Raw genomic sequence first — 113,122 nt, 5'->3', positions numbered from 1 at the left:
GTCGGCCACGTTGAAGGCCGGGAAATGCCAGCCGCGCAGGTGAAAGTCCAGGAAGTCCACCACGTAGCCATGCTGCAGGCGGTCCACCACGTTGCCGATGGCACCGCCCAGGATGCTGGACAGCGCGAAGCAGAACAGCTTCTGCCCCGGGTGGGCGCGCAGCTGCCACAGGATAAAGACCGCCGTTGCCAGCGCAATGCCCGTGAACAGCCAGCGCTGCCATCCCCCGGCATCGGCCAGGAAGGAGAACGCCGCCCCGGTGTTGTGCGCCCGCACGATGTTGAAGAAGCTGGTCACGTAGGTCGCGTCGCCCAGGCGGTAGTAGCCCAGGATCAGCGTCTTGGTGAACTGGTCGGCAATGACGAGCAGCACGGCCCAGGCCAGCCAGGGCCACAGGCTGGCGCTGCGGGATGCGGCGGCGCGCGCCATCAGGCGTGCACCCGGTTTTCACCGGCGCCATGCAAGTTGCTGTCGCAGCGCCCGCACAGCGTGGGGTGCTCGGGATTCTGGCCCACGTCGGCACGGTAGTGCCAGCAGCGCTCGCACTTGGCATCGGAACTGGCCGCAACGCTGATCTGCAGGGCGCTGCCAGCTACCAAATGTGTAGCTGAAACGATGAGCACGAACTTCAGGTCGTCGCTCAGGCTGGCCAGCAGCGCATGGTCGTCGGGCGCGGCAGTGAGCGTGACCACAGCCTGCAGCGACGAGCCCACGGTGCCGGCAGCGCGCACGGTCTCGATCTCCTTGTTCACCGCGTCGCGGATCTCACGCAGGCGTTCCCACTTGGCGGCTAGGCCCTCGTCGGCCGTGGGAATGGTCTGGTAGGTCTCCAGGTAGATGGTCTCGGACTGGCCGAACACCTTCCACGCTTCTTCGGCCGTGAAGGACAGGAACGGCGCCATCCAGCGCAGCATGGCATGGGTGATCTGGTAGAGGGCGGTCTGCGCGCTGCGGCGCGCCAGGCTCTTGGGCGCCGTGGTGTACAGGCGGTCCTTGAGCACGTCGAGGTAAAAGCCCCCCAGGTCTTCCGAGCAGTACAGCTGCAGCTTGGCGACCACGGGGTGGAACTCGTACACCTTGTAGTGCGCCAGGATGTCCTGCTGCAGCTGCGCCGCGCGCGAGAGGGCGTAGCGGTCGATCTCCAGCATCTGCTCGAACGGCACGGCGTCCTGGGCCGGGTCGAAGTCGCTCACGTTGGCGAGCAAGAAGCGCAGCGTGTTGCGAATGCGGCGGTAGGCGTCCACCACACGTGCCAGGATCTTGTCGTCGATCGCCAGGTCGCCCGAGTAGTCGGTGGCGGCACACCACAGGCGGATGATTTCGGCGCCCAGCTTGCCGCTCACCTCCTGCGGCGAGACGGTGTTGCCCAGCGACTTGCTCATCTTCTTGCCCTGGCCGTCCACCGTGAAGCCGTGCGTGAGCAGGCCGCGGTAGGGTGCGCGCCCGAAGATGGCGCTGGCCAGCAGCAGCGAGCTGTGGAACCAGCCGCGGTGCTGGTCATGGCCTTCGAGGTACAGGTCGGCCTCGGGACCCTCGTCATGGTGCATGGTGGGGTGGGTGCCGCGCATCACATGCCAGAAGGTGGAGCCGGAGTCGAACCACACTTCCAGGATGTCGGTGCTCTTGGTGTAGTGCTTGGCGTCCTCCGCGCCCAGGATCTCCTCGGCCGTCACACGGCTCCAGGCTTCGATGCCGCCCTGCTCGACGATCTCTGCGGCCTGGTCGATGATCTCCATGGTGCGCGGGTGCAGCTCGCCCGAGTCCTGGTGCAGGAAGAACGGGATCGGCACGCCCCAGCTGCGCTGGCGCGAGATGCACCAGTCGGGCCGCCCGGCAATCATATCGCGCAGGCGGGCCTTGCCGTTGTCCGGGTAGAAGGCCGTGTGCTCGATGGCTTCCAGCGCGATCTGACGCAGGGTCTGTGCGGGTTTCTGCGCCGGGTCGGTGAACACGCCCTCGCCCTCGTCCATGCGCACGAACCACTGCGCCGCGGCGCGGTAGATCACGGGCGTCTTGTGGCGCCAGCAGTGTGGGTAGCTGTGGGTGATGGTGGTGGTGTTCAGCAGGCGGCCGGCGACCTTGAGTGCGTCGATGATGACGGGCACGGCCTTCCAGATGTGCTGGCCGCCGAACAGCGGAAAGTCCGCCGCGTAGGTGCCGTTGCCCTGCACGGGGTTCAGGATCTGATCGTAGGCCATGCCGTGGGCGACGCAGGAGTTGAAGTCGTCCACGCCATAGGCGGGCGAGGAGTGCACCAGGCCCGTGCCATCGCTGGCAGTGGCGTAGTCGGCCAGGTACACAGGCGACAGACGCCGGTAGCCCGCGTCCATGTCGTACAGCGGATGCTCGAACTCCAGGCCCGCGAGCTTTTCGCCGGGCACCACGGCCAGGACCTGGCCCGTGAGGCCCCAGCGCGTCATGCAGGCCTCGACCAGCGATTCGGCCACGATGAACAGGCCGCGCTCGGTGTCCACCAGCGCGTACGGCAGCTCGGGATTGAGGTTCAGTGCCTGGTTGGCGGGGATGGTCCAGGCGGTGGTGGTCCAGATGACCGCGAAGGCGTCCTTGGACAGGGCGGGCAGGCCGAAGGCAGCGGCCAGCTTGGCCGGCTCATGTGCCTTGAACGCCACGTCCAGCGTCTGGCTCTGCTTGTCCTGGTATTCGATCTCGAACTCCGCCAGCGACGAGGCGCAGTCGAAGCACCAGTACACGGGCTTCAAGCCACGGTACACGAAACCGCGCTCCATGACCTTCTTGAGCGCGCGGATCTCGCCGGCCTCGCTCGCAAAATTCATGGTCTTGTACGGGTTGTCCCAGTCGCCCAGCACGCCCAGGCGCTTGAAGTCCACCATCTGCTGCGCGATCTGCTCGGTGGCAAACGCGCGGCCCTTGGCCTGCATCTCGTCGCGCGGCAGGTTGCGGCCGTGCAGCTTTTCGATGGCGTTCTCGATCGGCAGGCCGTGGCAGTCCCAGCCCGGCACGTAGATCGCGTCAAAGCCCTCGAGCTGGCGCGCCTTGATGATCATGTCCTTGAGGATCTTGTTGACTGCATGGCCGATGTGCAGCTGGCCGTTGGCGTACGGCGGGCCGTCGTGCAGGATGAACTTCGGCGCGCCGCTACGCGCGTCGCGCAGCTTCTTGTAGATGCCCTTGTCGTCCCATTCCTTGACCCAGCCCGGCTCGCGCTTGGGCAGGTCGCCGCGCATGGGGAAGGGCGTGTCGGGCATGTTCAGCGTGCCGCGGTAGGCACTGGCGGGGGCGTTCTTGGGGTTGGAATCGGACATGGGAACCTTCAGGTCAAGGGCGTTCCGGGCGTGGCCCGAAAGGCAAACACGGGGGCAGGACAAGGGCGGGGCTGGCGCGGCCCGCCAAGCGCTGGCGGGGCGAAGGCGGCCCCGTCAAATTCGGTCGCGGGTGGTCTGGCGACGGGTCTCTGCGTGGGAGGATGCGAAGTACGCGCGGGCGTCATCGCAGTCCTTGGCGATGCCGGTTGTGAGGGCGCCCAGGCTGTCGTACTTCAGCTCGTCGTGTAGTTTGTGCAGGAGTTCCACGCGCACGATTTTACCGTAGGCCCCCTCGGCCCCCAGGTGAGCGGGCCACTGCAGGCAATGCGTCTCCAGCAGCACGCGCCCGCCGTTCACGTCGCTCGGGTCCAGCGACGGGCGCACGCCCAGGTTGGCCACACCGGGCAGGGGCTCGGCGTCCAGCCCGTGCACCAGTACCGCGAAGATGCCGCTGGCGGCCGGTTTCCAGTGCGCAAAGCGCAGGTTCAGCGTGCGAAAGCCGTCCTGGTGGGGCCCGCTGGCGGCGGAGCGGCCCAGCGACCGGCCCAGCTTGCGTCCATGCACCACGTGGCCAGAGATCGCGTACGGGCGCCCCAGCAGGCGAGTGGCTTCCTCCATGTCGCCGGCGCCCAGGGCGTCGCGCACGGCGGAGCTGGAAACACGCAGCCCGTGCACCTCGTAGCTGTTCATGCGCGCCACCTCGAAGCCGCGCTCGCGGCCGGCGGTGTCCAGCATGGCGTAGTCCCCCGCGCGCTGGGCGCCGAAGCGGAAATCGTCGCCCACCAGCAGGTAGCGCGCCCCCAGGCCGCCCACCACCACATCGTCGATGAAGGCCTGGGGTGCCTGGCGTGCCAGCTTTTCGTTGAACGGCAGCACGATGGTCTGCTGCACGCCGCAGCGCGCCAGCTCGGACAGCTTGTCGCGCAGCGTGCCGATGCGCGCGGGCGCGAGATCCGGGCGCTTGTGCACCCCGGCGAAGTAGTCGCGCGGATGCGGCTCGAAGGTCAGCACGCAGCTTTGCACGCCGCGGTGCTGCGCCTCGCTGTTCAGCAGGGCCAGCATGGCCTGGTGGCCGCGGTGCACGCCGTCGAAATTGCCGATGGTGAGGGCGCAGGCCGGTGCCACCTCCGGGTGATGGAAGCCGCGGAAGATCTTCATCGCAGTGCTTTTCTTTTGATAGCGGCTGGCGCAAGTCCATCAAGCGCTTGACGCCAATTTGTCATGAAAAAGAGTATATTGTGCGCTACCGGCTGCGCTGCACAGTGCGACCGGCGAGACATCAACGTTCCGATTCTTGTGTTCCATGGCAGGAGGCGTGTTGTGAAGGTCTTGAAGCTGTCGGCCCAGGGGCTGCCGCAATCCTGGATAACGCTGGAGCAGGCGGTCACGCACTACGCCGCGGGCGAGGTGCGCTGGGAGATCGGCGCGCAGGTCGCGCTGTTTCGCGGTGGCCATAACGCCATCACCGGCGAGCAGTCACAGATCGCGGTGAGCAGCATCATCGGTACGCGTGGCGTGCCGAACATCAACCCCTTCGACCTCTACCCCAGCCTCACCAACGCCAAGCTGTTCGCACGCGACCGCAACGTGTGCGCCTACTGCGGAGGGCATTTCCAGGAACAGGACCTGACCCGCGAGCACATCGTGCCGTTTGCCAGGAACGGCGTGGACCACTGGATGAACGTGGTCACCTCGTGCCGCCCCTGCAACCACCGCAAGGGCCCGCGTACGCCCGAGCAGGCGCATATGCCGCTGCTGTACACGCCTTACGTACCCAGCCTGTGGGAAGACTTCATCCTGCGCAACCGGCGCATCCTGGCCGACCAGATGGAGTTCCTCATGGCCCACGTGCCCAAGTCGTCGCGGCTGTTGAGCTGACGCAGGCAGCATCCGAAAAAACGCGGCCAGGGGCCGCGTTTTGGGTTGAGGACGGGCCCTTAGGCAAACACCCCCGCCGTGTCCTGCATGCGCGCGCTCACCTCGCCCAGGTGGTGCAGCGTGTCGCCCCACGACATCTCCAGCTGCGTGAGCGTCTTGAAGTAGTGGCTGATGATGTACTCGTCTGTCACGCCGATGCCGCCGTGCAACTGCACCGCCTGCTGGCCGACGAAGCGCATGGACTGGCCCAGTTGCACCTTGGCGCGGGCCAGGGCGCGGCGGCGCTCGCCGGCTTCCTCGCCCAGCTTCAGGCTGGCGTAGTAGCTCATGGAGCGCGCCAGTTCCAGCTGCATCTTCATGTCGGCGATGCGGTGGCGCAGCGCCTGGAAGCTGGCGATGGGCACGCCGAACTGCTTGCGCTGGTTCATGTAGTCGGCGGTGATGGCCAGGGTCTGCTCCATGGCGCCCACGGCGTAGGCGCAGGCGGCGGCAATGCCGGTGTCCACGGCCAGCTCCAGCGCGGCCAGGCCGTCGGCGGTGGCGAGTGTGGCGGGCGCCTGGGTCAGCGACAGTTCGGCGGCGCGGCTGCCGTCCTGCGTGAGGTAGCCGCGCGTGGCCACGCCGGCGGCGCTGCGTTCCACCAGGAACAGCGCGATGCGGCCATCGAGCTGTGCGGGCACGAGGAAGGCGTCCGCCTGGTCGCCCGCCGGAACTACGCTTTTGATAGCTGTGAGCGCATATCCACCGGGCGCTGCAGCCGCTTTTGCCTCGCAAACATCGAGGCGGTAGCGGGCCTTGCGCTCCTGGTGGGCCAGCACCACCAGGGCTTCGCCGCTGGCGATGCGCGGCAGCCAGGCGGACTGCACGTTGTCGTCGGCGCACTCGCTGAGCACGCGGGCCGCAATGAACGCATGCGCCAGCGGCTCCAGCACGATGCCGCGGCCCAGCTCTTCCATGGCCACCATGGCATCCACGGCGCCCTGGCCCAGGCCGCCGTGGGCCTCGGGCACGGTGAGGGCCGTGAGGCCCAGTTCGGCCAGCTCGTTGTAAGCGGCGCGGTCAAATCCGCCCGCGGCCACGATGGCGCGGCGGCGCTCGAAACCGTAGCCCTTGTCCACCCAGCGGCGTACGGCGTCGCGCAGTTGCTGCTGGTCGTCGGAGAAATTGAAATCCATGGTTATCTCCTTAACCCAGCACGGTCTGAGCGACGATATTGCGTTGCACTTCATTGCTGCCGCCGTAGATGGTGGTCTTGCGCAGGTTGAAGTAGGTGGAGGCGAGCGGGGCGTTGGCGGCCACGCCGCCAGGGAAGTCGCCCTGCCAGCCGGCTTCCATGGCTTCCTCGATGAAGGGCAGGGCGAACGGGCCGGCGGCCAGCATCATCAGCTCTGCATAGCGCTGCTGGATCTCGCTGCCGCGGATCTTCAGCAGGCCGGCGATGTCCAGCGGGTTCTTGCCGCTCTTTTCCATCGACAGCACGCGCAGCACCAGCATCTCCAGCGCGACGATGTCCACCTCCAGCAGCGCGATCTGGTCGCGAAAGCGCATGTCGTCCCACACGCCCTCGGCCTTGGCGATGCGCTTCAAGCGCTCCAGCTCGCGCTTGGCGCGGTTCACGTCGGCGATGTTGGTGCGCTCATGGCTGAGCAGGTGCTTGGCGTAGGTCCAGCCCTTGTTCTCCTCGCCGATGAGCTGGTCGGCAGGCACCTCGACGTTGTCGAAGAACACCTCGTTGACCTCGCACTCGCCATCCAGCAGCTTGATGGGCCGCACGGTGACGCCGGGCGACTTCATGTCCAGCAGCAGGAAGCTGATGCCCGTCTGCGGCTTGCCCTCCGTGCTGGTGCGCACCAGGTTGAACATCCAGTCGCCGTACTGGCCGAGCGTGGTCCAGGTCTTCTGGCCGTTGACGATGTACTTGTCGCCCACGCGCTCGGCGCGGGTCTTGAGGCTGGCCAGGTCCGAGCCCGAACCCGGCTCGCTGTAGCCCTGGCTCCACCACACCTCGCCGCTGGCGATGCCGGGCAGGAAGCGCTGCTGCTGCTCCTTGCTGCCAAAGGCCATGATCACGGGCGCCACCATCACCGGCCCGAAGGGCACGATGCGCGGCGCGCCGGCGAGGGCGCATTCCTCTTCGAACAAGTGCTTTTGCACGGCGTTCCAGCCGGGTCCGCCGAACTCCCGGGGCCAGCCGTAGCCCAGCCAGCCCTTGGCGCCGAGGATCTTGGCCCAGCGCTGCATGTCGTCCTTGGTCAGGCGCAGGGCGTTGTGCACCTTGTGTGCGATGTCCTGGGGCAGGTGGGTGCGCACCCAGGCGCGAATTTCCTCGCGGAATGCCTGCTCTTCGGGGGTGAATGCAAGGTCCATATGCTGTCTCCTGTGAAGCCGCCGTTGTAGCACGGGCGTGCTTTTCAACCCTGTCCGAACCGTGACAGGGGCGGGGTCTTGGCGAGGTCAGTGCTCGGCCACGCCCAGTTGCTCGCACAGGCGCTGCACCGTGGCGCGCAGCGTGGCGACTTCTTCCTCCAGGGCCTGTACGCGCTGCGCCAGTGCGCCGTCTTCCTTGCTGCGTGACGTGGGCGATGCGCTGGCCATCTGGGCGGGGCTGGCATCCACCGGGCCGCACAGCAGGTGGGCCCAGCGCGGCTCGCGCGCGCCCGGCGCCCGTGGCAGCAGCGTGACCAGCGGCCCGCCCTTGTCATCGGAGCGCGACTGCAGCTCGTCCAGGAAGGCCTCGACCGAGGAGATATCGGCAAACCGGTGCCAGCGCTCGGCATTGATGCGCAGCTCGCCCGCGGTTTGCGGGCCGCGCAGCATCAGCAGGCCCAGCAGCGCGGCGGACTGGTCGGGCACGCCCACGCCGCGGGTGAAGTTGTGCTCCCAGCGCGCCACGCGCGCGCCGCCGATCTCCAGCACCAGCGTCTGCTGGCGCAGATCATCCAGCGCCTGCTGCACCTCGCTCTCGGTGAGTTGCATGACCGGATCGCGGCTGCTCTTTTGGTTGCAGCCGGCCAGCAGGCTGTTGAGGGTGAGGGGATAGCTGTCGGGCACGGTGCGGGACTTTTCCAGCAGCGTGGCAAGCACGCGCGCTTGCGGCGCGGTCAGGGGGCGGGTGCGGGCGTCAAAGGGCATGGGCAGGGGATAATTTCCGGCAAATGAAGAACATCGTGATTTTGATCTCCGGCGGCGGCTCCAACATGGCGGCCATCGTGCGCACCGCGCAGCAGCAGGACTGGGCAGGACGCCACGGCATCCGTGTGGCCGCGGTGCTGAGCAACAAGGCCGATGCCAAGGGCCTGGCGCTGGCGCGCGAACAGGGCATTGCCACCCAGGTGCTGGACCACAAGGCCTATCCCTCGCGCGAGGCGTTCGACACCGCGCTGGCCCAGGCCATCGATGCCTACGATCCGTCCTTGGTGGTGCTCGCAGGCTTCATGCGCATCCTCACCCCCGGGTTCGTGGACCACTTCGCGGGCCGGCTGGTCAACATCCACCCCTCGCTGCTGCCGGCCTTCACGGGCCTGCACACGCACCAGCGCGCCATCGACGCTGGATGCAGGTTCGCCGGCTGCACGGTGCACGAGGTCACGGCAGAACTGGACGTGGGCCCCATCCTGGACCAGGCGGTGGTGCCCGTGTTGCCGGGCGACACGGCCGACGCGCTGGCCGCCCGCGTGCTCACGCAGGAACACCTGATCTATCCACGCGCCGTGCTGGCGCATTTGCTCGCAAATCGATAGCTTTTAGCGCTGATGGGGCGTGCGCTGGAGCGTGATTTGCTTGCAAGCCGCCCGGGCGGCACGCTCACAGCGTGCGCGCCACCTGCGCGCCGCCGCCATCCTGCAGCAACGCGCGCGCCTGCCGTGTCTGCGCGGTGTCGGTCGGGTGCACCACCACCGCCCAGCGGCCCTGCTCCAGGGCTTCGCGCACCTCGGTGATCAGCCCCACGTGGTCGGGGCGCATGGTGACGAGGCCGCCGGCCAACAGGCCGAAGGTGGTGCAAAAGCCCACCACGGCGATGAAGGCCAGCAGTGGGCTGCTGGCGATCAGCGGGGTGCCCGAGCGCAGCAGCCACGCGTACAGCAGCAGGCCGACCACGCCGCCCGCGAAACCGGTCACCACGTGGGCGCGGATCATCGTGCGGAAGATGCCACGCTGCTCCGGCTCCAGCGTGCGGCCGAAGTGCTCGGCATGGTCTTCCCGCGCATCCTCCGGCCCCAGCATGCGCACCTGGCCGGGCGCCATACCGGGCAGGCTTTGCAGCCGCGCCACCATCGCCTGTGCGTCGGCCCGGTCGTTGAACACGGCGGCCACCTTGGTCAGCGACCGCTCGCCAAACATTCCCTGTAGCAGATAGTCCATGAAAGGCTCCTTTCCGCGGCGCACGGCTCGCCTGCGCACGCCGCCGCTTGTCGTCCTGACTACACCGTAGTGCCCGCCTTTGGGCACCGGCGTAGGACAAGGGAGGGCAGGGGTGCCGGGCCGCGCGCGCAGCCAGTAGGTGGTATTTGCTATTGAAAGAGGAGCTGCTACCGCTTGATGGACAAGCGCAAGGGCCGTATTTGGCTTCAATCCTCGGGTGTGCCCGCGCACGCGGCGAAGCGCGGCTGCTCGCGGCCATCGACCACCACCGTCCCGTTGAACATGGCGGCCGGGCGCACCCACAGGCCCTGCTCGCCGTACAGCGCGCGGTACAGGGTCATGGGCTCCAGCGTCTCGCTGTGGCGTACCGTGCCGAGCACCTCGTACAGCCCGCCTTTGTAGTGGCGGTAGCGGCCGGGGGGTGTGCAAACCAGGGGTGGCAGTTCATCGTTCATGGATAGCATTCGCGGTGGGAAAAATACGCATCACAACGGGAGGGTGGTTGATGGAGAAGGCGGACTTCATACACATGGTGCGCATGAGCGAGATGGCCAGCGCCGACGACAGCCGTGCCTACCGCCGCGGCGTGGCCGCCTTTGCGGCGCTGGGCTACGCCTGGGTGCTGGGCTGCCTGGCGCTGGCCGTGGGCATGCTGGTATGGGTGGTGCCCCAACTCCTCCACGGCAAGTTCCGCTTCGCCTGGGTATGGATTGTGATGGCCGCGTGCGGCCTGTTATGGCTGAGCCTGCGTGCGCTGTGGGTGCCGCGCAGCCCGCCCCAGGGCGTACAGATCACCGCGCGTGAGGCGCCGGCACTGTTCGATGCGCTGGAGCGCATCCGCCGCAAGATCAAGGGGCCGCCCATCCACGAGGTGTATCTGGACGACGACTTCAACGCCAGCATCCGCCAGGAGGCACGCTGGGGCATGCTGGGCGGTGCGCGCAATCAGCTCACGCTCGGTCTGCTGCTGCTCATGGCGCTGGACAAAAAGCGCCTGCTGGCGGTGCTGGCCCACGAGTACGGCCACCTGCGTGGCGACCACGGGCGCTTTGCGGCCTGGATCTACCGCACCCGCCTGAGCTGGCACCGCCTGCACGAGGGCATGCAGGACGATGCGGGCCCCATGGCCGTGGCCACGCGGGCGTTCCTGGACTGGTACTGGCCGCGCTTTGCCGCCAAGACCTTCGCCCTGGCCCGCCAGGACGAATACGAGGCCGACCGCATCGCCGCGCGCCTGCTGGGCCAGGATGAGGTGGCCGCCGCGCTCACCGAGGTCGAGATCAAGGGCGCCTGGCTGGGCGAGCAGTTCTGGCGCCAGCACTGGCAGGGCGCGCTGTCCCAACCGCTGCCCGCCGGGCCCTACGGCGCCCTGCAGCGCCTGCTGGCACTGCCGCCGGAGCCGGCCTTCGCCCAGATGGCGCTGCGCGACGCGGTACGGCGCCTGAGTGGCGTGGACGACACCCATCCCGTACTGCGCGACCGGGTGGAGGCGCTCACGGGTGGGCGCCCCACGCTGCCGCCGTGGTCGCAGCGCGGGGCGCTGTCGCTGCTGGGGGCGCAGGCGCGCGGCTGGCTGGCGCACTTCGATGACCAGTGGTGCAAGGCCAACGCCACGGTGTGGAAGCAGCACCACGCCCGCCTGCAGCGGGCGCAGGAGCGCGTGCGCACCCTGCAGTCCACCCAGGCCGGCAACAGCGCCACCGAGACCGTGGAGCTGGCGCGGTTGATGCGCCGGCTGGACCCGCAGGCCGCCGTGCAGCCGCTGTACGAGCGCGTGCTGGCGCGCGAACCCGCCCATGTGGGTGCGCTGCTCGGGCTGGCCGACAGTCTGCCGCCACAGGACGCCGCGGCGCGCCTGCGCTGTTGCGAGGCATTGTGGGACGGCAGTCCCACCCATCGCTGGGGTGCGGCCCGGGGCGCGGTGCAGGCGCTGGAGCAGCGTGCCGAGGCCGGTGGGGACTATGACGCCGAGGCCCTCAAGCGCTGGCGCGAGCGCGTGCGCCAGGCGGAGGAGGTGGAGGATGCCGCCCTGGAGGAGCTGTACGACACGCCCTTCTTCCAGCGCGTGAGGCGCCACGATCTGAGCGCGTTCGAGCTCGGCGAGCTGCAGGCCGAATTGGCCCTGCACCGCGCGGTGGCGCGCGCCTGGCTGGTGTGCAAGCAACTGCGGGCCATGCCCCAGCGGCGCACCTACCTGCTGTTCGTGCAATTGCACGGTCTGGATGCGCAGGCGCGCTTTGCCCTGTGTCGCCGTCTGGAAAGCGAGCTGGAACTGCCGGGACAGCTGCTGGTGCTCGCGGCCGGTGACACGGCGGCGTTGGAGGACATCGAGCGCCAGGCGTTTGAGCCCGTGCACGCCGGGCCCGGAGGGGCTTGAGGCGGCGGCGGATGATGCGGGCGCGAGATGGGACAATCACGCCATGCATCCCAAAGCCCTTGTGGACGCCTGCGCGGAACTCGTCAGGCTGGTCCTTACTTTTGAACACCCGGCCGACGCCGTGGTCTCGCGCTACTTCCGCGAGCACCGCGGCCTGGGCCCGCGCGAGCGCGCCACGCTGGCCGAAACCGTCTACAACGTCCTGCGCAAGAAGCTGTTGTTCGAGCAGCTCGCGCGCTCGGGCGCGGGCCCCAAGGAGCGGCGCCTGGCCATCCTGGGCTTTCACGGCCCGCGCGACTTCGTCAAGAGCGCACTGACAGAGCAGGAAAAGTCCTGGCTGGACCAGTGCGACGCCGTGCGTCCTGAAGACCTGCTGGCGCCGCACCGCCACAACCTGCCCGAATGGCTGGTGGCGCCGCTCAAGGAGCAGCTGGGCGAGAGCGGCTTCTGGGCCCTGGCCGACAGCCTGGCGCAGCCGGCGCCATTGGACCTGCGCGTCAATGCCTTGAAGGAAAAACGCGACCAGGTGCAGAAGGAGCTTGCGCAAGCAGCTATCAAATCGATAGTGACACCCTACTCTCCCTGGGGACTGCGCATCGCCGGCAAGCCTGCGCTCACCAAGCTGGACGCGTTCACGCGCGGCGCCATCGAGGTGCAGGACGAGGGCTCGCAGTTGCTCGCGCTGCTGCTGGACGCCAAGCGCGGCGAGATGGTGGTGGACTTCTGCGCCGGTGCCGGCGGCAAGACGCTGGCCATCGGCGCGGCCATGCGCAGCACGGGGCGGCTGTACGCCTTCGACGTGTCGGCCCACCGGCTGGAGGCGCTCAAGCCCCGCCTGGCGCGCTCGGGCCTGTCCAACGTGCACCCCGCGGCCATCGCCCACGAGCGCGACGAGCGCGTCAAACGCCTGGCCGGCAAGATCGACCGCGTGCTGGTGGACGCCCCCTGTTCGGGCCTGGGCACGCTGCGCCGCAACCCCGACCTGAAGTGGCGCCAATCGCCCGAGGCGCTGCGGGAGCTGGCCGGCAAGCAGACCGCCATCCTGGAAAGCGCGGCGCGCCTGGTCAAACCTGGCGGGCGGCTGGTCTATGCCACGTGCAGCGTGCTGCCGCAGGAAAACGAGGCCATTGCCGAAGCCTTCGGCGCGGCGCATGCCGATTTCGAGCCGCAGGACGCCGGCGCGCTGCTCACGCAGCTGAAGGTGCCCGATGCCGCCCGCCTGTGCCATGGCGGCGCCAGCGGCACTGGATATCTGCGGCTGTGGCCTCATCTGCACCAGACGGACGGTTTCTTCGCTGCCGTCTGGACCCGCCGCGCGTAACTTTCCTACGCGTTGGCACGCAACGCGAAGCCATCCTGGCGGCCGGGCATGTTCCGGTCCGCGGAGACGGCGCCCGACAATGTGGAACGCCGCCGGCTGTGCGGCGGTATTGGATAGTGGATCGAGGTTTGTATGTTGTTTGATAGCGCCGCGTGGAATACCGCGCTCGACTGGCTGGCGCATGGCGTGTGGGACCTGGCCTGGTGGCAGATCGTGCTCTACACCCTGGCCACCACCCACATCACGATCGCGGCGGTGACGATCTTCCTGCACCGCTCGCAGGCGCACCGTGCGCTGGACCTGGGGCCTGTGCCTGCGCATTTCTTCCGCTTCTGGTTGTGGCTGGGCACGGGCATGGTCACCAAGGAATGGGTGGCCATCCACCGCAAGCACCACGCCAAGTGCGAGACGCCCGACGACCCCCACAGCCCGCAGACGCGCGGCCTGCGCGCCGTGATGTGGCGCGGGGCCGAGCTGTACCGTGCCGAGGCGGCCAACGCCGAGACGCTGAAGAAGTTCGGCCATGGCACGCCGGACGACTGGATGGAGCGCAACGTCTACAGCCGCTTCACCTGGCAGGGCGTGGGGCTGATGCTGGTCATCAACCTGGTGCTGTTCGGCGCCGTGGGCGCCGCCGTGTGGGCCGTGCAGATGGCGTGGATCCCGTTCTGGGCCGCGGGCGTGGTCAACGGCGTGGGCCACTATTGGGGTTACCGCAACTTCGAGGCGCAGGACGCCTCCACCAACCTCGTGCCCTGGGGCCTTGTGATTGGCGGTGAAGAACTGCACAACAACCACCACACCTATCCGACGGCCGCGAAGTTCTCGGTCAAGCCGTACGAGTTCGACGTGGGGTGGCTCTACATCAGCGCGTTGCAGCGCCTGGGCTGGGCCAAGGTCAAGAAGGTGCCGCCCAAGCTGCGCCTGGGCGCCGTGAAGCCGGTGGCCGACGAAAAGACGCTGGAGGCGCTCATCGCCAACCGCTACGAGGTCATGGCTGGCTATGCACGCGGCGTGCGCCAAGCCTGCAAGGACGAGATCGCCGCGCTCAAGGCGCGCAAGGCCGACGTGTCGGCCCTCAAGCGCGCCAAGCGCTGGCTGCACCGCGACGCCGAGAAGGTCCCTGCGCAGGCCCAGCCGACGCTGGCCGAAGTGCGTGCGGCGCACCCCGTACTCGACAAGATGGTCACCATGCGCGAGGAGCTGCGCCAGCTCTGGCTCAACACCTCGCAGTCGCGCGATCAGCTGACCGCAGACCTGCAAGCCTGGTGCCAGCGGGCCGAGGCCAGCGGCATCGCGGCGCTCAAGGAGTTTTCGCTGAAGCTGCGCGCGGTCCACGCCTGAGCGACGCGGCGGCTGGCTCTTCTGACCGCAGTACCGCGGCGACCCGAAAGGGTGCCGCGGTTTTTTATGCCCACGCTGGACATGAAAAAAGCCGCCGGGCGCAACGCCGGGCGGCTTTTTGACAGGAGCCGGGCCGAATTACTTCAGCTTGGCTTCCTTGTACTCGACGTGCTTGCGAGCCTTGGGGTCGAACTTGATGATCGACATCTTCTCAGGCATCGTCTTCTTGTTCTTGGTGGTGGTGTAGAAGTGACCGGTTTCGGCCGTGGACACCAGCTTGATCTTTTCGCGTCCGCCTTTGGAAGCCATGGTTGTTCTCCTTGAGGAAATTAGGCTTGGCCACGGGCACGCATGTCTGCGAGCACGGAGTCGATACCGTTCTTGTCGATCAGGCGCAGAGCGGCGCTGGACACGCGCAGGCGCACCCAACGGTTCTCGCTTTCCACCCAGAAACGGCGGTACTGCAGGTTGGGCAGGAAACGGCGCTTGGTCTTGTTGTTGGCGTGGGAGACGTTGTTTCCCACCATGGGCTTCTTGCCCGTTACTTCACATACGCGTGCCATCAGGACACTCCGATAGTTGCAACGGCTGCCGGCGCTGAAGTCCCGCGAGAGCAGGAGCGTGCCGGTCAGCCTCACCTCGCCAGTTTGAACGGGTGGCGGTAACCCGGTCGCCGCAGCCTTTGCGCTGCAACTTGCAGGCGCAGGCTTTGGCAAAGCCGCGCATTATAGCCCGAATATCAAAAAGCCCCTGCATGCCGAAACCTGCAGGAGCCGGGTGGGCAGGGCTTAGTGCGTTATTCCTGTTGTTCCAGGAAGCGCTGCGCGTCCAGCGCGGCCATGCAGCCCGTGCCGGCGCTGGTGATGGCCTGGCGGTACACATGGTCCTGCACGTCGCCGGCGGCGAACACGCCCGGCACGCTGGTCTGCGTGGCAAAGCCCTTGAGGCCGCCCTGGGTCACGATGTAGCCGTTTTCCATCGCCAGCTGGCCCTGGAAGATGTCGGTGTTGGGCGCATGGCCGATGGCGATGAAGCAGCCTTGCAGCGCGATGTCCTCGGTATGGCCGTCTTCGGTGTGCTTGAGGCGGATGCCGGTCACGCCGGTGGCGTCGCCCAGCACCTCGTCCAGTGTGAAGAAGGTCTTGAGCTCGATCTTGCCGGCCGCCACCTTCTCCATGAGCTTGTCGATCAGGATGGGCTCGGCGCGGAACTTGTCGCGGCGGTGCACCAGCGTCACCTTGCGAGCGATGTTGGACAGGTACAGCGCTTCCTCTACGGCGGTGTTGCCGCCGCCGACCACGCACACGTCCTGTTCGCGATAGAAGAAGCCGTCGCAGGTGGCGCAGGCGGACACGCCCTTGCCCATGAAGGCTTCCTCGGAGGGCAGGCCCAGGTACTTGGCCGATGCACCCGTGGCGATGATGAGCGAGTCGCAGGTGTAGGTGCCGCTGTCGCCCGTAAGGGTGAAGGGGCGCTTGGACAGGTCCACCTGGCTGATGTGGTCGAACACGATCTGCGTTTTGAAGCGCTCGGCATGTTCCTGGAAGCGCTGCATCAGCTCGGGGCCTTGCACGCCGTTCACGTCGGCGGGCCAGTTGTCCACCTCGGTCGTGGTCATGAGTTGGCCGCCCTGGGCCAGGCCCGTGATGAGCACGGGGTTGAGGTTGGCACGGGCGGCATACACCGCAGCGGTGTAGCCCGCCGGGCCGGAGCCGAGGATCATGACTTTGGCGTGTTGGGTAGTGGACATGGCTGAAAAGTAAGGTTTTGTTATGCCGGGCGACCGGCGTGCCCCGTAAGAACCTGGGGCCGGGCCCCCCAGTATCAACCGGTCCGCGCGGGCGCCTGCGGTCGGGTTTTCAATCGCGGCCATTGTAAGAAGCCATGAATAACACGGCCGGGGCGGGCGTATCGGCCTTTGCGCTGGCGCAGCGCGGTGACAAAAAGGCGCGCAGCCGGCAGGCCTGGGGCGGGCTGCCGCACGCAGCGCACGGCACACAGACGCGTCGTCGGCATGGGGTAAGCTTGCGCGCTCTTATCCCATGACGTACTCCCTCAACACCCTGAACGCTTCTTCCTCCAGCAAGTCGGCGCCACGCACCGGCGCGGCGCGCTTCGGCCATGAGATCGGCCTGGTGCTGGGCCTGCTGGGCCTGGTGTTCTGGCTGCTGGCCCTCGTGAGCTATTCCGCGCAGGATGCGGCCTGGTCCACATCGGGTGCGGGCAATGGACAGCCGCTGTCCAATTGGGTGGGCAGGCTCGGGGCGTGGCTCGCCGACGGCAGCTACTTCGTGCTGGGCTTTTCCGTCTGGTGGTGCGTCGCCGCGGGCGTGCGCGCCTGGTTTGCGTCGCTGGCGCGCTGGATGCGCGGCGATGGCGCCGCAGGCCACGCGCCGTGGCAGCGCCGCGGCGTATTCTGGGGCGGCCTGGCGCTGCTGCTGTGTGCCAGCACGGCACTGGAATGGTCGCGGCTGTACCGGTTCGAAGCCCTGCTGCCCGGCCATGCGGGCGGCATGCTGGGCTATATGACGGGGCCGCTGGCCGTGCGCTGGCTCGGGTTCACGGGCTCGGGCCTGGCCGGCGTGGTGGTGGTCGTGCTGGGCGCGGCGCTGGTGTTCCGTTTCTCCTGGGGGCATCTGGCCGAGCGCCTGGGCGGGCGCATCGATGCGCTGGTGCAGCGCGGCCGGGCGCGGCGCGAGAAGGCCAAGGACGTGGCCGTGGGACGGCGCGCCGCGCGCGAGCGCGAGGAAGTGGTGCAGGAAGAGCGCCACGAGATTGAGGTGCAGCACCCGCAGCCTGTCACCATCATCGAGCCCGTGCTGTCCGATGTGGTGCAGAGCACCCGCGTGGTGAAGGAGCGCCAGAAACCCCTGTTCAGCGAGATGCCCGACAGCAACCTGCCGCAGGTGGACCTGCTGGACGCCGCGCAGGCGCGCCAGGAGACGGTGTCGCCCGAGACGCTGGAGATGACCAGCCGCCTGATCGAGAAGAAGCTCAAGGACTTCGGCGTGGACGTCACCGTGGTGGCCGCCATGCCCGGCCCGGTGATCACGCGCTACGAGATCGAGCCCGCCACGGGCGTGAAGGGCTCGCAGATCGTGAATCTGGCCAAGGACCTGGCGCGTTCGCTGTCGCTGGTGTCCATCCGCGTGATCGAGACCATTCCTGGCAAGAACTTCATGGCGCTGGAACTGCCCAACGCCAAACGCCAGACCATCCGCCTGTCGGAGATCCTGGGCTCGCAGGTCTACCACGACGCCAAGAGCCTGCTGACCATGGGCCTGGGCAAGGACATCGTGGGCGCGCCCGTGGTGGCGGACCTGGCCAAGATGCCGCACGTGCTGGTGGCGGGCACGACGGGCTCGGGCAAGTCGGTGGGGATCAACGCCATGATCCTGTCGCTGCTCTACAAGGCCGAGGCGCGCGACGTGCGCCTGCTGATGATCGACCCCAAGATGCTGGAAATGTCGGTTTACGAGGGCATTCCGCACCTGCTCGCGCCGGTGGTCACCGACATGAAGCAGGCCGCCCACGGGCTGAACTGGTGCGTGGCCGAAATGGAGCGCCGCTACAAGCTCATGAGCAAGCTGGGCGTGCGCAACCTCGCGGGCTACAACACGAAAATAGATGACGCCAAGGCGCGCGAGGAGCACATCCCCAACCCCTTCAGCCTCACACCGGAGAGCCCGGAGCCGCTGGAGCGGCTGCCGCACATCGTGGTGGTGATCGACGAGCTGGCCGACCTGATGATGGTCGTGGGCAAGAAGATCGAGGAGCTCATCGCCCGCCTGGCGCAGAAGGCGCGCGCTGCCGGCATCCACCTGATCCTGGCCACGCAGCGCCCCAGCGTGGACGTGATCACCGGCCTGATCAAGGCCAACATCCCCACGCGTATCGCTTTCCAGGTCAGCAGCAAGATCGACAGCCGCACCATCCTGGACCAGATGGGCGCCGAGGCCTTGCTGGGCATGGGCGACATGCTCTACATGGCCAGCGGCACGGGCCTGCCCATCCGCGTGCACGGCGCCTTTGTCTCCGATGACGAGGTGCACCGTGTCGTCAGCTACTTGAAGGAACAAGGGGAGCCGGACTACATCGAAGGGGTGCTCGAAGGCGGTACCGTCGAGGGCGACGACAGCGGCTTCGGCTTTGGCGACAGCGAAGGCGGCGGCGAGAAGGACCCCATGTACGACCAGGCCGTGGAGGTGGTGCTGAAAGACCGCAAGGCCAGCATCTCCTACGTGCAGCGCAAGCTGCGCATTGGCTACAACCGCTCCGCGCGCCTGCTCGAAGACATGGAGAAGGCCGGCCTGGTGAGCGCACTCACCGCCAGCGGCCAGCGCGAGGTGCTGGTGCCCGCGCGCAGCGAGTAAAGCTGCCTGGGCACGCTCCCTGGCCCGCTGTCCACGCAACCGCTTGCATGGAGAAATGGTGTTGAAGAAAGTATTTGCTGCGATTTTGATAGCTGCTGGCGCTGGTTGCGCCTGGGCTGACGGCCTGAAAAGCCTTGAAACCTTCATGAAGACCGCCCAGAGCGGCCGGTCCGAGTTCACGCAGACCGTGACCTCGCCGCCCAAGGACGGCCAGGCGGGCCGCACCAAGACCTCCAGCGGCAGTTTTGAGTTCCAGCGTCCAGGGCGCTTCAAATTCCATTACCGCAAGCCGTTTGAGCAGCTCATCGTGGCCGATGGGCAGACCCTGTGGCTGTACGACGCGGACTTGAACCAGGTGACCCAGCGCACGCAATCCAAGGCGCTGGGCAGCACCCCCGCGGCGCTGCTCGCGTCCGCACCCGACCTGGCGGCGCTGCGCGCCGACTTCGCGCTGGAGTCGGCGCCCGAGCAGGACGGCCTGCAGTGGGTGCTGGCTACGCCCAAGGCCAAGGACGGCCAGCTCAAGAGCGTGCGCGTGGGCTTCGCGGGGGAGCAACTGGCGGCGCTGGACATCCTGGACAGCTTTGGGCAGCGCTCGCTGATCCGCTTCACCGGCATGCAGCTCAACCCGGCGCTGCCGGCAGGCACCTTCCAGTTCAAGCCGCCTGCGGGGGCGGATGTGCTTTCGCAGTAAATGCTTCTGTTTCGATAGCTGCTAGCGCTTATAGGGTAAGCGCTAGAGCCCTGTTTTGCTCTAAACCGCCAGCACGGTCGCCACGCGTGCCCGCACCAGCGGCAGCAACTCGGACTCGAACCACGGGTGGCGCTTGAGCCAACCGTTGTTGCGCGGGCTGGGGTGCGGCAGGGCCAGGACGGGCGCATCCGGCAGGGTGCAGGTGCCGCGCACGGTTTCCCCCAGCGGCTGCCCGCGGCACGCGGCCAGATGCCAGGCCAGCGCGTATTGGCCCACGGCCACGGTCAGCGCGATGTTCGGCAGCCGTGCCAGCAGCGGCACGCGCCACGCGGGGGCGCATTCGGGGCGGGGCGGTGCATCGCCCGAGGCGCCACGGCCCGGATAGCAAAAGCCCATCGGCACGATGGCCACGCGCGCCGGGTCATAGAACGTCTCCCGCGTCAGCCCCAGCCACGTGCGCAGGCGCTCGCCGCTCGCGTCATCAAAGGGGATGCCCGAGGCATGCACCTTGCGCCCCGGTGCCTGCCCCACGATCAGCAGGCGCGCGCGTGCATCGGCCTGCAGCACGGGACGCGGGCCCAGCGGCAGGAAGGGGGCGCAGATCGTGCAGGCGCGCACGCGGCGCAGCAGCGCGTCCAGCGGCTCGTTGGGGGGCACTTCGACGCTCGGCGCTTTGGCCCGCGGCATTTCGACACGCGGCATTTCGACGCGCGGCAGGTCGTTGCCCGGCAATGCGTTGCGCGGCAATGCGTTGCGCGGCAATGTGTTGCCCGGTGGCTTCGCCATCAGTCTGCGATGCGTGCGCCGGCTTCGGACAGCAGCGCGCGCAACACCGAGCGGTGGCAGCGCGCCTCGTCTTCGCAGTAGCAACCCACGGAGAAATTGTTGTGCTGCGACAGCGCGGCCAGCAGCGCGATGGTGTGGCGGTTCTCCGGCGTGGCCATCTCCTGGCGGAACTACTGGGTGAAGGCCGCCCATTCCTTGGGCGTCTGCGCGGCCTGGGCGAGCTTGACGGTCTCGGGGCTGGGCGAGAGGTTGGGGTACCACACGTCATACCAGTCCTGCGCCGCGAACTGTTCCTTGGGCACGCCGCGCGGCGGGCGGCGCACGGTGCCGATGCGCGTGCCTTCATCGCGTGCGCGGGGAGTGCCGAGGCGGACGATGCGGATGGGCATGGTGGGGTACAGATACGGGCGACAGGAAGAGCTAACACCTGAACTCAGCCGCGCTGCACAGTGGCGGCAACGCATGCTAGCGTAGCGCATGCACGCGACTGCTGCCACGAACCAACGTCTAATACTCGCGGTAAGCCACGCCGGATCGAGAAGCACGGAGGGCACCCGCAAGCGGAGTTTGCCGGCGTCGGCTTGTCCAATTGGTCAGGCAGCCCGGGCCATGCCAATTGTTAGGCATACGCTACCCAACCACGGAACGTAAGAGCGGCGTAGAACAAGGAAACGCGCTTGAAGCCGGCTTTGCGCATCAGTTCTTCGTCCTGCATCGGCGACAGGATTTCTCTTCGGTGCTAACGGCCAAGGTAAGCCGCCCGCCGAAGGCGGGTCGGCTTGAACGCCGGGTTAGACCCGAAGGCCAAAAGGAAGCGCCCGGACTTGGACAAGGGCGCAGCCCACCAAAAAGCGCTGGGCCACGAAAGCGGCGCAGCGCTGCAAGAATGATAGCTGGTAGCGCTTGCTACACAAGCGCTGGAGGCCAAAAAGGCTTGAAATCCTTTGGAACAGGGCCGAGCGCTGGAACGAGTAGCTGTGCGCATAAAGCGGGTGATGGGGCTAACGTTGGAATTGAGCGGCTGCCAACCAGCGTAGCTGGTTGGCAGCCCGCTGCAATGACGGGTTAGGCAGTAGCGCGGCATAAGCACTAGCGGTTGCGATCAGAGAGCCAACGTTCCATGTCGGAGATTGGGCTTTCGTGTTGCGTGTCGATTGGATTTTGAATGCTGACTAACCTGAACGTCCTTTCCTCTTTTCGCAATTCGCAGTATCCAACGAGGTATTCTGGTGACTCAGCTGGATAGACGGCGATCAAGTTAACAGTACGTATGGTTATTTCACCTTGAGAGTTGGTGTATGTGAAGCGGATCTGACCTTGAGTTAAGAGTCCCTCAGTTTTTATCTTGTCTTTGAAACTGCCATAGCGGTGATAGTCGAGCGGTTAGTCCGATGTGATTGTGATCGCTCCGACTTTCTTGATGAAAACCGGAAGCTTGACTGTGGGGGACCTTTTGCGACTTTGCTTCTTGGGAACCGGGTCAAAAAACTTTCCCGACTCGATCAACCGATTCAAATTTTCGACCGCTGCATCCAGATTGCTATAGAGCTTTGCCATGCGACGCTCCTTGGCAGCCTGTTCCTGCTTGGCCTTGGTCGCTGCAGACACTGGACGCCTTGGTTTGGATGTTGGCATTAGCGTTGGGTTTATAGATGCCCGAACGGACAGGGTTGATGCTTTCTGAGGCCTAACGCCTTGAGTTCAGCCGACGCCGTAGGCGGTCGTCTGCGACGAAATGTTAGATTTTATCTGCAACTTCCCATCCTTTATGAGTAAGCTCAAAGACTTGGCCTTTATGACCGCGTTCGACGACTAGACCCGATGATATAAGCTCATCTAAAGCAGATTCCCATTTTGCGCTCTCTCGCCCTGAATTACCACCAAGCTGCTCCCCTCCAACTTGAATTGTTTTCCCTCCAATATAGGAAACTTTTAGTATTAATCCATCTTGATACGTGCTCGCCAATTTGAGTATATTCTTTGCTTCATTGGTTAGTTTGTTTTCAATGGAAATAGAGGTGCTGCCTACGCTAGGAATTCCAACCAAGCCAAGCGTGGGGTGAGTTCCAATTAGGCCTCTTAAGTATGGATTTTTGGCTAGAGAAACTTGTAGCTGTTTTGAGAACTTACGCTCTAATTCCTCAGGCGTATCAAATGTTTCAATAAGACCTTTGGACTTTAATAAATCTCGAAATTGTTTTACTTTTTCATATTGATCTGCATTAATACTTTCTGGGGCAGCCGGCTTCGAAGAGAAATATATCATTGCAGGCTTTCCTGCTTTGATATGGTTATCTATTTCCTCGACTGTACCGCTAGAGAAGTCGCCGGTGGGTGTTCCAAGTCTAGTCCAAAATACGCCAATTAATAAATCGCAATTTTTTAAAATTCGGCTATTTATTAACTCTTGTGCTCGGGTGCTAATTTCCGGGGATGAATGTGTATCCCAGCCTACTGCCGTCAATATTGCATGAGTTGATTCGGCGTTTACGTCATTCCAATCATGTATCACTCGTCTAATTAATTCTCTTTCTTCAACGACATCGCCGGGGGAGGCAATCATTACAGGAATTACGGTTGCTTGATAGGCCATGATTTGATTAATAAAAAATCTAACGGGCTAGGTAAGCCGCCCGCAGTATGCGGGTCGGCTTGAGCGCCGGGTTAGGGCTGAGTCTGAATTGCATGAACAATAAGCTCACTCCCGCCAACTTCAATGGATTTTTTCCAGACATGTTTTTTGTTTTCAATGGCTGAAAAATCTCCGCTATACGCTTTGTGCGCCAGTTCTTGTTTAAGAGCTGGGCTGAGGTTGGAAATACTTTCAACCCAGTTAATAAAGCCTCGAAAGTTGCTGTGACTGCTTTGTGCAACGTGTGTCGAGCCTTTGAAGGAAATGACATAGGTATACAGCGGCATTCATCCCCTAACGTTTGAATTCACCGGCCTGCGCGGCTTTTCGCGCAGGTCCGGTGGAATGAGAGGTTAGCCATCGCCGCGCACTGCACGAAGGCGCCTTTCTTCATCGATTGCCATTAGCTCTTTCCCTTTCGCAATCTGCTCCTCAGTGGGATCAGGCAATTCTTCAAACCAGCGTTCCCATCTGGCCGCGAGTGCATTCAACGAGATTTCATCTGTGCGCCCTCGGTGAATGTGTGGTTTGACGAGGGCATACAGTTCTGGGGCAAGTTCCTTCTTTTCCATCACGCGCTTAAATACCCAAAGATGAACGTCGACAAGCTCAAGCCCTCCACTGGTTGCACTAGACGAAAATGAGATGGGAGTTTTCGGCATGCCACTGAAATCGATTGCCGGAAGGCCTGGGCCGTTAACTGCCGGAATCCCACTCATTGCAGCGAAGTATTCAGAGAGAGACTTCTGAGCTTTGTTGAATTGAGACTGTTGGTCAACGATGATCGCGGCTTCCTTCTTCCGTTGCTTCTTCAGGCGAGAGGCAATGCCATGCATTACTGACTGGAAACCAATGATGTTGGGCGTGACCTGTAGCCGATCTTTCTTGCTCTTGGTGTTGTAGTAGATCTCGGACGGATTTTTCTCAGCCCATGTGAGGACATCGGAGATAAGCTGCCGGGATCGAGCATCGGGTAGTTCTCCTACCCGGGAACGCAAATCCATGCAGACGGACACAAGTGCTGCTTCCGCTTTTGCATCATCAATTTCAATCCGAGCCTCCCATGCGCGCTTGGCAAGGTCTTCGTCGAATAATGTCGCCAGTTTGAGTAGCAGTACATAGCGCATTGGTGTCCAGTAACCCGACCAAGTAATAGCGGGATTATTTCCATGGTCAAAGACTTGGTCAAAAAAGCAAATGATCGCGTGATCTGGCTTTGCAACCCGATAAAGGTCAAATCGAAAGTCGAGTCTTCGTTGGATTGCAGCGAGCCCTTCAATCAAAGGTACTAAACCACCGTTGCCAAGTTCATTTGCATGAAGGCGCGTCACTTGCGCCTGACGCCTTAATTTTTGAAGATGTTCCTCGGCCAGGAAGTCGACGTTGACCTGACTGGAAAGAACGCCGTAGTACAGCATTGGCTGGTCGGGGTCGAATAGGTTGGGGCCGGTGTGCCCGCTCTCGTCAACGTAGAAGTACAAGAGGCATCCTCTGTAATGTGATGGCTAACGGACAAGATAAGCCGCCCGCAGTATGCGGGTCGGCTTGAGCGCCGGGTTAGACCCAAAGCGCAAAAACGAAAGTGACCGCACAGGCCACTGACTACGAAAAAAAGAGCTGCCTGCGCTTGCTGTACAAGGGCTAGAGGCCAAAAAGGATTGAAACTGGCGCAACCCACGCAGGCGAAGCCCGAGCGAACGCCAAACACCCAGCGGATAAACGCTTGGGAGGGTAAATGGCGCTTGAATATTCATGGGCTGAAATGAGCAGGAATAAAAGGCAGGCTAACTAGAATTAGATCTCTGCATGCTATCGACCGGCCGCGGCCTAAGTCAAGCAGGCTGTCAAGCCTCTCCAAAAACGCCCATGGCAGCGGTAATTTAGACCGCCTAAAATTTCACGGATGGATGCGCCTTCCGTTTCATGCCAACCCGCCGTGCGACAGCCGCCCCGGCTGCTGGAGTCGATGCGCGAGCGCATCCGGGTGCTGCACTATTCCATTCGCACCGAGCAGGCTTACGTGGATTGGGCGCGCCGTTTCATCTTGTTCCATGACAAGCGCCATCCGCGCGAGATGGGGGCGCCGGAGGTCACCTCTTTTCTGACCCAACTGGCTGTTGAGCGCAATGTGTCCGTCTCTATGAGCAAGGGCGGGCGCGGGGTGTTGAGCCCGCTCGATACGCTATGAGTCGCGCTTCCCCGCTTGCCCACCAGCCCTTGGCCGAACGCCTGCGTCCGCGTTCGCTGGCCGAGGTCATTGGCCAGCAGCATGTGCTGGGGCCGGGCATGCCGCTGCGGCTGGCGTTTGAATCGGGCCGCCCGCACAGCTGCATCCTGTGGGGGCCGCCCGGCGTGGGCAAGACCACGATTGCGCGCCTGATGGCCGAGGCGTTCGATGCGCAGTTCATCAGCATCAGCGCCGTGCTGGGCGGCGTGAAGGACATCCGCGATGCCGTGCAGCTGGCCGAGAGCGCACGCGACGGGCTGATGCAGCAGCGCACCATCGTCTTCGTGGACGAGGTGCACCGCTTCAACAAGAGCCAGCAGGACGCGTTCTTGCCGCATGTGGAAAGCGGCCTGTTCACTTTCGTGGGGGCGACCACCGAGAACCCTTCGTTCGAGGTCAACTCGGCCCTGCTGTCGCGTGCCGCGGTCTATGTGCTGCAGCCTCTGGGCAGCGACGACTTGAAGCAAATTGTGGCCAAGGCCCAGGCGCTGCAAGCGCTACCAGCTATTGAAAATGCAGCGCTGGAGCGCCTCATCGCCTATGCCGACGGGGATGCGAGGCGCCTGCTCAACACGCTGGAAACCCTGGAGGTCACCGCAAGCCAGGCGGGCATCGAGCGCATCGAAGACGCCTGGCTGCTGCAGGTGCTGGGCGAGCGCATGCGCCGCTACGACAAGGGTGGCGAACAGTTCTACGACACCATCAGCGCGCTGCACAAGTCGGTGCGCGGCTCCGATCCTGATGCTGCGCTGTACTGGCTGGTGCGCATGCTCGACGGCGGGGCGGACCCCCGCTACATGGCGCGGCGCATCGTGCGCATGGCCTGGGAGGACATCGGTCTGGCCGATCCGCGCGCCATGCAGATCGCGCACGACGCTGCGCAGACCTACGAACGCCTGGGCAGCCCGGAGGGCGAGCTGGCGCTGGCGCAGGCCGTCATCTACCTCGCCGTGGCGCCCAAGAGCAATGCGGGCTACATGGCCTACAACAAGGCCCGCGCCTTCGTGAAGCAAGACGGCACGCGCCCCGTGCCGCTGCACCTGCGCAATGCGCCCACCCAACTCATGAAGCAGTTGGACTACGGCAAGGACTATCGCTACGCGCACGACGAAGAGGGCGGCTTTGCCGCGGGCGAGAACTACCTGCCCGATGGCATGGATCCGCCGGGCTTTTACGCACCGGTGCCGCGCGGGCTGGAGATCAAGATCGGCCAAAAGCTCGATGAACTGCGCGCGCGCAATGCGGCCGCGCAGGGTGGCCCCGACGCCATGCCCCCAGACGCCTAGGCTTCGAGTGGCTGTGTGAGGGGCTAGCGGCGGGCCGACCACGGTCCCGTTGCACGGCATTGTTCAGCCCAATCCATGACCATTGGGAATAAGCGCATTCCCTGATCGCGTCGCAATCATCAATATTCCTAATGCGCGCGGCACCCGCCTGATGGGCCCTCCAATCAAGGGAAAACCCCGTCCAAACGTGGTAGGGACGGCGTGTTTCCTCTGACTGCAATTTCTTCACAAACCCGCGCAGACCTTTGCCTGGCGGTTTTTTTGCTAGATGGCGAACGGGCCCACAAGGCTGCATCGATTCGCGGTGCTTGGCTGGTGTGCACGTCAATAGTCGATACAAAGGACTCAACATATGGACATCTTGCTGCAGCAGATCATCAATGGTCTGGTTCTGGGCAGCATGTACGCCTTGATAGCCTTGGGCTACACCATGGTGTACGGCATCATCCAGCTCATCAACTTCGCGCACGGGGAAGTGCTCATGGTCGGCGCGCTGACCAGTTGGAGCTGCATCGGCCTCATGCAGGAGGCCATGCCGGGCGCGCCCGGCTGGCTCATTCTGCTGCTGGCCACGCTGATCGCCTGCGTGGTGGCGGCGGTACTCAATTTCACCATCGAAAAAGTCGCCTACCGGCCGCTGCGCAACAGCCCGCGCCTGGCCCCCTTGATCACCGCCATCGGCATGTCGATCCTGCTGCAGACGCTGGCGATGATCATCTGGAAGCCTAACTACAAACCGTACCCCACGCTGCTGCCCACCCAGCCGTTCCAAGTGGGCGGCGCGGTGATCACCACCACCCAGGTGCTGATCCTGGGCGTGACGGTGGTGGCGCTGGCTTCCATGGTCTACCTGGTCAACTACACACGGCTGGGCCGCGCCATGCGCGCCACGGCGGAGAACCCGCGCGTGGCCGCGCTCATGGGCGTGAAGCCCGACATGGTGATCTCGGCCACCTTCATCATCGGCGCGGTGCTGGCCGCCATCGCCGGCATCATGTGGGCCTCCAACTACGGCACGGCGCAGCACACCATGGGCTTCTTGCCGGGGCTGAAGGCGTTCACCGCGGCGGTGTTCGGCGGCATCGGCAACCTGGCTGGCGCCGTGGTGGGCGGACTTCTGCTGGGGCTCATCGAGGCCATCGGCTCCGGCTACATCGGCACCCTCACCGGGGGCGTGCTGGGCAGCCACTACACCGACATCTTCGCCTTTATCGTGCTCATCATCATCCTGACGCTGCGCCCCTCGGGCCTGCTGGGTGAGCGTGTGGCCGACCGCGCCTGAGGAGCCAACGACCATGAAAAACCTCAAGATCCAATGGATCCTGGGCGGCATTGCGCTGCTGGTTCTGCCTTTGGTGCTGCAGTACTTCGGCAACGCCTGGGTGCGCATCGCTGATTTGGCCCTGCTGTACGTGATGCTGGCGCTGGGCCTGAACATCGTGGTGGGTTACGCCGGCCTGCTCGACCTGGGGTACGTGGCCTTCTATGCCGTGGGCGCCTACATGTTCGGCCTGCTGGCCTCGCCGCACCTGACGGAGAACTTCGCCTGGTTTGCCGCCAATTTCCCCGACGGGCTGCACATGTCGCTGTGGATGGTGATCCCGCTGGCCCTGGTGCTGGCGGCATGCACCGGCGTGCTGCTGGGCATACCGGTGCTCAAGCTGCGCGGCGACTACCTGGCCATCGTGACGCTGGGCTTTGGCGAAATCATCCGCATCTTCATGAACAACCTGGACCACCCGGTCAACATCACCAACGGCCCCAAGGGCCTGGGGCAGATCGATTCGGTGAAGATCTTCGGGTTGGACCTGGGCAAGCGGCTGGAGCTGTTCGGCTACGACATCAACTCCGTCACGCTGTACTACTACCTGTTCCTGTTCCTGGTGCTGGTCACCATTTTGGTGTGCTATCGCCTGCAGGATTCGCGCATTGGGCGCGCGTGGATGGCCATCCGCGAAGATGAGATCGCCGCCAAGGCCATGGGCATCAATACCCGCAACATGAAGCTGCTGGCCTTTGGCATGGGCGCTTCGTTCGGCGGCGTGGCCGGCGCCATGTTCGGCGCGTTCCAGGGCTTCGTCTCGCCCGAGTCGTTCAGCCTGATGGAGTCGGTGATGATCGTTGCCATGGTGGTGCTGGGCGGCATCGGCCACATTCCCGGCGTGATCCTGGGTGCCGTGCTGCTGTCCGCGCTGCCCGAGGTGCTGCGCTACGTGGCCGGCCCGCTGCAGGCGATGACCGACGGGCGGCTGGATTCCTCCATCCTGCGCCAACTGTTGATCGCCTTGGCCATGATCATCGTGATGCTGCTGCGCCCGCGGGGCCTGTGGCCCGCGCCCGAGCATGGCAAGAGCCTTGCGCAGAAGTCCTGACACCACCGGTAGAGCAACAACATGGCAGATACATCGAAAGAAGTGGTGCTGAAGGTCGCGGGCATCTCCAAGCGGTTTGGCGGCCTGCAGGCGCTGTCCGACGTGGGCATCACCATCCAGCGAGGCCAGGTCTATGGCCTGATCGGTCCCAACGGCGCGGGCAAGACGACGTTCTTCAACGTCATCACCGGCCTGTACACGCCCGATGCGGGCAGTTTTGAACTGGCGGGCCAGCCCTACGAGCCCCGCGCCGTGCACCTGGTGGCCAAGGCGGGCATTGCGCGCACCTTCCAGAACATCCGGTTGTTCGCCGACATGACGGCGCTGGAGAACGTGATGGTGGGGCGGCACATCCGCACGCATTCCGGGCTCTTCGGGGCCATCTTCCGCACCAAGAGCTTCAAGGAGGAGGAGGCGGCCATCGCCAAGCGCGCGCAGGAGCTGCTGGACTACGTGGGCATCGGCAAGTACGCCGATTTCAAGGCGCGCACGCTGTCGTACGGCGACCAGCGCCGCCTGGAGATCGCGCGCGCCCTGGCCACCGATCCGCAACTGATCGCGCTGGACGAACCCGCCGCCGGCATGAACGCCACCGAGAAGGTGCAACTGCGCGAGCTGATCGACCGCATCCGCAACGACAACCGCACCATCTTGCTCATCGAGCACGACGTGAAGCTGGTCATGGGCCTGTGCGACCGTGTCACGGTGCTGGACTACGGCAAGCAGATTGCCGAGGGAACCCCTGCCGACGTGCAGAAGAACGAAAAAGTGATCGAGGCCTATCTGGGCACCGGCGGGCACTGAAGGACGCAAGACATGGCCGAAAAATCCAACAAAGTTCTATTGCAGGTCAAGGGCCTGAAGGTGGCCTACGGCGGCATCCAGGCCGTCAAGGGGGTGGACTTCGAGGTGCGCGAGGGCGAGCTGGTCACATTGATCGGCTCCAACGGGGCGGGCAAGACCACCACCATGAAGGCCATCACCGGCACACTGGGCATGAACAATGGCGACATCGAGTACCTGGGCCAGAGCATCAAGGGCAAGGGTGCGTGGGACCTGGTCAAGCAGGGGCTGGTGATGGTGCCCGAGGGGCGCGGCGTGTTCGCGCGCATGACCATCACCGAGAACCTGCTCATGGGCGCCTACACGCGCGACGACAAGGCGGGCATTGCCGCCGACATCGAAAAGATGTTCACCATCTTCCCGCGCCTGCGCGAGCGCAAGGACCAGCTGGCGGGCACCATGTCCGGTGGCGAGCAGCAGATGCTGGCCATGGGCCGCGCGCTGATGAGCCAGCCCAAGGTGCTGCTGCTGGACGAGCCCTCCATGGGCCTGTCGCCCATTATGGTGGACAAGATCTTCGAGGTGGTGCGCGACGTGTACGCCCTGGGCGTGACCATCGTGCTGGTGGAGCAGAACGCCAGCCGCGCGCTGGCGATTGCCGACCGCGGCTACGTGATGGAGTCCGGCCTGATCACCATGGCCGGCGGGGGACGGGATCTGCTCAGCGATCCGCGCGTGCGCGCCGCCTACCTGGGTGAGTGAAAGGGCGGCCGCTGGCCGCTGGAACAGGCACCGCTGCGGCGGTGCTTTGTTTTTTATAGCTACCAGCGCTTGATGGATATGCGCTAGAGTGTGATTTGGCTTGTAAAATCCGCCGCGCCATGCACGCCCTGCAATCCCTGCCCATCCCCCTCCAGACCATCCTGCTGCTGGTTGCCAGCAACATCTTCATGACCATGGCCTGGTACGGCCACCTGAAGAACCTGGCCACCGCCCCGTGGTACGTGGCGGCGCTGGTGAGCTGGGGCATCGCCCTGTTCGAATACCTGTTGCAGGTGCCGGCCAACCGCATTGGGCATACGCAGTTCAGCGTGGGGCAGCTCAAGATCATGCAGGAGGTGATCACGCTGACGGTGTTCGTGCCCTTCGCCGTGTTCTACCTGAACGAGCCGCTCAAATGGGACTACCTCTGGGCGGGTCTGTGCCTCGTCGGGGCGGTGTATTTCATCTTCCGCAGCGCGTAGGAGCCGAGCCGCGCAGGCCCTGCCGGGGGGGCGCCGGTCTCTGCGCATCCGCTTTGACCTGGTGCGCCGGGCGGCTGTCTGGCGCCGGTTAAACTCGCGGTTTTCGCAGATTTGTCACGTTTTGGTCATCTCTGCGTCACATATACCGCCAGAAGGTTCGATCAGGAGTCGGCATGTTGTTTGGAAAGCTGTTGCCCCGCGAGGGCAATTTTTTCGAGATGTTCAACCAGCATGCAGACCGCATCGTCGAGGCCGCGCGGGCGTTCTCGCAACTGGTGGCGAACTACAGCGACACCCACCTGCGCGACCAGTACAACCAGGACGTGGACAACGCCGAGCGCGCCGCCGACCGCGTGACGCACGAGGTCAACCGCACGCTGCACAAGACCTTCATCACGCCCATCGACCGTGAGCAGATCCACTCGCTGATCAACACCATGGACGACGTGGCCGACCTGATCCAGGACTCGGCCGAGACCATGGCGCTGTACGACATCCACCACATGACGGACGAGATCAGCCGCCTGACGGACCTCAGCCTCAAGTGCTGCGAGCGCGTGCAGGACGCGGTGAAGCTGCTGTCGCGCATTGCCGATCCGGCCGTGGCCGAGGCCGCGCTCAAGACCTGCGAGGAAATCGACCGCCTGGAGGGCGACGCCGACCGCGTGCTGCGCAGCGCCATGAGCAAGCTGTTCCGCGAGGAGCCGGACGTGCGCGAGGTCATCAAGCTCAAGGCCATCTACGAGCTGCTGGAGACCATCACCGACCGCTGCGAAGACGTGGCCAACCTCATCGAGGGCATCATCCTCGAGAACTCCTGAGGCGCGGCCGCAGGCCTGCGCTTCGCATTCCTGGCAGGGCTCGCCCCCTCATTCCCAGCATGGAAACAGTACAAACCGCCCTGTGGATCGTGGTCGTGCTCGTGGCGCTCGCCATCGTGTTCGACTTCATGAACGGGTTCCACGACGCCGCCAACTCCATTGCCACCGTGGTCTCCACGGGCGTGCTCAAGCCCACGCAGGCCGTGGTCTTCGCGGCCTTCTTCAACTTCGTCGCCATCTTCGTGTTCCACCTGAGCGTGGCGGCCACCATCGGCAAGGGCATCGTGGACCCGAGCGTGGTGGACACCCACGTGATCTTCGGCGCGCTGGTGGGGGCCATCACCTGGAACGTCATCACCTGGTACTACGGCATCCCCAGCAGCTCATCGCATGCACTGATCGGCGGCATCGTGGGCGCGGTGATCGCCAAGACCGGCGCGGGCGCACTGGTGGCCAGCGGCATCTTCAAGACCGTGGCCTTTATCTTCGTGTCGCCCATGCTGGGTTTCCTGCTGGGCTCGTTGATGATGCTGATCGTGGCCTGGGTCTTCCGTCGCACCAGTCCGAACCGCGTGGACAAGTGGTTCCGCCGGCTGCAGCTCGTCTCCGCCGGGGCCTACAGCCTGGGCCACGGCGGCAACGACGCGCAAAAGACCATCGGCATCATCTGGCTGCTGCTGATCGCCACGGGCTACGCCTCGGCGGGCGATGCCTCGCCCCCCATGTGGGTCATCATCTCGTGCTACGCGGCCATCGGCATGGGCACCATGTTCGGCGGCTGGCGCATCGTGAAGACCATGGGCCAGAAAATCACCAAGCTCAAGCCCGTGGGGGGCTTCTGCGCCGAGACCGGCGGCGCGATGACGCTGTTCATCGCCACTGCGCTGGGCATCCCCGTGTCCACCACCCACACCATCACGGGCGCGATCGTGGGCGTGGGCTCCACCCAGCGCGCCAGCGCCGTGCGCTGGGGTGTGGCCGGCAACATCGTCTGGGCGTGGATCCTGACCATCCCCGCCAGCGCCTTCGTGGCGGCGATCGCCTATTGGGTGAGCCTGCAGCTCTATTGACGACCTTTGCGGGGGCGGCGGAGCCGGTGGACGCCAGTTTTATGCCGCAGTGCGCGGCGCCCGCGATCTGCCAGGCTGGAGTGATTTTGCTATCGTTTTAGTAGCTGCTCGCGCTTGTCCATCAAGCGCTAGAGCCTGATTTCATTGTGAAATCTTGCGCGCTTCCTCGATCTGGTATTCAAAGTAGCGCTGGAAACTGAAGGCAATGCTGGCCATCAGCACGGCCGTGCCCACCAGCAGCGATGTCGCAATGGCAAACACCGTGAACCAGTGCGTCCGCCCCGGCGCGGCGTCGGGCGCCGCAGCGGGGTTGAAGCGCGCGTTCCACCGCTCGGGCGTCATCAGACCGTAGAGGATCGCGCGCAGTGCGCAGCCTGCGATCGTGAATCCCAGCAGCGGAATCAGCATCCAGCTCAGTTGGTCGTCCTGCCCCCATTGCTGCACGCGCTGGATGCCGTACACGCCCAGGGCCGTGGGGATCGGCAGCAGCCAGCCGATCCAGTCGCCCAGTCCGTACAGGTAAAAGCGGTGCAACCCCAGCGGGCCGCCCAGGAACGCCAGCCACGCGGCAACAGTCTTGTTCTTCATGGCCGCGATTATTGGCGCGCCTTCATTCGGGGGCGGTGGTATCGCCCGCCCCCAGGGGCTTTTCCATGAGCACGATGTCGCGCCAGGCGCCGAACTTCCAGCCCACGGAGCGCATCACGCCCACATCGGTGAAACCTGCGGCCCGGTGCACGCCGATGGAGCCCGCATTGGCCGAGTCGCCGATCACCGCCAGGAGTTTGCGCACGCCGGCGGCCTCGGCCTGCATGGCGAGGGCCTCCAGCAGCTGCCGTCCCAGGCCCCGGCCGCGCGCCGCGTCGGCGATGTAGATTGAATCCTCGGCAGAGAAACGGTAGGCCGGGCGGGGCTTGAACCAGTTGCAGTAGGCAAAGCCCAGGACCTGGCCCGCTTCTTCGGCCACCAGGTAGGGCAGGCCCTTGGCCAGCACATCCGCGCGCCGCGCCGCCATGTCCTGCGCCGTGGGCGGGTCGATCTCGAAGGTGCCCGTGCCGTGCAGCACGTGGTGGGTGTAGATGGCGGTGATGGCGGCGACGTCTTCGTCCCGGCTGGCGCGGATGAGGGGCATCTTTTTTGTGTTGTGGATATAATCGCGGACTTTGCAGCGTGTCGCTGGCCGGGTGGCCAAGTCGCGTGTCTCAAACGCCGCAAAACAGAGCGCAGCCACTGCTGTGTAACCACCCGAAGGATTCATTATGGTCGTGATTCGACTCTCCCGCGGCGGCTCCAAGGGCCGTCCGTTCTTCAACATCGTCGTTGCCGACAAGCGCGTGCGCCGCGACGGCCGCTTCATCGAGCGCCTGGGCTTCTACAACCCTTCTGCCAAGGAAGGCGAAGAAGGCCTGCGCATCGCCCAGGACCGCCTGACGTACTGGAAGGGCGTGGGCGCACAACCCTCTCCCACCGTGGACCGTCTGATCAAGCAAGCCGCCCAGAAGGCCGCCTGATCGTTCGCACTCCCGAAAAGGGCGGGCTCCGTTGGTGCAACTGACGGACCCCGCCTTTTTTCTTTGCCTCACCCTCGCATCCCGCCGCCATGCCCCAGCTGCCTGTCCTGGAACCCGCCGAATTGCCCTCCGACGCCGTGGAGGTGGGCCGCATCACCGATGCCTGGGGCGTGAAAGGGTGGTTCAAGGTGCTGCCCTACAGCAGCAACCCCGAGGCCCTGCTCGCCGCCAAGTCCTGGCTGTTGCAGCCGGCGGAAAAGGGCGCCAAGAGTTTTTTTACCGGCACCGTGCTGCTGCCCATCCGGCAGGCGCGCACGCATTCGGACTCGGTGGTCGCCTGGGCGCAGGGTGTGGACGACCGTGACGCAGCAGAGGCGCTGCGCGGCGCGCGCATCTTCGTGCCCCGCGCCAACTTCCCCGCGGCGGGCGATGACGAGTACTACTGGGTGGACCTGATCGGCCTGCCTGTGGTCAACCGCGAGGGCGTGGCGCTGGGCACCGTGCGCGACCTGCTGCCCACGGGGCCGCAGACCACGCTGGTGCTAGCCTACGAGCACGAAGGCAAGCCGCACGAGCGCATGATTCCCTTTGTGTCGGCCTATGTGGACAAAGTGGACCTGGCGGGGCGCTGCATCACCGTGGACTGGCAACCCGACTATTGAGGCGGTTGTCCGCGTGCCATGCGTTTCGATGTCATCACCCTGTTTCCCGAGCTGTTCGAGCCGTTTCTTGCCAGCGGCGTGACGCGGCGCGCCTACGCGTCGGGCCAGGTAGAGGTGCGGCTGTGGAACCCGCGCGACCATGCGGAGGGCAACTACCGCCGCGTGGATGACCGGCCCTTTGGCGGCGGCCCCGGCATGGTCATGCTGGCCGAGCCGCTGGCGCGCTGCCTGGCCGCCATCCGCGCCGATCGCGCCGAGGGCGAGCAGGCGCGGGCGCCCCTGGTGCTGTTCTCCCCCATTGGCCGCCGGCTGGACCATGCCGCGGTGCAGGACTGGTCCGCTGGCGCGGGTGCCATCTTGCTGTGCGGACGCTACGAGGGCGTGGACCAGCGTTTCATCGACGCCTATGTGGATGCGCAGATCAGCCTGGGCGACTTCGTGCTTTCGGGCGGCGAGATCGCGGCCATGGCGCTGCTGGACGCCGTGGCGCGCCTGCAGCCGGGCGTGTTGCACGACGAGGGCAGCCACCAGCTCGACAGCTTCAACCCCGCGCTGGACGGGCTGCTGGACTGTCCGCACTACACGCGCCCCGAGGAATGGGCCGGCCGCGCCGTGCCCGCGCCGCTGCTGTCTGGCCACCATGCGCAAATCGAGCGCTGGCGGCGCGATCAGCGCCTGCTCATCACCGCGCGCCACCGCCCGGACCTGCTGCAGGCCGCGCGCGAGCGCGGGCAGCTCACGCGCGCGGACGAGGCCCTCTTGGCGCAAAACGCAAGCTTGCTATAATCGCCTGTTCTCGATCCTCTGGCCGGCCGCTGTGGGCCTGAACCATAGCCACAAAGGCGCCAATAGGGGCGCCCTGCCAATCCTGGCGCGGACATGATCGTCGGAAACCAACCATGAACCTGATCCAGATCCTCGAGCAGGAAGAAATCGCCCGCTTGAACAAGACCATTCCCTCGTTCGCGCCTGGCGACACCGTCATCGTGAACGTGAACGTGGTGGAAGGCACCCGCAAGCGCGTGCAGGCCTACGAAGGCGTCGTGATCGCCAAGCGCAACCGTGGCCTGAACAGCGGCTTCACCGTGCGCAAGATCTCCAGCGGCGAAGGCGTGGAGCGCACGTTCCAGACCTACAGCCCGCTGATCGCCAGCATCGAAGTGAAGCGCCGCGGCGACGTGCGCCGCGCCAAGCTGTACTACCTGCGCGAGCGCAGCGGCAAGTCGGCGCGTATCAAGGAAAAGCTGCCTTCGCGCGTCAAGGCAGCTGCAGTGGCCGCATAAATACGGCTGCGCTCACCGCGCGACTCGAAACCGCTACAGTGCGAAAGCCTGTAGCGGTTTTTTCTTTTTGAACCCCCGTGAGCTCTCATCGTCCTGTCGGCGCGTCCTCTGCGGCGGCCCTGCCTTCGCTGTCCTCGCTGCCTCACTTCGATCCGCGCACCGTGCCGCTCGTAGGGGTGGACGACCATTTACCCGCCGTGCCCCCGCATGCACAGACGCCGGAGGCACTGCGCCTGCGCTTTGCCGCGCCGCCGCCCTGGACCCCTGAGGTGCAGCGCGAGAAGAAGTTCGCGGAACGCGAGCCCGCGCACGCCGCCGTCCTCGTGCCCATCGTGCTGCGCGATCGGCCCACGGTATTGCTCACCGAGCGCACGGCGCACCTGTCCACGCATTCCGGCCAGGTGGCCTTTCCGGGGGGGCGCACCGATCCCGAAGACCGCGATGCCGCCGCCACCGCGCTGCGCGAGGCGCAGGAGGAGGTAGGCCTGGAGCCGCACTGGGTCGAGGTGCTGGGCAACCTGTCGATGTATGTGACGGGCACCTCGTTCCTCGTCACGCCAGTGGTCGCGCTGGTGCGGCCGGGCTTCGCGCTCCAGCCTAACCCGTACGAGGTGGCCGACGTGTTCGAGGTGCCGCTGGACTTCCTGCTCAACCCCGCGCACCACGAGCGTCACCGGCTGCAGTGGCAAGGCGCGCAGCGCGAATGGTTCGCCATGCCCTACCAGGACGGCGCGACGACGCGCTACATCTGGGGTGCCACGGCTGGCATGCTGCGCAACTTCTACCGTTTCATGATGGCCTGAAGGGGGCGCCGCAGCGAGGCTGCCGCGCTGTCGCCCGTGGTGTTGGGCCTTGTAACAAGCGCCAGTATGATTGCTGCATGAGTTTCTTTGCCATCCTGTTCGCATTGCTGATCGAGCAGGCGAGACCGCTCGCGCGCAGCAACCCCATCCATGCAGGACTGCGTGCCTGGGCGGTGTCGGTGAACCGCAACTTCGATGCGGGGCAGTCGCACCACGGCTGGGTGGCCTGGGGACTGGCCGTGCTGGTGCCACCGCTGGTGGTGTTGGCGGTGCACCTGGCGCTGCTGCACTGGCTGGGGTGGCCGTTCGCCCTGGTCTGGAACGTGGCCGTGCTCTACGTGACGCTGGGTTTTCGCCAGTTCAGCCACCATTTCACGGGGATACGCGACGCGCTGGAGGAGGGCGACGCGGCCGATGCGCGGGCGCGCCTGGCGCAGTGGAAGCAGGTGGAGGTGAGCGAGCTGCCACGCAGCGAGATCGTGCGCCACGTGATCGAGTACTCGGTGATTGCGGCGCACCGTCATGTGTTTGGCGTGCTGGCGTGGTTCTCCATCCTTGCGGCGCTGGGGTTGGGCCCGACCGGGGCGGTGCTCTACCGCCTGGCGGAGTTCGTGTCGCGCTACTGGGGCGCGCGTGCGCGCGAGGCGACGCAGCCGCCCAGCGAGTCGCTGCAGCAGGCCGCGGCCCAGGCATGGACGGTGATCGACTGGCTTCCCGCACGGCTGACGGCGTTGTCTTTTGCCGTGGTGGGCAGCTTCGAGGAGGCCATCGAGGGCTGGCGCTTCCACGCACAGCGCTTCCCCAACGACAACGATGGCGTGGTGCTGGCGGCAACCGCCGGGGCCATCAATGTGCGCCTGGGCGGCGAGGCGCTGCGCAGCCGCGCAGGTGCGCAGGTGCAGCCGGGCTTCGAGGTGGACGCCGACATTGGCGACAGCGACAGTACTCCTGGCCGCGAGCCCGAGGTAGGCCACCTGCGCAGCGTGGTGGGGCTGGTGTGGCGCTCGGTCGTGGTGTGGATGCTGCTGCTGGCCTTGCTCACCTTCGCGCGGCTGCTGGGGTGATGCTCCTTATTTAATAGCTGTCAGCGCATGCTGTATAAGCGCAAAAGCCACTTTTTGCTTCAAACTCAGTAGGGGCTCTCGCTCAACTCCGCGAACAACTCGCCATAGATGCGGTAGCGCTGGGGGCTGATGGCCTGCGCGTCCTGTTCGTCACGCACCTGGGCCTGCACCGCGCACCCGGGCTCGTGCAGGTGGGTGCAGTTGTAGAAGCGACAACCCTCGGCATGGGCTGCGATGTCGGGCATGTAGCGCGCCAGATCGGTGGGCGCGAGGTGGCGCAATCCAAATTCCTGAAAGCCGGGCGAATCGATGAGCGCCGTAGTGCGCTGCGGGTCGATCCAGTACAGCGTGGTGGTGGTGGTGGTGTGGCGGCCCGAATTGAGGGCCTGCGAGATCTCGCCCGTCTGCGCCGAGGCGCCGGGCACCAGCAGGTTGACCAGCGTGCTCTTGCCGGCGCCCGAGGGGCCCAGCACCAGCGTGGTCTTGCCGGCCAGCAGGTGCATCAGCATGTCGCGGTCCACCGCCCCCGATTCGCTGAGTGACAGCGGCAGCACGCGGTAGTGGTGCTGCGTGTCCTGCTCGCCCCCCATATGGCGGTAGGGCCACAGGCGCTCCCAGGCGCGCGCGAACGGCTCGACCAGGTCGCTCTTGTTGAGCGCGATCAACGGCGTGATGCGCGCCGCTTCCGCGGCGATGAGGGCGCGCGCGAGTTGGCTTTCGGAGAACACAGGCTCGGCCGCGATCAGGATCAGCACCTGGTCCAGGTTGGCGGCGAACGACTTGGTGCGCACCTCGTCCTGGCGGTACAGCAGGTTGCGCCGCTCCAGCACCTTTTCGATGGTGCCCTCGTCGCCATGGCCGCGGCCCTGGCCGGGCGCGGCGGGCTGCCACAGCACGCGGTCGCCCACCACGGCCTGGCTCTTCTTGCCGCGCGGATGGCAGATGCGGCGCTCGCCGCCCGCGCTCTCCACCACGCAATGGCGGCCGTGGCTGGCGACCACCAGGCCTTCAAGGCGCGCAGGGGCTTGGGCCATGGGCTCAGGGTGCGAGCAGTGCATCGATGCGCGTCGCGCAATCGATGTCGGTCGCCGAAATGCCGGCCACATCATGCGTGTTCAGGCGCACCACGCAGCGGCCGTAGTGCACCGACAGATCGGGGTGGTGGTCCTGCGCATGGGCAATGAAGGCCACGGCATTCACGAAGGCCATGGTCTCGTGGTAGTTGGCGAAGCGGTAGGTCTTCTCGATGGCGACATCGGCGCCGTCGCCGGACAGTTGCCAGCCCGGCAGATCGACCAGTTTTGCTACTATTTCAGTAGCTGTGAGCGCGCGCCTGGTTTGTGTGGACCAGTCTTTCTTGGGGAACATAGAATTCATGGCTGCAAGGCCACGGGCAGACGCGCCAGGCGCTCCGTGGCGGGAGGGTGGGAGTAGTAGAACTTCGCAAACACCGGATCGGGCGTGAGCGTGGAGGCGTTGTCTTCGTAGAGCTTGAGCAGGGCGGACGCCAGGTCGTCGCCGCTGCTCTGGGCCGCAGCGTAGGCATCGGCCTGAAACTCATGGCGCCGCGAGAGCTGCGCCAGTACGGGCGTGACGAACAGCGTGAACACGGGCGCTGCAAGCAGGAACAGCAGCAGCGCCAGCGCGTCGTTGGGCGCGGCGCCGGGCACGCCCGGCAGCATCAGGTTGGGTTGCACGCCCAGGCCCGTGTAGAACCACGTGCGCGTGGACAGCCAGCCCAACAGCGCAAAGCCCGCCAGGCTGATGGCGAACATGCCGACCAGGCGCCGCGTGATGTGCTTGTGCTTGAAGTGGCCGAGTTCGTGCGCGAGCACGGCTTCCACTTCGCCGGGCGACAGCTGTTTGAGCAGCGTGTCGTAGAACACCACGCGCTTGGCCTTGCCCACACCGGTGAAATAGGCGTTGGCGTGCGCGCTGCGGCGGCTGCCGTCCATCACGAACAGGCCCTTGGCTGCGAAGCCGCAGCGCTGCATCAGCGCGGTGACGCGCGCCTTGAGCGATTCGTCCTCCAGTGGCTGGAACTTGTTGAACAGCGGCGCGATGAACAGCGGGAAGACCACCATCAGCAGCAGATTGAAGCCCATCCACGTGCCCCAGGCCCACAGCCACCACAGCGGTCCGGCGGCACCCATGAGCCACAGGATCAGCGCCGCGATCGGCAGGCCGATCACCGCGCCCAGCAGCGTGGACTTGAGCAGGTCGGCCAGCCACAGGCGCGGGGTCATCTGGTTGAAGCCGAAGCGCTGCTCGATCACGAAGGTCTGGTACAGCGCGACGGGCAGGTCGACGGCACCCCCGATGAGCACGAAGCAGGCCAGCAGCGCCAACTGCTGCAGCATGCCACCGCCCAGCCAGGACAGCAGCGCCTGGTTCAGCGCATCCAGCCCACCCAGCAGCGTCCAGCCCAGCACCACGGCGGTAGTCAGCGCCATTTCCAGCAGGCCGAAGCGCGCCTTGGCAATGGTGTAGTCGGCCGCCTTCTGGTGCGCGGCGAGCGGAATGCGGTGGGCGAAGGCCGTGGGCACGGCGCCGCGGTGCTGCGCCACGTGGCGGATCTGGCGTGTGGCCAGCCACAGGCGCAAGGCAAGGCCTGCGAGCAGCAGTCCGGCGAACACCAGTGTGGTCAGGTGGGATGGCGAGAGGAGGGAGGCGGAAGGAGGCTGCATCTGCGCGCGAGTTTAGGCCATCGGCGACAATTCCCGGCATGTCTGACACTGCCAACCCTACTGTTCCCGCGCTTGCCAAATCCGACCAGAACCTCGTCTGGCTGGACTGTGAAATGAGCGGCCTCAACCCCGAAACCGAACGCCTGCTGGAGATCGCCGTGGTCGTCACCAGTGCCGACCTCACGCTGCGCGTCGAAGGGCCGGTGTTCGCCATCCACCAGGCGGACGCGGTGCTGGACGGCATGGACGCCTGGAACAAGGGCACGCATGGCCGCAGCGGCCTCATTGACAAGGTGCGGGCCTCCACGGTCACCGAGGCCGATGCCGAGCGCGAGCTGCTCGCCTTCCTGTCGCGCTATGTACCCAAAGGCGTGGTGCCGATGTGCGGCAACAGCATTGGGCAGGACCGGCGCTTCCTGGTGAAGTACATGCCCAAGCTGGAGGCGTTCTTCCACTACCGCAATGTGGACGTGAGCACGCTGAAGGAGCTGGCCAAGCGCTGGAAGCCCGAGGCCTACAGCTCGTTCAAGAAGGCGCAGCGCCACACGGCCCTGGCCGATGTGCACGAGTCCATCGATGAACTACTGCACTACCGCACGCATCTGCTGGCCGTTTGATCCCCGTTTGCGGGAAAACCCGAATCGTGCGACAATTGCAGGCTTGCGTGAAAACGACTCCCAAACCCGACTGAAGGTTTGGCCGCATCGCGCAGCCCTTGCGCATCTCCCTTCTCACAATGGGTTGCGGGCCTTGAACGGTTTCCAGCGTTCCAGTGCCTGCGTCAATGACCCACCCGCCCAGCTCTCACTGCTGGTGCAGGTTTCGTTGGATGGTTGATGTTTTGATGAACCACTGACGAAGCCGCCGCGGGTTGCACCCGCGCGCTTCATACATACGACATGACAGACACCATGCACGTGCAGGGCGAGATCGCGCCTGCCCAATCCCCTATGGCCGCTTCGATTGAGGCGCCTGTTTCTCCGACCACCGCCGCGCCCGCTCTGCCCGCCGGCTTCATCGAACTGGGCCTTGCGCCCGAACTGGTGCAGGCTGTGGCCGACCTCGGCTACACCGAGCCCACGCAGGTGCAGACTCGCGCGATTCCCTTGGCCATGGGCTCGGGCGATGACGCGAGCTTCATCGATCTGATGGTCTCCAGCCAGACTGGCAGCGGCAAGACTGCGGCCTTCCTGCTGCCCGTGCTGCACACGCTGATCCGCCAACAGGCCGAGGCCGAAGTCGCCGAGCGCGCCGCTTTCGAGCGCGCCGCCGCCGAGGCGGCCGCGCGTGGCGAGGCTCCCCCGAAGCGCCCCAAGCGCAAGAACCCCACGCAGGCGCGCAACTTCAAGGCGGCGACGCCCGGTGCGCTGGTGCTGTGCCCCACGCGCGAACTGGCGCAACAGGTGGCGCACGATGCCATCGATCTGGTCAAGCACTGCAAGGGCCTGCGCATCGCCAACGTGGTGGGTGGGATGCCCTACCAGTTGCAGATCGCCAAGCTGCAGAATGCCAACCTGGTGGTGGCGACGCCGGGCCGCCTGCTGGACCTGCAGCGGTCGCAGCAGATCAAGCTGGACCAGGTGCAGTTCCTGGTGGTCGATGAGGCCGACCGCATGCTGGATCTGGGCTTCTCCGACGACCTGGCCGAGATCAACCAGCTCACCGCCCAGCGCAAGCAGACCATGATGTTCAGCGCCACCTTCGCGCCGCGCATCCAGCAGCTCGCCATGCGGGTGATGCACGACAACGGCGCGTCGGTGAAGAAGATCCAGATCGACACGCCGCAGGAAAAGCACGCCAACATCAAGCAGATGCTGTACTGGGCCGACAACGCGCAGCACAAGCGCAAGCTGCTGGACCACTGGCTGCGCGATGCCTCCATCGACCAGGCCATCGTGTTCGCCAGCACCCAGGTGGAGTGCGATGGTCTGGCCAATGACCTGCAGCAGGAAGGTTTCAGTGCCGTGGCTTTGCACGGCGCCCTGAGCCAGGGCCTGCGCAACCGCCGCCTGATGGCGCTGCGCAATGGCCAGGTGCAGATCCTGGTGGCGACCGACGTGGCCGCGCGCGGCATCGACGTGCCGACCATCACCCACGTCTTCAACTTCGGCCTGCCCATGAAGGCCGAGGACTACACGCACCGCATCGGCCGTACGGGCCGCGCCGGCCGCGACGGTTTGGCCGTGACCTTTGCCGAGTTCCGCGACCGCCGCAAGATCTTCGACATCGAGGGCTACAGCCGCCAGCAGTTCAAGGCCGAGGTGGTCGCAGGCCTGGAGCCTACCCAGCGCTTCCCGCAAGGCGGCCGCGCAGACTTCGGCGGTCGTGGCGGGCGTGATGGCCACCGTGGCCCGCGCGAGCAGCGCTTTGGCCGCGGCGGCAGCGAGCGCGGCTTTGGTGATCGTGGTGGCTATGGCGACCGTGACCCACGTGGCAGCTTCGGCGACCGTGGCGGCTTCAATGACCGTGGCGGCTTTGCCGACCGCGGCCCGCGCGGCGCAGCCCCCCGCTCTGGCGAAAGCTATGGCGCACCGCGCGGTGGCGATCGTGGCAACAGCTTCGGCGGCCGCCGCGACGGTGAAGGCTATGGCCGCAAGAGCGGGTTTGGCGAAGCCTCCCGGTTTGGTGACGCCGGCCGCCATGGTGGTGGCCGCGGTGACGCTGCAGCACCCCGCGCAGACTTTGGCCGCAAGCCCGCGTTTGCCAAGCCGCAGGGCGCGGGCAAGCCGTTCGTACCCCACGGTGCCGGCAAGCGCCCGGCGCGCAACGACCGCTAAGCCGGCAGCGCGGACCCCATGACAAGCCAGCCCTCTCGTCCAGGGCTGGCTTTTTTATTGCGCGCCAACTCCCCGCGAAACGCACCGGGGCCGCGCAGGAGATCAACAACCCGTTCGTCCGGGCCGGGGCCGTGAACCTCTCGGAAGGCAGGCTATTGCGGCTTGAGGGGTGAGTTGCTGGACGTGGCCGTGCACCGGTCCGGGGCCGGGGAGGTAGACGCAGAAGCTGCACGACTGCGGCGCCAGGGGCGCCGGTCGCCGCGGCACACGGGGCCGCGCGCCGCTCTCAGCCCACGTGCATGGTGTGGCGGCCGATGTCCGGCCAGCGGTGGTGCAGGTAGATCCAGGACACCAGCCCCACCAGCATCAGCAGCAGTGAGGCCGCCGCCAGCGCCAGGGCCGAATGCATGACCAGCGGCGCCACTACGCCCGCCACCAGGCCGTTGGCCGTGGCGCCCACGAATGCCTGCAGCGACGAGGCCATGCCCCGGCGCTGCGGGTACAGGTCCAGCACCAGCAGCGTGACCACGGGCACCATCAGGGCCCAGCCGAACGAGAAAATGCCGATGGGCCACAGCGCCCACGACACATGCGGCGCCAGCGCCAGGTTGGCGCCCAGGTTGAGCAGCGCCATCGCCAGCATGATCACGAAGCCGTGGCGGATCTGGCGCTTGGGCGGGATGCGACCGGCCAGCCGGCCGCTGGCCCAGGCGCCGCCCATGATGCCGGCGATGTTGATCACGAAGAACCAGAAGAACTCCGTGGGCCCCAGGCCCAGCAGCTCACCCAGGAAGGCCGGGGCCGACAGCACGTACAGGAACATGCCGTTGAACGGCACGCCGCTGGCCAGCGCCAGCAGGATGAATCGTGGGCTGGTGCCCAATTCCCAGTAGCCGCGCAGCAGGTGGCCCATGTGGATCGGCTGGCGCTTGTGCACGGGCAGCGACTCGGGCAGCAGGCGCCAGTTGGCCACCCACAGCAGCACGCCCACGCCCGTCAAAAACCAGAACACGCTGTGCCAGCCCAGGTGCACCGACAGCCAGCCGCCCACGATGGGCGCGATGGCCGGCGCCACGCCGAAGAAAATCGTCACCTGCGCCATGACGCGCTGCGCCTGCGTGGGCGGGAACATGTCGCGGATCACGGCGCGCGACACCACAATGCCCGCGCCGGCCGACAGGCCCTGCAGCGCCCGGAACGCTACCAACTGTCCGATGCTCTGCGACAGCGCGCAGCCCAGGGAAGCGAGCGTGAAAACGGCCAGGCCCCACAGCACCACGGGCCGACGCCCGAAGCTGTCGGACAGGGAGCCATGGAACAACGTCATGAAGGCGAACGCGAACAGGTAGGCCGACAGCGTCTGCTGCATCTGCACCGGTGTGGCCTGCAGCGCGCCCGCGATGGCGGGGAAGGCGGGCAGGTACGTGTCGATGGCGAACGGCCCCACCATGCCCAGCAGAGCCAGCAGGATGGCCAGTGCCCAGCGCGGCGCGCGCCACAGGTGTTCCGCGTCAGAGTGCATGGTGTGGGAAATCGGGGGAGGGCGCGCAACGCAGGCGCCGTGCAAAGCGCCGCATTATCGGCCAAGCCCCTCGTCCGCGCCCGCGATGGGTGCGTGTGGAAGCTATGCTATTGATAGCTGTCAGCGCTTGCTGTGCAAGCGCTAGAGGTCTAAAAAGCCTTCAGCCGTACCGGATGAGTCTCAATGGCCGCCGTGCGGCTTGCCATGGCCCATGGCCGGTGCGGCCGTGGCGCTGACGGCGCGCACGGGCGCCTGCAACTCCTGTGTCGTGCGTTGGCCATCCTTGGCTTCGAAAACCAGCGTCAGGGGCACGGTCGAGCCTTGGGCGACGGGCTGCTTCAGGTCCAGCAGCATGATGTGGTAGCCGCCGGGCTTGAGTTCTACGGCCTGGCCGGCTGGCAGGTCCAGCGCGGGCAGCGGGCGCATCTTCATCACGTTGTCCACGAGCTTCATTTCATGGACTTCGGTGACGCCGGCCACCGGGCTGCTGGCGCTGACCAGTCGGGCATCCTGCGCGGCCGTCAGGCGCATGAAGGCGCCGGTGGCCTTCTGTTGCGGCACCGTGGCGCGCACCCAGGCGTCCTGCACGGTGACCTGGGCGTGGGCTGCGCCGGCCACGAGCAGGGTGGCGGCGATGGCGAAGCGGGAGACGAGCGATTGGGAGAACATGAAAAATCCTTGAATAAACGATGGGGCAGGCGGTCAGCGCTGCCGTGGTATGCGAGAAGAGTGAGGGTGCACGGTGGCCCGTGCCCGCCGTTTTCAAAACGGTGCGAGGGCGAGTGGCGCCGCAGGCGGGGCGCGCGGCGGGAAAGGCGCGCGGCTGAGCGCCGGTACATGGGTCTGGCGCACCACATCCGCAGATGGGACATGCGGGAGCTGCTGCAGGCCGCGCCACGGGGGTGCATCCAGAGCGGGCAGCAGGGGCGGCAGGCACAGGGCGCAGTCCAGCGCATGCGCGGGGTCGGAGGCATCGTTGGTGCCCACCGCGCTGTTGCCGGCGGCAACCCAGCGCTCCTCGCCCGAGGCGGTGCAGACGCGCTCTAAATGGCCTGCCTGCACGAAGGGCGCTGCCGTCGCCACGCCCAGCGACACGGCAAAGCACGCCAACAACAGGCGTGCCAGGTGACGGGCGTTGCGCAGGATGTGCATGGTGGGCGCATTATCGGTGGGTGAGGGCGCGCCGGCCAGCCGCCAGCCACCCAAGTTGCGGCCCTGTGGCCAGGGCGTCAGAACGTGCGCGTGCCGGGCGCGGCGAGTTGACGCAGCTGGTGTGCATCGCACAGGCGCCAGGTGCGCCGCTCGCCGCGGATCCAGCCTTTGGCCTGCCACTGGGCGAGCAGGCGGTTCAGCGTCTCGGCGCGGATGCCCAGGCGCGCCGCCAGGTGCCGCTGGCTGGTGGGCAGCTCGACCGGCTCGCCGCCCTCGCTGCACCGCGCCACCAGGTAGGCGGCCAGGCGCTGCTGCGCATTGCTGCTGGTGAGCCAGTCCACCTCGTTCACGCAGTGGTACAGGCGCAGGCTCAGCGATTCCAGCAGCCGCAGCGCCAGCAGCGGGTGGCGCTCGCACGCCGTGCGCAACGCCTGCCGGGGAATGCGCCAGACCCGCGTGGCGCCTTGCGCGCGCGCCGTCATCGGATAGAGCCCGTGCGGCATGAACATGGCCGCCTCGGCCACCCACTGCCCGGGGGTGAAACAGTGCAGCATGCGCTCCTCGCCCGTGGCGTCATAGCGCAGCACTTCCACGGCACCCTGCGCGACCAGCAGGCAGTGGCAGGCGGCTTCGCCTTCGTGGAACAGCGTTTCCCCATCGGGGTGCGTGCGCGCGAGGGCATGCTGGGCCAGATCCTGCAATGCCGGCGCCGGCAAGCCCTGCAGCAGCGCGTTCGCAACCAACAGGCTGCTCGCCTCTCTGAAGCCGCTCTGTTGCGCGTCCGCCGCGCCGCCCGGGGGCCGCGATGGGCGCCAGGGGTGCGATGGGCCTGAATAGGTGGGGAGGAGAAGGCCCGCATCAAGCGGGCGAAGGGGCGGGAGAGCCGGGCTGGCGTGGAGCCCAGATCGCCATGAAAAAAGCCGAATCCGCGCTGCGGATTCGGCTTGGCTGTCTTTGGTGGGCCCTGAGTGACTCGAACACTCGACCAACGGATTAAGAGTCCGCTGCTCTACCAACTGAGCTAAGAGCCCTCTCTTTTCAGAGGTGCCGCGTTGCAGCACAGCCATGGATTATGCACCATTTTTTTGCCTCGCTGCGACGTCGGCCGAAAAATTTACATCAACAGGTGCTCGCCAGCGTTGTCGCCGCCCAGGATCACGTAATTCACCTTGCGGATGTCCATGAGCTTTTTGCCGCCCGAATAGCTGATGGAGCTCTGGATGTCCTGTTCCATCTCGGTCAGGGTGTCCGCCAGCTTGCCCTTGATGGGCTCCAGGATGCGCTTGCCCTCGACGTGCTTGTACTCGCCCTTGTTGAAGTCGGATGCCGAGCCGTAGTACTCCTTGTACAGCTCGCCGTCCACTTCCACGGTCTTGCCGGGCGATTCTTCGTGGCCCGCGAACAGCGAGCCCACCATCACCATCGTGGCGCCAAAGCGCACGCTTTTGGCAATATCGCCGTGGCTGCGGATGCCGCCGTCGGCAATGATGGGCTTGGTGGCCACGCGCGCGCACCACTTCAGCGCCGACAACTGCCAGCCGCCCGTGCCGAAGCCGGTCTTGAGCTTGGTGATGCACACCTTGCCGGGGCCGATACCTACCTTGGTCGCGTCCGCGCCCCAGTTCTCCAGGTCGATCACGGCCTCGGGCGTGCCCACGTTGCCGGCGATCACGAAGGCCGCGGGGATCTTGGCCTTCAGGTACGTGATCATGTTCTTCACGCTGTCGGCGTGGCCGTGCGCGATGTCGATGGTGATGTACTCGGGGCAGATGCCCTCGGCCACAAAGCGGTCCACCGTGTCGTAGTCGGGCTGCTTCACCCCGAGCGAGATCGATGCGAAGCACCCTTGCGCATGCATGTCCTTGACGAATTGCACGTTGTCCAGGTCAAAGCGGTGCATGACGTAGAAGTAGCCGTTCTGCGCCAGCCAGGTGCAGATCTTCTCGTCGACCACCGTCTTCATGTTGGCGGGCACCACGGGCAGGCGAAAGCGGCGCCCGCCCAGCTCCACGCTGGTGTCGCACTCCGAGCGGCTTTCCACGCGGCACTTGCGCGGCAGCAGCAGGATGTTGTCGTAGTCGAAGATTTCCATGAGGTTCCAAGCTCCTGTAGAGGTCGCGCGCGAGGGATTTCGCGGGCGATGGGGCGCTTGGCCTGAAGACCGGTTTCGCGGATGGACCGGTGGCTGCGGCCTCATCGAACCCCGCTGTGCGCGGGCACAAAAAACCGGGCGTCAAGAAACTTGGGCCCGGTGCGCGATTGTAGGTCCTTTGCCCGGCTTGTGGTGCTCACTCGTCCTGCGCTGCGTGCACGCAGGCGATGATGGCGCGGGTGGCGGTGCGCTCGAGCGCCTGCATGTCGGGGCCTTCGGGTGCGGCCATGCAGGCGTGGGCCACCAGACCGTAGAGGAGGGTTTGCGCGCCCAGGGCGGCCGTGGCCGGGCTGTGCCCCTCGGGCCAGTCGTTTGCGGTCTTGATCGCGTGCGCCCAGGCCTGCACGAAGCGTTCGTACATCGCGAGATAGGCCTGCAGGCTGGAAAAGTGGCGCTCCAGCAGGTAGTGCGCGGCCCACTCCCGGGGGGGGCGCTGGTGGCGCGCGAGCACGGCCCGCACGATGGCCTGCACCTTGATGGCCAGCGGCGCGCCTTCGTGCTCGGCGCCTGCGCCGCGCAGTGCCGCCAGCAGCGCCTTGCTGCGCAGGTGCAGGCTCACGCGGGCCAGATCGTCCATGCTGCTGTAGTAATCGTAGAAGCTGCCGATGGCCGTGCCCGCGACGAGCGAGACCTCGCGCACCGTGACGGCGGCGTAGCTGCGCCGCTCCACCAGAACCTGAACAAAGGCCTCGCGCAGGGCGCGCGCGGTGTGGCGCGCGCGCTCCTGCCGCGGCCTGCGACGCGTGCCCGGCGCGGCGGCTGGCGCGCGTTTTCGCGTGGCCTGGTTAGAAGAGGTTCTGGAGGGTTTCATGGACCGTCGAATCCGAACATGTTTCGGGGCTGTGCCGCCTAGAATTTTTCTGTGTTGCCGACGGGTTTGCGGGGGCCTCCCTTGGACCGGCCGGAGCCTGAACAAAACCGCCATCCAGGCCGGGCCCGGGTGGCATTACAGGAGAAGCGCATGTTGGGGATCCACCCGGACAATCAGGTGCCGGAACTCAAAGACTATAACCTCTACACCAGCGACCCGCCGCTGCAGGCTGCGGTGCAGCGCGGCGGCGCGACCTGGCGCACGCAGGAACTCGTGCGCCAGGGTGCCGAGTATGGCGCGGCCGACACCTTGCGCGCGGGGGAAGAGGCCAATACGCACCTGCCCGAGCTGCACATCTATTCACCGACGGGCGCGCGCATCGACGAGGTGCGCTTTCACCCGGCGTGGCACCGCATGATGGCGATCGCCCGGCGCAACGGCATCTGCAACCTGCCGATGTTCGATGCGCGCCCCTCGGCCTGGGTGGCGTATGGCGCGTCGATCTACATGCATTGCCAGGTCGAGGCCGGCTCCACCTGTCCGAGCACGATGACCAAGGCGAGCATTCCCCTGCTGAGAAAAAACGCCCCGCTCTGGGCGCAGCTCGAATCCAAGCTCGCATGTGACGAGTACGACGCGCGCGACGTGGTTTCTCTGGACAAACCCGCACTCACCATCGGCATGGGCATGACCGAGAAGCAGGGCGGCAGCGACTTGCGCACCAATACCACCACGGCCGTGGCCGCCGGCAGTGGCGCCTGGGGCGATGAATACCTGATCAACGGCCACAAATGGTTCTTCTCGGCGCCCATGTGCGACGGGCATCTGGTGCTGGCCAACGCCCTAGAGGGTGGTCTGACGTGCTTTTTCGTGCCGCGCTGGCGCCCGGATGGAACGAAGAACGGCGTGCACATCCTGCGCCTGAAGGACAAGGTGGGCGATCGCTCCAACGGCAGCGGCGAGGTGGAATTTCATGACGCCTGGGGCGTGCGCGTGGGCGAGCTCGGGCGCGGCATTGCCACGACGGTGGAGATGGCCAGCCAGACGCGCCTCGACTGCGCGCTTGCGGGTGCGGGCCTGATGCGCCAGGCACTGGTGCAGGCGCTGCACCATGCGCGCCACCGCTTTGCGTTTGGCAAGGCGCTGGTGGACCAGCCGGCCATGACCGTCCTGCTGGCCGACATGGCGCTGGAGGCGCAGGCCGCGCTTCTGCTGGCGATGGATCTGGCCGAGCGCCATGGCAGCGATGAAGCCGCCGACGTGACGTGGCGGCGCATCCTCACCCCGGCGGCCAAGTTCTGGAACTGCAAGCGCTCGGTGGCCTTCACGGGCGAGGCGATGGAAGTCTTTGGCGGCAATGGCTACGTGGAAACCGGCCCCATGGGGCGGCTCTTCAGGCAGGCGCCGGTCAATTCGATCTGGGAAGGCTCGGGCAACGTGATGTGCCTGGATGTGCTGCGCGCCGTCTCGCGCGAGCCGCAGGCGGCGTTGCAGTTGCTGCAGGACCTGCGCGCGCAGCTGGGCGCAGAGCCACGCGTGGCGGCACGCCTCGATGGCCTGCAGGCCGCCTTGCGCGACCCCGAGCAACTGGCGCGGCGCGCGCGCTGGTTCGCGCAGGAGCTGGTGCTGGTGGCGCAGGCCGCCCTCATGCTGCGCCATGCGAGCGCGCAGGCCGCCGCGGCCTTCGTCGCCAGCCGCTTCGGCGGCGACTGGGGCATGGTGCTGGGCGCCGACTGCGGCACCAGCGATCCGGCGGCGCTGCTGCGTGAAGCCTGGGTCGAGTGAGGGCCTGAAAGAGATTTTCATGCGAGGAGACCCATCAAGATGATCGATTTCGTTTCGGTACTGGACCAGCACGCACGCACGCGAGGCCATGAGCTGGCCTTGCGCGCCGACGGGCGCGACTGGACTTACACGCAACTGGCCGAGCAGACGCGCCGCGCGGCGCACGTGCTGGCCGACGCGGGTGTGGTGGCGGGCGAGCGCATCGCCATCTTCACGCTGAACACGCCGGGGTTCGTGTTTGCGCTCTTCGGCGCGTGGCGCCTGGGCGCGGCCGTGGTACCGGTGAACCACAAGCTGCAGGCGCCGGAGGTGCAGTACGTGCTGCAACACAGCGGCGCGCGCGTGGCCGTGGTCGACGCCGCCCTTGCGCCCGTGGCGCGGCGTGTGCAGACCGGGGTGCGTTGGCTCGCGACGGCGGGTGATGCCGAGGGCTGGGCGTCGCTTGACGCGCTGATGGCTCAGGCCGAGCCATATGGGGCCGAGCACCCCGCGCCGGCGGGCGATGTCCTGGCTGAAGTCCTCTACACCTCGGGCACCACGGGCCGGCCCAAGGGCTGTCTGCACAACCACGCCAATCTGTTCCAGACCGCGGTGTGCGCGGCGGCATCGGTCTCGCTCACGCCATCGGACCGGGTGCTCACGGCCATGCCCATCTGGCATTCGTCGCCGCTCAACAACTGGTTCCTGGGCGCGCTGCTGATTGGCGCCGCCAATGTCCTGCTGCGCGAATACACGCCGCAGGCGTTTGCCGATGCGCTGGTGCGCGAGCGCATCACCTTCACCTTCGGCGCGCCGATCGCCTTGCTCGCGCCGCTGCAGGTGGTGGCTGGCATAGGTGAATATGACTTCGGCGCGATGCGCATGTGGGCCTGCGGCGGCGGGCCGCTGAGCGCCGACAACACCCGGCGCCTGATGGCGGGTTACCGTACCAGCCGCCTGATGCAGGTCTATGGCATGACCGAATCGGGGCCCCTGGGCGCGGTGCTCTATCCCGAGGAGGCCGAGCGCAAGGCGGGCTCCATCGGCCGCTGTGGCAATCCCGGCGTACTGCTGCAACTGCGCCGCCCCGATGGGCGCCCGTGCGCGGCGGGGGAAGTGGGCGAGATCCACCTGCGCAGCGCGTCGATGATGGAGGGCTATCTGGACGATCCGCAGGCCAGCACGGCGGCGTTCACCGAGGACGGCTGGTATCGCAGCGGCGATCTGGCGCGCATCGACGAAGAGGGCTACATGTTCATCGTCGATCGCATGCGCGACATGATCGTGACCGGCGGCGAGAACGTCTACTCCAGAGAAGTGGAAGACGCGCTCTCGGGGCATCCCGATGTGGCGCAAGTGGCCATCATTGGCCGTCCGCATCCGGACTGGGGCGAGACGGTGACGGCTATCGTCGTACCCAAGCCGGGTGTGGCGTTGCGGGAAGATGAACTCAAGCAGTTCCTGGAGCCGCGTCTGGCGCGCTACAAGATTCCGCGCATTTACGAGTTTCGCGCCGAACTGCCCTGCACGCCCAGCGGCAAGGTCCAGAAGCACTTGTTGCGTCACGTAGCGTCCATCTGACACGGGAGCATCCGGGCATTTTTACAATGCCTGGATGTTTCCTGATTCGTCCGTGCCGGCTGTTGCCGCACCCTTGCTCGCCCACCTCAACCCCGAGCAGCTCGCTGCCGTCACGCTGCCCGCGGGCCATGCGCTGATTCTTGCCGGCGCGGGTTCGGGCAAGACGCGCGTGCTCACCACGCGCATCGCCTGGCTGCTGCAGACCGGGCAGGCCTCACCCGGCGGCATCCTGGCCGTCACCTTCACCAACAAGGCCGCGAAGGAGATGCTCACGCGCCTCGCCGCGATGCTGCCGATCAGCGTGCGCGGCATGTGGATCGGCACGTTCCACGGTTTGTGCAACCGCATGCTGCGCGCGCACCACAAACTAGTGGATCTGCCGCAGACTTTCCAGATCCTGGATGCGCAGGACCAGCTTTCGGCCATCAAGCGCCTGCTCAAGGCGTACAACGTTGACGAGGAGCGTCACCCGCCCAAGCAGGTCGCGTGGTTCATCAACGGTTGCAAGGAAGAGGGGCTGCGCCCGGCGGGAGTGCCCGCGCCCAATGAAGAGACGAAAAAGCGCGTGGAGCTTTACCAGCTCTACGAGGCGCAGTGCCAGCGCGAGGGCGTGGTCGATTTCGCCGAGCTGCTGCTGCGCTCGTACGAGCTGCTGCGCGACAACGACCCGGTCCGCGCGCACTACCAGCGGCGCTTCGCGCACATCCTGGTCGATGAATTCCAGGACACCAACCGCCTGCAATACCTGTGGCTCAAGCAGCTCGCTGGCGACGTGGTCGATGGGCGGCTGGTGACCCAGGGCAGCGTGATGGCCGTGGGCGACGACGACCAGAGCATCTACGCCTTTCGTGGCGCGCGCGTGGGCAACATGCAGGACTTCGTGCGCGAGTTCGGCGTGGGCCAGCAGATCAAGCTGGAGCAGAACTACCGCTCCTACTCCAACATCCTGGACAGCGCGAACGCGCTGATCGCACACAATAGCCGGCGCCTGGGCAAGAACCTGCGCACCGAGCAGGGACCGGGGGAGCCGGTGCGCATCCACGAGGCCGAGAGCGACCTGATGGAGGCGCGCTGGCTGGTCGATGAAGTCCGTGCGCTGGCGGCGGGCGGCATGGCGCGCCAGCAGATCGCGGTGCTCTACCGCAGCAATGCGCAAAGCCGGGTCCTCGAATCTCAGCTCTTCAATGCGGGTGTGCCCTACCGCGTCTATGGCGGCCTGCGCTTTTTTGAGCGCGCCGAGATCAAGCATGCGCTGGCCTATCTGCGCCTGCTGGAGAACCCGCACGACGACACCAGCTTTGCCCGCGTGGTGAACTTTCCGCCGCGCGGTATCGGCGCGCGCACGCTGGAAACCTTGCAGGACAGCGCCCGCGCCAGCGGCTGCTCGCTCTGGGATGCGGTCAGCAGCGTGCCGGGCAGCGCGGGCGCGAAGCTCGGCGGCTTCGTTGCGCTGATCGACGTGATGCGCGAGCGCAGCCAGGGGCAGACGCTGCGCGCCATCATCGAGCAGGTCATCGATGAAAGTGGCCTGGCCGCGCACTACCGTCAGGACAAGGAGGGCGAGGACCGGCTGGAAAACCTGCAGGAGCTGGTGAGCGCGGCCGAGAGCTTCGTGATGCAGGAGGGCTTTGGCCGCGACGCGGTGGCGCTGCCGCTTGATGAGCAGATGGCCACGCTCAGCCAGAGCCCGGCGAGTCAGGGGCTGAATCCGGACGTGCCCATTGATGGCACGGCGATTGACGAGCCCACGGGCGAGACGCTCTCGCCGCTCGTGGCCTTTCTCACGCACGCGGCGCTGGAGGCGGGCGACAACCAGGCGCAGGCCGGGCAGGACGCGGTGCAGCTCATGACGGTGCACGCGAGCAAGGGGCTGGAGTTCGATGCGGTCTTCATCTGCGGACTTGAAGAAGGGTTGTTTCCACACGAGAACGCGATGAGCGACCGCGATGGCCTGGAGGAAGAGCGCCGCCTGATGTACGTGGCCATCACCCGCGCGCGCCAGCGCCTGTACCTGAGCCATTCGCAGACGCGCATGCTGCACGGGCAGACGCGCTACAACGTCAAGAGCCGCTTTTTTGATGAGCTACCCGAGGAGGCGCTCAAATGGATCACACCGCGCCAGGCAGGGTTTGGATCTTTTGCTCCTGATTCAGGAGCTGCTCGCGCTTACCAGTCGGGCGCTAGAGGCCAATTTGGCTTCAAGACCGAAGTATTCGCCAGTCCCCCCGTACCCCCGGTCAAGGCGGCGCCGGGCCATGGCCTGCGCGTGGGGCTGGCGGTGTTCCACACCAAGTTCGGCGAGGGCAAGGTGCTGGCCATCGAGGGCGCGGACGCCGACGCGCGGGCGCAGGTGCACTTTCCGCGCCACGGCACCAAGTGGCTGGCGCTGTCGGTGGCCAAGCTCACCATCGTCGAATAAGCGCTCGCCCAGAGATCGCTGCCTTCTGTCTTGCTTATTCAAAAGTAACTTGAAATTTCCCCGACATCGGGAGGCAGCGCGGGCTTCACGCCCAGGGAATGCCGCGTGGGGCTTGAGACGTATGGGGCCAGCGCATGTCCCTCATCGATTTTTCGGGATAACTTTTGATTACAGGAAACCCCGCTGGCACGCATTGCCGCGAATAAATTGCTCCTTGGGAATGAACGCCGCCAGTGCCCTGTGATGCGCGTTCACTGTCAAGCACCACGCAAGGAGTAGAGATGGGGATGGAACAAAGAGGAACCCTGGGTTGGATGGCGGTGGCCATGGCGACGTTGTGGCTCGCGGGCTGCAAGGATCCGGCGGGCACGGCGGCGGTGCAGGCCTCCACACCGACTCCGGCCACGGCTCCACCCTCCGCCACGGCTGCGGCGCCGGCGGCAACAACCACGGCGGCGCCTGCCGCAGCAGCGGTGGTTGCGGCTCCCCCTAGTGCTGCTCCGGCCGCGCCACGCACCTTGCCGCTGGGCGTGCAAGGCGTGGCACCGGCGGGGGTGACGGTGCGCGTCAAGAGTGTGCAGATCGGGGGGGACGCCACGGTGCTGGATGTGAGCATCTCCTTTGCCAACCGCATCACCGATTCCACCATGCTGGCGCTGGCCGATACCTACCTGCAGGACGAAAGCGGCGCGCGCCTTCACGTCAAGCGGCCGGACCACAACCGGGACATCACCATCCGCGAAGGCCAGACCCTGGATGGGCAACTGGTTTTCCTGGGCCGCGTGCTGCCCACCGCGCGCACGCTCAAGCTGGTCTTCAATGACGGCAACGATGGCGACAACATCGTGGCGCCGGGGCTGTCCATGGACCTGCCGCTGCAGGCGGGCTGATGGCGGTGCGGTGTTCGCCAGCCTGGCGGGCTGTCCTGTGGGCCGCGTGCTGCGCCGCCGTGGCCTCAGCGGCGCAACCATTGGAAGTGCGGCGCAGCGGCCAGTCGCTCGCGGCGACGCCCACCCATTTGCAACCAGCGGACGCTGCCCCGCTGACCCAATTGCAGCCGCACGTGACGCATGGCGGCCTGGTGCCGCGCGAGACCGAAACCCGGCTGCAGGCGGCGGCAGGGCCGGCCACGCTGCTGCGCGCGGCCGAGGTGCCGCCGCAGCGGCTGGAGCAGACCCGCGCGCTGCTGGTGGAACTGCAGGCCCAGCCCACGCCCGAGCAGGCCATCTCCATCGACCTGCCTGCCGATGTGTTGTTTGACTTTGACAAGGCCGAGTTGCGCGCCGATGCCGCGCGCTCGCTTGACAAGGCGGCCGAGCTGCTCAAGAGCTACCCCCAGGCGCCCATCGACGTGGTGGGACACACAGACGGCAAGGGGGGCGATGCCTACAACGACGCCTTGTCGCAGCGCCGCGCCGCCGCCGTCGCCGCCGCGCTGCAGTCGCACACGGGGCGGCCGATCGCCACGCGCGGCATGGGCAAGCGCCAGCCTGTCGCGCCCAATACCACGCCGGATGGGCGGGACGATCCCGATGGGCGCCAGCGCAACCGGCGCGTGCAGATCGTGATCGGGGCATTGCCGGTGCGGTAGGGGATGGGGCCAGGGCCCGCGCGTCGCTCAGGCGCTGTGGGCCTGTGTGTCCTCGCGTGTGCACGGAAGGCCCGGTGTGCGAAGCGGTGTCTTGAAGATGTCATGTACACGTCATGCGGGCGCAACAGACGTACTCCAGGATCGCGGGACCTTGATTGCCACTACCGAGTCCAACGACCCATGAACACCACGATCGTTTCCGAGTACGACGACAATGAAATCGTCAACCATTCGTCCAACCAGCACATCGACAGCGTCCTGGCCGCGCGCCTGAGCCGTCGCAGCGCCCTCAAGGGCGGTGTCGGCGCCACTACTGCGGCTCTGCTGGGCGGCGTGAGCCTGAGCGCCTGCGGCGGTGGAAGCGACGATGACGAAACTCCCGCACCCGAGCCGATCCGCCTCAACTTCAATGCCGTCGCCAAGAGCAACGCCGACCTGGTAACGGTACCCGAGGGCTACCAGGTCAGCATCCTGCACGCCCTGGGCGACCCGATCCACTATGGCGACGAGTCCTGGAAGGACGATGGCTCCGAGACGGCCGAGTCCTATGACCGCCGCATCGGCGACGGCCACGACGGCATGTACTACTTCGGCATGTCCGACGACGGCAAGTTCGACCCCAGCCGCTCCGACCGCGGCCTGCTGTGCGTGAACCATGAGTATGTGGTTGCGCCTTATGGTCTGCATCCCACGGGGCGCATCACGGTGGACGGCAAGCGCCCGGCCGAGCAGGTGGACAAGGAAATCCGAGCTCACGGTGCCAGCGTGGTGGAAGTCAAGCGCAAGAGCGGCAGCAACGAGATGGAGATGGTGCGCGGCTCCAAATACAACCGCCGCATCACCTCGGCCACGCCGATGGACTTTGGCGGCCCCGCCGCCGGCAACGCCAAGCTGTTCAACAAGCTCTCGCCGGACGGCAAGCAAGCCTTCGGGATGAACAACAACTGCGCCAACGGCTACACGCCCTGGGGCACCTACCTGACGTGCGAGGAGAACTTCCTGAACGTCATCGGCCGTGCCGCCGGCGACGACGCCCAACGCTCCGCCACCGAAATCGTGGCCCTGAAGCGCTATGGCTTGCCCGAGAACCGCAAGAGCCCTTACCTGTGGGACACCGCCGAGGGCGAGCAGTACCAGCGCTGGAACAGCAAGGTGAGCGCCGCCAGCGCCGCTGAGGACTATCGCAACATCTTCAACACCTTCGGCTGGGTGGTGGAGATCGACCCCTTCCGCCCCGACAGCAAGCCCGTCAAGCGCACGGCGCTGGGCCGCTTCAACCATGAAGGGGCATGGCCAGCACCCGCCAAGGCCGGCGAGCCGATCGTCATCTACTCTGGCGACGATGCGCGCAACGAGTACGTGTTCAAGTTCGTGTCCGATGCCAAGTGGGATCCGAAGGACATCAACGGCGGCGTGGCTGCCGGTGCCAAGTACCTGGACAAGGGCACGCTGTACGCCGCCAAGTTCAACAACGATGGCAGCGGCGAGTGGCTGGAACTGACGTTCGGCAAGAACGGCATCGACGCCACCAACGCGCTGTACCCGTTCGCCGACCAGGCCGACGTGGTCATGCACTGCCGCCTGGCGGCCGATGCCCGCGGCGCGACCAAGATGGACCGTCCCGAGTGGGGTGGCGTGAACCCGTTGAACAACGAGGTGTACATGACCATGACCAACAACTCGCAGCGCACGGCCGCCACGCTGAACGCTGCCAACCCGCGCGTGGGCAACACCAATGGCCACATCATCCGCTGGAAGGAAGAGGGCGGCCAGGCGGGTACCAAGTTCCAGTGGGACGTGTACCTGTTCGGCGCGCGCAGCGACAACAAGCAGAGCGAGAACCTGTCGGGCCTGACCGCCGTGAACGATTTCTCCAGCCCCGACGGCCTGCATTTCGACCAGCGCAGCGCCAATGCCGGCGGCCTGCTGTGGATCCAGACCGACGACGGTTCCTACACCGATGTGACCAACTGCATGATGCTGGCCGCCATTCCCGGCAAGGTCGGTGACGGCGGCAAGGTCACCACCAAGGAGGGCCAGGCCACGATCATGGGCTCCAAGCCCACCGAGGCCACGGTGCGCCGCTTCCTGGTCGGCCCGTTCGACTGCGAGATCACGGGCGTGGTGGTCACGCCCGACGGCAAGACGCTGTTCTTCAACGTGCAGCACCCGGGCGAGGATGCTGAGAAGGCCAACTTCGCCACCAGCACCTTCACCAGCTACTGGCCCGGCAACCAGCCTGGGATCACCAGCAGCCACAAGGGCCTCAAGCGTCCGCGCTCGGCCACCGTGGTGGTGACGCGCAAGGACGGCGGCACGATCGGTATCTAACCGGCTTGCACGGGAGCCGTCTCTCGCCTTGCGCGCAGGACGGCTCCGCGGTACTTCCAACCCGCCTCTGGCGGGTTTTTTCTTGCCTGTTCAGGGCGAGGGCGCGGGTGGAGCTTGTTCGCTGAGGAGCAGTCACCCCAAGCGCAGTGGTTGGCTCGGGGCACGCCCGGGTGCGCCGAAGCGCGGGGACTCGGCCCGCTCCGTCGGACTATCTGGAAGCACGGGACCGGGCGGAGCGCCCCGACGACTCCGCTGGCGCAGCTTTATGAATCCTGCTCGGGTGACGCCGCAGCGGACGAGTCGCCGTGGTCGTGGTGGGGCGCGTCGAAGCTGTCGCGGAACGTGAACACCACCGACGAGAAGAACATGGCGGCCAGCATCATCGCCGTCGCCACCATGATGCCGCCGGCCATGCCGGCGCCCAGGCCGATGGCGCTCAGCATCGTGACCAGCAGGCTGATGACCACGCCTGCGCCGAGGAACACGCCCATCCACGACAGCCCATACACCGTGAAGGCCCCGAAGTTGCGCAGGCAGGCGACGATGCTGAAAAACAGCGCCTTCACGGGCGGCACGTTGTGCCAGTGCACCAGGCCAGGCGCGTGCCAGAACAGCAGCGACAGCGGCACGTACAGCAGCAGCGACAGCCACATGGCCGCCTGGAAGCTGCCCGACTCGGCCATCTCGCGCGTCAGCGGCTCGCCGCCCAGGTACACGCGTGCGAACTGCCCGCCGTCCACCAGGGCCGACAGCCCCATCAGGCTGAGGAAGCCCACGGCGTAGAGCGCGCCCAGGGTCAGCATATGGTTCAGCCGCTGCTTGCCGGTGCGAAACGCCACCAGCAGCAGTGCGGGCGTGGGCACGCGGTCCTGGCTGGCCTCGGCCGCGGCCACCATCATGGCCAGCGTGGCCGAGGGCAGCAGGCCCAGCGCCACGGCGGGACCGATCAGCGGCAGCATGGTGGCCAGCGACATCGCCGCCATGGTCATGAAAAACAGCGCGGCCAGCGCCATGGGCTGGCGCCAGAACACGCGAATGCCCAGGCGTACCCATTCCAGGCCCGTGCGCGCGGGGACGATGTGCAGTTTCATGGATTGGAAATCGAAGGTGGAGCGCCGCGGCAGCGGTGCGGGCGCATGGGGGAATTTACCCCAGTTGCCGCTGCACAGGCCGCAGCGGTGGATGAAACCAACGGTTATGTGTGGAGTGGCTGTTGTGGGGCGCGCGGCGCACCATGGCGGCTACAGAGTCACCGGATGGGCCGCGCGCTGGCGCAGCACGCGCTCAAAGTGTGTGGGGTCGTGGGGCTTGAGCATGGCGGCCTCGCGCGGCAGGTAGAAGTCCCACAGGCGCGAGATCCAGAAGCGCAGCGCCCCGGCCCGCAGCATGGCGGGCAGCAGGGCGCGTTCAAGCACGGTGAGCGGGCGCACGGCCTGGTAGGCGTCGATCATGGCCTGGGCGCGCGGCGCGGCGTGCGCGCCGGTGGGCAGGTCGATGCACCAGTCGTTCAGGCACACGGCCAGGTCGAAGAGGAAGGTGTCCACGCCCGCGAAATAGAAGTCGAAGAGACCCGTGAGTTCCTCGCCTTCGAACATCACGTTGTCGCGGAACAGATCGGCATGGATGGGGCCGCGCGGCAGCGCCGCGTAGGCGCTGGAGGCCGCCACATGGTTCTGGTAGGCCAGTTCGGACTGCAGCAGCGCCGCCGGCTCGGCGCCGATGTGCGGCAGCACCACCGGCACGGTCTCGTTCCACCAGGGCAGGCCGCGCAGGTTGGGCTGCTGGCGTTCATAGCCGTTTGCGGCCAGGTGCATGCGCGCCAGCATGGTGCCCACGGCCGCGCAGTGCGCTTCCTGGGGGCTGAGCTGGCTCTTGCCGCGCAGCTTGGTGGCCAGCGCAGCGGGCTTGCCGCACACCTGGTGCAGGATCTCGCCATGCTTGTCGGCCTGCGGGTCCGGCACGGGGATGCCCGCGTGCGCCAGATGCTTCATCAGGTGCAGGTAGAAAGGCAACTGCTCTGCGGTGAGGCGCTCGAACAGCGTGAGTACGTACTCGCCCTGCTCGCAGGTGACGAAGTAGTTGGTGTTCTCGATGCCGCCCTCGATGCCGCGCAGCTCAAGCAGCTTGCCCAGCTGCAGCCGGCGCAGCAATTCGCGCGCCTCTTTGGTGGAGACTTCGGTGAAAACGGCCATCGGTCAGTACGTCAGTGCACGCGGCGTGCTGAAAAAAGCGGGGGAAGGAGCGGGCGATACGGGCCGCCCAGGAATGCCGCGTTGGCTGCGGTCAGAAATTGCGCAAGTTCCACACGCGCGGTGCGGTCACGGTGTCCGACTCGTTGAAGTTGCCGGGGCGTGCGCGGGCTCCGTCGTTGGAGCGCACTTCATACGCGGGCAGCGGCGTGCCGGTCTTGGGTTGCACGGTGATGCTCTGCGTCTGCCCGCCCACGCGCAGCTCTTGCACGCGGCTGCCGGCGTCCTCCACCACGATGTGCTCTACGCGCTGGTTGTGGCGCCCTTCAGCCTGCTGCTCTCTTTCCAATAGCTGGCCGCGCCCGTCCGCACTGGGCTGAATGGCATTTTGGCTTGCATTCTGAGCCAGGGCGGGAGCACTGGCCAGGGCCAGCAGCAGGAAGGTGGAGTGGAGAGCGCGCATGGCGCGATTGTAGGCGCCGTGCGCCGGCGTGCGCGCTCAGCGCTGCGGCGGGCAGGTGCTGGCGCTGCAGGCCTGCGTGTACTTGCCGATGAAGGTGCGGAAGTTCTTGCCGAGCTTGCCCATCTCCTCGCACACATCGCCGCGCGCATCGAAGGCAAAGCCCTGCGTGCCGGCGGCGTTGAACAGCTCCACGCGCGTGAGGCCCAGGCGCGCGAACTGCGCAGGGTCGTGCCACTGCTGCGCGCAGATGTTGTGGAAGACGAAGGTGTTGTACACCAGCTCGGTGACCTCGGGCTTGTTCATCTGCGCGCGCAGCACGCCGCCGTCAAACTGTGCGGCACTGATGCCGTGCAGCGACTTCTGCATCGAAGGCGGCACGTTCTTGAAGTCCGGGTTGGCCCACGCCAGGGTGGTGGTGGCGCAGGCGACGAGTGCGAGCAGGTGGTGTTTCATGGGGCAGCCTTGGGGAGAGGGGAGGGCGCGGCGCACCGCCGAGCCACGGCGACGGATTGTGCCGCTTTCCACTGCACCTGCCCGTGCGCGGGGTGCTGATTGCGATGGCGGCCACGGCCGATGAGCGTGGGAGAATTCGCCGATGACACGCCCCAAGACCCTGGTGCTGGTGGATGGCTCCAGCTACCTGTACCGCGCATTCCATGCCATGCCCGACCTGCGCGCCGTGCCGGGCGATCCCGCCAGCGCCCCCACGGGGGCCATCCGCGGCATGATCAACATGCTGCAGGCGCTCAAGAAAGAGGTCCCTGCCGACTACGCCGCCTGCGTTTTCGATGCCAGCGGCCCCACTTTTCGCGACGCGCTGTACCCCGAGTACAAGCAGCACCGCGCGCCCATGCCCGATGACCTGCGTGCGCAGATCGAGCCCATCCACGAGGTGGTGCGGCTGCTGGGCTGGCCGGTGCTGTGTATCCCCGGCGTGGAGGCCGACGACGTGATCGGCACGCTGGCTGCTACCGCGGCCGGCCAGGGCATGCAGGTGGTGATCTCCAGCGGCGACAAGGACCTGAGCCAGCTGGTGAACGAAAACATCACCATCATCGACACCATGAACGGCAAGAAGCGGGACGTAGCCGGCGTGACCGCCGAGTTCGGCGTGCCCCCGACGCTCATGGTGGACTACCAGGCCCTGGTGGGCGATGCCGTGGACAACGTGCCCGGCGTGCCCAAGGTCGGCCCCAAGACCGCCGCCAAATGGCTCACGGAATACGGTTCGCTGGATGCGCTGCTGGCCAACGCGGGCGCCATCAAGGGCGTGGCCGGCGAGAACCTGCGCGGGGCGCTGGACTGGCTGCCCACCGCGCGCATGCTGGTCACTATCAAGACCGACTGCGACCTGGCGGGCCACCTCGATGGTCTGCCTGCTATCGATGCGATAGCTGTTGGCGCTGAGCAGGCGGACGCGTTGCGCGATTTTTATCAAAAGTATGGCTTCAAGAGCCTGGCACGAGCGCTGCCGTCCGCGGTGGTGCCGGATGCTGGCGCCAGCGGAGACCTCTTCGCCACGCCCGACGCCAGCGCCGTCGCCGTGCAGGCGCAACAGCGCGAGGTGACCTACGACACCATCCTCACCTGGGAGCAGCTCGACGGCTGGCTCGCGCGCCTGAAGGCCGCGCCGCTGGCGGCGCTGGACACCGAGACCACGTCGCTGGACGAGTTGCGGGCCGAGATCGTGGGCGTGTCCTTCAGCGTTGAGCCCGGAGCCGCCGCTTACATCCCGCTGGCGCACAACGGCCCTGACGCGCCGCCGCAGCTGCCGCTGGCCGAGGTGCTGGAGCGCCTGCGCCCCTGGCTGGAAGACCCGGCCTGCCCCAAGCTGGGCCAGCACGTGAAGTACGACCGGCATGTGTTCGCCAACCACGGCATCCAGGTGCGCGGCTATGCGCACGACACCATGCTGCAAAGCTACGTGCTGGAAGTGCACAAGCCCCATGGCCTGGCCAGCCTGGCCGAGCGCCACACGGGCCGCACCGGCATCAGCTACGAAGACCTGTGCGGCAAGGGGGCCAAGCAGATCCCGTTTGCACAGGTCCCGGTGGACAAGGCTGCGGCCTACTCGTGCGAGGACTCCGACCAGACGCTGGATGTGCACCGCGTGCTATGGCCCCAGCTGCAGGCCGACGACAAGCTGCGCGGCATCTACGAGCTGGAGATGGCCTGCAGCGAGACCTTGTTTCGCATCGAGCGCAATGGCGTGCTGATCGACGCGGGCAAGCTGGCCGCCCAGAGCCACGCGCTGGGCCAGCGCATCCTGCAGCTGGAGCAGGAGGCGTACGCCATCGCCGGCCAGCCCTTCAACCTGGGATCGCCCAAGCAATTGGGTGAAATCTTCTTCGACAAGCTGGGCATGCCCGTGGTGAAGAAGACCGCCACCGGCGCGCGCAGCACCGACGAAGAGGTGCTGGAGAAGCTGGCCGAGGACTACCCGCTGCCCGCCAAGTTGCTGGAACACCGCAGCCTGTGCAAGCTCAAGGGCACCTACACCGACAAACTCAGCACGCTGGCGGACCCGCGCACCGGCCGTGTCCACACCCACTACGCGCAGGCCGTGGCCGTCACCGGGCGGCTGTCCAGCAACGAGCCCAACCTGCAGAACATCCCCATTCGCACGCCGGAGGGCCGGCGCGTGCGCGAGGCCTTCGTGGCACCCGCGGGCCGCGTGATTGCCAGTGCCGACTACAGCCAGATCGAGCTGCGCATCATGGCGCACATCAGCGGCGACGAGGCGCTGCTGCACGCCTTCCGCGAGGGCCTGGACGTGCACCGCGCCACGGCGGCCGAGGTGTTCGGCGTGGCGCTGGACCAGGTCAGCAGCGAGCAGCGCCGCTACGCCAAGGTCATCAACTTCGGCCTGATCTACGGCATGAGCAGTTTCGGCCTGGCCAAGAACCTGGGCATCGAGACCAAGGCGGCGGCGGCCTACATCGACCGCTACTTCCAGCGCTACCCCGGCGTGAAGCAGTACATGGAAGAGACCAAGGCCCAGGCCAAGGCGCGCGGCTACGTGGAGACCGTGTTCGGCCGGCGCCTGTACCTGCCGGAGATCAACTCGCCCAACGGCCCGCGCCGAGGCGCGGCCGAGCGCGCCGCCATCAACGCGCCCATGCAGGGCACGGCGGCCGACCTCATCAAGAAGGCCATGGTGGCCGTGCAGGGCGAGCTGGACGCGCGCAAGCCCGAGGTGCTCATGATCATGCAGGTGCACGACGAACTGGTGTTCGAGCTGCCCGAGGGCGAGGTGGACTGGCTGCGCCGTGAGATCCCGCGCCTGATGGCCGGCGTGGCCGCGCTGCAGGTACCGCTGCTGGCCGAAGTGGGCGTGGGGCCCGACTGGGACAAGGCGCACTGATAGCGCTTGTCGCCCGGTGGCGCGGTGGCGCGGGCGGGTCGCATGCGCAAAACGGCCATTGCCGCTACATTGGCACGCCATGCCTCCTGGCCAGCGCCGGGGGGCGTCCGTCCCCCAACCCTTGCCACCCCTTGCCAGGAGCCTCCGTCATGCACAGCGATCTCCAGAACGACTTCGATGCACTCGTCCCCGGCCGTAGCACGGCAGCGGGCGCCAGCCGCCGCACCGCGCTGGGCGTCATGCTGGGGGCCGGCTATGCCGCCGCGGCCGCGCCGGTGATGGCGCAGACAGCGGTCTCCACCCCGGCCGACGGGCTCACGGCGGGGGAGGTGCACTTTGCGGTGAACGGCTTTGACGTGCGCGCCTACCGCGCGGCGCCGCAGGGCAAGACGGGGCTGCCCGTGGTGCTGGTGATTTCAGAGATCTTCGGCGTGCACGAGTACATTGCCGACGTTTGCCGCCGCCTGGCGCACGAGGGCTACCTTGCCGTTGCCCCCGACCTGTTCGCGCGCCAGGGCGACCCGCGCGCCTACAGTGAAGTCGCCAAGCTCATGAGCGAGCTGGTGTCCAAGGTGCCCGATGCCCAGGTCATGGCCGACCTGGATGGCGCCGTGCAATGGGCCGGAGCCCATGGCGGTGACCTCCAGCGCGTGGGCATCACCGGCTTTTGCTGGGGCGGCCGCATCACCTGGCTCTACGCCGCGCATGGCCCGGTGAAGGCCGGGGTGGCCTGGTATGGCCGTCTGGTGGGGCAGGCCAGCGCCCTGAATCCCAAGCACCCCGTGGACCTGGCGCCCATCCTCAAGGCACCCGTGCTGGGTCTGTATGGTGAAAAAGATGCCGGCATACCTCTTGACACGATTGATAAGATGAAAAGCGCCCTGTCAGAAGGGTCTGCCGCAGCGAAAGCCTCGCGGTTCGTGGTCTACCCGGACGCGCCGCATGCCTTCCATGCCGACTACCGCCCGAGCTCTCGCAAGGAAGCCGCGCAGGACGGCTGGAAGCGCACGCTGGCCTGGTTCAAGCAGCACGGCGTGGCGTGAGCCGCGGCAGCCAGCACGCACACAAGCCCTTCGGGGCTTTTTTTGATGGCGCGGCGAGAGTTTGGTTTTGAATGAATGAAATTGGCACCTAGGCCAATAAGAGAAAGCGCAAGCAGCTATGACATTAATAGCGATCATCCTGGCCACGTTGGCCGCGGGCATTGGCAGTGTGTGGGTGGCGGCGGCGCTGCTGCGCCTGGGCATGGGCACGCGCCAGCGCGTGGGGCCGCAGCATCTGCTGAGCCTGGCCGCGGGCGCGCTGCTGGCGACCGCCTTCATGCATCTGCTGCCCGAGGCGTTCGAGAGCCAGGCCAGTGCGCACGACCTGTTTGCCACGCTGCTGCTGGGGCTGGTGTTCTTCTTCCTGCTGGACAAGGCCGAGCTGTGGCACCACGGCCATGAGCACAGCCCGTCCGAGCGGCACATCCATGGCCAGGGCCACCACGACCACCACCCTGACCACGCGCACGACCACCACCATGGCCCGGGCCAGCACGGGCATGGCGGCTGGGCGTTGCTGACCGGTGACAGCGTGCACTGCTTTGGCGACGGCTTGCTGATCGCCTCGGCCTTCATGGCGGACATGCGGCTGGGCGTGGTGGCCGCGCTGTCGGTGCTGGCGCACGAGGTGCCGCACCACATTGGCGACCTGGTGGTGCTGCGCCACAGCATCCGCCACCGCAACGCGGCGCTGCTCAAGGTCTCGCTGGCGGGCGCGCTGACGGCGCTGGGCGGCCTGGTGGGCTACTACCTGGTGGGGCTGTGGGACGGCGGGCTGCCGTATTTCCTGGCCATCGCCTCCAGCAGCTTCGTGTACGTGGCGCTAGCCGACCTGATTCCGCAACTGCAAAAACGCCTCTCGGCCGCGCAGACGCTGGCGCAGATCGCCTGGCTGGCGGCCGGCATCGCGGTGGTGACCTTTGTGAGCGGGCTGGCGCACGCGCATTGAGCACGGCAGGGTGTTCGCCGGTGTGCGCGCCGCGCCTGCCTGTCCGGGGAGGACCGCGGCGCCAGTCCAAGGGCCGGCGGCCGCGCAGAGGGTGCAGGCGTGTGGGCGCCTGAAACGCCGCAGCCGTATCAACCCGTGGCCAGCGCCTCGCGCACCCCGGCCACCTGGCGGCGCGAGACCGGCAGGGGCTCGGTGAGTCCGTGCAGGCGCACGGCCCAGCCTTCGCCCTCCTCGGCGTCGTAATAGCGCTCCAGCGCGCGCATGGCGCGGCGGGCCACAAGCGTGCTGCGGTGCACGCGCAGAAAGTGGCCCGCGTGGCGCGCCTCCAGGTCGGACAGCGCGCTGTCGATGACGAAGCTGCGCGTGAGGGTGCGCACCGTCACGTATTTCTGCTCGGCGCGCAGGAACAGCACGTCGTCCACCGGCACGCGCTCGGTGCGCCCGCGCTCCTGGATCAGCAGCACCTCGCAGCTGGGCGCCGGCAGCGGCGAGCGCGTGGGAGCGGCGCTGGGGGCCGCGGCGCGCTGCGCCTTGGCCAGTGCCTGCTGCAGGCGCTGCAGGCGCACGGGCTTGGTGAGGTAGTCCACGGCATCCAGTTCGAAGGCCGACAGCGCATGGTCCGCGTGGGCGGTCACGAACACGATGGCCGGCGGGTGCGGCAGGCGCTGGATGTGGTGCGCCAGTCCCAGGCCGTCCTGGCCCGGCATGTGGATGTCCAGCAGCACCACGTCCACCGCGCGGCCGCCGCTGGCCTCGAGCTGCGCCAGCGCGTCCGCGGCGTGCGCGGCCTCCGTCACGCTGTGGCGGGGGTCGCAGTCGGCCAGCAGCGTGCGCAGGCGGCTGCGGGCCAGGAGTTCGTCGTCCACGATCAGGATGTGCATGGGGCGTCGACTGTAGTGGATGTGGCGTGCCGCGTGGCCCGGGGATTCAGGGTGCGGGCAGCGAGATGCGCACCTGGTACAGGCCGCCCTGTACGCCGGCGCTGAAGTCGCAGTCCACGTCGTGCAGCAGGCGCAGGCGGTCGCGCACGTTCGCCTGTGCGATGCCGTGGCCGCGTGGCGCGTCCTCGGCCGTGGGGCGATCGGTGGGCAGGGTGTTGGTGATGGTCAGCACCACGCGGCCGCCGCGCCGCTCGGTGGCGATGCGCAGCTTGCCCCCGCGCGCGCTGGGCTCCACGCCGTGCTTGACCGCGTTTTCCACCAGCGGCTGCAGCAAGAGCGGCGGCAGGCGCGCGGCGTTGGCGCGCGCATCCAGCACCCATTGCACGCGCATGCGTTCGCCAAAGCGCACCTGCTCAATGTCCAGGTAGCGGCGTGCCAGCACGATCTCTTCCTCCAGTGTGGCGGACTCGCCCTGCTCCACCAGGGCGTGGCGGAACAGGTCGCTCAGGTCTTCCAGCAGCGCCTCGGCCTTGGCGGGTTCGTCGCGCACCAAGGCGATGGCGCTGTTGAGCGTGTTGAACAGGAAGTGTGGACGGATGCGCGCCTGCAACTCGGTCAGGCGCGCGGTGGTGGCGGCGGGTGTGCGGGCGCGGGCGCGCATTCTCAGCGCGGTGACCAGCAGCGCCGCCAGCAGCGCGCCGCTGGCGGCGCTGGCCAGCCACGGCGGCGGGGCGCCCGCGGGGCCGCTGGCCAGGGCCAGCATGGCGCAGGCCAGCAGGCCGGCCAGTGCGCCCAGCAGCACGCCGGCGGCGTACTGCAGCGGCTCCTGCAGGCGCTGCAGCGCCGTCTTGAGGCTGCAGGCCGTGATCAGCCAGGCGAGGGTGGCCGGCAGCGCGCCGCCCGTGAGCAACGCCAGGCGCGCCAGCCATTCCGCCAGGCTGCCCGCGCCGAACAAGGCGCCCACGCCCAGCACCAGTTCCACGAACAGCACGGCGCGCAGCACCACGCCCACCTGGCAGGCGTCGAACACCAGCGCGCGGCCGCGTACCGCACTGCGCGGTGCGGCTTCGGGCAGGGCGGCGGGGCGGGTCGATAAAATTTGCGTCTCTTGCATTGCGGCATCCGGGCGTTCCGGGTGTCGAAACCCCCGGATTATTGCCCCCATGTCCTCTTCTTCCGCCTCGCAACCGTCCCACGACCAGCTCGCCACCAAGGCCCAGGCCTGGTCGGCCTTGTTCTCCGAGCCCATGAGCGATCTGGTCAAGCGCTATACGTCGAGCGTGTTCTTCGACAAGCGCCTGTGGCAGGCCGACATCGCGGGCAGCCTGGCCCATGCCGAGATGCTGGCCGCGCAAGGCATCATCAGCGCGCAGGACCACGCCGACATTCAGAAGGGCATGGCCCAGATCACGCAGGAGATCGAGTCCGGGGCGTTCGAGTGGAAGCTGGACCTGGAGGACGTGCACCTGAACATCGAGGCGCGCCTGACCCAGCTGGTGGGCGACGCCGGCAAGCGCCTGCACACCGGCCGCAGCCGCAACGACCAGGTGGCCACCGACGTGCGCCTGTGGCTGCGCGGCGAGATCGACCTGATCGAGGGCCTGCTGAGCGAGCTGCAGCTGTCGCTGGTCGAGGTGGCCGAGCAGAACGTCGAGGTGATCCTGCCCGGCTTCACCCACCTGCAGGTGGCGCAGCCCGTGAGCTTTGCGCACCACCTGCTGGCTTACGTGGAGATGTTTGCACGCGATGCCGAGCGCATGCGCGACGTGCGCCGCCGGGTGAACGTGCTGCCGCTGGGCTCCGCCGCGCTGGCCGGCACTACCTACCCGCTGGACCGCGAGCGCGTGGCCAAGACGCTGGGCATGGAGGGCGTGTGCCAGAACAGCCTGGACGGCGTGAGCGACCGCGACTTCGCCATCGAGTTCACGGCCGCCGCCAGCCTGTGCATGGTGCACGTGAGCCGCCTGTCCGAAGAACTCATCATCTGGATGAGCCAGAACTTCGGCTTCATCAAGATCGCCGACCGCTTCACCACCGGCTCGTCGATCATGCCGCAGAAGAAGAACCCCGACGTGCCGGAGCTGGCGCGCGGCAAGACCGGCCGCGTGGTGGGCCACCTGATGGGCCTGATCACGCTGATGAAGGGCCAGCCCCTGGCCTACAACAAGGACAACCAGGAAGACAAGGAGCCGCTGTTCGACACGGTGGACACGCTGAAAGACACGCTGCGCATCTTCGCCGAGATGATCGGCGGCCAGATGAACCCCGCCACCGGCTGCAAGGACGGCGGCATCACCGTGAACGCCGAGGCCATGCGCGCCGCGGCGCTCAAGGGCTACGCCACGGCGACCGACCTGGCTGACTACCTCGTCAAGAAGGGCCTGCCGTTCCGCGACGCGCACGAGACCGTGGCCCACGCGGTGAAGGCCGCCGTGTCGCACGGCGTGGACCTGTCGGAGCTGCCGCTGGCCGTGCTGCAGGGCTTTCACCCGGCGATCGAGAAGGACGTGTTCGATGCCCTGAGCCTGCAGGGCTCGCTGAACGCGCGCAACACCCTGGGCGGCACCGCGCCCGCGCAGGTGCGCACGCAGCTGGCGCGCCACCGTGCGCGGCTGTCCGCCTGATTGCCCGTCAAAAATAGGAGCTGGCAGCGCTTGATGTAAGCGGTTTTCAGTATGTTTTGATGCTGAAATGCTTTACTGGCAGGCGCGAGCAGCTCCTGAATTTGTACCGACCTGCCGCCCCAGGAGAGCCACCATGAACCTGCACCGCCGCCACCTGCTGGCCAGCGCCGTTGCCGCCAGCGTGCTGCCGGCGTTGCCCGCCTGGGCCGACGGCACCAAGCCGGTGCGCATCCTGGTGGGCTTTCCGCCCGGAGGCGGCTCGGATGCCATCGCCCGCCTGCTGGCCGACAAGCTCAAGGACGTGCTGGGCATCCCCGTGGTGGTGGACAACCGCCCCGGCGCGGGCGGGCAGATCGCGGCGCAGGTGCTCAAGGCCGCGCCGGCCGACGGGACCACGCTGTTCCTCACGCACGACCACACCCTCTCCATCCTGCCGCTGGTGGTGAAGAACCCCGGCTTCGACCCGGTGAGCGACTTCGTGCCCGTGGCGGGCTTTGCCACCTTCGTGAACGCGTTCGCCGTTTCGGGCGGCACGCCCGCGCGTTCGTTCAACGAGTATGTGCAGTGGCTCCAGGCCGCGCGGGGCGGCCAGGGCGCGGTGGGCGTGCCGGCGCCGGCATCCACGCCGGAGTTTCTGGTCAAGCTGCTGGGCCGCAAGTACCGGCTGGACCTGGTGGCCGCGCCCTACCGCGGCAGCGCGCCCATGATCGGCGACATGCTGGGCAACCAGATCGCGGCGGGCGTGGGATCGGTGCAGGACTTCATCGAGCACCACCGCGGCGGCAAGCTGCGCGTGGTGGGCGTGCTGGGCACGCAGCGCCAGGCTGCGCTGCCCGATGTGCCCACGTTCGACGAACTGGGCCTCAAGGGCTTCGAGGACCTGCCGTACTACGGCATCTACGCGCCGGCCGGCACGCCCGGCGCTTTCATCGCGCAGTTCTCCGCCGCACTGGCGCATGTGCTGGCGCAGCCCGCGGTGCATGAGCAGCTCACCACCCTGGGCCTCACCGTGGGCCACATGGCGCCCGGGCAACTGGCCGCGCGCCAGAAGGCCTACACCGCAGCCTGGGCACGCATCATCCGCAACAGCGGCTTCACGGCGCAGTAGGCGTGCGGTAGCTGCGCGGTAGCTGCGCGGTAGCTGCGCGGTAGCTGCGCGGTAGCTGCGCGGTAGCTGCGCGGTAGGGGCGCACCCCGGCCGCTGCCCCGCAGGCCAGCGCAGGCCCGCGTTCACGCCAGCGTGCGCACCTGCGGCTCGCGCGCCCACTGGCGCGTCTGCGCGGCGGCGATGAAGCCCTGCGCGTCGGCCGGGTCCACCACGCCCGCGTCGGGTTCGATGCCGCCGGCCTGCAGGATGGCCTGCGTGCCCTTGCAGGCAGCGATGGCCTTGAGGTGGCCGAAGGCGTCGCGGAACCAGTCCACCGCCACGGCCTCGCGCGCCAGCTGCGCGCCCATCTCCGGCGAGAGCACTGAGGCCACCGCGTCGAACACCGCCGAGGGCGTGCCTGCCAGCTGCCCGTCGGCAGGCAACTGCGTGCCGTCCTTGAGCAGCGCGCCACCCACCTTGGGCGCGACGATCTTCACCTGCGCGCCCGCCTTCTCCAGCGCCTTGCGCAGGTTGGCCACGGTGGTGCCGTTGGAGCCGTCGGCCACCAGAATGCCCACGCAGCGGCCCTGCAGCGTGGGCTTCATGCGGTCGATGATGCGCAGGGCGGGCGAGGGCGGCAGGTCCTGCACCGGCACGGCCAGCGGGGGGGCGGGCGGCAGCTGCGGCAGCGCCAGGCCATCGGCCACGCGCTGGGCCAGCTGCGGGTCGATGTGCAGCAGATGGCCCACCACGCCTTCGCGCACGTGCAGCGTCTGTACCTTGGACAGCTCGAACACCAGCGCCGACGCCAGGTGCGCCTGCTCCAGCGGGCTCTGGCTGCGGTAGAACATGCGCGCCTGGCTGTAATGGTCGGCAAAGCTCTCGGGGCGGATGCGCCCCTTGCCGCTGCCCTCGTCGGTCTGCGCCACGTGCCGAAAGCCTGCCGCCTGCGATGCGCGGGGCGAGTCGGCCTGCAGGCTGCTGGGCTCGTAGTTCACGCGGCCCTGCGGCACGAGCATCTGCATGTGGCCGTCGCGCTGGTTGTGGGCGAAGGGGCACTTGGGCGCGTTGATGGGGATCTGCACAAAGTTGGGGCCGCCCAGGCGCAGCAGTTGCGTGTCCAGGTAGCTGAACAGGCGCCCCTGCAGCAGCGGGTCGTTGCTGAAGTCGATGCCCGGCGGCAGGTTGGCCGGGCAGAAGGCGACCTGCTCGGTCTCGGCGAAGAAGTTGTCGGGCCAGCGGTTGAGCACCATGCGCCCGATGGGCCGCAGCGGCACCAGCTCTTCGGGGATGAGCTTGGTCGCGTCCAGGTGGTCGAAGGGGAACGTGCCGGCCTCTTCCTCGGTGAACAGCTGCACGGACAGCTCCCACTCGGGGTAGTCGCCCGCCTCGATGGCCTCGAACAGGTCGCGGCGGTGGAAGTCGTTGTCCGCTGCCTGCAGCTTCATCGCCTCGTCCCACACGGTGGACTGAATGCCCAGCTTGGGCCGCCAGTGGAACTTGACGAATGTGCTCTCACCCGCGGCATTCACCAGCCGGAAGCTGTGCACGCCAAAGCCCTCGATCATGCGCAGGCTGCGCGGAATGGTGCGGTCGCTCATGATCCACATCACCATGTGCATGGATTCGGGCATGAGCGAGATGAAGTCCCAGAACGTGTCGTGCGCGCTGGCGGCCTGCGGGAAGGCGCGGTCGGGCTCCATCTTCACGGCGTGCACGAGGTCGGGGAACTTCATCGCGTCCTGGATGAAGAACACCGGGATGTTGTTGCCCACCAGGTCCCAGTTGCCCTCGGGCGTGTAGAACTTCACGGCAAAGCCCCGCACGTCGCGCGGCGTGTCCACCGATCCGGCGCCACCGGCCACCGTGGAAAAGCGCGTGAACACGGGCGTGCGCGTGCCGACTTCGGTCAGTACCCGTGCCGTGGTGTAGTCCGCGAGGGAGTGGGTGAGCTCGAAGAAACCGTGCGCTGCGGAACCGCGCGCGTGCACCACGCGCTCGGGAATGCGCTCGTGGTCGAAGTGGGTGATCTTCTCGCGCAGGATGAAGTCTTCCAGCAGCGCCGGCCCGTGCGGCGAGGGGCGCAGGGTGTTCTGGTTGTCGGGCACGGCAATGCCCTGCTGGGTGGTCAGCACCGGGTGCTGGCCGGCGGCCTGCTGCTGCAGTTCTCCGGCATGGCCGCGGTAGCTGTCCGCATGGGCCGCGGCCTGGCGGGCGGGTAGGGGTTGCTTGGTGGCGGGGGTTCGTGGCATGGACGCTCCTTGGGCGAAATGGCGGTGGGTGTTGCACGGTGCCGCGCTGCGGCGAGCCGCCATGTTTCGCGCGGTTTTGCGGCGCCTGGGTAGGACTTGCGCCCCTTCGCGCGTCGTCATGCGCCACCGCGCGGGACGGGGTCTGCCCAGCCTGTAAGCGCATGCAACAGCCGCGTGGCGCATGGAGCGCTTTGATACGCTCGGCCAAAGCACTGCAGGGGGGATCTCTTGAATACATGGATACGGTGGGTTGCCGCGGGTGGCGCACTGCTGGCGGGCGGCGCGCAGGCGCTGCAGGTGAGCAGCTTTTCGCCCCAGGGCGAGGTGGCGCAGGTGCGCCAGGTGGTGGCGCGGTTTGACGCGGCTGCCGTGCGCTTTGGCGACCCACAGGCGCCGGCTCCCTTCACGGTGCAGTGCAGCGACGCCGATGCGGCCAAGGGCACGGGCCGCTGGACGGGCGAGCGCGAATGGGTGTTCGACTTCGCGCGCGACCTGCCGCCGGGCGTGCGCTGCACGGCCACCGCCAGGTCGGGGTTCAAATCGGCCTCCGGCGCAGAGCTGTCGGGCGCGAAAAGCTATCAGTTCAATAGTGGCGGCCCGTTTGTCCGGCGCATCCTGCCCGGCACCTACCAGTCCATCGACGAGGAGCAGGTGTTCGTGCTGCAGCTGAACGGCGCGGCCACGCAGGACAGCCTGCGCAGCCATGCCTGGTGCGCGCTGGACGGCGTGGGCGAGCGCGTGCCTGTGCGCCTGGTCGAAGGTGCGCAGCGCGGGGACATCCTCAAGGCCCTGGGGCTGGACAAGCGCGCCGCGCAGGCGCCGCTGCAATACGCCACGCTGGCATGCAACCGCCGCCTGACCTCGGGCACGCGCATGCAGCTTGTCTTCGGCAAGGGCGTGGCCACGCCCAGCGGCGTGGCGAACACGGTGGAAAAGCGCTTTGCCTTCCAGGTGCGCGAGCCCTTTGCCGTGGAGTTCCAGTGCGAGCGCGAGAACGCCCAGGCCGCGTGCCTGCCGATCCGCCCCATGGTGCTGTCGTTCAACGCACCCGTATCGCGCAAGATGGCGGCGGGCATACGGCTGAAGTCCAGCTACGAGACGCTGCTGCCGCGCTTTGAGGGCGAAGGGGAGGGCACGGCCGCGCAACCGGGCGATACGCTGGTGAACGCCGTGCGCTTTGGCGTGCCGCTGGCCGAGAGCACGTCCTTCACGGTGGAGCTGCCGGCGGACTTTCGCGACGCCGCGGGGCGCGCGCCGCGCAATGCGGCGAGTTTCCCGCTCAAGGTGGCCACGGGCGGCATGCCGCCGCTGGCCAAGTTTGCGGCGGCGCCTTTTGGCATCGTCGAGCGCTTTGCCGAAGGCCCGGCCGAGGACCACCCGCCCGCGCTGCTGCCCGTGACGCTGCGCAAGGTGGAACCCGCGCTGCGCGTGCAGGGCCTGCAACCTGCGTCCACCCCCGAGGCGCCGGCAGGTCGGGTGCGCACGCTGCAGCCTGGTGGCGATGCGGAGATCATCGCCTGGATGCGCAAGGTGCGCCGCTACCACGGCGCGCTGGTGGAGCGTGGGCAGGCCCGCAGGGACGGCGTGAGCACCCTGCCCCAGCCGCTGCAGGGGCAGGAGAACAAGGAGTACGTGCAGACCCGCATGCTGTCGCTGCTGGCCGGCCAGAGCGGCGCCAAGGCGCTGGAGCTGCCCCGCGCCGCGGCAGCGGACCCGCGGCCGTTCGAGGTCGTGGGCATACCGCTGGCGCCGGGTTTCCATGTGGTGGAGGTGGCGTCGCAGGCGCTGGGCGGCGCGTTGCTGGACGAGCGCCACGGCGCCGGCCGCACCATGTATGTGCGCACGGCGGCGCTGGTGACCAACCTGGGCGTGCATTTCAAGCTGGGCCGCGAGAACGCGCTGGCCTGGGTGACCACGCTGGACAAGGGGCAGCCCGTGCAGGGCGCGAGCGTGCGCGTGTCCGATTGCCGGGGCCGCCTGCTGGCCCAGGCGCAGACCGATGCGCAGGGTATTGCGCGCTTTGACGGACTGTCGCCCGAGCCGCCGCGCTGCGGCGACGCAGACGGCTACGACGACTACGGCGATGGCTCGCAGGCCTACTTCGTGAGCGCGCGCCACCGCGGCGCGGACGGGGTGGAGGATCTGGCCTTTGCCTGGAGCGACTGGCAGCGCGGCATCGAGCCCTGGCGCTTCAACCTGCCCACCAGCAGCGACCCGCGCCCGGATACCGTGGCCCACACCATCTTCGACCGCACGCTGCTGCGCGCGGGCGAGACCGTGTCCATGAAGCACGTGCTGCGCCTGCAGAACCGCCAGGGCTTTGCGCTGCCGCAGGAGCGGCCGTCGGAACTGGCGATCACCCACGTCGGCAGCGGCCAGCAGTTCACCCAGCCGCTGCAGTGGCGCAAGACGGGCACGGGCGGTCTGTCGGCCACCAGCGAGTTCGCGGTGCCGCCGGCCGCCAAGCTGGGCTTGTACCAGGTGGAACTGCGCGGCGCTGACGTCAATGGGGGCGAGCGCTCGTTCGAGTCCGGGAGCTTCCGCGTGGAAGAGTTCCGCCTGCCGGTGCTGGAAGGGCGTATCGCGCCCGCGGACAGCAAGCCGCTGGTGCGCGTGCGCTCGGTGCCGGCCGACGTGCGGGTGGGCTACGTGTCTGGCGGCCCTGCCGGCCAGTTGCCGGTGCGGGTGTCGGCCATGGTGCGCGGCAAGTTCCTGCAGTTCGGCGACTTCGACGCCTTCAGCTTCCAGCCGCCCCGCAAGCGCGGCGCGCAGGCGGGCGATGACGACGAGGAGCCCGCGGCGCGGCAGGACGCGCGCGTGGTGGCCGACAAGCTGGCGCTCACGCTGGACAAGAGCGGCGCGGGTCGCGTGACCATCGAAGAACTGCCCCCGGCCCGCCAGGCGCAGGACCTGGTGCTGGAGGCCACCTATGCCGACCCCAATGGCGAGGTGCAGACGGTGCGCAGCACGCACACGCTGTGGCCGGCCGCCGTGGTGGCGGGCGTGAAGACCGAGGGCTGGGCATCGGCTGCGAGCCGCGTGCGCTTCCAGGCGCTGGCGCTGTCGCTGCAGGGCCAGCCCCAGGCCGGAGTGCCACTGGCCGTGCAGGCCATCGCGCATGTCACCACCACCAGCCGCAAACGCATGGTGGGGGGCTTCTACAGCTACGACAACAAGACCGAGACCAAGGACCTGGGCACCGTGTGCACCGGCAAAAGCGACAGCCGCGGCCTGCTGCTGTGCGACGCCAAGCTGGACGAGCCCGGCGAGGTGGAGCTGGTGGTCACCGCGCGCGACAAGGACGGCAACGAGGCCCAGGCCGCGTCCTCCGTCTGGGTTACGCGGCGCGGCGAGCTGTGGTTTGGCGGCGAGGACCATGACCGCATCGACGTGCTGCCCGAGAAGAAGAGCTACCAGCCCGGCGAGACCGCGCGGCTGCAGGTGCGCATGCCGTTTCGCCATGCCACTGCGCTGGTCAGCGTGGAACGCGAGGGCATCATCGACACGCGCGTGGTGCAGCTCAATGGCCAGGACCCCACGGTGCAGGTCCAGATCGGGCAGGACTGGAGCCCCAACGTCTACGTGAGCGTGCTGGCCCTGCGCGGGCGCCTGCGCGAGGTGCCCTGGTACAGCTTCTTCACCTGGGGCTTCAAGGCGCCGCGCGAATGGTGGAACGCCTTCTGGTACGAAGGCCGCGAGTACGTCGCCCCCACGGCCATGGTGGACCTGTCCAAGCCCGCCTACCGGCTGGGCGTGGCCGAGCTGCGTGTGGGCCATGCCGCGCACCAGATCGCGGTGCAGGTCAAGGCCGACAAGGACAGCTACCCGGTGCGCGGCAAGGCGCAGGTCACCATCACCGCCACGCTGCCGGACGGCAAGCCCGCTGCCGGCGCCGAGGTGGCGCTGGCCGCCGTGGACCAGGCGCTGCTGGAACTGATGCCCAACACCAGCTGGAATCTGCTGGAGGCCATGCTGCAGCGCCGGGCGTGGGGCGTGGAGACTTCCACCGCGCAGATGGAGATCATCGGCCGGCGCCACTACGGCAAGAAGGCCGTGCCTGCGGGCGGCGGCGGCGGCCACACGGCCACGCGCGAGCTGCTGGACACGCTGCTGCTGTGGCGGCCCGCCATTCAGCTGGACGCGAACGGCCGGGCGCAGGTGACCGTGCCGCTCAACGACGCGCTCACCACCTTCAAGGTGGTAGCGGTGGCGGATGCGGGAACGGGCCTGTTCGGCACCGGTGCCATGCAGATCCGCGCCACGCAGGACCTGCAGATCATCAGCGGCCTGCCACCGCTGGTGCGCGAGGAGGACCAGTTCCGCGCGCAGCTCACGCTGCGCAACACCACCAAGGCGGCGATGAAGGTCGAGGTCACGCCGCGTGCCACGCTGCTGCAGCTGAACCAGCAGACCGTGGAGATCCCCGCGGGCGAGTCGCGCGAGGTGGCGTGGTCCGTCACCGCGCCCGCACAACTGGCCCAGACGCGCGCCCAGGCGCTGCTGTGGGAGATCGAGGCGCGCGATACGGTGAGCGGCGCGCGCGATGCGCTCAAGGTGACCCAGCGGCTGGTGCCGGCCGTGCCGCTGGCCGTGCAGCAGGCCACGCTGGTGCAGCTGGACGGCAGCTTCCAGACCGAGGCGGCGCCGCCCGCCGGCGCGCTGCAGGGGCGCGGCGGCCTCAAGCTGGCGCTGCAGCCCCGGCTGGCCGAGGGCCTGCCCGGCGTGCGCGACTGGTGGGCCAACTACCCGTTCGCCTGCCTGGAGCAAAAGACCAGCAAGGCCATCGGCCTGCGCGATGCCGCGCTGTGGCGCAGCGTGGCCGCGCAGATGCCCACCTACCTGGACGGTGACGGCTTGGCCTACTACTTCCCGCCGAGCGAAGGCAGTGCGAACCGGGGCAGCGACACGCTCACCGCCTACCTGCTGGCCGCCACACACGAAGCGGCCGCGCTGTACCCCGAGTTCACGCTGCCTGTTGAAGTGCGCGAGGCCATGGAGCGCGGGCTGACGGCCTTCGTGGAAGGGCGCATCCAGCGCGACTTCTGGAGCCCGCGCAAAGATCTGGACCTGCGCAAGCTGGCGGCCATCGAGGCGCTGTCGCGCACGGGCCATGCCCCGGCGCGGCTGCTAGAGAGCATCACCATCGCGCCCAACCAGTGGCCCACGCATGCGGTGATCGACTGGATCAACGTGCTCAAGCGGGTGCAGGGCGTGCCGCAGCGCGAGCAGCGCCTGGCCGAGGCGATGCAGATCCTCAAGGGCCGCCTGTCCTACCAGGGCACCAAGCTGCTGTTCAGCACCGAGCAGCACGACTACTGGTGGTGGCTGATGCAGAACGGCGACGTGAACACCGCGCGCCTCATGCTGGCCGTGCTGGACGACCCCGCGTGGAAGGACGACATGGGGCGCCTGGCCAGCGGCTTCATCGCACGCCAGCAGGGCGGCGCATGGCACACCACCACAGCCAACCTGTGGGGCGGGCTGGCACTGGAGAAGTTCAGCGCCCGCTTCGAGTCCACGCCGGTGGCCGGCACCACCCGCGCCACGCTCGGCGATCACAGCGCCAGCGTGGACTGGGCCAAGGTGGAGCCGGCCAAGGCCAGCGACGCCACGGGCGCCGCGCACCAGACCCGCTGGTTCGGCGCGCCCGCGGCGCCCGGCATGCTCAAGAACAACGGCATGTTCCTGCCGTGGGGTACGGGCGCCGGCGCGGCGCAGCCGCTCGTGGTCACGCACCAGGGGCCGGGCAAGCCGTGGCTCACGCTGCAGTCGGTGGCGGCCGTGCCGCGCCAGCAGCCGTTCAGCGCGGGCTACACCCTCAAGCGCACGGTCACGCCGGTTGAGCAGGCCGACAAGGCATTGCCCGCGGGCAGCTACTCGCGCGGGGACGTGCTGCGCGTGACGCTGGAAGTGACCGGCACGGCCGACATGACCTGGGTGGCGATCACCGATCCCATCCCCGCAGGGGCGACCATCCTGGGCAGCGGCCTGGGACGCGACTCCGAGATCGCCACGCAGGGCGAAAAGCGCGAGGGCCGGGGCTGGCCCGCGTTCGAGGAACGCGGCTTCGAGTCCTTCCGCAGCTACTACGAGTACCTGCCCAAAGGCACGGTGACGATGCAGTACACCGTGCGCCTGAACAATGCGGGCGACTTTGCGCTGCCGCCCAGCCGCGTCGAGGCACTGTATGCGCCCGAGATGTTCGGTGAGGCACCCAATGCACGGGTGAAAGTGGTGCAACGCCCGTGACTATTCAATGCATAGCTGCTGGCGCTTGACGGACGGGCGTTAGCGGCAGTTTTGGTGCAGAACCGCCACGGACCGATCGACGGGCCGTGGCGGGTGGGCGGGTGGCCCGCCGCGGCGTGCGGGTGCGTAACGCCAGCGTCACAAGCGGTCCCTACACTGCCGCGATGTCACTGATCGAACTTGATGCGGTTGCCAAGTCCTGGGGGAGCACCACGGCATTGCAGTCCATGAACCTGCGCATTGAGCCCGGTTCTTTCTGCGTGCTGCTGGGACCCTCGGGCTGCGGCAAATCGACCACGCTGCGCATCATTGCGGGGCTGGAGTCACCCACGTCGGGCAGCGTGCGCATCGACGGGCAGGACGTCACGCAGCTGCCGCCGGCGCGGCGCGGCATCGCGATGGTGTTTCAGAACTATGCGCTGTTTCCGCACCTGAGCGTGGCGCAGAATATCGGCTTTGGCCTGGCGGTGCGCAAGGTGCCCAAGGCCGAGGCCGCGCAGCGCGTGGCGCATGCGGCCGAGTTGCTGGGCCTGGCCCCGCTGCTGGAGCGCCGACCCGCACAGTTGTCCGGCGGGCAGCAGCAGCGCGTGGCGCTGGGCCGCGCCCTGGTGGCCCAGGCCCGCGTGTGCCTGATGGACGAGCCGCTGTCCAACCTGGATGCGCAATTGCGCCAGGAGATGCGCACCGAGCTGCGTGAGCTGCAGCAGCGCCTGGGCCTCACCGTGGTGTACGTGACGCACGACCAGGCTGAGGCCATGAGCATGGCTGACCAGGTGGTTCTGCTGCACCAGGGGCGTGTGGAGCAGTGCGCACCGCCGCGCGATGTGTACGCCGCGCCCGCTTCCATCTTTGCCGCGCGCTTCATCGGCACGCCCGCCATGAACCTGGTGCGCCTGGAACAGGGCCGCATCGCGGGCACCGACATCGCCGTGGGTCGCACGCAGGCGCACTGGCTCGGCCTGCGCCCCGAGGCCGTGGCCCTGGACGATGGCAGCGGCGGGTCGAGCGGCGTGGCCGCCGCCGTGCACAGCCAGGAATACCTGGGCGCGGATGCCGTGCTGCGCTGCGCCATCGGCACCGAATTCATCACCGTGCGCGCGCCGGGGCAGCACGCCCCCGCAGCCAACGGCCAGGGTGTGCGCCTGCGGTGGTGCGGGCACGACCAGCATTTCTTTGACGCCCAGGGCCAGCGCCTGGCGGCTTGAGCCACTTCTTACACAGCCTGCGCCGCATGCGCGTGCACGGCGCTGCCTTTCGTTTCCTCTCCCCACTCTTTCCAGACCCCAGGAGCTTTCGCAATGCAACGCAAGATGTTTTTGAAGACCTTGGCTGCGCCCGCCCTCGCGGCCATGGCGCTGTGTGCCGTTACCGCCCATGCGCAGGCCCCGGTGGAGGTGCCGTTCTACTACCCCGTGGCCGTGGGCGGCCCCATCACCAAGGTGATCGACGGCTACGCGGCCGACTTCAACAAGGCGCATCCGCAGTACAAGGTGGTGCCCATCTATGCCGGCACGTACCAGGAGACCATCGTCAAGGCGCTCACCGCGCACAAGTCCGGCAAGGCGCCGGCCACTTCGGTGCTGCTGTCCACCGACATGTTCACGCTGATCGACGAGGACGCCATCGCCCCCATCGACGACTTCGTGAAGACCGACGCCGATCGTGCCTGGCTCTAGGGCTTCTACCCGGCCTTCATGGCCAACAGCCAGACGGGCGGCAAGACCTGGGGCGTGCCGTTCCAGCGCTCCACGGTGGTCATGTACTACAACAAGGACGCGTTCAAGGAAGCCGGCCTGGACCCCAACAAGGCACCCCAGAATTGGAAGGAGCTGAAGGAAGCCGCGCGCAAGCTCACCAAGAAGGATGCCAGCGGCAACGTGACACAGTACGGCATCCAGATCCCGTCCACCGGCTTTGCCTACTGGATGCTGCAGACGCTGACCACGCCCAACGACGTGCTGCTGGCCAACGGGGCCGGCACCCAGGTCACCTTCGACCACCCCAAGGTCATCGAGGCGCTGGACTTCTGGGTCAACCTGGCCAAGGAAGGCGTGCACCCCAAGGGCGTGGTGGAGTGGGGCACGACGCCCAAGGACTTCTTCGAGAAGAAGGCCGCGATCATCATCACGACCACGGGCAACCTGACCAACGTGAAGAACAACGCCAAGTTCGACTTCGGCGTGGCCCAGATTGCCGGCAACCTGCGCAAGGGCTCGCCCACGGGCGGCGGCAACTTCTACATCTTCAAGAAGGCGCCACAAGAGCAGCAGCAGGCCGCGTTCGAGTTCGCCAAGTGGATCACCCAGCCCGAGCGCGCCGCGCAGTGGAGCATGGACAGCGGCTACGTGGCCGTGTCGCAGGCCGCCTATGACACACCCGCACTCAAGAAGTACGGCCAGGACTTCCCGCCCGCGCTGGTGGCGCGCGACCAACTGCCGGTATCGGTGGCCGAGTTCTCCACGCACGACAACCAGCGCGTGACCAAGGTGCTCAACGACGCCATCCAGGCCGCGCTGAACGGCACCAAGACCTCGGCGCAAGCGATGAAGGACGCTCAGCGCGAGGCCGACCGCATCCTGCGCAGCTACAAGTAAGGGTGGGCCTCCCATGCCGGTGATGCGCAGCACGCCGGATGCGGGCAGCAGCCAGCGTGCCGTGCACGCCTGGCTGATGCTGCTTCCGGCCCTGGTCCTGTTGGTGGCCTTCACGCACTGGCCCACGCTGGCCACGCTGATCGACAGCTTCCATTCCACGCCCCGCGGCGGCCGTGCGGGGGTGTGGGTGGGGCTGGAGAACTATGCGGCCATGGCGGACGACCCCGTGTTCTGGCAGGCCGTGCGCAACAACCTGTGGTTCGCCGGCGCGACCATTCCGCTGTCCATCGGGCTGGCGCTGATCATGGCGCTGTGGGTGAATGAACGCATGGTCGGGCGCACCTGGGTGCGCATGGCGTACTTCACACCCACCGTGCTGCCGATGATCGCCGTGGCCAACATCTGGCTGTTCTTCTACACGCCGCAGTACGGGCTGCTGGAGCAGATCACCGGCCTGCTCGGGCTGCCGTCGCGCAACTGGCTGGGCGACCCGGCGACGGCGCTGGCCTGCGTCACGGTGGTGGCGGTGTGGAAGGAGGCGGGCTTCTTCATGATCTTCTACCTGGCCGCGCTGCAGACGCTGAACCCCAGCCTGAAGGAGGCTGCGGCCATCGAGGGTGCGTCGCGCTGGTACTTCTTTCGCCGCGTGCAGTGGCCGCTGCTCCTGCCCACCACGCTGTTCGTACTGGTGAATGCGGTGATCAACGCCTTCCGTCTGGTGGACCATCTCTTCATCCTCACGCGCGGCGGGCCGGACAACGCTTCCACGCTGCTGCTGTACCACCTGTACGAGGTGGGCTTCAAGTTCTGGGACACGGGCTATGCCGCGGCGCTCACGGTGGTGCTGGTGGTGGCGCTGGCCGGCGTGGCGCTGGTGCAGTTCTTCGTGTTCGACAAACGGGTGCATTACCAGTGAAACAACCCCCTGAGCGGCTGCGCCACTTCCCCCTTCTCTCACGCCTTCTCTCACGCTGCGCGTGGGACGGAGGAAGCTGCCCGTGCGGCGGGGTGGCCCTTGCACGGCGGCCCTGGCTTGGGTGGTGCCGGTTTCATCCCATAGGAGGGCGCGACGCGCCATGAAAACCAATACGCTGTACGAGGTCACCCTGCTGGACACCCTGGCCGCCTGGACGCTGGCCCTGCTGTGGCTGCTGCCGCTGGCCTATGCGGTGTGGACGGCCTTCCACCCCGCGGAGTACGCCACGCGATTTGATCTGCTGGCGCCGTGGACGCTGGACAACTTTCGCCGCGCCTGGGAGGCCGCGCCGTTTGCGCGCTATTTCTTCAACACCACCGTGCTGGTGGCGATGATCCTGGCCGCGCAACTGGTGCTGTCCACGCTGGCGGCCTATGCCTTCGCGCGCTATCGCTTTCGCGGCCAGAACGTGGCCTTCGCGCTGGTGCTGGTGCAGCTCATGGTCATGCCCGACATCCTGCTGGTGGAGAACTACAAGACCATGGGCCGCCTGGGCCTGGTGGACTCGCTGGTGGCCATCGGTCTGCCGTACTTCGCCTCGGCGTTTGCCATCTTCCTGCTGCGCCAGACCTTCATGGGCATTCCCAAGGAGCTGGATGAAGCCGCGCGCGTGGAGGGTGCCAGCGCCCTGCAGATCCTGTGGCGCGTATACGTGCCGCTGGCGCGGCCGGTGTACACCGCGTTTGCGCTGGTGTCGGTGAGCTTTCACTGGAACAACTTCCTGTGGCCGCTCATCATCACCAACAGCGTGGAATCCCGCCCGCTCACCGTGGGGCTGCAGGTGTTCTCGTCGGTGGAGCAGGGCGTGGAATGGTCGCTCATCACCGCGGCCACGCTGATGTCCACCGCGCCGCTGCTCATCGGGTTCATACTCTTTCAGCGCCAGTTCGTGCAAAGCTTCATGCGCGCGGGCATCAAGTAGCAATTCAAACCAAATCAGCCTCCAGCGCCCGTGCAGCAAGCGCGAGCAGCTCTGTTTTCAGGAGTAAACCATGCAGCTCGTCACCTGGAACACCCAGTGGTGCCGCGGCCTGGACGGCCGCGTGGACCCCGCGCGCATCGTGCAATACGCAGTGGCGCTGGGCGATGTGGATGTGCTGTGCCTGCAGGAGATCGCCGTGAACTACCCCGGCTTGCGCGGTGCGCCCGTCGACCAGGTGGCGCAGGTGCAGGCCGCGCTGCCCGCAGGCTGGCAGGTGTTCTTTGGCGCCGCGGTGGATGAGTGGACCGCCGCGGGCCGCCAGCGCTTTGGCAACCTGATCGCCACGCGCCTGCCCGTGCTGCAGCTGCAGCACCACCCGCTGCCATACCCGCCCGATGCCGGCGTGCGCAGCATGCCGCGCCTGTGCAGCGTGCTCACCGTGCAGGACCCCGCGCTGGGCCCGGTGCGCGTGATGACCACGCACCTGGAGTACTACTCCAAGCCCCAGCGCATGGCGCAGGCGCTGGCGCTGCGTGCGCTGCACCTGCAGGCCTGCGCGCAGGCCGCGCAGCCGCCGCAGGGCCTGGCCGACGGCTCGCCGTTCCAGCCCAAGGCGCACACGCCCCATGCCGTGCTGTGCGGCGACTTCAACCTGCAGGCGCACGAGCCTGAATACGCCGTGCTGGCCGCTGCGCTGGCGGACGAGGAGGGCGCGACCGCGGGCCAGGCAGGCCAGCCCCCGTTGTGGGATGCATGGCGACTGCTGCACCCCGACGCGCCGCAGCCGCCCACGTTTTGCGTGTTCGACCAGACCTATGCGCCGCAGCCGCTGGCCTGTGACTTCATCTGGGTCAGTGATTCGCTGAGGAGCCGGGTGCGCGCGGTGCGGGTCGATGGCGTGACGCAGGCATCAGACCACCAGCCCGTGCTGCTGGTGCTGGAATGAGTGGCCGCGCGGTCAGGCCGGCTGTGATGCGGCGGGCTGCTGCTGTGCAGGCGCCTCGCCGGCCGAAGGCGGCTCCCACTCGGCCCAGTCGGGGCCGAACAGCTCCGCCGGATGCTGGCTGCGTTCCGATCCGTTGCCGCACTGCATGGCATCGGCGGCGCAGTAGCGGTCGCAGCCCCAGCACGTGCGCTCGGGATGTGCGGGGTTCAGCGGAAACTTCTTGGCCATGGGGCAGGGCAGTTATCAAGGGGATGCAGTCACTGTCGTTACCCGACCCCGGTAGGGTTTTGATGTACATCAAGCCATTTCCGCGCGGGGCAGCTCGTACGATGCAGCCCTTTGGATGAATCACCCCGCCTGAACACGCCATGGGACTGCTGCAAACCGCCAAGCAATGGGCGCGTGCGCTCAAGCGCGACGTGCTCGTCGTCTACCTGGCTGCGCGCGATCCGCGTAACCCCTGGGCGCTGCGCCTGCTGGCGCTGGCCGTGGCTGCCTATGCGCTGAGCCCCATCGACCTGGTGCCTGATTTCATTCCCGTGTTGGGCTATCTGGACGACCTGCTCATCGTGCCCCTGGGCCTGGCGCTGGTGCTGCGCCTGCTGCCGCCGCCGGTGCTGCTGGCCGCGGCGATCATCATCATGCTGTGGGTGCTGCTGGCTGTGCTGCTCTTCGCCTGGTGGCGTGGCCGGTAAGGTCGCGGCAGCGGTGGCGTGTGCGGCTGCGACTATGCTCGGCAGTTGTCCCTCTTCTTCGTCTGAAAGCCTTTGCACATGCTGATGGGTCTAGCCGCCAACCGTTTGCACCACCATACCGAAGACGGTGCGCTGTTCGCCTTCCTGCGCGCCTGCGAGGCGGGCATACGGGAACTGCGGCTGGGCCTGCACACCGTGGGCCGCACCCATGATGCGATCGCCGCCGCCGGCATGCTGCAGGGCTACCGGCCGCTGGTGCGCTACCCCTATGGGCGCGAGGGCGGGTTGATGAAGCTCGTGGCCGAGGTGGTGGGCATGCCCGAGCCGGGCCGCACGCTGGACGGCGCCATCTACCTCATCGACCCGGTGGACCCGTCGTCCATCTTCCCGGAGGCGCTGGCGCTCAAGCGCCAGTGCGTGATCCACGGCAAGCCGTTCCTGTCCACGGTGGCCAGCGCGCGCGACTGGGTGGAGATGGAGCGCATGCATGCCGGCCTGTCGGCCGACCGCAACGCCGACCGCTTCCATGACTACGGCGCGCAGACGCTGGCGCTGATCGCCCACGATGCGATGAAGTCCGCCATGCTGGACTTTGCGGCGCGCAACTTCGAGCTGCTCTCGCGCTTTCGCCAGCGCGTGGCCACGGGCACCACGGGCCAGCGCCTGAACGAACTGGCCTGGGCGCGCGGCTGGCCCGCCGATATGCCCTGGGTGCAGCGCTTCAACAGCGGCCCGCTGGGCGGCGACGCGCAGATTGCCGACTGGGTGCTGCAGCGGCGCTGCCACCGCGCCATCTTCTTCGAGGACCCGCACGTGGCGCGCCAGCACGAGGCCGACATCCAGCTGCTGGAGCGCGCCGTGACCACCGCCACGCACGACGCGGTATGCACCACCTCGCCGCAGGTGGCGCAGCGCTGGTGCGATGCAGCCGCGCTGCGCGCCACGCGGTGATGCGCCTGTGAGGTGGCGACGCGCCCTCGCGGCGGCGTGTCTGGCGCTGGCCAGCACCGTCAGCCTGGCGCTGCCCACGTTCGATGAGGTGCGCGCCGATTTCCGCTCGTCCGAGACCCTGGTGCTTTCGCGCGAGGGCGAGGTGCTGCAGCGCCTGCGTACCGACGCCACCGTGCGCCGCGGCCAGTGGGTGGGCCTGGCCGATGTGTCGCCCGCGCTGCGCCAGGCGCTGGTGCTGAGCGAGGACCGGCGCTTTTACGAGCACAGCGGCGTGGACTGGGCCGCGGTGTCGGCCGCCGCCTGGGGCAACCTGTGGAACCAGCGCACGCGCGGCGCCAGCACGTTGACCATGCAGTTGGCGGGGCTGCTCGACGGCCCGGATGCCGATTTCTTGCGCCAGGGCCCCGGTGGGCGCAGCGTGCCGCAGAAGCTGGGGCAGGCCGTGGCCGCGCAGGTGCTGGACCGACGCTGGCGCAAGGACCAGATCCTGGAGGCGTACCTGAACCTGGTGCCGTTTCGCGGGGAGATCGTGGGCATCGACGCGCTGGCGCGCACGCTGTTCGGCAAAGCCGCGCACGGCCTGGATGAGCGCGAGGCCGCCGTGGCCGCGGCCCTGGTGCGCGCGCCCAATGCGCGGCCCGCATTGGTGGCCCGGCGCGCCTGCGGCGTGCTGCGCGACATGCGACGGGCGGGCCACAGCGGCGCGCGGGGTACCGATTGCGACGCGCTGGACCTGTTCACCACCGCCGCGCTGCAGCGCCGAGCGTTCGACGCCAGCGAGGGGATTGCGCCGCACTTCGCACGCCAGCTGCTGCGCCAGGCTGGGCGCACGCAGGAGCGCGTGTCGCAAGATGGTGCATCGCGGGATGGCACTGCCGCGCAGCGCGTGCGCTCCACGCTCAGCGCGCCGCTGCAGCGCATGGCGGTGGACACGCTCACGCGCCACCTGCGTGAGCTGCGCGGGCGCAACGTGGAAGACGCCGCGCTGGTGGTGCTGGACAACGCCACGGGCGAGGTGCTGGCCTGGGTGGGCTCGTCCGGCCCCTTGAGCCAGGCGGCCGAGGTGGATGGCGTGCTGGCCCTGCGCCAGCCTGGCTCCACGCTCAAGCCCTTCCTGTACGCGCAGGCGATTGCCGAGCGGCGGCTCACGGCCGCCTCGCTGGTGCACGATTCGCCCGCGCACATCGCCACCGCCGGCGGGCTGTACATCCCGCAGAACTACGACCGCCAGTTCAAGGGCTGGGTGTCCGCGCGCACCGCGCTGGCCGCCTCGCTGAACGTGCCGGCGGTACGCACGCTGGTGATGGTGACGCCCGACGCCTTCTTCGAGCAACTGCGGCGCCTGGGGCTGCCGCTGACTGAGTCCGGCGGCTACTACGGCTACAGCCTGGCGCTGGGCAGCAGCGAGGTGCCGCTGCTGCACCTGACCAATGCCTACCGTGCGCTGGCCAACGGCGGGCGCCTGAGCCCCGTGGCCTATGCGCCTGCGCAGCGCCCGGCGTTCACGCCGGCGCTGGATGCCGGCGCGGCCTTCATCGTGGGGGACATCCTGTCGGATGCCAACGCGCGCGTGCGCACTTTCGGCACCGACAGCGTGCTGGCCACGCGCTTCTGGACGGCGGTGAAAACCGGCACCAGCAAGGACATGCGCGACAACTGGGCCGTGGGCTGGTCGCAGCGCTACACCGTGGGCGTGTGGGTGGGCAACGCCAGCGGCGCCGCCATGCATGACGTGAGCGGCACCAGCGGCGCAGCACCCATCTGGGCCGAGGTCATGGGCTGGCTGCACCGCAGCACGCCCAGCCGCGCGCCGCGCCCGCCACAGGGCCTGGTGCGGCAGGCGGTGCGCTTCGGGCCGGGCGACGGCGGCCAGCCGCTGGAGGGTGCGCGGCAGGAGTGGTTCATGGGCGGCACGCAGCAAGCGTTATTTGCTATTGAAAGCGAAGCTAGTGGCGCAAGCGAGACGGGCGCTACAGGCACAAATGATGCAAATCCTGAAGCGGTAGCGGCGCGCATCCTGGCGCCGGCGTCGGGCACCGTGGTGGCGCTGGACCCGGACATTCCGCCCGCGCACCAGCGCCTGCAATTCACGGCGGGCGGTGTGGGCCGCGCGGCGGTGCGCTGGCGCATCGACGGGCGGATGGCCGGCAGCGGCGCGCAGTGGGCATGGCTGCCTTGGCCGGGCCGCCACCGCGTGGAGCTGGTGGACGCCCAGGGCAAGGTACTGGACCAGGTGCAGATCGAGGTGCGCGGCGCGGGCGTGCGCGCGCGGCGCTGACGCAGCGGCACGTGCGAGCCCGGCGCCTGGCGCCCGCGCCCGCGCCCGCGCTGCAAAATTTTCACAGTGCGCTCAAATCCTTCAAGCACGCGGCGCCGGGCTGGGACTACGATCCACGCTTTTCCGTCAACGCACTCACCAAGAGCCTGCCGGACTGGGAAGGCGCCGGCCATTCGCTGGCGCTCCAGGCGCGGCACGCTCGCACAGCCCGAGGGATTTGCCGTGGCCGACCTGTCCAAAATCACCTGCATCGAAGACCTGCGCGTGGTCGCTGAACGCCGCGTGCCGCGCATGTTCTATGACTACGCCGACTCGGGCTCCTGGACCGAGAGCACCTACCGCGCCAACGAAGACGATTTCCACCCCATCAAGCTGCGCCAGCGCGTGGCGGTGAACATGGAAGGGCGTACCACGGCCACCACGCTGGTGGGGCAGCAGGCCAAGATGCCCGTGTGCATCGCGCCCGTGGGCCTCACGGGCATGCAGCATGCCGACGGCGAGATCCACGCCGCGCGCGCGGCCGAGAAGTTCGGCATTCCGTTCACGCTGTCCACGATGAGCATCTGCTCCATCGAGGACATTGCCGAAAACACCAGCGCGCCGTTCTGGTTCCAGCTGTACATGATGCGCGACCGCGATGCGATGGCCCGCATGATCCAGCGCGCCAAGGACGCCAAGTGCAGCGCCCTGGTGCTCACACTGGACCTGCAGGTGATCGGCCAGCGCCACAAGGACATCAAGAACGGCCTGACCGCGCCGCCGAAGCCCACGCTGGCCAACATCATCAACCTCATGACCAAGCCCCAGTGGTGCCTGGGCATGGCCGGCACGCGCCGGCGCACCTTCCGCAATCTGGTGGGGCATGTGAAGGGCGTGTCGGACATGAGTTCGCTGGCCGCCTGGACCAACGAGCAGTTCGACCCGCGCCTGTCCTGGGCCGACGTGGCCTGGGTGAAGGAGCAGTGGGGCGGCAAGCTGATCCTCAAGGGCATCATGGTCGAGGAGGACGCGCGCCTGGCCGTGCAGCACGGCGCCGACGCCATCGTGGTCAGCAACCACGGCGGGCGCCAGCTGGACGGCGCGCCGTCCGCCATCCATGCGCTGCCAGCCATCGTGGATGCCGTGGGCACGCAGACCGAAGTGTGGATGGACGGCGGCATCCGCAGCGGCCAGGACGTGCTCAAGGCCTGGGCGCTGGGCGCGCGCGGCACCATGATCGGCCGCGCCATGGTGTATGGCCTGGGCGCATTCGGCGAGGCGGGCGTGACCAAGGCGCTGCAGATCCTCCACAAGGAGCTGGACGTGACCATGGCCTTCTGCGGCCACACCAACATCCAGAACGTGGACCGCTCCATCCTCGTGCCCGGCACCTATCCCACCGCGCCGCAGAGCTGACGCGCACTATTGTTTTAATAGCTGCTGGCGCTTGGTAGATAAGCGCTGGCGGCCGATTTGGCTTCGGGTATTCAGGATGGCCATCGCCATGGGCTGAGGCGCCCCTCGCCAATCGCAGGGGCTGCGCGGCGATGGCGCTGGCTATGCTCGGCGGCGCATGACCTCCTCCCTGACCGCCGTTGCACCCTGGCTCTGGGTGCCCGTGGTGCTGTTTGCCGCGCTGGCGCAGACCGTGCGCAACACCGCGCAGCGCTCCCTGACCGCCGAGCTGGGCACGCTGCCCGCCACGCTGGTGCGCTTTCTCTACGGCCTGCCGTTTGCCGGCGTGTGGCTGGCGTTGCTGTACGCCTGGCCCGCGCAGCCGCCGGCCGTGCCGCATTTCAGCGCCGCCTACCTGGGCTGGATCGCGCTGGGCGCGTTCTTCCAGATCGCGGGCACGGCTTTCCTGCTGCTGGCCATGGCCGAGCGCAACTTCGCCGTTGCCGTGACCCTGTCCAAGACCGAGGTGCTGCAGGTGGCGCTGTTCGCCAGCGTGTTCCTGCACGAACTGCCCACGCCGCTCGCGCTGCTGGCGATGGTGGTGGCCACGCTGGGCGTGCTGCTGCTGTCGCTGCCCCCGCGCGGACAGCTGCTGTCGCCTGCAGCCTGGCTGAGCCGCCCGGCCCTCTATGGCCTGGCCTGCGGCGCCAGCTTTGCGATCGCTTCGGTGGGCTTTCGGGGCGGGGCGCTGGCACTGGGGGCCGAGACGCCGTGGCTGTCGGGCGCCTGGGGCGTGCTGATCGCGCAGACGCTGCAGACGCTGGGCCTGGGCGCCTGGGTGGCGCTCAAGAACGAGCGGGGCCTGGCGCCGCTGTGGCCGGCGTGGCGCATGTCGCTGGTGGCGGGCAGCATGGGTGCGGCCGCGTCGCTGGCGTGGTTCACCGCCTACGCCATGCAGACCACGGGCGCCGTGCGCACGCTGGGCATGGTGGAGGTGGTGTTCAGCTACCTGGTATCGCGCCGCCTGTTCAGCGAGTCCTTCACGCGGCCCGAGAAGATCGGCATGGCGTTGATGCTGGTGGGGTTGGTGCTGATCTGCCTACAGGGCGTGTGAAGAGAAACATCCCCTGAGTCGCTTCGCGCCTTCCCCCCGCTCTCGCATTGCCGCGCAATGCGGGCAGGGGGACGCCACCAGCGCGGCGGGGCGGCCCTTGCGCGGTGGCCCACGCCGGGGGGCGCGCCAGTTTCCTAGGCGGCACGCCTCGCGCAGCGCGCGACAATTGCCGCCGTGACCGCTACTGCCTCTGATCGCCGCATCGCCCACCTCGACATGGATGCGTTCTACGCCTCCGTCGAACTCCTGCGCTACCCGCAACTCAAGGGGCTGCCCGTGGTGATCGGTGGCGGCCGCCGCCCGCAGGACGAAGCGCTGACCGCTGCCTACGCCGGGCGGCCGGGGGATATTCCGGTGGCGGCGTTTGCGCTGCTGAAGGACTACGCGGGCCGCGGCGTGATCACCACCGCCACCTATGCGGCGCGCCAGTTCGGCGTGGGCTCGGCCATGGGGTTGATGAAGGCCGCGCGCCTGTGTCCGCAGGCCGTGCTGCTGCCGGTGGACTTTGCTGCCTACCGCCGCTACTCCAGGCTTTTCAAAGAGGTAATCCTCTCCATCGCGCCGGTCATGGAAGACCGCGGCGTGGACGAGGTGTACATCGACTTCACGCGAGTAGCGGGCGGCCAGCGCGACGGCGGGCGGGTGCTGGCGCGGCTGATCCAGAAGAGCATCTTCGACGCCACGGGGTTGACCTGCTCGATCGGCGTGGCGCCCAACAAGCTCATCGCCAAGATGGCGAGCGAGTTCAACAAGCCCAATGGCATCTCCATCGTGCAGCCAGGCGACCTGCAAGACCTGATCTGGCCGCTGGACTGCCGCAAGATCAACGGCGTGGGCCCCAAGGCCGAGGCCAGGCTGCTCGCCCACGGCATCCGCACCATTGGCGAATTGGCCCAGCGACCGCTGCCGTGGCTGATGCAGCAGTTCGGGCGTTCCTACGGTGCCTGGCTGCACGACGCGGCCTGGGGGCGCGACGAGCGCGCGGTGGTGACCGAGAGCGAGCCCGTCTCCATGAGCCGCGAAACCACCTTTGAGCGCGACCTGCACGCGGTGCACGACCGCGCCGAACTGGGCCGCATCTTCACCGCACTGTGCGAGCAGGTGGCGGGGGACCTGCAGCGCAAGGGCTACGCGGGCCGCACCATCGGCATCAAGCTGCGCTACGACGATTTCAAGATCGCCACCCGCGACCAGACAGTGGCGGACTTCACCCAGGATGCGGCCACCATCCGCCGCGTGGCGGGCCTGTGCCTCAAACGCGTGCCCTTGACCAAGCGCCTGCGCCTGCTGGGTGTGCGCGTGGGCAACCTGCTGCCCCAGGCAGCCGTTGCCCAGCAGGCGGCGGGTTGGGGCGAGAGCGCGCCGTTGTTCTGATCGGGTCGATGGCACCACGTTGGTGCAAATTTGCTTGACGTAAATCTAGGGGATAATTCATAAAAGTTACACTCGTTTACTCACATTCCTGACAGCCCCGCATTGGGGCCGTTCGTCCTTTCAGAGGTTCTGCATGCGTGTGAACGTCCCGGTCACGGGCCGCGGGTATGACTATCCCGCCGATGAGTTGCTGGTGTCTCTCACCAATACCCGGGGTGAAATCACCCACTGCAATCCCGCGTTTGCGCGGGTGAGCGGCTATTCCCATGAAGAACTCATGGGCCAGCCGCACAACCTCATCCGCCATCCCGACATGCCCCCGGCGGCCTTCAAGGACTTGTGGTCCACCATCGGCCGCGGCAAGCCCTGGACGGGGCTGGTCAAGAACCGCCGCAAGAACGGCGACCACTACTGGGTGCGCGCCAACGTGGTGCCGGTGCTGGAACGCGGCAAGCCCGTGGGCTACATGTCGGTGCGGGTGAAGCCATCGGCCGACGAGGTGGCCGCGGCCGACGCTCTGTATGCGCGCATGCGCGCCGAGGCCCAGTCCGGCCGCATCACGCTGGTGCTGCGCGAGGGCGAGCTGCTGCGCGCCGGCCCACGCGGCTGGGTGGAGCGTCTGGTACGCCTGGGCCTTACGGCCCGCATGGCCGTTACGTTGGCGGTGCTGTCCATCGCGGTACTGTTGCCCGACGTGCTGGGCCTTGCGGGCTGGGCGGCCGTGGCATGGCGGGCCGCCGCGCTGGGGCTGGGCGCGGGCGTCATGCTGAACTACTTTCACCGCCACTTCTCGACCGCGCTGGAGGAGGCCGAGCGGTTTGCCGGCGACATCGCGGGCTGCAACCTGGCCACCACGGCGCGCACCGACTATTCGGCGTCGCTGGGCGCGCTCATGCGCCGTCTGGTGCAGATCCAGATCAACCTGCGCGCCGTGGTGGGCGATGTGCGCAACGAAGTGCAGGGCTTTTCTGCCGCCGCCACGCAGGTGGCGCAGGGCGGACGCGAACTGTCGGCGCGCACCGAAGCGCAGGCCGGCAGCCTGCAGCAGACCGCCGCCGCCATGGAGGAACTGGCCAGCACCGTGGCCCACACGGCGGATGCGGCGGCGCAGATGGCGAGCGAGAGCGAGCGCAATATGGCCGTGGCCAGCCGCGGCGGCGCCGCCATCGCCGAGGTGGCGCAGTCCATGGAGCACATCCGCCGCTCGTCGGCGCGCATGGGCGAGATCATCGGCGTGATCGAGAGTATTGCCTTTCAGACCAACCTGCTGGCACTCAACGCCGCGGTGGAGGCCGCGCGTGCGGGCGAGCAGGGCCGCGGCTTTGCCGTGGTGGCGGGCGAGGTGCGCGCGCTGGCGCAGCGCAGTGCCACCGCCGCCAAGGAGATCAGCGGCCTGATCGGCCAGACGGTGGATGGCATCGCCGATGGCAACCGGCGCATGGCGCAGGCGGGCCGGACCATCGAGGAGATGGTGGACGCGGTGCGGCGCGTGAGCACCCAGGTGCAGGAGATCACGACCGCCACGCGCGAGCAGTCCGAAGGCATCGGCCAGGTGAACGAGGCCATCGTCCAACTCGACAGCGTGACGCAGCAGAACGCCGCGTTGGTGGAGGAGTCGGCCGCCGCGGCCCAGGCGCTGCGCGCAGGCGTGACCTCGTTGGGCCGCAGCGTGGATGTGTTCCGCCTGGGGTGAAGGGCCGTCCAGCGCGTGGCACTTTCGGTGAAAAGGCACGCGCGGCCACTGGCTGCATGGGGCCGTGGCGATGCCGGGCGCTGTGCTGCTACGGGCGCGCTGCTGTCCTGCCAGGGCCGCTTTATTGCCGCGCGGTGCGTACGTTGCGCGGCAGCTGCTGCGGGTGGCTGGTGCGCAGGGGGTTGATGTCCAGACCGCCGCGGCGTGTGTAGCGCGCGTACACGGCCAGCTTGATGGGGCGGCAGCGCGTCCAGATGTCCATGAAGATGCGCTCCACGCACTGCTCGTGGAATTCGTTGTGGTTGCGAAAGCTAACCAGGTACTGCAGCAGGCCGGCCTGGTCGATCTGCGCGCCGCTGTAGGTGATCTGCACGCTGCCCCAGTCGGGCTGGCCGGTCACCAGGCAGTTGCTCTTGAGCAGGTGGCTCACCAGCGTCTCGGTCACCGGGGCCTCGTCATGGTGTGCGGCCAGCAGCTCGGGCGCGGGCTGGTAGCGCGTGCATTCCACGTCCAGGCGGTCCAGCAGCAGGCCGTCCAGCTCGTGGATGGGCTCGCGGTCGAAGGCCTCGGGCAGCAGCAGCGTCACGCCCACGGTGCCGGGATGCTCGGCGCCGCGCCACACGGCTTCGCTCACGTCGGCGCGGATGCGCGCACGCACTTCGGCCTCGCTGGCAAAGCGGGTGTTGTTGAAGCTGTTCAGGTACAGCTTGAACGACTTGCTCTCGACGATGTGGGGCGTCTCGCAGGGAACGGTGATGTGGGCGATGGCCACCTGCGGCTTGCCGCGCAGGTTGAGCCACGACAGCTCGAACGCCGTCCACAGGTCCGCGCCGAAGAAGGGGGCGTTGCCGTCGATACCGATCTCGGCGCGCTTGTCCGCGCGCGGGATGGGAAACAGCAGCGACGCGTCGTACTGGTCGGCATAGGCCGAGGCCTTGCCGAGCTGGGAGTGTTCCGGGGTGTTCATGGTGTGCTATGGATTGGATAGCTGCTAGCGCTTGTCGAATAAGCGCTAGCGGCCCATTTCATTTGAATTCCCGTTCGCGCAGCCATTTGGTGGCGATCCACTTCTCGCCCTCGATCACCGAGGCGCCGCCGTGCAGCGTGCGCGTGCTGGGGTGGGGCCGTTCGTAGCTGAAGAACACCGCATTGCCCTGGCGCGGCGCCACCTCCAGGGGCACGTCGGGGAAGGTGGTGCCGCCGCCCTTGAGCGGGTTGTTCAGGTAGATCACCAGCGTTGCCACGCGCTGGCCGCCGCGGCGCACGATGGTGGAGGTGCCGGGCTGGTCGGGGTCGAAGTAGTCGTAGTGCGGCTTGTATTCCGCGCCGGGGCGGTAGTGCAGCACCTGCAGGCCTTCGCCGTTCTGGATGGGCCAGCGCACCAGGCGGGCGATGCGCTCTTCCAGCCGCTGCACCACGGGCGTCTCGCCGCGCTGAAAGAACATGCCGTCGCTGGTGCGGTCCGCGTTCACCTCTTCGCCGCCGGTGGTGGTCTGCACGGTGAGCGAGCGTGCCATGCGTGGCTGTGCGGCATCGATGATGGCCTGGCATTCCTCGGGCGACAGCAGGTTGCCGAACAGCACCACGCGCGGGTTGGCCATCGACATCAGCACCTCGACCTGGCGGTCGCCCACGTCGATGAAGAGCGGCGCGTCGGCGATGTCGGGCTCGGGCACCGGCACGGCGGGCGGCAGGCCTTGCGGCTGCACCGCGCCGTCCAGATGCGCGCGCAGTACCTCCTCCACCGCGCGCACGGCAACGCTATCGGCCCAGCCCGCGTTGCGCATGGCCTCGATCAGTGCGGGGGTGGCGATGCCGGCGCCGGACTGGTCGAGGATCCACTGGCGCAGCTCGGGCGTAACGGACTGGGAGGAGGCGAGGCTGTGATCGGGCATGGGCTTTCGTTGGGGCAGGGTTTCAGGTGCGCTTAAGGCCCAGCACCTGCAGTTCGGCATCGCTCAAGCGCGACAGCACGTCGCTGCGCAGCGTCTGCAGGCGCTGGTGGTGGCGAAAGTCCAGGTCTACACCCTGCAGCGGCTGCACGCCGTCGGACGCGAGCGCATAAGCCTCGCCGGCTGTCTCGTTCACCAGCAGCCACATGCGCCGCACCTGGCCCCGCTGGCCGCCATGCGTGTGCTGGGCGGCAAACGCCTCCGCATCGGCGCGCCGGGTGAAGGTGGCTTTCAGGAATTCTTCGCGCATGAACGTGATCCACACGCCCCAGCCTTCGCGCACGGTGGCCTCGAAGGGCTGGTCGACGGCTTGGGTGGCGGGGTAGTGCGCGGTTTCGACGGCGTGGTTCATGGGGGGCGTCCAGGAAAGGAGGGGAACCTGTCTAGCTGCCGGCGGCGTGGCGGCGGAACACGAGCCGGTCGGGCTGGGACGAGGCCGGGTGGAAAGCATAGCCTTCCAGGTCGAATTCCTCCAGCCGCCGCGGGGTGGCCGCGCGCTGCTGAATGGCCCAGCGCGCCATCAGGCCGCGCGCGCGCTTGGCGTAGAAGCTGATGATCTTGTACTGGCCGGCCTTGTGGTCCTCGAACACGCATTCGATCACGCGCGCCTTGAGCACCTTGCGGTCCACGGACTTGAAGTACTCCTGCGAAGCCAGGTTGACCACCACCGGCGTGGCGTCCGCGGCCAGGCGCTGGTTCAGGTGTTCGGCGATGCGCGCGCCCCAGAACTGGTAGAGGTTGGCGCCGGCATCGGTCGCCAGGCGCGTGCCCATCTCCAGGCGATAGGGCTGCATGCGGTCCAGCGGCCGCAGCACACCGTACAGGCCGCTCAGGATGGCGACATGCTGCTGCGCCCACTGCAGGTCTTCGAGGGAGAGCGACTGTGCCTGCAGCCCTTCGTACACGTCGCCGTTGAAGGCCATCACCGCCTGGCGCGCGTTGGCGGCCGTGAAGCGCGGCTGCCAGGCCGCATAGCGCGCCACGTTGAGGGCGGCCAGCGGGTCGCTGATCGACATCAGCGCGGCCACTTCCTGCGGCGACTTCTCGCGCAGCACCGCGATCAGGCGCTGTGCGTCGGGCACGAACGCGGGCAGCGTGTGCGGCAGGCCGGCGGGCAGGGGGGTGTCGTAGTCCAGCGACTTGGCGGGCGACAGCAGGAACAGCACGGTCATTACTCCCAATGTGCGAGCTGCCGTGGCTATCAGCTGAATATGCCTCTAAGGCTTATCCATCAAGCGCCAGCAGCTCATTTATCGATAGCATAAAACGCCACCGGGGGCATGACGCCCCCGGTGTTCTGCCATGGCGCGGGCTTAGGCGGCCGCGTTGTCCTGGTCGAACGGCAGCTGCATCGCACCCAGGTCGCGGCGGGTTTCCACCAGCACCAGCGGACCTTCATCCAGCACCACCACGGGCGCACGCTCGCGCGGCACGTGGACGGGCTTGGGCTCGGCCGCAATCGCGGCCTGCGCGGCGGCGATCTTCTGGGCGTCGGAGTTCACCCATTGCAGGCCCGAAGCCTGCGCCACCTGCTGCAGCGTGTCCACGGGCAGCGTGAATGCCTGCACGCGCGGCATGCCACCGGTTGCCGGCGCTACCGCGGTGGCAGCCGGAGCCGGTGCGGGCACAGGTGCCGCTGCAACGGGCGCGGGCGCCGGTGCGGGGACTGGCACGGCGGCCGGGGGTGGCGTCACTGCGGCCGTGGCTTCGGGCGCGGCTTGCGGCGCTGCCGCCGGGGCAGATGCCGGAGCGGAGGCGAAATAGCTGCGGCGTGCGGGGGCGGAGTCTTCCTCGGCCGCCGCAGCGGGAGCGGGGAGGTCCAGGTCCATCAGCGGCGCGGCAGGCGCTTCGGCATCGGCACCGGTGGCGCTGGCCTCGGCATTGCGCGGGCTGCGCTCGCCACGTTCGCGGCGGTCGCGTCCATAGCGGTCGCGCGAACGGCGCTCGCGGCGCTCCTCGCCGGCGGGGGCTTCGGCGCCGGACGTACCAACTTCAGCGCCGGACAGGTCCAGGTCCGGCAATGCGGCCAGGGGCGCAGTGTCGGCAAAGTCGGCGCCAGCGGCGGGGGCGTTGGCGTCGATGGTGCGCGGGCCGCGTTCGCGGCGCTCGCCGCCGCGCTCACGGCGCTCGCCTCGTTCACCCCGTTCGCGGCGTTCACCGCGCTCGCCGGTGCGTGCCGAGCGCTCCTCGGTCACTGCCACGTCGGCATCGGTCGTGACCGGGGTGTTGGCCGGGTCGGCCGCAGACTGCATGGGCGGCTGTGCGTTGCGCTCACCGCGCTCGCGGCCGCCACGGCCTTCGCGCGGCTCGCGGCGGCTCTCGCCTTCCGCGCGCTCGCCACGGCGTTCGCCGTCGCGGCCATTGCGTGGCTCACGCGGTTCGCGGTTCTCGCGGCCCTCGGCGCTGCGCTCGCCGCCACGGCCTTCGCCACGGCGGCCGCGGCCTTCGCCGCCTTCGCGGTTGCCGTTGCGCTCACCGCCACGCTCGCCGCTGCGTTCACCAGTGCGTTCGCCACGGCGACCGCCGCGCTCACCGCGACGCCCTTCGCCGCGTGCGCCGGGTTCCGCGGGCGTCTGCGCGGGGGCGGCCACAGGTGCGGGCGCGGGTGCGGCGCCAAAGCCGAACAGGCTCTTGATCCATGCGAAGAAGCCCTGCTCGGGCGCCGGTGCGGCGGCCGGGCGCTGGGGCGCGGGCGTGGGGGCCGTTGCCGGGCGCTGCTGGCCCTGGCCCTGCGGGCGCGTGGCGCCGCGGGCGGCGCCTTCGGGGCGCGGCTCGGCCACAGGGGCCGGTGCGTCGGGCAACACGCCCTTGATCACGGGCGTCTGCTTGTTGGTCGGCTCCTGCGAGCGGCGCGTGACCTTGGTCTGGTCTTCCTCCACGTCGGCCAGCTTGTAGCTGGCGTCCAGGTTTTCCAGGCGCGGGTCGTCGTGCTTGAGGCGCTCCAGCTTGTAGTGCGGCGTTTCCAGCGACTTGTTGGGGATCAGCACCACGGAGACGCGCTGCTTGAGTTCGATCTTGGCGATCTCGGTGCGCTTTTCGTTGAGCAGGAAGCTGGCCACCTCCACCGGCACCTGGCAGTGCACGGCGGCGGTGCTGTCCTTCATGGACTCTTCCTGGATCATGCGCAGCATCTGCAGCGAGAAGCCTTCCGTGTCGCGCACGTGGCCGGTGCCGTCGCACAGCGGGCAGCGGATGTGCGCGCCTTCGGACAGCGAGGGCTTCAGGCGCTGGCGGCTCATCTCCATGAGGCCGAACTTGCTGATGGTGCCGAACTGCACGCGCGCGCGGTCCTGGCGCAGCGCGTCGCGCAGGCGGTTTTCCACTTCGCGGCGGTTCTTGCTTTCCTCCATGTCGATGAAGTCGATCACGATCAGGCCGCCCAGGTCGCGCAGGCGCATCTGGCGTGCCACCTCGTCGGCGGCCTCCAGGTTGGTGCGCGTGGCGGTTTCCTCGATGTCGCCGCCCTTGATGGCGCGTGCCGAGTTCACGTCCACGCTGACCAGCGCCTCGGTGTGGTCGATCACGATGGCGCCGCCCGAGGGCAGGGTCACGGTGCGCGCGTAGGCGGACTCGATCTGGTGCTCGATCTGGAAGCGCGAGAACAGCGGTGCGTCGTCGCGGTAGCGCTTGACCTTGCCGGCATGCTCGGGCATGACGTGCGCCATGAACTGGTGCGCCTGCTCGTATATGTCGTCAGTGTCGATGAGGATGTCACCGATGTCGCTGTTGAAGTAGTCGCGGATGGCGCGGATCACCAGGCTGGATTCCTGGTAGATGAGGAAGGCGCCCTTGCCGGCCTTGGCAGCGCCATCGATGGCGGTCCACAGCTTGAGCAGGTAGTTCAGATCCCATTGCAACTCGGGCGCGGAACGGCCGATGCCGGCGGTGCGCGCGATGATGCTCATGCCCTTGGGGTACTCCAGCTGGTCCATCGCCTCCTTGAGCTCGGCGCGGTCCTCGCCCTCAATGCGGCGCGACACGCCCCCGCCGCGCGGGTTGTTGGGCATCAGTACCACATAGCGGCCGGCCAGGCTGATGAAGGTGGTCAGGGCCGCGCCCTTGTTGCCGCGCTCTTCCTTCTCGACCTGGACGATCAGCTCCTGGCCTTCCTTGATCACGTCCTGGATCCTGGCCTGGCTGGGTGATACGCCCTCGGCGAAATACTGTTTGGAGATTTCCTTGAACGGCAGGAAGCCGTGGCGGTCTTCGCCATAGTCAACGAAGCAGGCCTCCAGCGACGGTTCCACGCGCGTGACGACGGCTTTGTAGATGTTGCCCTTGCGCTGCTCGCGCCCTTCGATCTCGATCTCGTAGTCCAGCAGCTTCTGGCCGTCCACGATGGCCAGGCGCCGCTCCTCGGGCTGCGTGGCATTGATGAGCATCCGCTTCATGATGCAATTCCTTTTCGTTGTGTCGTGGCGGCCCGCGCGCAGCGCTCTCTCAGGGCTGCAGCGGCGCGTACCGCCGGTTCCAAACCAAACAGGCTCTACACGAGCCGGAAATGCCTGGACTGACGCATCGAAACGAGGGAATTGCCGGGATGCACCACGGCTGCTGGGTTGGCTAACTCAGCAGGCGGGGTGGTGGCGCGTGGATGGGGGCGAGCCGGTCAGCGCGCAGGCGTGCTACCAAGAATGTAGCTGTTGGCGCTTGACCGGCGGGTGTTGGCGGCGATTTGCGTGCACGTGGCAAAGGCTGACGCCCTCGCCACAATGACACCATCCATGCCAGCAACACCCACATGATTTTCGCTTTGATCCGCTGGCCGCTGCGCCCGGGTGGGGTGAGCGGCCAGCTTGGGATTCCGTAGATTCAGTGTTTCGATTTGTCAGCCTGCGCGGTCGACACGCGGGCCTTCGCAGGCAACCGGCCTGCAATCTGCGCGCATGACGCCCGTTGGCATCAACCATGCTGCGCGCCGAGCCGGGCTGGGTCCATTAAACTCCAGACAAATCAACCACTTACACATTCGTCGCGCAGGTGAAACACATTATAGGGGGCAAACCGGCCGCAGGCCGCACCCCGCCGGAAGCCCCGGCGGCCCGCATCGTCGAGGTCGACGCCGAATCCGCGGGCCAGCGGCTCGACAATTTCCTCATCCGCCACCTGAAGGGCGTGCCCAAGACCCACATCTACCGCATCATCCGCAGCGGCGAGGTCCGCCTGAACAAGGGGCGCACCAGCGCCGACGCGCGCGTGGCACCGGGCGACCTGGTGCGTCTGCCCCCCGTGCGCGTGTCCGACAAGGTGCTGGACAAGGCGGAGCGCCCCGCACCCGCGCGCGAATTCCCCATCCTGCTGGAAGACGAGCACCTGATCGCCATCGACAAGCCCGCCGGCACGGCCGTGCACGGCGGCAGCGGCGTGAGCTTTGGCGTGATCGAGCAGTTGCGCCAGGCGCGCCCGCAGGCGCGCTTCCTGGAACTGGTGCACCGGCTGGACCGGGAGACCTCGGGCATTTTGCTGGTGGCCAAGAAGCGCTCGGCGCTCACACATCTGCAGGACCAGTTCCGGGGGCGCGAGACGGGCAAGACCTATCTGGCGCTGGTCACCGGCCACTGGCCCGGCAACAAGAAGGTCATCGACACGCCGCTGCACAAATACCTGCAGGAGGATGGCGAGCGCCGCGTGCGCGTGACCACGCCCGACGACCCGGACGGCATGCGCTCCGTCACCCTGGTCAAGGTGCGCAGCCAGCTCGCGCCGCGCCCCTTGCAAGGCCTGCCGGCGATGAGCCTGCTGGAGGTGACCATCAAGACCGGGCGCACGCACCAGATCCGCGTGCACCTGTCCTCCCAGGGCCACCCGATCGCGGGCGACGACAAGTACGGCGACTTCGACCTGAACCGGCGCCTGCAGAAGCAAGGCTTGAAGCGCATGTTCCTTCACGCATGGCGGCTACAGTTTGACCACCCGGCCAGCGGCGAGCGCCTGGAATTGCGCGCCGAATTGCCGCCCGAACTGACCGCTTTTCTTTCCGACGACCCCGCACATGCCTGATTTCCGCCCGCGCCGATTCGATCTCATTGCCTTCGACTGGGATGGCACGCTGTTTGACTCCACCGCCATCATCGTGCGCAGCATTCAGGATGCGGTGCGCGATGTGGGCGGCACCGTGCCTACGGATGAAGCCGCCGCCTGGGTGATCGGCATGGCGCTTCCGCAGGCTCTGGCCCATGCGGCCCCCGACGTGCCGCGCGAGCGCTATACGGAGTTGGGCAACCGCTACCGCTACCACTACCTGCAGCACCAGGACGACCTGAGCCTGTTCGACGGCGTGCTGCCCATGCTGGAGGGCCTGCGCACGCGCGGCCACCTGCTGGCCGTAGCCACGGGCAAGAGCCGACGCGGCCTGGACCAGGTGCTGCACCAGGTGCAACTGCGCGGCATGTTCGACGGTTCGCGCACCGCGGACGAAACCGCCGGCAAACCGCACCCGCTGATGCTGCAGGAACTGATGGCCGAGTTCGGCGTGGAGCCCGAGCGCCTGCTGATGATCGGCGACACCACGCACGACCTCGAAATGGCCCGCGCCGCGGGCTGTGCCAGCGTGGGCGTGGGCTATGGCGCGCACGACACGGCGGGCTTTGCCGAACTGGGGCCGCTGTGCGTGGCTTCGTCCGTGGCCGATCTGCACCGTTGGCTGCAGGAGCACGCGTAATGGCGACTCCGGTGGAGCAACGCATCGACCTCTGCCCCAGCGAGGCACTGGTGGATGGCGGCCGCGCCGTGGCGTTCGACGTGCGCTACTGCGGCCAGATCTGCCGCGCTTTTGCCATCCGCTATCAGGGCCGCGTGCACGCCTACCTGAACCGCTGTACCCATGTACCGATGGAGATGGACTACCAGGAAGGTCAGTTTTTCGACGACACCGGCCGCTGGCTGCTGTGTGCCACGCATGGCGCGGCCTTCCAGCCCGACACGGGAGCCTGCGCTGGCGGTCCGTGCCGCGGCGGGCTGGTGAAGATCGCCTTGTCCGAGGAAGGGGGCCGGGTGCGCTGGCATACTGCCCTCCATCTGCACACCGTAGAGTTTTGACTCCATGACCGATCCCAACCGCACCGAACCCACGGGATTCGAGGGAAATCCGCCCGCAGCGCCCGACCTGTGGGCGCAACAAGCTACAAAAAATGAAGCGAGCAAGGCCGCAGCCGCCCCCGGCTGGGAGCGCGAGATGCTGGAGAAGCTGGTGCTCGGCACCCTGGCCGAGCAGCGCGCGGCGCGCCGCTGGCGCAACTTCTGGCGCCTGGCGTGGGTCCTGTTGGCGGGCGCGGTGATCTGGGCCGCGCTTTCGCGCGAAATGACCGCCACCAGCAAGAGCACGCCGCATACGGCCGTGGTGGACGTGAAGGGCGAGATCGCCGCGGGCGCCGAGGCCAGCGCCGAATTTGTCGTAGCCGCCATGCGCAGCGCATTCGAGGATTCGGGTTCGCAGGCCGTGGTGCTGCTCATCAACTCGCCGGGGGGCAGTCCGGTGCAGGCGGGCATCATCAACGACGAGATCGTGCGGCTGAAGGCCAAGTACAACAAGCCCGTCTATGCCGTGGTCGAGGAAACCTGTGCCTCGGCGGCCTACTACATCGCCGCGGCGGCGGACGGCATCTTCGTGGACAAGGCCAGCATCGTGGGCAGCATCGGCGTGCTGATGGACGGCTTCGGCTTCACCGGCGCCATGGAAAAGCTGGGGGTGGAGCGCCGCCTGCTCACCGCCGGTGAGAACAAGGGGTTTCTCGATCCGTTCAGCCCCCAGACCGAAACCCAGCGCGCATACGCCCAGGCCATGCTCGACCAGATCCACCAGCAGTTCATCGGCGTGGTGAAGCAGGGGCGGGGCGACAGGCTCAAGGTTACGCCCGAAACCTTCAGCGGCCTGTTCTGGACGGGCCAGCAGGCGGTGGAGATGGGACTGGCCGACCAACTGGGCAACCTGGACTACGTGGCGCGCGAGGTGGTCAAGGCCGAAGACGTGATCGACTACACCCGCCGCGACAACGTGGCCGAGCGCCTGGCCAAGAAGTTTGGCGCCGCGGTAGGCATGGGTGCCGTGAAGGGCCTGGCTGCGCTGCAGTTGCCGCAGCTGCGCTGATATTGGGTTAAATCAGGCTCCAGCGCTTATCTATCAAGCGCTGCAAGCTATTATTTTTGAATTAACCGGGGCCGTACGTGCGGCCTACGCACCGATGGCGAAGACCGTGGGTACGCGGTTGTCCGGCGTGCCGGCGGTGTGGTGGCGCCATTCGCGCACCGTGTGGCTGGCAACTTGCGCATCGGCCAGCGTCAGGCCGCTTGCGCGCGCCAGCCGGGTCTGCGGCTGCAGTCCCTGCAGCAGCGCCTGCCACAGTGCGGCGTTGCGGTAAGGCGTCTCGATGAAAAGCTGTGTCTGGCCCTGCTTGTGGGCCAGAGTTTCCAGCTCGCGCAGGCGTTTGGTGCGCTCGCCTGCGTCCTGCGGCAGATAGCCCACGAAGGCGAAGTTCTGGCCGTTGAGTCCGCTGGCTGCCAGTGCCAGCAATAGCGACACCGGTCCCACCAGCGGTACCACGCGCAGCCCCAGGTCATGCGCCGCGCGCACCACGGAGCTGCCGGGGTCGGCGACGGCGGGCATGCCCGCCTCGCTGACCAGGCCCATGTCGTGCCCTGCCAATGCCGGCGCCAGCAGCGGACGTGCGTCGAACGATGCATGGCCCCGGGCGCCGTGGTCGCCCTTCTTGTGCACTTCGCGCGGCAGTTCGGTGATCTGCTGCGCCTGCAGCGGCGCCCCCAGCGGGTGCAGCGCGTCCACGCGCTTGAGGTAGGCGCGGCAGCTCTTGGCGTTCTCGCAAATCCAATGGGTGAGGCGTGCGGCTTGGCGCAACGTGCCCTCCGGTAGGGCTTCGGTCAGGGGTGCCTGGCTCTCGCAGCCGAAGTCCAGGGGCGCTGGCACCAGATACAGGATGCCCCGAGCCGGGGTCGGGCCAACCGTTGCAGTGCTTTCGCTCATGGCAGCACCAGCCCTGCGGCGCGCAGCATGCGGCAGGTGCGTATCAAGGGCAGCCCGATCAGGGCGGTGGGGTCGTCGCTGTCGATCGCGTCGAGTAACGCGATGCCCAGGCCCTCGCTCTTGGCGCTTCCGGCGCAATCGTACGGCTGCTCGGCACGCAGATAGCGCTCGATCTCGTCGTCCGAAAGGTCACGAAAGCGCACCCGCACCGGCGCCAGGTCCACCTGCTCGAAGCCGCAGTCCTGGCAGACCACCGCCACGGCGGTGTGGAACACCACGGTCTTGCCACGCATGCGGCGCAACTGGGCGGTGGCGCGTTCGTGGTTGCCGGGCTTGCCCAACGGCTCGCCGTCCAGGTCTGCCACTTGGTCGGAGCCGATCACGATGGCCTGCGGATGCAGGCTGGCCACGGCGCGCGCCTTGGCCAGCGCCAGGCGCAGTGCCAGCGCGCGAGGGGCTTCGTCCGGCCGCGGTGTCTCGTCCACCGCGGGGGCAGCCACGTCGAAGGGCAGGCCCAGTCGGGCCAGGAGTTCGCGCCGGTAGCGCGAGGTCGATCCCAATACCAGGGAGCGGGACAGGGGGGAGAAATCCGGCATGCCTGGATTCTCTTACACTGCCCAGCATGACCAAGGAACACTCCCCTGACCGGCTGGACGTCAAGGCTTTTGCACAGGCCGGCGCTCACCTGTCCGGTCATGACACGCTGCTCAAATACAAGCGTCTGGCCGAGGAGGCGCAGGGGCTGCACCCGGATCTGCGCGTGGATTGGGCGGCGGACGGCGAAGTGCGCACCACGCACGGCGTGGGCGGCCAGGTCTGGCTGCGTCTGAAAGCCAGCGCCACCTTGCCGATGACCTGCCAGCGCTGTCTGCATTCCGTGGACGTGCCCCTAGAGGTAGAGCGCGAATTCCGCTTCGTGGCCGATGAAGCCACCGCCGAGGCACTGGATGGCGACAGCGATGAGGATCTGCTGGCATTGAGCCGCGAGTTCGATTTGCGCGAGCTGATCGAAGACGAACTGCTCATGGCCCTGCCGGTGGTGCCGCGCCATGAGGAATGCCCGACAGATGTCACGCTGGCCTCCAGCGACGAGGACTTCGAGCAGGCCAGTGCCGACAAGCCCAATCCGTTTGCAGCCCTGGCAGGGCTTCGCAAGGACAATCCGGACGCCTGAGAAACGGCCCGTTCGGCGGTTTCGATCAAAAACCATTTGAGATATAATCGAGGGCTTCGCGCGAATCCCCTCGTGTCTTCAATGGGCTGATCGCGTTTTTCACCAACCCTTTCAAGACCCTAGGAGCCGATCATGGCTGTTCAGCAAAACAAGAAGTCTCCCTCCAAGCGCGGTATGCACCGTTCGCACAATGCCCTGACGGTGCCTGGCATCGCCGTGGAGCCCACGACCGGCGAAACCCATATGCGCCACCACATCAGCCCCAACGGCTTCTACCGCGGCCGTCAGGTACTGAAGAACAAATCCGAAGCCTGATCCAGGCTGCGCACCCTCCGGGCCCGCTGCTACGAAAAAGGTAGCGCGGGCCTTTGTCGTTTTGGCATGCGCCAAAATGGCCCTTTTATTTAACGGCCGCCTGACGGCTTGACGATTTGCCGATGATCACACTGGCTGTTGACTGCATGGGGGGCGATCATGGCCCCGGCGTCACGCTTCCCGCGTGCCGACAGTTCCTGGAGCATCACCCTGACGCACGCCTGATCCTGGTGGGAGGGCAGGACAGCCTGCAGGGTCTGGCACACGAGCGCGTGACGCATGTCGTGGCGTCGGAGGTGGTCACGATGGACGATGCGGTGGAGGTCGCGCTGCGTCGCAAGAAAGACTCCTCCATGCGCGTGGCCATCCAGCAAGTCAAGGATGGCGTGGCGCATGCGGCCATCTCCGCCGGTAACACTGGTGCGCTGATGGCCATCGCGCGCTATCTGCTCAAGACGCTGGACGGCATCGACCGCCCCGCCATCGCCACCCAGATGCCCAATGCGCAAGGCGGTGCCACTACCGTGCTGGACCTGGGCGCGAATGTCGATTGCACGGCCGAGCATTTGCTGCAATTCGCTGTCATGGGATCTGCGTTGGTGTCGGTGCTGCAGGACAGCGATGAACCGCTCGTAGGATTGCTGAACATTGGCGAAGAGGTCATCAAGGGCAACGATGTCATCAAGAAAGCCGGCGAACTGCTGCGTTCTGCGGCCAAATCCGGCGACCTCAACTTTCACGGTAATGTGGAAGGCAACGACATCTTCAAGGGCACTGTGGACATCGTGGTGTGTGACGGTTTCGTTGGCAATGTGGCACTCAAGGCCAGTGAGGGCGTGGCATCGATGATTGTGGGAGCGCTCAAACAGGAGTTTTCGCGCAACATTTTCACGAAAATTGCTGCCATCGTCGCTTATCCAGTGTTATCTGCCATCATGAGGCGCATGGATCACCGGCGTTACAACGGAGCCGCCCTGCTCGGACTGCGGGGGCTCGTATTCAAGAGCCATGGTTCGGCCGACGCGCTGGCTTTCGAGCAGGCTTTGATCCGGGCGTATGATGCGGCCCGCAACAACCTGCTCGACCGCGTCCGCGCGCGGGTTGCGCATGCGGCGCCTTTGCTGGCAGCCGCAGACGCCCAGCCCGCTTCCTGACCGGCCGTGCCTCCCCCAATGACACGCTATTCACGCATTACCGGCACCGGCAGCTATTTGCCGCCGCACCGGGTAACCAATGATGACCTGGTGGCCCAGCTGGCGCAGCAGGGCATCGAGACCTCCGATGAATGGATCGTGGAGCGCACGGGCATCCGCGCACGCCATTTCGCCGACCGGGACGTCACCAGCAGCGACCTGGCGTTGGAGGCATCGCGCCGCGCGCTGGAGGCCGCCGGTTGCCAGGCGCAAGATCTTGACCTGATCATCGTCGCCACGTCCACACCGGACATGGTGTTTCCCTCCACCGCCTGCATTCTGCAAAACAAGCTGGGTGCCAATGGCTGCCCCGCCTTCGACGTGCAGGCCGTGTGCAGCGGCTTCGTCTATGCACTCACGGTGGCCGATGCCATGATCCGCTCCGGGGGAGCGCGCCGCGCGCTGGTCGTGGGGTCCGAGGTCTTCAGCCGCATTCTGGATTTCAACGACCGCACCACCTGTGTGCTATTCGGCGACGGCGCCGGCGCAGTGGTGCTGGAGGCCTCGGAAGCGCCCGGCATCCTTGCGAGCGACCTGCATGCCGATGGCAGCCATGTCGGCATCCTCTGCGTGCCGGGCAACGTCTACGGCGGCCAGATTCTGGGCGACCCTTTGCTCAAGATGGATGGCCAGGCCGTCTTCAAGCTGGCCGTCGGCGTGCTGGAGAAAGCGGCGCGGGCCACGCTGGACAAGGCGGGCATGACCGACGCCGATATCGACTGGCTGATTCCCCACCAGGCCAACATTCGCATCATGCAGAGCACGGCGCGTAAGCTGAAGCTGTCCATGGACAAGGTGGTGGTCACGGTGGATCAGCACGGCAATACGTCGGCCGCCTCCATTCCCTTGGCACTGGACCATGGCGTGCGCAATGGCCAGGTCCAGCCGGGCCAGACGGTGCTGCTGGAAGGGGTGGGCGGCGGCTTCACCTGGGGTGCGGTGCTCCTGAAAATGTAGCTACTGGCGCTTGCTGTGCAAGCGCTGGAGCCGCTTTTTGTCTTGAACTGTTTGACCATGTCGAAAACTTTTGCATTTGTGTTCCCCGGCCAAGGCTCGCAGTCGGTGGGCATGCTGGACGCTTGGGGTGACCATCCCGTGGTGGCCGAGACGCTGCGCGAGGCTTCAGAGGCGCTCGGCGAAGACGTCGGTGCGTTGATTCATGCGGGGCCCAAGGAGGCGCTGGCCCTTACCACCAACACCCAGCCGGTGATGCTGGTGGCCGGGATTGCGGCTTGGCGCGTGTGGTGCGCTGAGGGCGGGGCACTGCCGGCTGCCGTGGCCGGGCACTCCCTGGGCGAATACTCCGCGTTGGTGGCCTCGGGGGTTTTGAGTCTGGCCCAGGCAGCCCCGCTGGTGCGCCTGCGTGCCGCTGCCATGCAGGAGGCCGTGCCCGTGGGGGTTGGCGCCATGGCGGCCATCCTCGGGCTGGAGTCAGCCAAGGTGATCGCCGGTTGCGCCGAGGCTGCGGCCAGCTTTGGTGCTGGATCCACCGATGTGGTGGAAGCCGTGAATTTCAACGATCCCGCTCAGACCGTGATTGCGGGTACCAAGGCGGGCGTGGAGAAAGCCTGCGAAGTGCTCAAGGCAGCGGGCGCCAAGCGCGCACTGCCACTGCCGGTGTCGGCGCCCTTCCACTCCAGCCTGATGAAGCCCGCCGCAGAAAAACTGCGTGCCGCGCTCGCTGCACTGGAATTGGGCGCTCCGCGCATTCCCGTGGTCAACAATGTGGACGTCGCGGTGCAGCAAGACGCAGATGCCATCCGCGATGCACTCTATCGGCAGGCCTTCGGCCCGGTGCGCTGGGTGGAGTGTGTGCAGGCGCTGAGGGCGCGTGGCGTGACGCATGTGATCGAATGTGGGCCCGGCAAGGTGCTGGCCGGGATGACCAAGCGCATCGACCCCGAACTGGTTGGCGCCTCACTGTTTGACCCGGCCACGCTGGCCGAAACCAAGGAACTGCTGGCATGAGTGAATCCGCCTCTCCCCAGATTGCGCTGGTTACCGGCGCCACCCGCGGCATCGGAGCCGCCATTGCGGCCGAGCTCGCCCAGCGGGGCTTGCGCGTGATTGGTACGGCCACCACGGATGAAGGCGCGCAGCGCATCGCCCAGGCCCTGGCGGCCTACGGCGGCAAGGGCGTCAAACTGAACGTGACCGACGGCGCAGCCGTGGACGCGCTGGTGGATGCCATCGTCAAGGAGCATGGGGGCCTGCATGTGCTGGTGAACAACGCGGGCATCACGCGTGACACGCTGGCCATGCGCATGAAGGACGACGACTGGGATGCCGTGCTTGACACCAATCTCAAGGCCGTTTTCCGCGTCAGCCGTGCGGCTATTCGGCCCATGATGAAACAGCGCTTTGGGCGCATCATCAGTATCACCAGCGTGGTGGGCGCATCGGGCAACCCCGGACAGGCCAACTACGCGGCCGCGAAGGCTGGTGTGGCTGGTATGACCCGCGCGTTGGCGCGTGAACTGGGCAGCCGCGGTATCACGGTGAACTGCGTGGCTCCGGGTTTCATTGCCACCGACATGACTGCCGATCTGCCGGAAGAGCAGAAAAAAGCGCTGAAATCCCAGATCGCCATGGGCGAATTGGGGCAGCCCAGTGACATCGCCCATGCCGTGGCTTACCTTGCATCGGCTGGTGCAGGTTATGTGACGGGACAAGAGTTGCATGTCAATGGCGGCATGTACATGTAATTAAAGTCAGTTGACGCCGTTTTGTCCGTACGGCGGGCTGCTACGGGGCTTTACCCGGAGCGGCTAGAATCGCGGATTCATTCACAACCCCCTGAGGGAAACCATGAGCGATATCGAAGCACGTGTCAAAAAAATCATTGCCGAACAACTCGGCGTGGAAGAATCCCAAGTCACCAACGAAAAAGCCTTCGTGGCAGATCTGGGTGCCGACTCGCTGGACACGGTGGAACTGGTGATGGCGCTGGAAGACGAGTTCGGCATCGAGATCCCTGACGAAGACGCAGAGAAGATCACGACGGTGCAAAACGCCATCGACTACGCCAATACCCACCAGAAGGCCTAAGTCGCTGCCGCCCCGCACTCCCTGGGGCGCGGCATCCCATCAGCAAAGGTTTAGCGCATGAGCCGTCGTCGCGTTGTCGTGACCGGCCTGGGTTGCATCACCCCCGTTGGCAATACGGTGGCCGATGCCTGGGCCAACATCCTCGCCGGGAAATCCGGCATAGACCTCATCACCAAGTTCGATACGACGAACTTTGCCTGCAAGATAGCTGGCGAGGTCAAGGGTTTTGACCTGGACTCCTTCATCAGTGCCAAAGATGCGCGCACGATGGATACGTTCATCCATTACGGTATCGCGGCGGCCGAAGAGGCAGTGCGCGACGCTGGTCTGCCCACGGGCGAGGCGCTGGACGATGAATTGGCCACCCGCATCGGCTGCATCATTGGCTCCGGTATCGGCGGACTGCCGCTGATCGAGAACACGCATGCGGAGTTGACCAACCGGGGGCCGCGCCGCATCACGCCGTTTTTCGTCCCTGCATCCATCATCAACATGGTGGCTGGCCAGGTGTCGATGCGCTTCGGCTTCAAGGGACCGAACCTGTCGGTGGTCACAGCCTGCACCACGGGCCTGCACTGCATCGGCGAAGCGGCCCGCAAGATCGAATACGGGGACGCCGATGTGATCGTCGCTGGCGGTACGGAGTCCACCGTCTCGCCCCTGGGTGTGGGCGGCTTCGCAGCCATGCGTGCCCTGTCCACGCGCAACGATGATCCGCAGACGGCGTCACGCCCCTGGGATAAGGACCGCGATGGCTTCGTTCTCGGCGAGGGTGCGGGGGTTCTGGTGCTGGAAGAGTACGAACACGCCAAGGCGCGTGGCGCGCGCATCTACGCCGAGGTGTTGGGCTATGGCATGAGCGCCGACGCCGGGCACATGACGGCACCCAATATGGATGGCCCGCGGCGTGCCATGGTTGCCGCACTGCGCAATGCCGGCGTGAATGCCGACGAGGTGGATTACCTCAATGCGCACGGCACGTCCACGCCGCTGGGGGATCTCAACGAAACCAATGCCATCAAGGCGGCACTGGGTGACCATGCCAAGAAGATGGTGGTGAGTTCGACCAAATCGATGACCGGGCATTTGCTTGGTGGAGCGGGAGGCATTGAGAGTGTGTTCACCGTACTCGCTTTGCACCAGCAGAAGGTGCCTCCTACCACGAATATCTTCGAGCAGGATCCGGAGTGCGATCTGGACTACTGTGCCAACACGGCGCGGGACATGAAGATCGACATCGCAGTCAAGAACAATTTTGGCTTTGGTGGCACCAACGGAACGCTGGTGTTTCGGCGCGTCTGATTGATCGGGCCTGGCGCGGCGGCCGGCGCGTCCGCGAGTCTCTGGATCATCGTGCGGGCTCGTCCTCCCCAGTGTTTGGCTAACGTCCACCATGCGTGAGTCCTTGCACGCTCCCGCCATTCGCTACCCCTATGGCCGCTCGCTCGTGGTGGCCCGCACCCTTGTCGTGTTGGCGCTGG

Annotated in this window: 103 protein-coding genes, 1 tRNA gene and 3 pseudogenes (1 of these 107 only partly in view); 60 read left to right on the top strand and 47 right to left on the bottom strand. The window is 67.2% G+C overall.

Annotated features, from left to right (window positions below):
* From lspA to K2L43_RS14620, 3 genes are all read right to left on the bottom strand, one after another.
* A protein-coding gene (gene lspA / locus K2L43_RS14630) for a signal peptidase II (protein ID WP_047349862.1) crosses the window boundary here: on the bottom strand, window positions 1-429 show its 5' portion. It extends 69 nt beyond the left edge of the window; only the first 429 of its 498 coding nucleotides appear in the window; the start codon lies at window positions 427-429; its stop codon lies beyond the left edge, outside the window.
* A complete protein-coding gene (gene ileS / locus K2L43_RS14625; RefSeq protein WP_220637853.1) occupies window positions 429-3,284 on the bottom strand; it encodes an isoleucine--tRNA ligase in 2,856 nt (951 codons plus the stop codon). The genes lspA and ileS overlap by 1 nt, the downstream gene beginning before the upstream one ends.
* Before the next feature lie 114 nt (window positions 3,285-3,398).
* Entirely contained in the window at window positions 3,399-4,442 is a 1,044-nt protein-coding gene (locus K2L43_RS14620; protein ID WP_011806508.1) for a bifunctional riboflavin kinase/FAD synthetase, read from the bottom strand.
* A gap of 162 nt (window positions 4,443-4,604) precedes the next feature.
* Here K2L43_RS14620 and K2L43_RS14615 point away from each other — a divergent pair, with 162 nt between their 5' ends.
* A complete protein-coding gene (locus K2L43_RS14615; RefSeq protein WP_011806507.1) occupies window positions 4,605-5,162 on the top strand; it encodes an HNH endonuclease in 558 nt (185 codons plus the stop codon).
* Window positions 5,163-5,221: 59 nt separating this feature from the next.
* Here the strand turns inward: K2L43_RS14615 and K2L43_RS14610 are convergent, their stop codons facing one another.
* From K2L43_RS14610 to K2L43_RS14600, 3 genes are all read right to left on the bottom strand, one after another.
* Complete coding sequence (locus tag K2L43_RS14610) at window positions 5,222-6,337, bottom strand: acyl-CoA dehydrogenase family protein (protein ID WP_220637852.1); 1,116 nt, start codon at window positions 6,335-6,337, stop codon at window positions 5,222-5,224.
* Between the two features lie 10 nt (window positions 6,338-6,347).
* A complete protein-coding gene (locus K2L43_RS14605) occupies window positions 6,348-7,529 on the bottom strand; it encodes an acyl-CoA dehydrogenase family protein (RefSeq protein ID WP_015914057.1) in 1,182 nt (393 codons plus the stop codon).
* Between the two features lie 87 nt (window positions 7,530-7,616).
* Window positions 7,617-8,294, bottom strand: coding sequence for a YceH family protein (locus K2L43_RS14600; protein WP_220637851.1), 678 nt, complete (start codon window positions 8,292-8,294; stop codon window positions 7,617-7,619).
* 23 nt (window positions 8,295-8,317) lie between these two features.
* On the opposite strand from K2L43_RS14600, the gene purN reads away from it, so the two are divergent.
* Complete coding sequence (gene purN / locus K2L43_RS14595) at window positions 8,318-8,902, top strand: phosphoribosylglycinamide formyltransferase (RefSeq protein WP_220637850.1); 585 nt, start codon at window positions 8,318-8,320, stop codon at window positions 8,900-8,902.
* Window positions 8,903-8,966: 64 nt separating this feature from the next.
* Here purN and K2L43_RS14590 read toward each other — a convergent pair whose 3' ends face one another.
* On the bottom strand, window positions 8,967-9,524 hold the full coding sequence (locus tag K2L43_RS14590; protein WP_220637849.1) for a hypothetical protein: 558 nt from the start codon (window positions 9,522-9,524) through the stop codon (window positions 8,967-8,969).
* Window positions 9,525-9,730: 206 nt separating this feature from the next.
* Window positions 9,731-9,979 carry a DUF1653 domain-containing protein gene (locus tag K2L43_RS14585; protein ID WP_041836404.1) on the bottom strand — a complete coding sequence of 83 codons (249 nt, stop codon included), beginning with the start codon at window positions 9,977-9,979 and terminating at the stop codon, window positions 9,731-9,733.
* 50 nt (window positions 9,980-10,029) lie between these two features.
* On the opposite strand from K2L43_RS14585, the gene K2L43_RS14580 reads away from it, so the two are divergent.
* The 3 genes from K2L43_RS14580 (at window position 10,030) to K2L43_RS14570 (ending at window position 14,566) form a co-directional block, all read left to right on the top strand.
* Window positions 10,030-11,901 carry a M48 family metallopeptidase gene (locus K2L43_RS14580; RefSeq protein ID WP_220637848.1) on the top strand — a complete coding sequence of 624 codons (1,872 nt, stop codon included), beginning with the start codon at window positions 10,030-10,032 and terminating at the stop codon, window positions 11,899-11,901.
* A 43-nt stretch (window positions 11,902-11,944) separates the two neighbouring features.
* Complete coding sequence (locus K2L43_RS14575) at window positions 11,945-13,222, top strand: RsmB/NOP family class I SAM-dependent RNA methyltransferase (RefSeq protein ID WP_220637847.1); 1,278 nt, start codon at window positions 11,945-11,947, stop codon at window positions 13,220-13,222.
* Between the two features lie 132 nt (window positions 13,223-13,354).
* Window positions 13,355-14,566, top strand: coding sequence for a fatty acid desaturase (locus K2L43_RS14570; protein WP_220637846.1), 1,212 nt, complete (start codon window positions 13,355-13,357; stop codon window positions 14,564-14,566).
* A gap of 138 nt (window positions 14,567-14,704) precedes the next feature.
* Here K2L43_RS14570 and rpmG read toward each other — a convergent pair whose 3' ends face one another.
* The 3 genes from rpmG to trxB form a co-directional block, all read right to left on the bottom strand.
* On the bottom strand, window positions 14,705-14,875 hold the full coding sequence (gene rpmG / locus K2L43_RS14565; protein ID WP_011806495.1) for a 50S ribosomal protein L33: 171 nt from the start codon (window positions 14,873-14,875) through the stop codon (window positions 14,705-14,707).
* Window positions 14,876-14,895: 20 nt separating this feature from the next.
* Window positions 14,896-15,129 carry a 50S ribosomal protein L28 gene (gene rpmB, locus K2L43_RS14560; protein ID WP_003058229.1) on the bottom strand — a complete coding sequence of 78 codons (234 nt, stop codon included), beginning with the start codon at window positions 15,127-15,129 and terminating at the stop codon, window positions 14,896-14,898.
* Window positions 15,130-15,362: 233 nt separating this feature from the next.
* Window positions 15,363-16,316, bottom strand: a complete 954-nt coding sequence (gene trxB / locus K2L43_RS14555) for a thioredoxin-disulfide reductase (RefSeq protein WP_015914049.1) — start codon at window positions 16,314-16,316, stop codon at window positions 15,363-15,365.
* Window positions 16,317-16,608: 292 nt separating this feature from the next.
* Between trxB and K2L43_RS14550 the strand changes: the two genes are divergently transcribed.
* The gene (locus tag K2L43_RS14550) at window positions 16,609-18,939 is read left to right on the top strand and encodes a DNA translocase FtsK (protein ID WP_015914048.1); all 2,331 of its coding nucleotides are present in this window, start codon (window positions 16,609-16,611) and stop codon (window positions 18,937-18,939) included.
* Window positions 18,940-18,994: 55 nt separating this feature from the next.
* Complete coding sequence (gene lolA / locus K2L43_RS14545) at window positions 18,995-19,633, top strand: outer membrane lipoprotein chaperone LolA (protein ID WP_370567798.1); 639 nt, start codon at window positions 18,995-18,997, stop codon at window positions 19,631-19,633.
* A 60-nt stretch (window positions 19,634-19,693) separates the two neighbouring features.
* On the opposite strand, the gene K2L43_RS14540 is transcribed toward lolA, so the two are convergent.
* From K2L43_RS14540 to K2L43_RS14500, 9 genes and pseudogenes are all read right to left on the bottom strand, one after another.
* On the bottom strand, window positions 19,694-20,320 hold the full coding sequence (locus tag K2L43_RS14540) for a uracil-DNA glycosylase family protein (RefSeq protein WP_255580607.1): 627 nt from the start codon (window positions 20,318-20,320) through the stop codon (window positions 19,694-19,696).
* A gap of 98 nt (window positions 20,321-20,418) precedes the next feature.
* Window positions 20,419-20,808, bottom strand: a pseudogene (locus K2L43_RS14535) (DUF488 domain-containing protein).
* Between the two features lie 350 nt (window positions 20,809-21,158).
* On the bottom strand, window positions 21,159-21,404 hold the full coding sequence (locus K2L43_RS14530; protein WP_220639013.1) for a DUF1010 domain-containing protein: 246 nt from the start codon (window positions 21,402-21,404) through the stop codon (window positions 21,159-21,161).
* A 104-nt stretch (window positions 21,405-21,508) separates the two neighbouring features.
* Entirely contained in the window at window positions 21,509-21,763 is a 255-nt protein-coding gene (locus tag K2L43_RS19245) for a WYL domain-containing protein (protein WP_220639012.1), read from the bottom strand.
* 39 nt (window positions 21,764-21,802) lie between these two features.
* Window positions 21,803-22,027: a hypothetical protein gene (locus K2L43_RS14520; protein ID WP_220637844.1), complete on the bottom strand. Its 225-nt coding sequence runs from the start codon at window positions 22,025-22,027 to the stop codon at window positions 21,803-21,805.
* 130 nt (window positions 22,028-22,157) lie between these two features.
* Entirely contained in the window at window positions 22,158-23,012 is an 855-nt protein-coding gene (locus tag K2L43_RS14515) for a hypothetical protein (protein ID WP_220637843.1), read from the bottom strand.
* A 71-nt stretch (window positions 23,013-23,083) separates the two neighbouring features.
* Window positions 23,084-23,338 (bottom strand): hypothetical protein, encoded by a 255-nt coding sequence (locus K2L43_RS14510; RefSeq protein ID WP_220637842.1) that lies wholly within the window; start codon window positions 23,336-23,338, stop codon window positions 23,084-23,086.
* Window positions 23,339-23,404: 66 nt separating this feature from the next.
* On the bottom strand, window positions 23,405-24,532 hold the full coding sequence (locus K2L43_RS14505) for a DUF3800 domain-containing protein (protein WP_220637841.1): 1,128 nt from the start codon (window positions 24,530-24,532) through the stop codon (window positions 23,405-23,407).
* Between the two features lie 24 nt (window positions 24,533-24,556).
* On the bottom strand, window positions 24,557-24,805 hold the full coding sequence (locus K2L43_RS14500; protein ID WP_220637840.1) for a DUF1010 domain-containing protein: 249 nt from the start codon (window positions 24,803-24,805) through the stop codon (window positions 24,557-24,559).
* A gap of 149 nt (window positions 24,806-24,954) precedes the next feature.
* Between K2L43_RS14500 and K2L43_RS14495 the strand changes: the two are divergent.
* The 9 genes and pseudogenes from K2L43_RS14495 to K2L43_RS14455 all read left to right on the top strand — a co-directional run.
* Window positions 24,955-25,191 (top strand): annotated as a pseudogene (locus K2L43_RS14495) (phage integrase N-terminal SAM-like domain-containing protein); the annotation flags it as partial.
* A gap of 44 nt (window positions 25,192-25,235) precedes the next feature.
* Window positions 25,236-26,564 (top strand): replication-associated recombination protein A, encoded by a 1,329-nt coding sequence (locus K2L43_RS14490; protein ID WP_047349849.1) that lies wholly within the window; start codon window positions 25,236-25,238, stop codon window positions 26,562-26,564.
* A gap of 352 nt (window positions 26,565-26,916) precedes the next feature.
* Window positions 26,917-27,846, top strand: coding sequence for a branched-chain amino acid ABC transporter permease (locus K2L43_RS14485; protein WP_011806482.1), 930 nt, complete (start codon window positions 26,917-26,919; stop codon window positions 27,844-27,846).
* 13 nt (window positions 27,847-27,859) lie between these two features.
* A complete protein-coding gene (locus tag K2L43_RS14480; RefSeq protein ID WP_220637838.1) occupies window positions 27,860-28,936 on the top strand; it encodes an ABC transporter ATP-binding protein in 1,077 nt (358 codons plus the stop codon).
* Window positions 28,937-28,957: 21 nt separating this feature from the next.
* Window positions 28,958-29,740 (top strand): ABC transporter ATP-binding protein, encoded by a 783-nt coding sequence (locus tag K2L43_RS14475; RefSeq protein ID WP_011806480.1) that lies wholly within the window; start codon window positions 28,958-28,960, stop codon window positions 29,738-29,740.
* 12 nt (window positions 29,741-29,752) lie between these two features.
* Window positions 29,753-30,481 (top strand): ABC transporter ATP-binding protein, encoded by a 729-nt coding sequence (locus K2L43_RS14470; protein WP_047349847.1) that lies wholly within the window; start codon window positions 29,753-29,755, stop codon window positions 30,479-30,481.
* A 119-nt stretch (window positions 30,482-30,600) separates the two neighbouring features.
* Window positions 30,601-30,963, top strand: a complete 363-nt coding sequence (locus tag K2L43_RS14465; protein WP_011806478.1) for a DMT family protein — start codon at window positions 30,601-30,603, stop codon at window positions 30,961-30,963.
* Window positions 30,964-31,136: 173 nt separating this feature from the next.
* Window positions 31,137-31,784 carry a DUF47 domain-containing protein gene (locus K2L43_RS14460; protein ID WP_135148180.1) on the top strand — a complete coding sequence of 216 codons (648 nt, stop codon included), beginning with the start codon at window positions 31,137-31,139 and terminating at the stop codon, window positions 31,782-31,784.
* 59 nt (window positions 31,785-31,843) lie between these two features.
* Window positions 31,844-32,854, top strand: a complete 1,011-nt coding sequence (locus K2L43_RS14455) for an inorganic phosphate transporter (RefSeq protein WP_011806476.1) — start codon at window positions 31,844-31,846, stop codon at window positions 32,852-32,854.
* Between the two features lie 141 nt (window positions 32,855-32,995).
* On the opposite strand, the gene K2L43_RS14450 is transcribed toward K2L43_RS14455, so the two are convergent.
* Both K2L43_RS14450 and K2L43_RS14445 read right to left on the bottom strand, forming a co-directional pair.
* Window positions 32,996-33,442: an NINE protein gene (locus K2L43_RS14450; RefSeq protein WP_011806475.1), complete on the bottom strand. Its 447-nt coding sequence runs from the start codon at window positions 33,440-33,442 to the stop codon at window positions 32,996-32,998.
* A gap of 22 nt (window positions 33,443-33,464) precedes the next feature.
* Complete coding sequence (locus tag K2L43_RS14445; protein ID WP_220637837.1) at window positions 33,465-33,986, bottom strand: GNAT family N-acetyltransferase; 522 nt, start codon at window positions 33,984-33,986, stop codon at window positions 33,465-33,467.
* Window positions 33,987-34,113: 127 nt separating this feature from the next.
* On the opposite strand from K2L43_RS14445, the gene rpsP reads away from it, so the two are divergent.
* From rpsP to K2L43_RS14415, 6 genes are all read left to right on the top strand, one after another.
* Window positions 34,114-34,365 carry a 30S ribosomal protein S16 gene (gene rpsP / locus K2L43_RS14440; RefSeq protein ID WP_011806473.1) on the top strand — a complete coding sequence of 84 codons (252 nt, stop codon included), beginning with the start codon at window positions 34,114-34,116 and terminating at the stop codon, window positions 34,363-34,365.
* 89 nt (window positions 34,366-34,454) lie between these two features.
* Window positions 34,455-35,027, top strand: a complete 573-nt coding sequence (gene rimM, locus K2L43_RS14435) for a ribosome maturation factor RimM (RefSeq protein ID WP_135148182.1) — start codon at window positions 34,455-34,457, stop codon at window positions 35,025-35,027.
* Between the two features lie 18 nt (window positions 35,028-35,045).
* A complete protein-coding gene (gene trmD, locus K2L43_RS14430; RefSeq protein ID WP_196995789.1) occupies window positions 35,046-35,813 on the top strand; it encodes a tRNA (guanosine(37)-N1)-methyltransferase TrmD in 768 nt (255 codons plus the stop codon).
* Between the two features lie 113 nt (window positions 35,814-35,926).
* Entirely contained in the window at window positions 35,927-36,310 is a 384-nt protein-coding gene (gene rplS, locus K2L43_RS14425) for a 50S ribosomal protein L19 (RefSeq protein WP_011806470.1), read from the top strand.
* 77 nt (window positions 36,311-36,387) lie between these two features.
* Window positions 36,388-37,113, top strand: coding sequence for a CoA pyrophosphatase (locus K2L43_RS14420; RefSeq protein ID WP_369799245.1), 726 nt, complete (start codon window positions 36,388-36,390; stop codon window positions 37,111-37,113).
* 77 nt (window positions 37,114-37,190) lie between these two features.
* Window positions 37,191-38,177 carry a CobD/CbiB family protein gene (locus tag K2L43_RS14415; RefSeq protein ID WP_088886184.1) on the top strand — a complete coding sequence of 329 codons (987 nt, stop codon included), beginning with the start codon at window positions 37,191-37,193 and terminating at the stop codon, window positions 38,175-38,177.
* 65 nt (window positions 38,178-38,242) lie between these two features.
* Here K2L43_RS14415 and rsgA read toward each other — a convergent pair whose 3' ends face one another.
* From rsgA to K2L43_RS14400, 3 genes are read right to left on the bottom strand one after another with little or no spacing between them, the layout of a single operon-like run.
* Window positions 38,243-39,211 carry a ribosome small subunit-dependent GTPase A gene (gene rsgA, locus K2L43_RS14410; RefSeq protein WP_041838880.1) on the bottom strand — a complete coding sequence of 323 codons (969 nt, stop codon included), beginning with the start codon at window positions 39,209-39,211 and terminating at the stop codon, window positions 38,243-38,245.
* Window positions 39,212-39,215: 4 nt separating this feature from the next.
* Entirely contained in the window at window positions 39,216-39,554 is a 339-nt protein-coding gene (locus K2L43_RS14405; protein WP_088886185.1) for a 4a-hydroxytetrahydrobiopterin dehydratase, read from the bottom strand.
* Window positions 39,551-40,864 (bottom strand): M48 family metallopeptidase, encoded by a 1,314-nt coding sequence (locus K2L43_RS14400; protein WP_172208088.1) that lies wholly within the window; start codon window positions 40,862-40,864, stop codon window positions 39,551-39,553. Before K2L43_RS14400 ends, K2L43_RS14405 begins: the two co-directional genes overlap by 4 nt.
* A 38-nt stretch (window positions 40,865-40,902) precedes the next feature.
* Here K2L43_RS14400 and orn point away from each other — a divergent pair, with 38 nt between their 5' ends.
* Window positions 40,903-41,481, top strand: coding sequence for an oligoribonuclease (orn, locus tag K2L43_RS14395; protein ID WP_011806464.1), 579 nt, complete (start codon window positions 40,903-40,905; stop codon window positions 41,479-41,481).
* 282 nt (window positions 41,482-41,763) lie between these two features.
* Window positions 41,764-43,641 (top strand): DEAD/DEAH box helicase, encoded by a 1,878-nt coding sequence (locus tag K2L43_RS14390; RefSeq protein WP_220637836.1) that lies wholly within the window; start codon window positions 41,764-41,766, stop codon window positions 43,639-43,641.
* 286 nt (window positions 43,642-43,927) lie between these two features.
* Here the strand turns inward: K2L43_RS14390 and K2L43_RS14385 are convergent, their stop codons facing one another.
* From K2L43_RS14385 to K2L43_RS14355, 7 genes are all read right to left on the bottom strand, one after another.
* Window positions 43,928-45,163 carry a multidrug effflux MFS transporter gene (locus K2L43_RS14385; RefSeq protein WP_088886188.1) on the bottom strand — a complete coding sequence of 412 codons (1,236 nt, stop codon included), beginning with the start codon at window positions 45,161-45,163 and terminating at the stop codon, window positions 43,928-43,930.
* Between the two features lie 180 nt (window positions 45,164-45,343).
* Entirely contained in the window at window positions 45,344-45,832 is a 489-nt protein-coding gene (locus tag K2L43_RS14380) for a copper chaperone PCu(A)C (RefSeq protein ID WP_103737388.1), read from the bottom strand.
* 93 nt (window positions 45,833-45,925) lie between these two features.
* Entirely contained in the window at window positions 45,926-46,315 is a 390-nt protein-coding gene (locus tag K2L43_RS14375) for a DUF2946 family protein (RefSeq protein ID WP_103737389.1), read from the bottom strand.
* Window positions 46,316-46,392: 77 nt separating this feature from the next.
* Window positions 46,393-47,058, bottom strand: a complete 666-nt coding sequence (locus K2L43_RS14370; protein ID WP_103737390.1) for a Crp/Fnr family transcriptional regulator — start codon at window positions 47,056-47,058, stop codon at window positions 46,393-46,395.
* 212 nt (window positions 47,059-47,270) lie between these two features.
* Window positions 47,271-47,346 (bottom strand) — tRNA-Lys (locus K2L43_RS14365).
* 83 nt (window positions 47,347-47,429) lie between these two features.
* Window positions 47,430-48,407, bottom strand: coding sequence for a GMP reductase (locus K2L43_RS14360; RefSeq protein ID WP_015914016.1), 978 nt, complete (start codon window positions 48,405-48,407; stop codon window positions 47,430-47,432).
* Window positions 48,408-48,603: 196 nt separating this feature from the next.
* Window positions 48,604-49,278 (bottom strand): TetR/AcrR family transcriptional regulator, encoded by a 675-nt coding sequence (locus tag K2L43_RS14355; RefSeq protein WP_103737391.1) that lies wholly within the window; start codon window positions 49,276-49,278, stop codon window positions 48,604-48,606.
* 150 nt (window positions 49,279-49,428) lie between these two features.
* On the opposite strand from K2L43_RS14355, the gene K2L43_RS14350 reads away from it, so the two are divergent.
* The 6 genes from K2L43_RS14350 (at window position 49,429) to K2L43_RS14325 (ending at window position 58,964) form a co-directional block, all read left to right on the top strand.
* On the top strand, window positions 49,429-51,063 hold the full coding sequence (locus K2L43_RS14350; protein ID WP_103737392.1) for an acyl-CoA dehydrogenase family protein: 1,635 nt from the start codon (window positions 49,429-49,431) through the stop codon (window positions 51,061-51,063).
* 39 nt (window positions 51,064-51,102) lie between these two features.
* Window positions 51,103-52,623 carry a class I adenylate-forming enzyme family protein gene (locus K2L43_RS14345; RefSeq protein ID WP_103737393.1) on the top strand — a complete coding sequence of 507 codons (1,521 nt, stop codon included), beginning with the start codon at window positions 51,103-51,105 and terminating at the stop codon, window positions 52,621-52,623.
* A gap of 34 nt (window positions 52,624-52,657) precedes the next feature.
* On the top strand, window positions 52,658-55,042 hold the full coding sequence (locus K2L43_RS14340) for a UvrD-helicase domain-containing protein (RefSeq protein WP_103737394.1): 2,385 nt from the start codon (window positions 52,658-52,660) through the stop codon (window positions 55,040-55,042).
* A gap of 287 nt (window positions 55,043-55,329) precedes the next feature.
* Window positions 55,330-55,932, top strand: a complete 603-nt coding sequence (locus K2L43_RS14335) for a hypothetical protein (protein WP_234305598.1) — start codon at window positions 55,330-55,332, stop codon at window positions 55,930-55,932.
* A gap of 161 nt (window positions 55,933-56,093) precedes the next feature.
* Window positions 56,094-56,633, top strand: a complete 540-nt coding sequence (locus K2L43_RS14330; protein ID WP_255580459.1) for an OmpA family protein — start codon at window positions 56,094-56,096, stop codon at window positions 56,631-56,633.
* Between the two features lie 180 nt (window positions 56,634-56,813).
* Window positions 56,814-58,964 carry a PhoX family phosphatase gene (locus tag K2L43_RS14325; protein WP_015914011.1) on the top strand — a complete coding sequence of 717 codons (2,151 nt, stop codon included), beginning with the start codon at window positions 56,814-56,816 and terminating at the stop codon, window positions 58,962-58,964.
* A 263-nt stretch (window positions 58,965-59,227) separates the two neighbouring features.
* On the opposite strand, the gene K2L43_RS14320 is transcribed toward K2L43_RS14325, so the two are convergent.
* From K2L43_RS14320 to K2L43_RS14305, 4 genes are all read right to left on the bottom strand, one after another.
* Window positions 59,228-60,055, bottom strand: a complete 828-nt coding sequence (locus tag K2L43_RS14320; protein ID WP_220637835.1) for a BPSS1780 family membrane protein — start codon at window positions 60,053-60,055, stop codon at window positions 59,228-59,230.
* 150 nt (window positions 60,056-60,205) lie between these two features.
* Window positions 60,206-61,156, bottom strand: coding sequence for a homoserine kinase (locus tag K2L43_RS14315; protein ID WP_220637834.1), 951 nt, complete (start codon window positions 61,154-61,156; stop codon window positions 60,206-60,208).
* 91 nt (window positions 61,157-61,247) lie between these two features.
* A complete protein-coding gene (locus tag K2L43_RS14310) occupies window positions 61,248-61,616 on the bottom strand; it encodes a hypothetical protein (protein WP_103737399.1) in 369 nt (122 codons plus the stop codon).
* 36 nt (window positions 61,617-61,652) lie between these two features.
* The gene (locus K2L43_RS14305; protein ID WP_088886204.1) at window positions 61,653-62,069 is read right to left on the bottom strand and encodes a hypothetical protein; all 417 of its coding nucleotides are present in this window, start codon (window positions 62,067-62,069) and stop codon (window positions 61,653-61,655) included.
* Between the two features lie 142 nt (window positions 62,070-62,211).
* Here K2L43_RS14305 and polA point away from each other — a divergent pair, with 142 nt between their 5' ends.
* The 3 genes from polA (at window position 62,212) to K2L43_RS14290 (ending at window position 66,972) form a co-directional block, all read left to right on the top strand.
* Entirely contained in the window at window positions 62,212-64,980 is a 2,769-nt protein-coding gene (polA, locus tag K2L43_RS14300) for a DNA polymerase I (RefSeq protein ID WP_220637833.1), read from the top strand.
* Window positions 64,981-65,129: 149 nt separating this feature from the next.
* Window positions 65,130-66,023, top strand: a complete 894-nt coding sequence (locus K2L43_RS14295) for a dienelactone hydrolase family protein (protein WP_220637832.1) — start codon at window positions 65,130-65,132, stop codon at window positions 66,021-66,023.
* Window positions 66,024-66,141: 118 nt separating this feature from the next.
* Window positions 66,142-66,972, top strand: coding sequence for a ZIP family metal transporter (locus K2L43_RS14290; protein ID WP_172208068.1), 831 nt, complete (start codon window positions 66,142-66,144; stop codon window positions 66,970-66,972).
* Window positions 66,973-67,100: 128 nt separating this feature from the next.
* Here the strand turns inward: K2L43_RS14290 and K2L43_RS14285 are convergent, their stop codons facing one another.
* Entirely contained in the window at window positions 67,101-67,853 is a 753-nt protein-coding gene (locus K2L43_RS14285) for a LytTR family DNA-binding domain-containing protein (protein WP_220637831.1), read from the bottom strand.
* 46 nt (window positions 67,854-67,899) lie between these two features.
* Window positions 67,900-68,967: a sensor histidine kinase gene (locus K2L43_RS14280; protein ID WP_011806432.1), complete on the bottom strand. Its 1,068-nt coding sequence runs from the start codon at window positions 68,965-68,967 to the stop codon at window positions 67,900-67,902.
* A gap of 49 nt (window positions 68,968-69,016) precedes the next feature.
* Between K2L43_RS14280 and argH the strand changes: the two genes are divergently transcribed.
* Entirely contained in the window at window positions 69,017-70,477 is a 1,461-nt protein-coding gene (gene argH / locus K2L43_RS14275) for an argininosuccinate lyase (RefSeq protein ID WP_220637830.1), read from the top strand.
* Window positions 70,478-70,610: 133 nt separating this feature from the next.
* Entirely contained in the window at window positions 70,611-71,585 is a 975-nt protein-coding gene (locus tag K2L43_RS14270) for a Bug family tripartite tricarboxylate transporter substrate binding protein (protein ID WP_220637829.1), read from the top strand.
* Window positions 71,586-71,707: 122 nt separating this feature from the next.
* On the opposite strand, the gene K2L43_RS14265 is transcribed toward K2L43_RS14270, so the two are convergent.
* Entirely contained in the window at window positions 71,708-73,816 is a 2,109-nt protein-coding gene (locus tag K2L43_RS14265; RefSeq protein WP_103737405.1) for a catalase, read from the bottom strand.
* A 228-nt stretch (window positions 73,817-74,044) separates the two neighbouring features.
* Between K2L43_RS14265 and K2L43_RS14260 the strand changes: the two genes are divergently transcribed.
* The 6 genes and pseudogenes from K2L43_RS14260 (at window position 74,045) to K2L43_RS14235 (ending at window position 85,503) form a co-directional block, all read left to right on the top strand.
* A complete protein-coding gene (locus K2L43_RS14260; RefSeq protein WP_220637828.1) occupies window positions 74,045-80,065 on the top strand; it encodes an alpha-2-macroglobulin in 6,021 nt (2,006 codons plus the stop codon).
* Window positions 80,066-80,229: 164 nt separating this feature from the next.
* Window positions 80,230-81,270 (top strand): ABC transporter ATP-binding protein, encoded by a 1,041-nt coding sequence (locus K2L43_RS14255; RefSeq protein ID WP_220637827.1) that lies wholly within the window; start codon window positions 80,230-80,232, stop codon window positions 81,268-81,270.
* Window positions 81,271-81,363: 93 nt separating this feature from the next.
* Window positions 81,364-82,659 (top strand): annotated as a pseudogene (locus K2L43_RS14250) (ABC transporter substrate-binding protein).
* 13 nt (window positions 82,660-82,672) lie between these two features.
* The gene (locus K2L43_RS14245; RefSeq protein WP_220637826.1) at window positions 82,673-83,575 is read left to right on the top strand and encodes a carbohydrate ABC transporter permease; all 903 of its coding nucleotides are present in this window, start codon (window positions 82,673-82,675) and stop codon (window positions 83,573-83,575) included.
* Between the two features lie 160 nt (window positions 83,576-83,735).
* Window positions 83,736-84,557: a carbohydrate ABC transporter permease gene (locus K2L43_RS14240; RefSeq protein WP_220637825.1), complete on the top strand. Its 822-nt coding sequence runs from the start codon at window positions 83,736-83,738 to the stop codon at window positions 84,555-84,557.
* Between the two features lie 70 nt (window positions 84,558-84,627).
* Window positions 84,628-85,503, top strand: coding sequence for an endonuclease/exonuclease/phosphatase family protein (locus K2L43_RS14235; RefSeq protein WP_220637824.1), 876 nt, complete (start codon window positions 84,628-84,630; stop codon window positions 85,501-85,503).
* 12 nt (window positions 85,504-85,515) lie between these two features.
* Here the strand turns inward: K2L43_RS14235 and K2L43_RS14230 are convergent, their stop codons facing one another.
* Window positions 85,516-85,731 carry a DUF3079 domain-containing protein gene (locus K2L43_RS14230; protein ID WP_011806421.1) on the bottom strand — a complete coding sequence of 72 codons (216 nt, stop codon included), beginning with the start codon at window positions 85,729-85,731 and terminating at the stop codon, window positions 85,516-85,518.
* Between the two features lie 140 nt (window positions 85,732-85,871).
* On the opposite strand from K2L43_RS14230, the gene K2L43_RS14225 reads away from it, so the two are divergent.
* From K2L43_RS14225 to K2L43_RS14195, 7 genes are all read left to right on the top strand, one after another.
* On the top strand, window positions 85,872-86,198 hold the full coding sequence (locus K2L43_RS14225; protein ID WP_220637823.1) for a YkvA family protein: 327 nt from the start codon (window positions 85,872-85,874) through the stop codon (window positions 86,196-86,198).
* Window positions 86,199-86,276: 78 nt separating this feature from the next.
* Window positions 86,277-87,149 carry a methylglyoxal synthase gene (locus K2L43_RS14220; protein ID WP_220637822.1) on the top strand — a complete coding sequence of 291 codons (873 nt, stop codon included), beginning with the start codon at window positions 86,277-86,279 and terminating at the stop codon, window positions 87,147-87,149.
* A complete protein-coding gene (gene pbpC / locus K2L43_RS14215; RefSeq protein ID WP_220637821.1) occupies window positions 87,121-89,427 on the top strand; it encodes a penicillin-binding protein 1C in 2,307 nt (768 codons plus the stop codon). The genes K2L43_RS14220 and pbpC overlap by 29 nt, the downstream gene beginning before the upstream one ends.
* Before the next feature lie 222 nt (window positions 89,428-89,649).
* Window positions 89,650-90,822, top strand: coding sequence for an alpha-hydroxy acid oxidase (locus K2L43_RS14210; protein WP_304515498.1), 1,173 nt, complete (start codon window positions 89,650-89,652; stop codon window positions 90,820-90,822).
* 157 nt (window positions 90,823-90,979) lie between these two features.
* The gene (locus K2L43_RS14205) at window positions 90,980-91,915 is read left to right on the top strand and encodes a DMT family transporter (protein ID WP_220637820.1); all 936 of its coding nucleotides are present in this window, start codon (window positions 90,980-90,982) and stop codon (window positions 91,913-91,915) included.
* Between the two features lie 216 nt (window positions 91,916-92,131).
* Window positions 92,132-93,289, top strand: coding sequence for a DNA polymerase IV (dinB, locus tag K2L43_RS14200; protein WP_220639010.1), 1,158 nt, complete (start codon window positions 92,132-92,134; stop codon window positions 93,287-93,289).
* A gap of 133 nt (window positions 93,290-93,422) precedes the next feature.
* Entirely contained in the window at window positions 93,423-94,982 is a 1,560-nt protein-coding gene (locus K2L43_RS14195) for a methyl-accepting chemotaxis protein (RefSeq protein ID WP_220637819.1), read from the top strand.
* A 121-nt stretch (window positions 94,983-95,103) separates the two neighbouring features.
* Here K2L43_RS14195 and queF read toward each other — a convergent pair whose 3' ends face one another.
* The 5 genes from queF to K2L43_RS14170 form a co-directional block, all read right to left on the bottom strand.
* On the bottom strand, window positions 95,104-95,949 hold the full coding sequence (gene queF, locus K2L43_RS14190) for an NADPH-dependent 7-cyano-7-deazaguanine reductase QueF (RefSeq protein WP_123675885.1): 846 nt from the start codon (window positions 95,947-95,949) through the stop codon (window positions 95,104-95,106).
* A gap of 58 nt (window positions 95,950-96,007) precedes the next feature.
* Complete coding sequence (locus K2L43_RS14185) at window positions 96,008-96,877, bottom strand: 2OG-Fe(II) oxygenase (RefSeq protein ID WP_220637818.1); 870 nt, start codon at window positions 96,875-96,877, stop codon at window positions 96,008-96,010.
* A gap of 22 nt (window positions 96,878-96,899) precedes the next feature.
* On the bottom strand, window positions 96,900-97,286 hold the full coding sequence (locus tag K2L43_RS14180) for a hypothetical protein (protein ID WP_011806411.1): 387 nt from the start codon (window positions 97,284-97,286) through the stop codon (window positions 96,900-96,902).
* 31 nt (window positions 97,287-97,317) lie between these two features.
* On the bottom strand, window positions 97,318-98,100 hold the full coding sequence (gene yaaA, locus K2L43_RS14175) for a peroxide stress protein YaaA (protein ID WP_173370366.1): 783 nt from the start codon (window positions 98,098-98,100) through the stop codon (window positions 97,318-97,320).
* 147 nt (window positions 98,101-98,247) lie between these two features.
* Entirely contained in the window at window positions 98,248-101,325 is a 3,078-nt protein-coding gene (locus K2L43_RS14170; protein ID WP_220637817.1) for an Rne/Rng family ribonuclease, read from the bottom strand.
* A 589-nt stretch (window positions 101,326-101,914) separates the two neighbouring features.
* Between K2L43_RS14170 and K2L43_RS14165 the strand changes: the two genes are divergently transcribed.
* From K2L43_RS14165 to K2L43_RS14150, 4 genes are read left to right on the top strand one after another with little or no spacing between them, the layout of a single operon-like run.
* Window positions 101,915-102,934 carry an RluA family pseudouridine synthase gene (locus K2L43_RS14165; RefSeq protein ID WP_220637816.1) on the top strand — a complete coding sequence of 340 codons (1,020 nt, stop codon included), beginning with the start codon at window positions 101,915-101,917 and terminating at the stop codon, window positions 102,932-102,934.
* Window positions 102,927-103,595, top strand: a complete 669-nt coding sequence (locus K2L43_RS14160) for an HAD family hydrolase (RefSeq protein ID WP_103737418.1) — start codon at window positions 102,927-102,929, stop codon at window positions 103,593-103,595. The genes K2L43_RS14165 and K2L43_RS14160 overlap by 8 nt, the downstream gene beginning before the upstream one ends.
* On the top strand, window positions 103,595-103,972 hold the full coding sequence (locus tag K2L43_RS14155) for a Rieske 2Fe-2S domain-containing protein (RefSeq protein ID WP_172208034.1): 378 nt from the start codon (window positions 103,595-103,597) through the stop codon (window positions 103,970-103,972). Before K2L43_RS14160 ends, K2L43_RS14155 begins: the two co-directional genes overlap by 1 nt.
* A 4-nt stretch (window positions 103,973-103,976) precedes the next feature.
* A complete protein-coding gene (locus K2L43_RS14150; protein ID WP_220637815.1) occupies window positions 103,977-105,020 on the top strand; it encodes a S49 family peptidase in 1,044 nt (347 codons plus the stop codon).
* Window positions 105,021-105,104: 84 nt separating this feature from the next.
* Here the strand turns inward: K2L43_RS14150 and K2L43_RS14145 are convergent, their stop codons facing one another.
* The gene (locus K2L43_RS14145; protein WP_220637814.1) at window positions 105,105-105,911 is read right to left on the bottom strand and encodes an SAM-dependent methyltransferase; all 807 of its coding nucleotides are present in this window, start codon (window positions 105,909-105,911) and stop codon (window positions 105,105-105,107) included.
* Window positions 105,908-106,507: a Maf family nucleotide pyrophosphatase gene (locus K2L43_RS14140; protein WP_220637813.1), complete on the bottom strand. Its 600-nt coding sequence runs from the start codon at window positions 106,505-106,507 to the stop codon at window positions 105,908-105,910. The genes K2L43_RS14145 and K2L43_RS14140 overlap by 4 nt, the downstream gene beginning before the upstream one ends.
* A gap of 26 nt (window positions 106,508-106,533) precedes the next feature.
* Between K2L43_RS14140 and K2L43_RS14135 the strand changes: the two genes are divergently transcribed.
* The 8 genes from K2L43_RS14135 (at window position 106,534) to fabF (ending at window position 112,943) form a co-directional block, all read left to right on the top strand.
* Window positions 106,534-107,085, top strand: coding sequence for a DUF177 domain-containing protein (locus K2L43_RS14135; protein WP_015913981.1), 552 nt, complete (start codon window positions 106,534-106,536; stop codon window positions 107,083-107,085).
* Between the two features lie 132 nt (window positions 107,086-107,217).
* The gene (gene rpmF / locus K2L43_RS14130) at window positions 107,218-107,400 is read left to right on the top strand and encodes a 50S ribosomal protein L32 (RefSeq protein WP_011806402.1); all 183 of its coding nucleotides are present in this window, start codon (window positions 107,218-107,220) and stop codon (window positions 107,398-107,400) included.
* Between the two features lie 122 nt (window positions 107,401-107,522).
* Window positions 107,523-108,554, top strand: a complete 1,032-nt coding sequence (gene plsX / locus K2L43_RS14125) for a phosphate acyltransferase PlsX (protein WP_220637812.1) — start codon at window positions 107,523-107,525, stop codon at window positions 108,552-108,554.
* An 18-nt stretch (window positions 108,555-108,572) separates the two neighbouring features.
* A complete protein-coding gene (locus K2L43_RS14120) occupies window positions 108,573-109,550 on the top strand; it encodes a beta-ketoacyl-ACP synthase III (protein WP_011806400.1) in 978 nt (325 codons plus the stop codon).
* 57 nt (window positions 109,551-109,607) lie between these two features.
* A complete protein-coding gene (gene fabD, locus K2L43_RS14115; protein WP_220637811.1) occupies window positions 109,608-110,561 on the top strand; it encodes an ACP S-malonyltransferase in 954 nt (317 codons plus the stop codon).
* Window positions 110,558-111,298, top strand: coding sequence for a 3-oxoacyl-ACP reductase FabG (gene fabG, locus K2L43_RS14110; protein ID WP_220637810.1), 741 nt, complete (start codon window positions 110,558-110,560; stop codon window positions 111,296-111,298). The genes fabD and fabG overlap by 4 nt, the downstream gene beginning before the upstream one ends.
* Before the next feature lie 103 nt (window positions 111,299-111,401).
* Complete coding sequence (gene acpP, locus K2L43_RS14105) at window positions 111,402-111,641, top strand: acyl carrier protein (RefSeq protein ID WP_003058049.1); 240 nt, start codon at window positions 111,402-111,404, stop codon at window positions 111,639-111,641.
* Window positions 111,642-111,698: 57 nt separating this feature from the next.
* On the top strand, window positions 111,699-112,943 hold the full coding sequence (fabF, locus tag K2L43_RS14100; RefSeq protein ID WP_015913977.1) for a beta-ketoacyl-ACP synthase II: 1,245 nt from the start codon (window positions 111,699-111,701) through the stop codon (window positions 112,941-112,943).
* Window positions 112,944-113,122: the final 179 nt, after the last annotated feature.

The sequence above is a fragment of the Diaphorobacter sp. MNS-0 genome, assembly GCF_019602835.1.
GTDB classification, from domain to species: Bacteria; Pseudomonadota; Gammaproteobacteria; order Burkholderiales; family Burkholderiaceae_C; genus Diaphorobacter; species Diaphorobacter nitroreducens.
The sequence above is the reverse complement of the archived record's forward strand: the minus strand, read 5'-3'. Positions and strand labels throughout refer to the sequence as shown.

Bases quoted from the DNA above. Each gene is read 5' to 3' on its own strand.
- ileS (WP_220637853.1), bottom strand. From the start codon at position 3,284: ATGTCCGATTCCAACCCCAAGAACGCCCCCGCCAGTGCCTACCGCGGC.
- K2L43_RS14620 (WP_011806508.1), bottom strand. From the start codon at position 4,442: ATGAAGATCTTCCGCGGCTTCCATCACCCGGAGGTGGCACCGGCCTGC.
- K2L43_RS14610 (WP_220637852.1), bottom strand. From the start codon at position 6,337: ATGGATTTCAATTTCTCCGACGACCAGCAGCAACTGCGCGACGCCGTA.
- K2L43_RS14605 (WP_015914057.1), bottom strand. From the start codon at position 7,529: ATGGACCTTGCATTCACCCCCGAAGAGCAGGCATTCCGCGAGGAAATT.
- K2L43_RS14600 (WP_220637851.1), bottom strand. From the start codon at position 8,294: ATGCCCTTTGACGCCCGCACCCGCCCCCTGACCGCGCCGCAAGCGCGC.
- purN (WP_220637850.1), top strand. From the start codon at position 8,318: ATGAAGAACATCGTGATTTTGATCTCCGGCGGCGGCTCCAACATGGCG.
- K2L43_RS14590 (WP_220637849.1), bottom strand. From the start codon at position 9,524: ATGGACTATCTGCTACAGGGAATGTTTGGCGAGCGGTCGCTGACCAAG.
- K2L43_RS14585 (WP_041836404.1), bottom strand. From the start codon at position 9,979: ATGAACGATGAACTGCCACCCCTGGTTTGCACACCCCCCGGCCGCTAC.
- K2L43_RS14580 (WP_220637848.1), top strand. From the start codon at position 10,030: ATGGAGAAGGCGGACTTCATACACATGGTGCGCATGAGCGAGATGGCC.
- K2L43_RS14575 (WP_220637847.1), top strand. From the start codon at position 11,945: ATGCATCCCAAAGCCCTTGTGGACGCCTGCGCGGAACTCGTCAGGCTG.
- K2L43_RS14570 (WP_220637846.1), top strand. From the start codon at position 13,355: ATGTTGTTTGATAGCGCCGCGTGGAATACCGCGCTCGACTGGCTGGCG.
- rpmG (WP_011806495.1), bottom strand. From the start codon at position 14,875: ATGGCTTCCAAAGGCGGACGCGAAAAGATCAAGCTGGTGTCCACGGCC.
- rpmB (WP_003058229.1), bottom strand. From the start codon at position 15,129: ATGGCACGCGTATGTGAAGTAACGGGCAAGAAGCCCATGGTGGGAAAC.
- trxB (WP_015914049.1), bottom strand. From the start codon at position 16,316: ATGTCCACTACCCAACACGCCAAAGTCATGATCCTCGGCTCCGGCCCG.
- K2L43_RS14550 (WP_015914048.1), top strand. From the start codon at position 16,609: ATGACGTACTCCCTCAACACCCTGAACGCTTCTTCCTCCAGCAAGTCG.
- lolA (WP_370567798.1), top strand. From the start codon at position 18,995: ATGGTGTTGAAGAAAGTATTTGCTGCGATTTTGATAGCTGCTGGCGCT.
- K2L43_RS14540 (WP_255580607.1), bottom strand. From the start codon at position 20,320: ATGCCGCGGGCCAAAGCGCCGAGCGTCGAAGTGCCCCCCAACGAGCCG.
- K2L43_RS14530 (WP_220639013.1), bottom strand. From the start codon at position 21,404: ATGCGCACAGCTACTCGTTCCAGCGCTCGGCCCTGTTCCAAAGGATTT.
- K2L43_RS14515 (WP_220637843.1), bottom strand. From the start codon at position 23,012: ATGGCCTATCAAGCAACCGTAATTCCTGTAATGATTGCCTCCCCCGGC.
- K2L43_RS14510 (WP_220637842.1), bottom strand. From the start codon at position 23,338: ATGCCGCTGTATACCTATGTCATTTCCTTCAAAGGCTCGACACACGTT.
- K2L43_RS14500 (WP_220637840.1), bottom strand. From the start codon at position 24,805: ATGAATATTCAAGCGCCATTTACCCTCCCAAGCGTTTATCCGCTGGGT.
- K2L43_RS14490 (WP_047349849.1), top strand. From the start codon at position 25,236: ATGAGTCGCGCTTCCCCGCTTGCCCACCAGCCCTTGGCCGAACGCCTG.
- K2L43_RS14485 (WP_011806482.1), top strand. From the start codon at position 26,917: ATGGACATCTTGCTGCAGCAGATCATCAATGGTCTGGTTCTGGGCAGC.
- K2L43_RS14480 (WP_220637838.1), top strand. From the start codon at position 27,860: ATGAAAAACCTCAAGATCCAATGGATCCTGGGCGGCATTGCGCTGCTG.
- K2L43_RS14475 (WP_011806480.1), top strand. From the start codon at position 28,958: ATGGCAGATACATCGAAAGAAGTGGTGCTGAAGGTCGCGGGCATCTCC.
- K2L43_RS14470 (WP_047349847.1), top strand. From the start codon at position 29,753: ATGGCCGAAAAATCCAACAAAGTTCTATTGCAGGTCAAGGGCCTGAAG.
- K2L43_RS14465 (WP_011806478.1), top strand. From the start codon at position 30,601: ATGCACGCCCTGCAATCCCTGCCCATCCCCCTCCAGACCATCCTGCTG.
- K2L43_RS14460 (WP_135148180.1), top strand. From the start codon at position 31,137: ATGTTGTTTGGAAAGCTGTTGCCCCGCGAGGGCAATTTTTTCGAGATG.
- K2L43_RS14455 (WP_011806476.1), top strand. From the start codon at position 31,844: ATGGAAACAGTACAAACCGCCCTGTGGATCGTGGTCGTGCTCGTGGCG.
- K2L43_RS14450 (WP_011806475.1), bottom strand. From the start codon at position 33,442: ATGAAGAACAAGACTGTTGCCGCGTGGCTGGCGTTCCTGGGCGGCCCG.
- K2L43_RS14445 (WP_220637837.1), bottom strand. From the start codon at position 33,986: ATGCCCCTCATCCGCGCCAGCCGGGACGAAGACGTCGCCGCCATCACC.
- rpsP (WP_011806473.1), top strand. From the start codon at position 34,114: ATGGTCGTGATTCGACTCTCCCGCGGCGGCTCCAAGGGCCGTCCGTTC.
- rimM (WP_135148182.1), top strand. From the start codon at position 34,455: ATGCCCCAGCTGCCTGTCCTGGAACCCGCCGAATTGCCCTCCGACGCC.
- trmD (WP_196995789.1), top strand. From the start codon at position 35,046: ATGCGTTTCGATGTCATCACCCTGTTTCCCGAGCTGTTCGAGCCGTTT.
- rplS (WP_011806470.1), top strand. From the start codon at position 35,927: ATGAACCTGATCCAGATCCTCGAGCAGGAAGAAATCGCCCGCTTGAAC.
- K2L43_RS14415 (WP_088886184.1), top strand. From the start codon at position 37,191: ATGAGTTTCTTTGCCATCCTGTTCGCATTGCTGATCGAGCAGGCGAGA.
- rsgA (WP_041838880.1), bottom strand. From the start codon at position 39,211: ATGGCCCAAGCCCCTGCGCGCCTTGAAGGCCTGGTGGTCGCCAGCCAC.
- K2L43_RS14405 (WP_088886185.1), bottom strand. From the start codon at position 39,554: ATGAATTCTATGTTCCCCAAGAAAGACTGGTCCACACAAACCAGGCGC.
- K2L43_RS14400 (WP_172208088.1), bottom strand. From the start codon at position 40,864: ATGCAGCCTCCTTCCGCCTCCCTCCTCTCGCCATCCCACCTGACCACA.
- orn (WP_011806464.1), top strand. From the start codon at position 40,903: ATGTCTGACACTGCCAACCCTACTGTTCCCGCGCTTGCCAAATCCGAC.
- K2L43_RS14390 (WP_220637836.1), top strand. From the start codon at position 41,764: ATGACAGACACCATGCACGTGCAGGGCGAGATCGCGCCTGCCCAATCC.
- K2L43_RS14385 (WP_088886188.1), bottom strand. From the start codon at position 45,163: ATGCACTCTGACGCGGAACACCTGTGGCGCGCGCCGCGCTGGGCACTG.
- K2L43_RS14380 (WP_103737388.1), bottom strand. From the start codon at position 45,832: ATGTTCTCCCAATCGCTCGTCTCCCGCTTCGCCATCGCCGCCACCCTG.
- K2L43_RS14375 (WP_103737389.1), bottom strand. From the start codon at position 46,315: ATGCACATCCTGCGCAACGCCCGTCACCTGGCACGCCTGTTGTTGGCG.
- K2L43_RS14360 (WP_015914016.1), bottom strand. From the start codon at position 48,407: ATGGAAATCTTCGACTACGACAACATCCTGCTGCTGCCGCGCAAGTGC.
- K2L43_RS14355 (WP_103737391.1), bottom strand. From the start codon at position 49,278: ATGAAACCCTCCAGAACCTCTTCTAACCAGGCCACGCGAAAACGCGCG.
- K2L43_RS14350 (WP_103737392.1), top strand. From the start codon at position 49,429: ATGTTGGGGATCCACCCGGACAATCAGGTGCCGGAACTCAAAGACTAT.
- K2L43_RS14345 (WP_103737393.1), top strand. From the start codon at position 51,103: ATGATCGATTTCGTTTCGGTACTGGACCAGCACGCACGCACGCGAGGC.
- K2L43_RS14340 (WP_103737394.1), top strand. From the start codon at position 52,658: ATGTTTCCTGATTCGTCCGTGCCGGCTGTTGCCGCACCCTTGCTCGCC.
- K2L43_RS14335 (WP_234305598.1), top strand. From the start codon at position 55,330: ATGGAACAAAGAGGAACCCTGGGTTGGATGGCGGTGGCCATGGCGACG.
- K2L43_RS14325 (WP_015914011.1), top strand. From the start codon at position 56,814: ATGAACACCACGATCGTTTCCGAGTACGACGACAATGAAATCGTCAAC.
- K2L43_RS14320 (WP_220637835.1), bottom strand. From the start codon at position 60,055: ATGAAACTGCACATCGTCCCCGCGCGCACGGGCCTGGAATGGGTACGC.
- K2L43_RS14315 (WP_220637834.1), bottom strand. From the start codon at position 61,156: ATGGCCGTTTTCACCGAAGTCTCCACCAAAGAGGCGCGCGAATTGCTG.
- K2L43_RS14310 (WP_103737399.1), bottom strand. From the start codon at position 61,616: ATGCGCGCTCTCCACTCCACCTTCCTGCTGCTGGCCCTGGCCAGTGCT.
- K2L43_RS14305 (WP_088886204.1), bottom strand. From the start codon at position 62,069: ATGAAACACCACCTGCTCGCACTCGTCGCCTGCGCCACCACCACCCTG.
- polA (WP_220637833.1), top strand. From the start codon at position 62,212: ATGACACGCCCCAAGACCCTGGTGCTGGTGGATGGCTCCAGCTACCTG.
- K2L43_RS14295 (WP_220637832.1), top strand. From the start codon at position 65,130: ATGCACAGCGATCTCCAGAACGACTTCGATGCACTCGTCCCCGGCCGT.
- K2L43_RS14290 (WP_172208068.1), top strand. From the start codon at position 66,142: ATGACATTAATAGCGATCATCCTGGCCACGTTGGCCGCGGGCATTGGC.
- K2L43_RS14285 (WP_220637831.1), bottom strand. From the start codon at position 67,853: ATGCACATCCTGATCGTGGACGACGAACTCCTGGCCCGCAGCCGCCTG.
- K2L43_RS14280 (WP_011806432.1), bottom strand. From the start codon at position 68,967: ATGCAAGAGACGCAAATTTTATCGACCCGCCCCGCCGCCCTGCCCGAA.
- argH (WP_220637830.1), top strand. From the start codon at position 69,017: ATGTCCTCTTCTTCCGCCTCGCAACCGTCCCACGACCAGCTCGCCACC.
- K2L43_RS14270 (WP_220637829.1), top strand. From the start codon at position 70,611: ATGAACCTGCACCGCCGCCACCTGCTGGCCAGCGCCGTTGCCGCCAGC.
- K2L43_RS14265 (WP_103737405.1), bottom strand. From the start codon at position 73,816: ATGCCACGAACCCCCGCCACCAAGCAACCCCTACCCGCCCGCCAGGCC.
- K2L43_RS14255 (WP_220637827.1), top strand. From the start codon at position 80,230: ATGTCACTGATCGAACTTGATGCGGTTGCCAAGTCCTGGGGGAGCACC.
- K2L43_RS14245 (WP_220637826.1), top strand. From the start codon at position 82,673: ATGCCGGTGATGCGCAGCACGCCGGATGCGGGCAGCAGCCAGCGTGCC.
- K2L43_RS14240 (WP_220637825.1), top strand. From the start codon at position 83,736: ATGAAAACCAATACGCTGTACGAGGTCACCCTGCTGGACACCCTGGCC.
- K2L43_RS14235 (WP_220637824.1), top strand. From the start codon at position 84,628: ATGCAGCTCGTCACCTGGAACACCCAGTGGTGCCGCGGCCTGGACGGC.
- K2L43_RS14230 (WP_011806421.1), bottom strand. From the start codon at position 85,731: ATGGCCAAGAAGTTTCCGCTGAACCCCGCACATCCCGAGCGCACGTGC.
- K2L43_RS14225 (WP_220637823.1), top strand. From the start codon at position 85,872: ATGGGACTGCTGCAAACCGCCAAGCAATGGGCGCGTGCGCTCAAGCGC.
- K2L43_RS14220 (WP_220637822.1), top strand. From the start codon at position 86,277: ATGCTGATGGGTCTAGCCGCCAACCGTTTGCACCACCATACCGAAGAC.
- pbpC (WP_220637821.1), top strand. From the start codon at position 87,121: ATGCAGCCGCGCTGCGCGCCACGCGGTGATGCGCCTGTGAGGTGGCGA.
- K2L43_RS14205 (WP_220637820.1), top strand. From the start codon at position 90,980: ATGACCTCCTCCCTGACCGCCGTTGCACCCTGGCTCTGGGTGCCCGTG.
- dinB (WP_220639010.1), top strand. From the start codon at position 92,132: ATGGATGCGTTCTACGCCTCCGTCGAACTCCTGCGCTACCCGCAACTC.
- K2L43_RS14195 (WP_220637819.1), top strand. From the start codon at position 93,423: ATGCGTGTGAACGTCCCGGTCACGGGCCGCGGGTATGACTATCCCGCC.
- queF (WP_123675885.1), bottom strand. From the start codon at position 95,949: ATGAACACCCCGGAACACTCCCAGCTCGGCAAGGCCTCGGCCTATGCC.
- K2L43_RS14185 (WP_220637818.1), bottom strand. From the start codon at position 96,877: ATGCCCGATCACAGCCTCGCCTCCTCCCAGTCCGTTACGCCCGAGCTG.
- K2L43_RS14180 (WP_011806411.1), bottom strand. From the start codon at position 97,286: ATGAACCACGCCGTCGAAACCGCGCACTACCCCGCCACCCAAGCCGTC.
- K2L43_RS14170 (WP_220637817.1), bottom strand. From the start codon at position 101,325: ATGAAGCGGATGCTCATCAATGCCACGCAGCCCGAGGAGCGGCGCCTG.
- K2L43_RS14160 (WP_103737418.1), top strand. From the start codon at position 102,927: ATGCCTGATTTCCGCCCGCGCCGATTCGATCTCATTGCCTTCGACTGG.
- K2L43_RS14155 (WP_172208034.1), top strand. From the start codon at position 103,595: ATGGCGACTCCGGTGGAGCAACGCATCGACCTCTGCCCCAGCGAGGCA.
- K2L43_RS14150 (WP_220637815.1), top strand. From the start codon at position 103,977: ATGACCGATCCCAACCGCACCGAACCCACGGGATTCGAGGGAAATCCG.
- K2L43_RS14145 (WP_220637814.1), bottom strand. From the start codon at position 105,911: ATGAGCGAAAGCACTGCAACGGTTGGCCCGACCCCGGCTCGGGGCATC.
- K2L43_RS14140 (WP_220637813.1), bottom strand. From the start codon at position 106,507: ATGCCGGATTTCTCCCCCCTGTCCCGCTCCCTGGTATTGGGATCGACC.
- K2L43_RS14135 (WP_015913981.1), top strand. From the start codon at position 106,534: ATGACCAAGGAACACTCCCCTGACCGGCTGGACGTCAAGGCTTTTGCA.
- rpmF (WP_011806402.1), top strand. From the start codon at position 107,218: ATGGCTGTTCAGCAAAACAAGAAGTCTCCCTCCAAGCGCGGTATGCAC.
- plsX (WP_220637812.1), top strand. From the start codon at position 107,523: ATGATCACACTGGCTGTTGACTGCATGGGGGGCGATCATGGCCCCGGC.
- K2L43_RS14120 (WP_011806400.1), top strand. From the start codon at position 108,573: ATGACACGCTATTCACGCATTACCGGCACCGGCAGCTATTTGCCGCCG.
- fabD (WP_220637811.1), top strand. From the start codon at position 109,608: ATGTCGAAAACTTTTGCATTTGTGTTCCCCGGCCAAGGCTCGCAGTCG.
- fabG (WP_220637810.1), top strand. From the start codon at position 110,558: ATGAGTGAATCCGCCTCTCCCCAGATTGCGCTGGTTACCGGCGCCACC.
- acpP (WP_003058049.1), top strand. From the start codon at position 111,402: ATGAGCGATATCGAAGCACGTGTCAAAAAAATCATTGCCGAACAACTC.
- fabF (WP_015913977.1), top strand. From the start codon at position 111,699: ATGAGCCGTCGTCGCGTTGTCGTGACCGGCCTGGGTTGCATCACCCCC.